General features: G+C 66.6%; 109 protein-coding genes, 5 pseudogenes and 1 riboswitch (2 of these 115 cut by a window edge). Of the genes and pseudogenes, 45 read left to right on the top strand and 69 right to left on the bottom strand.

Annotated elements, in window-relative coordinates:
• Positions 1 to 1369 (top strand): annotated as a pseudogene (locus MF407_RS07480) (glutamate--cysteine ligase) (it extends 112 nt beyond the left edge of the window).
• 104 nt (positions 1370 to 1473) lie between these two features.
• On the opposite strand, the gene MF407_RS07475 reads toward MF407_RS07480, so the two are convergent.
• Positions 1474 to 2082 (bottom strand): histidine phosphatase family protein, encoded by a 609-nt coding sequence (locus MF407_RS07475; RefSeq protein WP_239701911.1) that lies wholly within the window; start codon positions 2080 to 2082, stop codon positions 1474 to 1476.
• 30 nt (positions 2083 to 2112) lie between these two features.
• Here MF407_RS07475 and MF407_RS07470 point away from each other — a divergent pair, with 30 nt between their 5' ends.
• From MF407_RS07470 to MF407_RS07455, 4 genes are all read left to right on the top strand, one after another.
• The gene (locus tag MF407_RS07470) at positions 2113 to 2547 is read left to right on the top strand and encodes an OsmC family protein (protein WP_239701910.1); all 435 of its coding nucleotides are present in this window, start codon (positions 2113 to 2115) and stop codon (positions 2545 to 2547) included.
• A 6-nt stretch (positions 2548 to 2553) separates the two neighbouring features.
• Positions 2554 to 3096 carry a DUF1697 domain-containing protein gene (locus tag MF407_RS07465; protein ID WP_275578210.1) on the top strand — a complete coding sequence of 181 codons (543 nt, stop codon included), beginning with the start codon at positions 2554 to 2556 and terminating at the stop codon, positions 3094 to 3096.
• 9 nt (positions 3097 to 3105) lie between these two features.
• A complete protein-coding gene (locus tag MF407_RS07460; protein WP_129623848.1) occupies positions 3106 to 3726 on the top strand; it encodes an L-threonylcarbamoyladenylate synthase in 621 nt (206 codons plus the stop codon).
• 160 nt (positions 3727 to 3886) lie between these two features.
• Positions 3887 to 4864 carry a quinone oxidoreductase gene (locus MF407_RS07455; RefSeq protein WP_239701909.1) on the top strand — a complete coding sequence of 326 codons (978 nt, stop codon included), beginning with the start codon at positions 3887 to 3889 and terminating at the stop codon, positions 4862 to 4864.
• 66 nt (positions 4865 to 4930) lie between these two features.
• On the opposite strand, the gene MF407_RS07450 is transcribed toward MF407_RS07455, so the two are convergent.
• A complete protein-coding gene (locus tag MF407_RS07450; protein ID WP_239701908.1) occupies positions 4931 to 5944 on the bottom strand; it encodes an LLM class flavin-dependent oxidoreductase in 1014 nt (337 codons plus the stop codon).
• 76 nt (positions 5945 to 6020) lie between these two features.
• On the opposite strand from MF407_RS07450, the gene MF407_RS07445 reads away from it, so the two are divergent.
• Both MF407_RS07445 and MF407_RS07440 read left to right on the top strand, forming a co-directional pair.
• Positions 6021 to 7406, top strand: a complete 1386-nt coding sequence (locus MF407_RS07445) for an FAD-linked oxidase C-terminal domain-containing protein (RefSeq protein ID WP_239701907.1) — start codon at positions 6021 to 6023, stop codon at positions 7404 to 7406.
• A gap of 55 nt (positions 7407 to 7461) precedes the next feature.
• Positions 7462 to 8244 (top strand): class III extradiol ring-cleavage dioxygenase, encoded by a 783-nt coding sequence (locus MF407_RS07440; RefSeq protein ID WP_239701906.1) that lies wholly within the window; start codon positions 7462 to 7464, stop codon positions 8242 to 8244.
• Positions 8245 to 8263: 19 nt separating this feature from the next.
• Here MF407_RS07440 and MF407_RS07435 read toward each other — a convergent pair whose 3' ends face one another.
• Positions 8264 to 9064 carry an SDR family NAD(P)-dependent oxidoreductase gene (locus MF407_RS07435; protein ID WP_239701905.1) on the bottom strand — a complete coding sequence of 267 codons (801 nt, stop codon included), beginning with the start codon at positions 9062 to 9064 and terminating at the stop codon, positions 8264 to 8266.
• A 200-nt stretch (positions 9065 to 9264) separates the two neighbouring features.
• Between MF407_RS07435 and MF407_RS07430 the strand changes: the two genes are divergently transcribed.
• Positions 9265 to 9492, top strand: a complete 228-nt coding sequence (locus MF407_RS07430) for a hypothetical protein (protein ID WP_239701904.1) — start codon at positions 9265 to 9267, stop codon at positions 9490 to 9492.
• Between the two features lie 24 nt (positions 9493 to 9516).
• Here the strand turns inward: MF407_RS07430 and MF407_RS07425 are convergent, their stop codons facing one another.
• Positions 9517 to 10353 carry a pseudouridine synthase gene (locus tag MF407_RS07425; RefSeq protein ID WP_239701903.1) on the bottom strand — a complete coding sequence of 279 codons (837 nt, stop codon included), beginning with the start codon at positions 10351 to 10353 and terminating at the stop codon, positions 9517 to 9519.
• A 120-nt stretch (positions 10354 to 10473) separates the two neighbouring features.
• On the bottom strand, positions 10474 to 11565 hold the full coding sequence (locus MF407_RS07420; protein WP_239701902.1) for an RsmD family RNA methyltransferase: 1092 nt from the start codon (positions 11563 to 11565) through the stop codon (positions 10474 to 10476).
• A 121-nt stretch (positions 11566 to 11686) separates the two neighbouring features.
• On the opposite strand from MF407_RS07420, the gene MF407_RS07415 reads away from it, so the two are divergent.
• Entirely contained in the window at positions 11687 to 11857 is a 171-nt protein-coding gene (locus tag MF407_RS07415) for a hypothetical protein (protein WP_239701901.1), read from the top strand.
• A gap of 2 nt (positions 11858 to 11859) precedes the next feature.
• Here MF407_RS07415 and MF407_RS07410 read toward each other — a convergent pair whose 3' ends face one another.
• The gene (locus MF407_RS07410) at positions 11860 to 12177 is read right to left on the bottom strand and encodes a putative quinol monooxygenase (RefSeq protein WP_129623840.1); all 318 of its coding nucleotides are present in this window, start codon (positions 12175 to 12177) and stop codon (positions 11860 to 11862) included.
• Positions 12178 to 12477: 300 nt separating this feature from the next.
• On the opposite strand from MF407_RS07410, the gene MF407_RS07405 reads away from it, so the two are divergent.
• Positions 12478 to 13161: a lysophospholipid acyltransferase family protein gene (locus MF407_RS07405; protein ID WP_129623839.1), complete on the top strand. Its 684-nt coding sequence runs from the start codon at positions 12478 to 12480 to the stop codon at positions 13159 to 13161.
• 184 nt (positions 13162 to 13345) lie between these two features.
• On the opposite strand, the gene MF407_RS07400 is transcribed toward MF407_RS07405, so the two are convergent.
• Positions 13346 to 15724: an ATP-dependent DNA ligase gene (locus MF407_RS07400; RefSeq protein WP_239701900.1), complete on the bottom strand. Its 2379-nt coding sequence runs from the start codon at positions 15722 to 15724 to the stop codon at positions 13346 to 13348.
• Between the two features lie 106 nt (positions 15725 to 15830).
• Between MF407_RS07400 and MF407_RS07395 the strand changes: the two genes are divergently transcribed.
• On the top strand, positions 15831 to 16832 hold the full coding sequence (locus MF407_RS07395; RefSeq protein WP_239701899.1) for a TIGR03557 family F420-dependent LLM class oxidoreductase: 1002 nt from the start codon (positions 15831 to 15833) through the stop codon (positions 16830 to 16832).
• A gap of 53 nt (positions 16833 to 16885) precedes the next feature.
• On the opposite strand, the gene MF407_RS07390 is transcribed toward MF407_RS07395, so the two are convergent.
• A complete protein-coding gene (locus MF407_RS07390; RefSeq protein ID WP_239701898.1) occupies positions 16886 to 17725 on the bottom strand; it encodes an alpha/beta hydrolase in 840 nt (279 codons plus the stop codon).
• Between the two features lie 109 nt (positions 17726 to 17834).
• On the opposite strand from MF407_RS07390, the gene MF407_RS07385 reads away from it, so the two are divergent.
• From MF407_RS07385 to MF407_RS07365, 5 genes are all read left to right on the top strand, one after another.
• Positions 17835 to 18350 (top strand): PadR family transcriptional regulator, encoded by a 516-nt coding sequence (locus MF407_RS07385; RefSeq protein ID WP_239701897.1) that lies wholly within the window; start codon positions 17835 to 17837, stop codon positions 18348 to 18350.
• The gene (locus MF407_RS07380) at positions 18347 to 19024 is read left to right on the top strand and encodes an ABC transporter ATP-binding protein (RefSeq protein WP_239701896.1); all 678 of its coding nucleotides are present in this window, start codon (positions 18347 to 18349) and stop codon (positions 19022 to 19024) included. The genes MF407_RS07385 and MF407_RS07380 overlap by 4 nt, the downstream gene beginning before the upstream one ends.
• Positions 19025 to 19101: 77 nt before the next feature.
• Positions 19102 to 20862 (top strand): hypothetical protein, encoded by a 1761-nt coding sequence (locus tag MF407_RS07375; protein WP_239701895.1) that lies wholly within the window; start codon positions 19102 to 19104, stop codon positions 20860 to 20862.
• Between the two features lie 141 nt (positions 20863 to 21003).
• Entirely contained in the window at positions 21004 to 21267 is a 264-nt protein-coding gene (locus MF407_RS07370) for a hypothetical protein (RefSeq protein ID WP_141928519.1), read from the top strand.
• Between the two features lie 78 nt (positions 21268 to 21345).
• Positions 21346 to 22581 carry an APC family permease gene (locus MF407_RS07365; RefSeq protein ID WP_239701894.1) on the top strand — a complete coding sequence of 412 codons (1236 nt, stop codon included), beginning with the start codon at positions 21346 to 21348 and terminating at the stop codon, positions 22579 to 22581.
• Positions 22582 to 22650: 69 nt separating this feature from the next.
• On the opposite strand, the gene MF407_RS07360 is transcribed toward MF407_RS07365, so the two are convergent.
• From MF407_RS07360 to MF407_RS07350, 3 genes are read right to left on the bottom strand one after another with little or no spacing between them, the layout of a single operon-like run.
• A complete protein-coding gene (locus tag MF407_RS07360) occupies positions 22651 to 23277 on the bottom strand; it encodes a DUF3618 domain-containing protein (protein ID WP_239701893.1) in 627 nt (208 codons plus the stop codon).
• Complete coding sequence (locus MF407_RS07355; protein WP_115921869.1) at positions 23274 to 23837, bottom strand: phage holin family protein; 564 nt, start codon at positions 23835 to 23837, stop codon at positions 23274 to 23276. Before MF407_RS07355 ends, MF407_RS07360 begins: the two co-directional genes overlap by 4 nt.
• A complete protein-coding gene (locus MF407_RS07350; RefSeq protein ID WP_239701892.1) occupies positions 23837 to 24655 on the bottom strand; it encodes a hypothetical protein in 819 nt (272 codons plus the stop codon). The genes MF407_RS07355 and MF407_RS07350 overlap by 1 nt, the downstream gene beginning before the upstream one ends.
• Positions 24656 to 24940: 285 nt before the next feature.
• Here MF407_RS07350 and gntA point away from each other — a divergent pair, with 285 nt between their 5' ends.
• The 3 genes from gntA to MF407_RS07335 are packed head-to-tail and all read left to right on the top strand — an operon-like array spanning position 24941 to position 27329.
• Entirely contained in the window at positions 24941 to 25603 is a 663-nt protein-coding gene (gene gntA, locus MF407_RS07345; protein WP_239701891.1) for a guanitoxin biosynthesis heme-dependent pre-guanitoxin N-hydroxylase GntA, read from the top strand.
• Positions 25600 to 26277: an urea carboxylase-associated family protein gene (locus MF407_RS07340; RefSeq protein ID WP_239701890.1), complete on the top strand. Its 678-nt coding sequence runs from the start codon at positions 25600 to 25602 to the stop codon at positions 26275 to 26277. Before gntA ends, MF407_RS07340 begins: the two co-directional genes overlap by 4 nt.
• A gap of 17 nt (positions 26278 to 26294) precedes the next feature.
• The gene (locus MF407_RS07335) at positions 26295 to 27329 is read left to right on the top strand and encodes a beta-propeller fold lactonase family protein (protein ID WP_239701889.1); all 1035 of its coding nucleotides are present in this window, start codon (positions 26295 to 26297) and stop codon (positions 27327 to 27329) included.
• A gap of 1 nt (position 27330) precedes the next feature.
• Here the strand turns inward: MF407_RS07335 and arfB are convergent, their stop codons facing one another.
• Positions 27331 to 27777: an alternative ribosome rescue aminoacyl-tRNA hydrolase ArfB gene (arfB, locus tag MF407_RS07330; RefSeq protein WP_239701888.1), complete on the bottom strand. Its 447-nt coding sequence runs from the start codon at positions 27775 to 27777 to the stop codon at positions 27331 to 27333.
• 77 nt (positions 27778 to 27854) lie between these two features.
• Between arfB and MF407_RS07325 the strand changes: the two genes are divergently transcribed.
• Positions 27855 to 28478, top strand: coding sequence for a LysE family transporter (locus MF407_RS07325; protein WP_239701887.1), 624 nt, complete (start codon positions 27855 to 27857; stop codon positions 28476 to 28478).
• A 15-nt stretch (positions 28479 to 28493) separates the two neighbouring features.
• On the opposite strand, the gene MF407_RS07320 is transcribed toward MF407_RS07325, so the two are convergent.
• The 12 genes from MF407_RS07320 to MF407_RS07265 all read right to left on the bottom strand — a co-directional run bounded on the left by MF407_RS07320 (position 28494) and on the right by MF407_RS07265 (position 41086).
• Positions 28494 to 29633, bottom strand: a complete 1140-nt coding sequence (locus MF407_RS07320) for an XdhC/CoxI family protein (protein WP_239701886.1) — start codon at positions 29631 to 29633, stop codon at positions 28494 to 28496.
• On the bottom strand, positions 29626 to 30207 hold the full coding sequence (locus MF407_RS07315; protein WP_239701885.1) for a nucleotidyltransferase family protein: 582 nt from the start codon (positions 30205 to 30207) through the stop codon (positions 29626 to 29628). Before MF407_RS07315 ends, MF407_RS07320 begins: the two co-directional genes overlap by 8 nt.
• Positions 30208 to 30229: 22 nt before the next feature.
• Positions 30230 to 32419: a xanthine dehydrogenase family protein molybdopterin-binding subunit gene (locus tag MF407_RS07310; protein ID WP_239701884.1), complete on the bottom strand. Its 2190-nt coding sequence runs from the start codon at positions 32417 to 32419 to the stop codon at positions 30230 to 30232.
• Positions 32416 to 33405, bottom strand: a complete 990-nt coding sequence (locus tag MF407_RS07305) for a xanthine dehydrogenase family protein subunit M (RefSeq protein WP_129623824.1) — start codon at positions 33403 to 33405, stop codon at positions 32416 to 32418. The genes MF407_RS07310 and MF407_RS07305 overlap by 4 nt, the downstream gene beginning before the upstream one ends.
• A complete protein-coding gene (locus tag MF407_RS07300) occupies positions 33402 to 33938 on the bottom strand; it encodes a 2Fe-2S iron-sulfur cluster-binding protein (RefSeq protein ID WP_239701883.1) in 537 nt (178 codons plus the stop codon). Before MF407_RS07300 ends, MF407_RS07305 begins: the two co-directional genes overlap by 4 nt.
• Before the next feature lie 109 nt (positions 33939 to 34047).
• Complete coding sequence (locus MF407_RS07295) at positions 34048 to 35937, bottom strand: FAD-dependent oxidoreductase (protein WP_239701882.1); 1890 nt, start codon at positions 35935 to 35937, stop codon at positions 34048 to 34050.
• Positions 35938 to 36027: 90 nt separating this feature from the next.
• Positions 36028 to 36627, bottom strand: coding sequence for a GNAT family N-acetyltransferase (locus MF407_RS07290; RefSeq protein ID WP_141928532.1), 600 nt, complete (start codon positions 36625 to 36627; stop codon positions 36028 to 36030).
• A gap of 7 nt (positions 36628 to 36634) precedes the next feature.
• Complete coding sequence (locus MF407_RS07285; protein WP_239701881.1) at positions 36635 to 37342, bottom strand: VOC family protein; 708 nt, start codon at positions 37340 to 37342, stop codon at positions 36635 to 36637.
• Between the two features lie 407 nt (positions 37343 to 37749).
• Entirely contained in the window at positions 37750 to 38097 is a 348-nt protein-coding gene (locus MF407_RS07280; RefSeq protein ID WP_239701880.1) for a hypothetical protein, read from the bottom strand.
• A gap of 690 nt (positions 38098 to 38787) precedes the next feature.
• Complete coding sequence (locus MF407_RS07275) at positions 38788 to 39291, bottom strand: hypothetical protein (protein WP_239701879.1); 504 nt, start codon at positions 39289 to 39291, stop codon at positions 38788 to 38790.
• A 1058-nt stretch (positions 39292 to 40349) separates the two neighbouring features.
• Positions 40350 to 40595 carry an AbrB/MazE/SpoVT family DNA-binding domain-containing protein gene (locus MF407_RS07270; protein WP_239701878.1) on the bottom strand — a complete coding sequence of 82 codons (246 nt, stop codon included), beginning with the start codon at positions 40593 to 40595 and terminating at the stop codon, positions 40350 to 40352.
• 185 nt (positions 40596 to 40780) lie between these two features.
• A complete protein-coding gene (locus MF407_RS07265; RefSeq protein WP_239701877.1) occupies positions 40781 to 41086 on the bottom strand; it encodes a hypothetical protein in 306 nt (101 codons plus the stop codon).
• A 124-nt stretch (positions 41087 to 41210) separates the two neighbouring features.
• On the opposite strand from MF407_RS07265, the gene MF407_RS07260 reads away from it, so the two are divergent.
• Complete coding sequence (locus MF407_RS07260) at positions 41211 to 41534, top strand: phosphotransferase (RefSeq protein ID WP_239701876.1); 324 nt, start codon at positions 41211 to 41213, stop codon at positions 41532 to 41534.
• Between the two features lie 12 nt (positions 41535 to 41546).
• Here MF407_RS07260 and MF407_RS07255 read toward each other — a convergent pair whose 3' ends face one another.
• Positions 41547 to 42197 carry a hypothetical protein gene (locus MF407_RS07255; RefSeq protein ID WP_239701875.1) on the bottom strand — a complete coding sequence of 217 codons (651 nt, stop codon included), beginning with the start codon at positions 42195 to 42197 and terminating at the stop codon, positions 41547 to 41549.
• A 489-nt stretch (positions 42198 to 42686) separates the two neighbouring features.
• On the opposite strand from MF407_RS07255, the gene MF407_RS07250 reads away from it, so the two are divergent.
• Complete coding sequence (locus MF407_RS07250) at positions 42687 to 43409, top strand: hypothetical protein (RefSeq protein ID WP_239701874.1); 723 nt, start codon at positions 42687 to 42689, stop codon at positions 43407 to 43409.
• A gap of 27 nt (positions 43410 to 43436) precedes the next feature.
• Here MF407_RS07250 and MF407_RS07245 read toward each other — a convergent pair whose 3' ends face one another.
• A complete protein-coding gene (locus tag MF407_RS07245) occupies positions 43437 to 45812 on the bottom strand; it encodes an excinuclease ABC subunit UvrA (RefSeq protein WP_239701873.1) in 2376 nt (791 codons plus the stop codon).
• Between the two features lie 120 nt (positions 45813 to 45932).
• Between MF407_RS07245 and MF407_RS07240 the strand changes: the two genes are divergently transcribed.
• Both MF407_RS07240 and MF407_RS07235 read left to right on the top strand, forming a co-directional pair.
• Entirely contained in the window at positions 45933 to 46475 is a 543-nt protein-coding gene (locus MF407_RS07240) for a GPP34 family phosphoprotein (protein ID WP_239701872.1), read from the top strand.
• A gap of 302 nt (positions 46476 to 46777) precedes the next feature.
• Entirely contained in the window at positions 46778 to 47317 is a 540-nt protein-coding gene (locus MF407_RS07235) for an NUDIX hydrolase family protein (RefSeq protein ID WP_129626779.1), read from the top strand.
• A 383-nt stretch (positions 47318 to 47700) separates the two neighbouring features.
• On the opposite strand, the gene MF407_RS07230 is transcribed toward MF407_RS07235, so the two are convergent.
• Positions 47701 to 48216, bottom strand: coding sequence for a DoxX family protein (locus MF407_RS07230; protein WP_141928542.1), 516 nt, complete (start codon positions 48214 to 48216; stop codon positions 47701 to 47703).
• A gap of 218 nt (positions 48217 to 48434) precedes the next feature.
• Between MF407_RS07230 and ilvD the strand changes: the two genes are divergently transcribed.
• Entirely contained in the window at positions 48435 to 50291 is a 1857-nt protein-coding gene (gene ilvD, locus MF407_RS07225; protein WP_129626783.1) for a dihydroxy-acid dehydratase, read from the top strand.
• 4 nt (positions 50292 to 50295) lie between these two features.
• On the opposite strand, the gene MF407_RS07220 is transcribed toward ilvD, so the two are convergent.
• Positions 50296 to 52059: a serine/threonine-protein kinase gene (locus MF407_RS07220; protein ID WP_239701871.1), complete on the bottom strand. Its 1764-nt coding sequence runs from the start codon at positions 52057 to 52059 to the stop codon at positions 50296 to 50298.
• Positions 52060 to 52219: 160 nt separating this feature from the next.
• Here MF407_RS07220 and MF407_RS07215 point away from each other — a divergent pair, with 160 nt between their 5' ends.
• On the top strand, positions 52220 to 53605 hold the full coding sequence (locus MF407_RS07215) for an MFS transporter (protein WP_345770839.1): 1386 nt from the start codon (positions 52220 to 52222) through the stop codon (positions 53603 to 53605).
• Positions 53606 to 53749: 144 nt separating this feature from the next.
• A complete protein-coding gene (locus MF407_RS07210) occupies positions 53750 to 54109 on the top strand; it encodes an RNA polymerase-binding protein RbpA (protein WP_129626789.1) in 360 nt (119 codons plus the stop codon).
• Positions 54110 to 54164: 55 nt separating this feature from the next.
• Here MF407_RS07210 and MF407_RS07205 read toward each other — a convergent pair whose 3' ends face one another.
• The 6 genes and pseudogenes from MF407_RS07205 to MF407_RS07180 form a co-directional block, all read right to left on the bottom strand.
• The gene (locus tag MF407_RS07205) at positions 54165 to 54335 is read right to left on the bottom strand and encodes a hypothetical protein (RefSeq protein ID WP_168990282.1); all 171 of its coding nucleotides are present in this window, start codon (positions 54333 to 54335) and stop codon (positions 54165 to 54167) included.
• A gap of 27 nt (positions 54336 to 54362) precedes the next feature.
• Positions 54363 to 54686, bottom strand: a complete 324-nt coding sequence (locus tag MF407_RS07200) for a hypothetical protein (protein ID WP_129626791.1) — start codon at positions 54684 to 54686, stop codon at positions 54363 to 54365.
• A gap of 88 nt (positions 54687 to 54774) precedes the next feature.
• On the bottom strand, positions 54775 to 55296 hold the full coding sequence (locus tag MF407_RS07195) for an FxsA family protein (protein ID WP_239701870.1): 522 nt from the start codon (positions 55294 to 55296) through the stop codon (positions 54775 to 54777).
• Positions 55297 to 55301: 5 nt separating this feature from the next.
• Positions 55302 to 56063 carry a polyprenol monophosphomannose synthase gene (locus tag MF407_RS07190; RefSeq protein WP_129626795.1) on the bottom strand — a complete coding sequence of 254 codons (762 nt, stop codon included), beginning with the start codon at positions 56061 to 56063 and terminating at the stop codon, positions 55302 to 55304.
• Complete coding sequence (gene lnt, locus MF407_RS07185; RefSeq protein ID WP_129626797.1) at positions 56056 to 57723, bottom strand: apolipoprotein N-acyltransferase; 1668 nt, start codon at positions 57721 to 57723, stop codon at positions 56056 to 56058. The genes MF407_RS07190 and lnt overlap by 8 nt, the downstream gene beginning before the upstream one ends.
• A 444-nt stretch (positions 57724 to 58167) precedes the next feature.
• Positions 58168 to 58610, bottom strand: a pseudogene (locus tag MF407_RS07180) (Lrp/AsnC family transcriptional regulator).
• Between the two features lie 19 nt (positions 58611 to 58629).
• Here MF407_RS07180 and MF407_RS07175 point away from each other — a divergent pair.
• Complete coding sequence (locus tag MF407_RS07175; RefSeq protein ID WP_239701869.1) at positions 58630 to 59565, top strand: 5'-3' exonuclease; 936 nt, start codon at positions 58630 to 58632, stop codon at positions 59563 to 59565.
• Between the two features lie 3 nt (positions 59566 to 59568).
• Here MF407_RS07175 and MF407_RS07170 read toward each other — a convergent pair whose 3' ends face one another.
• The 6 genes from MF407_RS07170 to MF407_RS07145 all read right to left on the bottom strand — a co-directional run bounded on the left by MF407_RS07170 (position 59569) and on the right by MF407_RS07145 (position 66564).
• Positions 59569 to 60408 carry a PH domain-containing protein gene (locus tag MF407_RS07170; protein ID WP_239701868.1) on the bottom strand — a complete coding sequence of 280 codons (840 nt, stop codon included), beginning with the start codon at positions 60406 to 60408 and terminating at the stop codon, positions 59569 to 59571.
• A 74-nt stretch (positions 60409 to 60482) separates the two neighbouring features.
• A complete protein-coding gene (locus MF407_RS07165; protein WP_239701867.1) occupies positions 60483 to 63251 on the bottom strand; it encodes a DEAD/DEAH box helicase in 2769 nt (922 codons plus the stop codon).
• A 26-nt stretch (positions 63252 to 63277) separates the two neighbouring features.
• The gene (tatC, locus tag MF407_RS07160; protein ID WP_239701866.1) at positions 63278 to 64138 is read right to left on the bottom strand and encodes a twin-arginine translocase subunit TatC; all 861 of its coding nucleotides are present in this window, start codon (positions 64136 to 64138) and stop codon (positions 63278 to 63280) included.
• A gap of 35 nt (positions 64139 to 64173) precedes the next feature.
• Complete coding sequence (tatA, locus tag MF407_RS07155; protein ID WP_239701865.1) at positions 64174 to 64515, bottom strand: Sec-independent protein translocase subunit TatA; 342 nt, start codon at positions 64513 to 64515, stop codon at positions 64174 to 64176.
• Between the two features lie 94 nt (positions 64516 to 64609).
• Entirely contained in the window at positions 64610 to 65572 is a 963-nt protein-coding gene (locus MF407_RS07150; protein ID WP_129626808.1) for a WYL domain-containing protein, read from the bottom strand.
• Positions 65572 to 66564, bottom strand: coding sequence for a WYL domain-containing protein (locus MF407_RS07145; protein ID WP_239701864.1), 993 nt, complete (start codon positions 66562 to 66564; stop codon positions 65572 to 65574). The genes MF407_RS07150 and MF407_RS07145 overlap by 1 nt, the downstream gene beginning before the upstream one ends.
• A 41-nt stretch (positions 66565 to 66605) precedes the next feature.
• Here MF407_RS07145 and MF407_RS07140 point away from each other — a divergent pair, with 41 nt between their 5' ends.
• Positions 66606 to 67694, top strand: coding sequence for a DUF3866 family protein (locus MF407_RS07140; RefSeq protein WP_239701863.1), 1089 nt, complete (start codon positions 66606 to 66608; stop codon positions 67692 to 67694).
• Between the two features lie 90 nt (positions 67695 to 67784).
• Here the strand turns inward: MF407_RS07140 and MF407_RS07135 are convergent, their stop codons facing one another.
• The 3 genes from MF407_RS07135 to pafA all read right to left on the bottom strand — a co-directional run bounded on the left by MF407_RS07135 (position 67785) and on the right by pafA (position 70747).
• Positions 67785 to 68204, bottom strand: a complete 420-nt coding sequence (locus tag MF407_RS07135; RefSeq protein ID WP_239701862.1) for an FKBP-type peptidyl-prolyl cis-trans isomerase — start codon at positions 68202 to 68204, stop codon at positions 67785 to 67787.
• 39 nt (positions 68205 to 68243) lie between these two features.
• Positions 68244 to 69305, bottom strand: coding sequence for an FKBP-type peptidyl-prolyl cis-trans isomerase (locus MF407_RS07130; RefSeq protein ID WP_239701861.1), 1062 nt, complete (start codon positions 69303 to 69305; stop codon positions 68244 to 68246).
• A 77-nt stretch (positions 69306 to 69382) separates the two neighbouring features.
• On the bottom strand, positions 69383 to 70747 hold the full coding sequence (pafA, locus tag MF407_RS07125) for a Pup--protein ligase (RefSeq protein WP_239701860.1): 1365 nt from the start codon (positions 70745 to 70747) through the stop codon (positions 69383 to 69385).
• 90 nt (positions 70748 to 70837) lie between these two features.
• Between pafA and MF407_RS07120 the strand changes: the two genes are divergently transcribed.
• Complete coding sequence (locus MF407_RS07120; protein ID WP_239701859.1) at positions 70838 to 71842, top strand: NAD-dependent epimerase/dehydratase family protein; 1005 nt, start codon at positions 70838 to 70840, stop codon at positions 71840 to 71842.
• A gap of 195 nt (positions 71843 to 72037) precedes the next feature.
• Here MF407_RS07120 and MF407_RS07115 read toward each other — a convergent pair whose 3' ends face one another.
• The 5 genes and pseudogenes from MF407_RS07115 to MF407_RS07095 all read right to left on the bottom strand — a co-directional run bounded on the left by MF407_RS07115 (position 72038) and on the right by MF407_RS07095 (position 77772).
• Positions 72038 to 73825, bottom strand: coding sequence for an ABC transporter ATP-binding protein (locus tag MF407_RS07115; RefSeq protein WP_239701858.1), 1788 nt, complete (start codon positions 73823 to 73825; stop codon positions 72038 to 72040).
• A 439-nt stretch (positions 73826 to 74264) separates the two neighbouring features.
• Positions 74265 to 75680, bottom strand: a pseudogene (locus tag MF407_RS07110) (ABC transporter ATP-binding protein); the annotation flags it as partial.
• 387 nt (positions 75681 to 76067) lie between these two features.
• Positions 76068 to 76769 carry a proteasome subunit alpha gene (gene prcA, locus MF407_RS07105; RefSeq protein ID WP_239701857.1) on the bottom strand — a complete coding sequence of 234 codons (702 nt, stop codon included), beginning with the start codon at positions 76767 to 76769 and terminating at the stop codon, positions 76068 to 76070.
• Complete coding sequence (prcB, locus tag MF407_RS07100; protein ID WP_239701856.1) at positions 76766 to 77587, bottom strand: proteasome subunit beta; 822 nt, start codon at positions 77585 to 77587, stop codon at positions 76766 to 76768. The genes prcA and prcB overlap by 4 nt, the downstream gene beginning before the upstream one ends.
• On the bottom strand, positions 77584 to 77772 hold the full coding sequence (locus MF407_RS07095) for a ubiquitin-like protein Pup (RefSeq protein WP_129626828.1): 189 nt from the start codon (positions 77770 to 77772) through the stop codon (positions 77584 to 77586). Before MF407_RS07095 ends, prcB begins: the two co-directional genes overlap by 4 nt.
• Positions 77773 to 77863: 91 nt before the next feature.
• Here MF407_RS07095 and MF407_RS07090 point away from each other — a divergent pair, with 91 nt between their 5' ends.
• Positions 77864 to 79084, top strand: a complete 1221-nt coding sequence (locus MF407_RS07090; protein ID WP_239701855.1) for a CapA family protein — start codon at positions 77864 to 77866, stop codon at positions 79082 to 79084.
• Positions 79085 to 79093: 9 nt separating this feature from the next.
• Here MF407_RS07090 and dop read toward each other — a convergent pair whose 3' ends face one another.
• Positions 79094 to 80596: a depupylase/deamidase Dop gene (gene dop, locus MF407_RS07085; protein WP_275578208.1), complete on the bottom strand. Its 1503-nt coding sequence runs from the start codon at positions 80594 to 80596 to the stop codon at positions 79094 to 79096.
• 69 nt (positions 80597 to 80665) lie between these two features.
• Here dop and MF407_RS07080 point away from each other — a divergent pair, with 69 nt between their 5' ends.
• On the top strand, positions 80666 to 81631 hold the full coding sequence (locus MF407_RS07080; protein ID WP_129626834.1) for an alpha/beta hydrolase: 966 nt from the start codon (positions 80666 to 80668) through the stop codon (positions 81629 to 81631).
• Complete coding sequence (locus tag MF407_RS07075) at positions 81628 to 82014, top strand: DUF3054 domain-containing protein (protein WP_129626836.1); 387 nt, start codon at positions 81628 to 81630, stop codon at positions 82012 to 82014. Before MF407_RS07080 ends, MF407_RS07075 begins: the two co-directional genes overlap by 4 nt.
• On the opposite strand, the gene MF407_RS07070 is transcribed toward MF407_RS07075, so the two are convergent.
• The 5 genes from MF407_RS07070 to MF407_RS07050 form a co-directional block, all read right to left on the bottom strand.
• Positions 82001 to 82633, bottom strand: coding sequence for a B12-binding domain-containing protein (locus MF407_RS07070; RefSeq protein ID WP_129626839.1), 633 nt, complete (start codon positions 82631 to 82633; stop codon positions 82001 to 82003). The genes MF407_RS07075 and MF407_RS07070 overlap by 14 nt on opposite strands.
• Positions 82634 to 82779: 146 nt before the next feature.
• Positions 82780 to 83325 carry a hypothetical protein gene (locus MF407_RS07065; protein ID WP_239701854.1) on the bottom strand — a complete coding sequence of 182 codons (546 nt, stop codon included), beginning with the start codon at positions 83323 to 83325 and terminating at the stop codon, positions 82780 to 82782.
• Positions 83326 to 83359: 34 nt separating this feature from the next.
• A complete protein-coding gene (arc, locus tag MF407_RS07060) occupies positions 83360 to 85045 on the bottom strand; it encodes a proteasome ATPase (RefSeq protein ID WP_239702867.1) in 1686 nt (561 codons plus the stop codon).
• Positions 85046 to 85126: 81 nt separating this feature from the next.
• Positions 85127 to 86194: a tRNA (adenine-N1)-methyltransferase gene (locus MF407_RS07055; RefSeq protein WP_239701853.1), complete on the bottom strand. Its 1068-nt coding sequence runs from the start codon at positions 86192 to 86194 to the stop codon at positions 85127 to 85129.
• 50 nt (positions 86195 to 86244) lie between these two features.
• Positions 86245 to 87375, bottom strand: a complete 1131-nt coding sequence (locus tag MF407_RS07050; RefSeq protein WP_129626844.1) for a site-2 protease family protein — start codon at positions 87373 to 87375, stop codon at positions 86245 to 86247.
• 258 nt (positions 87376 to 87633) lie between these two features.
• On the opposite strand from MF407_RS07050, the gene MF407_RS07045 reads away from it, so the two are divergent.
• On the top strand, positions 87634 to 89265 hold the full coding sequence (locus MF407_RS07045; RefSeq protein ID WP_239701852.1) for an HNH endonuclease signature motif containing protein: 1632 nt from the start codon (positions 87634 to 87636) through the stop codon (positions 89263 to 89265).
• A gap of 111 nt (positions 89266 to 89376) precedes the next feature.
• The gene (locus tag MF407_RS07040; protein ID WP_239702866.1) at positions 89377 to 90210 is read left to right on the top strand and encodes a PD-(D/E)XK nuclease family protein; all 834 of its coding nucleotides are present in this window, start codon (positions 89377 to 89379) and stop codon (positions 90208 to 90210) included.
• On the opposite strand, the gene MF407_RS07035 is transcribed toward MF407_RS07040, so the two are convergent.
• Both MF407_RS07035 and metH read right to left on the bottom strand, forming a co-directional pair.
• Entirely contained in the window at positions 90201 to 90860 is a 660-nt protein-coding gene (locus MF407_RS07035) for an HAD family phosphatase (protein ID WP_239701851.1), read from the bottom strand. The genes MF407_RS07040 and MF407_RS07035 overlap by 10 nt on opposite strands.
• 5 nt (positions 90861 to 90865) lie before the next feature.
• Positions 90866 to 94681, bottom strand: coding sequence for a methionine synthase (gene metH / locus MF407_RS07030; protein ID WP_345770838.1), 3816 nt, complete (start codon positions 94679 to 94681; stop codon positions 90866 to 90868).
• A gap of 148 nt (positions 94682 to 94829) precedes the next feature.
• Here metH and MF407_RS07025 point away from each other — a divergent pair, with 148 nt between their 5' ends.
• Positions 94830 to 95690, top strand: a complete 861-nt coding sequence (locus tag MF407_RS07025) for a PAC2 family protein (RefSeq protein ID WP_239701850.1) — start codon at positions 94830 to 94832, stop codon at positions 95688 to 95690.
• 81 nt (positions 95691 to 95771) lie between these two features.
• On the opposite strand, the gene mshC is transcribed toward MF407_RS07025, so the two are convergent.
• The 5 genes from mshC to MF407_RS07000 all read right to left on the bottom strand — a co-directional run bounded on the left by mshC (position 95772) and on the right by MF407_RS07000 (position 100216).
• Complete coding sequence (gene mshC / locus MF407_RS07020; protein ID WP_239701849.1) at positions 95772 to 97025, bottom strand: cysteine--1-D-myo-inosityl 2-amino-2-deoxy-alpha-D-glucopyranoside ligase; 1254 nt, start codon at positions 97023 to 97025, stop codon at positions 95772 to 95774.
• 76 nt (positions 97026 to 97101) lie between these two features.
• Positions 97102 to 97911 (bottom strand): SCO1664 family protein, encoded by an 810-nt coding sequence (locus tag MF407_RS07015; RefSeq protein ID WP_168990284.1) that lies wholly within the window; start codon positions 97909 to 97911, stop codon positions 97102 to 97104.
• Entirely contained in the window at positions 97889 to 98428 is a 540-nt protein-coding gene (locus MF407_RS07010) for a DUF3090 domain-containing protein (protein WP_239701848.1), read from the bottom strand. Before MF407_RS07010 ends, MF407_RS07015 begins: the two co-directional genes overlap by 23 nt.
• Positions 98429 to 98450: 22 nt before the next feature.
• A complete protein-coding gene (locus MF407_RS07005) occupies positions 98451 to 99158 on the bottom strand; it encodes an MSMEG_4193 family putative phosphomutase (protein ID WP_239701847.1) in 708 nt (235 codons plus the stop codon).
• Entirely contained in the window at positions 99155 to 100216 is a 1062-nt protein-coding gene (locus MF407_RS07000) for an LLM class F420-dependent oxidoreductase (protein ID WP_239701846.1), read from the bottom strand. Before MF407_RS07000 ends, MF407_RS07005 begins: the two co-directional genes overlap by 4 nt.
• Before the next feature lie 69 nt (positions 100217 to 100285).
• Here MF407_RS07000 and MF407_RS06995 point away from each other — a divergent pair, with 69 nt between their 5' ends.
• The gene (locus MF407_RS06995) at positions 100286 to 101224 is read left to right on the top strand and encodes an aldo/keto reductase (RefSeq protein WP_129626860.1); all 939 of its coding nucleotides are present in this window, start codon (positions 100286 to 100288) and stop codon (positions 101222 to 101224) included.
• An 11-nt stretch (positions 101225 to 101235) separates the two neighbouring features.
• Here MF407_RS06995 and MF407_RS06990 read toward each other — a convergent pair whose 3' ends face one another.
• On the bottom strand, positions 101236 to 101604 hold the full coding sequence (locus tag MF407_RS06990; protein WP_129626862.1) for a hypothetical protein: 369 nt from the start codon (positions 101602 to 101604) through the stop codon (positions 101236 to 101238).
• A gap of 39 nt (positions 101605 to 101643) precedes the next feature.
• Here MF407_RS06990 and MF407_RS06985 point away from each other — a divergent pair, with 39 nt between their 5' ends.
• Positions 101644 to 101829 carry a DUF5703 family protein gene (locus MF407_RS06985; protein ID WP_129626864.1) on the top strand — a complete coding sequence of 62 codons (186 nt, stop codon included), beginning with the start codon at positions 101644 to 101646 and terminating at the stop codon, positions 101827 to 101829.
• 20 nt (positions 101830 to 101849) lie between these two features.
• On the opposite strand, the gene MF407_RS06980 is transcribed toward MF407_RS06985, so the two are convergent.
• The 6 genes from MF407_RS06980 to MF407_RS06955 form a co-directional block, all read right to left on the bottom strand.
• Positions 101850 to 103178: a M20/M25/M40 family metallo-hydrolase gene (locus MF407_RS06980; protein ID WP_129626866.1), complete on the bottom strand. Its 1329-nt coding sequence runs from the start codon at positions 103176 to 103178 to the stop codon at positions 101850 to 101852.
• Positions 103179 to 103225: 47 nt separating this feature from the next.
• On the bottom strand, positions 103226 to 104755 hold the full coding sequence (locus MF407_RS06975) for an ATP-dependent DNA ligase (protein WP_239701845.1): 1530 nt from the start codon (positions 104753 to 104755) through the stop codon (positions 103226 to 103228).
• Complete coding sequence (locus MF407_RS06970; RefSeq protein ID WP_129626870.1) at positions 104752 to 105063, bottom strand: SRPBCC domain-containing protein; 312 nt, start codon at positions 105061 to 105063, stop codon at positions 104752 to 104754. The genes MF407_RS06975 and MF407_RS06970 overlap by 4 nt, the downstream gene beginning before the upstream one ends.
• A gap of 130 nt (positions 105064 to 105193) precedes the next feature.
• The gene (locus MF407_RS06965) at positions 105194 to 105982 is read right to left on the bottom strand and encodes a M57 family metalloprotease (protein WP_239701844.1); all 789 of its coding nucleotides are present in this window, start codon (positions 105980 to 105982) and stop codon (positions 105194 to 105196) included.
• Between the two features lie 224 nt (positions 105983 to 106206).
• Positions 106207 to 106809: a cadmium resistance transporter gene (locus tag MF407_RS06960; RefSeq protein ID WP_048695616.1), complete on the bottom strand. Its 603-nt coding sequence runs from the start codon at positions 106807 to 106809 to the stop codon at positions 106207 to 106209.
• Positions 106806 to 107165 (bottom strand): metalloregulator ArsR/SmtB family transcription factor, encoded by a 360-nt coding sequence (locus MF407_RS06955; protein WP_006590980.1) that lies wholly within the window; start codon positions 107163 to 107165, stop codon positions 106806 to 106808. Before MF407_RS06955 ends, MF407_RS06960 begins: the two co-directional genes overlap by 4 nt.
• A 193-nt stretch (positions 107166 to 107358) precedes the next feature.
• Between MF407_RS06955 and MF407_RS06950 the strand changes: the two are divergent.
• The 7 genes and pseudogenes from MF407_RS06950 to MF407_RS06920 all read left to right on the top strand — a co-directional run bounded on the left by MF407_RS06950 (position 107359) and on the right by MF407_RS06920 (position 113614).
• Positions 107359 to 107954, top strand: a pseudogene (locus MF407_RS06950) (recombinase family protein).
• Entirely contained in the window at positions 107839 to 109359 is a 1521-nt protein-coding gene (locus MF407_RS06945; RefSeq protein WP_345770836.1) for a Mu transposase C-terminal domain-containing protein, read from the top strand. The pseudogene MF407_RS06950 and the gene MF407_RS06945 overlap by 116 nt, the downstream one beginning before the upstream one ends.
• Positions 109356 to 110174 (top strand): AAA family ATPase, encoded by an 819-nt coding sequence (locus MF407_RS06940; protein ID WP_037161208.1) that lies wholly within the window; start codon positions 109356 to 109358, stop codon positions 110172 to 110174. The genes MF407_RS06945 and MF407_RS06940 overlap by 4 nt, the downstream gene beginning before the upstream one ends.
• Before the next feature lie 342 nt (positions 110175 to 110516).
• Positions 110517 to 110613: riboswitch (TPP riboswitch) on the top strand.
• Between the two features lie 39 nt (positions 110614 to 110652).
• Complete coding sequence (gene thiM / locus MF407_RS06935) at positions 110653 to 111432, top strand: hydroxyethylthiazole kinase (RefSeq protein ID WP_083545938.1); 780 nt, start codon at positions 110653 to 110655, stop codon at positions 111430 to 111432.
• A gap of 64 nt (positions 111433 to 111496) precedes the next feature.
• A complete protein-coding gene (gene thiE / locus MF407_RS06930) occupies positions 111497 to 112075 on the top strand; it encodes a thiamine phosphate synthase (protein WP_239701843.1) in 579 nt (192 codons plus the stop codon).
• Positions 112057 to 112916, top strand: a pseudogene (gene thiD / locus MF407_RS06925) (bifunctional hydroxymethylpyrimidine kinase/phosphomethylpyrimidine kinase). Before thiE ends, thiD begins: the two are co-directional and overlap by 19 nt.
• Positions 112913 to 113614 (top strand): TenA family protein, encoded by a 702-nt coding sequence (locus tag MF407_RS06920; RefSeq protein WP_017824196.1) that lies wholly within the window; start codon positions 112913 to 112915, stop codon positions 113612 to 113614. Before thiD ends, MF407_RS06920 begins: the two are co-directional and overlap by 4 nt.
• Before the next feature lie 213 nt (positions 113615 to 113827).
• Here MF407_RS06920 and MF407_RS06915 read toward each other — a convergent pair whose 3' ends face one another.
• Positions 113828 to 113889: the end of an HAD-IIA family hydrolase gene (locus tag MF407_RS06915; RefSeq protein ID WP_006590959.1), read on the bottom strand. It continues 1177 nt past the right edge of the window; only the last 62 of its 1239 coding nucleotides appear in the window; its start codon lies off the right edge, out of view; it ends in the stop codon at positions 113828 to 113830.

Below are 113889 nucleotides of genomic sequence, written 5' to 3'. Positions count from 1 at the left end.
TCGAGTTCGACCGACAACTGACCGGCATGGAGATCGAGATGAACCTCGTCGACGGCCAGATGCAGCCGACGATGAACAATGCGGCGGTCCTGGAGAAGATCCACGACGCCGACTACCAGACCGAACTCGGCCAATACAACATCGAGCTCAACGTGAGCCCGCGTCCGATGCCGGGCGAGGAAGCTCTCAAGCTCGAGGAGGACCTCCGGGCCAGCCTCAACCGCGCCGCCGGTCTGGCCGAGGAAGCCGGCGCCCGCATCGTCACGATCGGCATCCTGCCGACGATCATGCCCGACCACTTCCACACCGAGTGGATGAGCGCGAACACCCGGTACGCAGCCCTGAACGAGGCGATCTTCAACGCGCGCGGCGAGGATCTCTTCATCGACATCGAGGGCCCCACCGGCGAGCGCCTGGCGACCTACGCCGATTCGATCGCACCGGAGTCGGCGTGTACCTCCGTGCAGTTGCACCTACAGGTGAAGCCGCTGCAGTTCGCCGCGTATTGGAATGCGGCACAGGCCATTTCGGGCGTCCAGCTCGCGCTCGGCGCGAACTCACCGTTCTTCTTCGGCAAGCAGCTGTGGCACGAGACACGCATCCCGCTGTTCAAGCAGGCGACCGACACCCGCAGTGTCGAGCTCAAGAATCAGGGTGTTCGTCCCCGCGTCTGGTTCGGCGAGCGGTGGATCACCTCGATCTTCGACCTGTTCGAGGAGAACGTCCGGTACTTCCCGGCGCTGTTGCCCGAGTGCAGCGACGAGGACCCGGTCGCACTCTTCGAAAAGGGGGAAGCTCCCGACCTGTCCGAACTGCGCCTGCACAACGGCACGGTCTACCGTTGGAACCGTCCGATCTACGACATCGTCGGCGGGCGCCCCCACCTGCGGGTCGAGAACCGCGTGCTGCCGGCCGGGCCGACCATCGTCGACACCATCGCCAATTCTGCCTTCTACTACGGCGTGGTGCGTATGTTGGCGGAGGACGAGCGTCCGGTGTGGACCCGGATGAGCTTCGCGGCAGCCAACGAGAACTTCTCGCAATGCGCTCGCCGAAGCATCGACGCGAAGGTCTACTGGCCGGGCTTCGGCGAAGTCGCTGCGGACGAACTGATCCTGCGCCATCTGCTGCCGCTCGCACACGAGGGTCTGGAGAAGTGGGGGTCTCGCAGGCGGTGCGCGACCGTTACCTCGGTGTCGTCGAGGACCGCTGCCGCGCCGGCGTCAACGGGGCGACCTGGCAGATCGCCTGCGTGAACAAGCTCGAGGAACAAGGACTGTCGCGACACGACGCACTGGTCGCCATGATGGAGCGTTACCTGGTCGGCATGAGCGCGAACGAGCCCGTGCACACCTGGCAGCTGCCCTGAGAATCGGACGGCGCAGCCGGCTCAGGATCCGCGTCGTCTCTTGTCATCGGCGCACGTTCCAAAGTGCGCCGATCACCGGAGGGTGCTCGGATTGCGGTGCCGGATCAGTCCTTGATCTGGTGGTTCCACACCTGGATGGTCGGCTGACCGTGGTGGAAGCCGAGCATCGAGATCGAGCCGGCACCCAGCAGCAGACGGGCGCCGAAGCGGGGGCTCATCTGCAGGAACACCGATGCCAGGATGCGCAACGAGTGACCGTGGGCGACCAGCGCAACGTTGCCTTCGTCGATCATCGGCGTCACCTTCGCCAGGACGTGGGAGACACGGGCGGCGACGTCCCACACGGACTCGCCGGGAGTCTTGCCCGGGACGACACCGTCCTTGAAGACCTCCCACGTCGGATCGCCGACCTGCTCGCGGATCTGCGGCGTGGTCATGCCTTCGTAGCCGCCGTAGTCCCATTCACGAAGTTCGGGCGCGATCTCGACATCGCGCAGACCGGCCAGTTCCGCCGTCCGGACTGCCCGTTGCATCGGTGAACTGAACGCGCCGATGAAGTTCATGTCGGCCAGGAAGTCGGCCATCCGGCGGGCGTCCGCTTCGCCGTCGGGCAACAGCGGCATGTCGGTGGTGCCGGTGTGCTGGCCGGTGCGGGACCACTCGGTCTGGCCGTGTCGGATCAGGACGAGGCTGTGCTCCACCGGTTGGCTCATGGCCGCCACGCTAGTGGCAGGCTTGGCAGCATGACGAACAACGACGCCATGCGCTCGGTCTCCATCGTCCGGACGTCCGCCGGCAAGTTCCGCGCGACCAACGCCCGCGGCGGCATCCTCGACTTCGGCAGCGGCGGTGACGACCAGTTCACGCCGGTCGAACTTCTGTTGGCCTCGATCGCCGGTTGCTCGGCCATCGACGTCGACATCTTCACCAGCCGTCGCAGCGAACCCGACACCTTCGAGGTGACGGCGTCGGGGGAGAAGCTGCGCGACGAACAGCACAACCACATGGGGCCGATCACGGTGCGGTTCGAGGTCACGTTCCCCGAGGGCGAAGCAGGCGATGCCGCTCGCAAGGTGCTGCCCGATTCGGTGCAGCAGTCGCACGACCGCCTCTGCACGGTCAGCCGGACCGTTCAGCTCGGCGCACCGGTGACGATGCACATCGCCGAGGGCCACTGAGCCTCGATGGCGGTCCACATCGCGTTCCTGCGAGCGGTGAACGTCGCGCCTCGGTGGGTGAAGATGGAGCAGCTGCGAAAGCTGCTGTCCAACAACGGTTTCGATGACGTCGAAACTCACATCCAGTCAGGAAACATCCGGCTCAGGACGGCCATGCGCAGCCGCGCGAAGATCGTTGCCACGCTCGAGCGCCTGATCGAGGACGAGTTCGGCTTCCCTGTCCCGGTGGTGCTCCGAACACCGGATCAACTGAGCCGGATCGCTGCCCACGCCGATGCATTGCCCGATCCCATCGACGGTGTGCAGAGTCGCTATGTGACGTTCTGCGTCGAGACGCCGTCGTTCGATACCGCGCGGACGATCGGCGGCTGGGAGGTCGACGGTGAGCGACTGATGGTCGATGGTGACGAAATCCATTGGTGGCTGGCGAAATCTGCGCACCAGGCGAAGATCTCCAATGCGCGTATCGAAAAGCTGGTCGGGCCGGCGACCACCCGCGACCTGAAGGTCGTTCGCGCCCTGGCCGCCAAGTGGGGCAACCCGGCGTAAATTTGCGCCATGGCCCGCTATTACGACGTCCACCCGGTCGACCCGCAGCCGCGCAGCATCAACCAGGCGGTCGACATCCTGCGCGACGGCGGCCTGATCGCATATCCGACAGACTCCTGCTTCGCGCTCGGTGCGATGCTCGGCAATGCCGACGCGAAGGATCGGATCATGCGAATCCGGCAGCTGGACGACAAGCACCACTTCACGCTGATGTGTCACGACTTCGCACAGCTCGGCCAGTTCGTGATCATCGACAACAAGGTGTTCCGTGCGCTGAAGGCCGCGACGCCGGGCCAGTACACCTTCATCCTGCCGGCCACCTCCGAGGTGCCGCGAAGGTTCATGCACGCCAAGAAGAAGACCGTCGGGGTGCGCATTCCGAGTCACCCGGTGGTGCACTCGTTGCTCAGCGCCCTCGGCGAACCGCTGCTGACCAGCACCCTGTTGCTACCCGGTGAGGACGAACCGATGGTCGACGGCTGGTCGATCAAGGATCGCCTCGATCACGAGGTGGACGCCGTCATCGACAGCGGGGAGTGCGGCACCGAACCCACCACCGTCGTGGACTTCGCGTCCGGCTACCCCGAGATCGTCCGGGTCGGTGCCGGCGATCCCACGCCCTTCGAGTGACTCAGCGGGCGGCGTCGGCGGAGACCGGCGCCGCGTCCTGGATGCGCAGGAAGGGGACCCAAGGCCCCGATGGACTTGGACGATCGTTCATGTCGGCCCGTATGACCAGCCTCCGACTCCGGGGAAGGATTCGTCGGCATGGCGGTCATAGAGTGAACACATGACGCGCGCACTCATGGTGACCGAACACGGCGACCGATCCGTCCTCGCAGTGCAGGACGTCGATGTCGTACCGCCCGGGCCGGACGAGATCCAGGTGCAGGTGGCCGCCATCGGAGTCAACTTCATCGACGTCTACAAGCGGCAGGGCGTCTATGCCGGTGACACCCCGTTCGTCCTGGGCGAGGAGGCTGCCGGCGAGGTCGTGGCTGTCGGTGACGGCGTGGCAGATTTCGCCGTCGGCGACCGAGTTGCCTGGGGCCAATCCGGCGGCAGCGCAGCCGAACTGGTGAACGTGAAGGCGTCTGTCGTGGTGCCCGTGCCCGACGGTCTGGGTCTCGATATCGCCGCGGCGGCGATGCTGCAGGGGATGACGGCTCATTACCTGGTCAACTCCACCTGGCCGGTGCAGCGCGATCAGGTCGCGCTCGTCCACGCCGCTGCCGGAGGCGTGGGTCAGCTGCTCGTGCAGATGATCGGGGCCAAAGGGGCCGACGTCATTGCGACGGCCGGCAGCGAGTACAAACTGCGCATCGCGCACGATCTGGGTGCCGCACACACGATCAACTACCGCGAGTTCGAAGGTGAAGCCTTGGCCCACGAGGTCCGACGGGTGGCCGGGCGCGGCGTCGACGTCGTGTACGACGGCGTGGGCGAGACGACCTTCGACGCGTCCCTGGCCAGCCTGCGTCCACGCGGGATGATGGTGCTCTTCGGCGGAGCGAGCGGACAGGTGCCGCCGTTCGACCTGCAGCGCCTCAACAGTGGAGGGTCGCTGTTCGTCACCAGCCCGACGCTGCGTGACTACCTGCTCGACCGCGACGAATTGCTCTGGCGTGCACGCGAAGTGCTCGGTGGGTTGGCCGACGGCTCGTTGCGTCTGGAGATCGGGGCGAGTTACCCGATCGACCGAGCGGCAGCGGCTTATGAGGCTCTCGAGGGCCGCCGAACGACCGGCAAGGTGATCCTGACGCCCTGACGTGCGGCGCCGAATCCCTCACCGGGATCCGACGACGCAACTCGCCGGCGAGTCACCGTGTCTCGATCAGCCGGGCAGACCCCAGGCCTGCGCCAGCGCGTCGTAGGACTCGCGACGGTGCTGCGGGTCGAAGGTGTACGTCGTCACGATGACCTCGTCGAGGGAGTACTCCTCGACGAACTCGCCCAACCGGTCGCGGACGGTCTGCGCCGTCCCGACGAAGGTCGCGCGCTCGTCGGGTCGCCCGGCGAACTGCAGTGCTGCCTCCGGGATCACCGTCGAGAGGTCGTCGACCGGCGGCAGGAGCGGGCCGAGTTGTCCGGTGCGCAGGTGGACGCGCATCTGCTGCGAGGTGGTGAACAGCCGCTCCGCCTCGGCCTGGGTGTCGGCGATGATCACGTTCGCCCCCGCCATCACCGTCGGCCGGTCCACCTGTGCTGTGCGCACGTCGGCCTGGAAGTGCTCGCGGTACACCTGCAGCGCCTCCCGGATCTGCTGCGGTGCGAAATGGGAGGCGAACGAGTAGGGCAGCCCAAGTGCGGCCGCCACCTGGGCGCCGCCGGTGGACGACCCGAGCATCCACACCGGAACGTTCGTGCCCTCGCCGGGGATCGCCCGGACGCCGCCGGGCAGCGACCGCGGCTCGCCCAGCAGATCGATGATCGCGACGACGTCCGATGCGAATGAGTTCAGGTCCGGTTCGCCGCGCCGCAGGGCGGCAGCGGTCATCGGGTCGGTGCCGGGGGCGCGTCCGATGCCGAGGTCGAAACGGTCGCCGTACAAGGTGGCGAGGGTGCCGTAGTACTCGGCGACCATCAGGGGTGCGTGGTTGGGCAGCATGACCCCGCCGCTGCCCAGGCGGATGCGTTCGGTGTGGTGTGCCAGGTCGGCCAGCACCACCGAACTCGCGGACGCCATGAAGGTCGTACTCCCGTGATGCTCGGCCACCCAGAGGCGCTTGTAACCGAGGCGATCCACATCGGCCGCGAGGGTGCGCGTGTGGTCGAAGGCGGTCGAGCGCGCCATTCCTTCGCTGACCGGGACGAGTTCGAGGACCGAGAGCGGGACAATTGGGTTCACGGTTGGTCAAACCACTGCACGGGCGAGGTTGTTCCGCGTCCTAGGGTGAGGGCGGAATCGAATCCAGGAGGTCACGATGAGCGCGAGCCGAGAAGCGCAGGCCGGTGTGGTCGAGGAACTGACCGATGAACTGGGCGCCGACGTGGTGCGCACCAGCGACGAGCAGCGCGAGGCCTACCGTTACGACTGGGCCCGTGACCCGGACGCGGTGTTGCCGTTGGCGGTTGTGCTGCCTCGGAACGTCGAACAGGTGCAGGCGACGATGCGATGGGCCACGCGGCACGGAGTATTCGTGATTCCGCGCGGCGCCGGCTCCGGCTTGTCCGGTGGTGCGAGTGCCCAGGCCGGCAGCATCGTGCTCTGCCTCGAACGGATGACCGCGATCGAGGTCGATCCGGCCACCCGAACCGCACGCGCGCAGGCGGGCGCGCTGAACGCCTCCGTCAAGCAGGCCGCTGCCGAACACGGTCTGTGGTACCCGCCGGACCCGTCGTCCTTCCAGATCTCCACCATCGGCGGCAACGTCGCGACCAATGCCGGCGGCCTGTGCTGTGTGAAGTACGGGGTCACCGTCGACTACGTGCTGGGTCTGCAGGTGGTGCTGGCCGACGGTCGGCTCATCACCCTCGGCGGCCCGCGACTGAAGGACGTCGCCGGTCTGCCGCTGATCAAGTTGCTGGTCGGCAGCGAGGGCACCCTCGGCATCGTCACCGAGGTGTTGTGTCGCCTGGTGCCGAAACTGCCCGAACCCGCGACGTTGGTCGCCACCTTCGCGACGCTGACGGACGCGGCTCGAGCGGTGGTCGCCACCTGCGCGACCAGTCGTCCCTCGATGGTCGAACTCATCGACAACGCCTCGATCAACGCGGTCGAGGACTATCGAGCGATGGGCCTCGACCGCGCGGCCGGCGCGATGCTGCTCATCCAGTCGGACGCCGCCGGCGAGTCGCGCGCCCTCGAACTCGCGGCCGCGCGCGCGGCGTGCGAAGAAGCGTCCGCGACCGAGATCTTCGAGACCGACGACCCGGACGAAGGCGCGATGTTCGTCGAAGCACGACGCGCGGTGTTCCCGGCCCTCGAACGGCTCGGTGCCTACATGCTGGAGGACGTCGGAGCACCGGTGCCGCTGCTGCCCGAACTCGTCGGGGGAGTGGCCGACATCGCGGCAGAGCACGATCTGCTGATCGCTGTGGTGGCTCACGCGGGTGACGGCAACACCCATCCGGTCATCGTGTACGACGCGTCGAACGAGGATGAAAAGCGGCGCGCTGCAACGGCTTTCACCCAGATCATGGAGTTGGCGCTCTCGCTCGGAGGAACGATCACCGGCGAGCACGGAGTCGGGCGGCTCAAGCAGCCGTTGCTGTCGCGCCAGCTCGGTGAGGACGTGATGGGTCTGCAACACGCGATCCGGAAGGTCTGGGATCCGCAGGGCCTGCTCAATCCCGGCGCGGGGTACTGAACGGCTCTGCGGTGTAGTAGTTGATAGATCAACAAAAACTGCCTACGCTGTATCCATGAGCGAACGTATGCCGGTGATCTATCTGTCCCATGGTGCGCCGCCGCTCGCCGACGACCGCACATGGGCGAGCGAGCTGTCCGCGTGGTCCACGAGGCTGCCCACCCCACGCAACGTGCTGATCGTCTCGGCGCACTGGGAGAACAGCCCGATCACGGTGTCTTCGACCACCGGTGCACCACTGACTTACGACTTCTGGGGCTTCGACCCGAAGTACTACGAGGTGACCTACCACCCGCCGGCCGCGGACGAACTCGCCGCCTCGGTGGCCCGCAATGTCGCCGATCTCGGTCCCGTCTTCCAGGACCAGGATCGCGGACTCGATCACGGTGCCTACGTGCCGATGGTCGAGATGTACCCCGACGCCGAGGTGCCGGTTCTGCAGGTCTCCCTGCCGACGCTCGACCCACGCAGCCTGTTCGACTTCGGCCGCAAGCTGTCGACACTGCGCGACGAAGGCACTCTCATCGTCGGCTCCGGGTTCACCACCCACAACCTGCGGTGGTTCCACCCGTCCGAACCGGCGGACGCCCCTGCCCCGACGCCATCTCGCGAGTTCGACCACTGGGCGGCCGAGCGCGTGGGCGCCGGGGACGTCGACGCCATCCTCGACTGGGAGTCCAAGGCGCCCGCGGCCCGTGAGGCGCACCCGCGCTCGGAGCACTGGGCACCGCTGTTCGTCGCCCTCGGCGCGGGCTCCGTCGATGGTGCGGTCAGCGGGAGCAGTGAGATCGACGGGTTCTGGTACGGACTGAGCAAACGATCGTGGAGTTTCGCCTGAGCCGAGGTCTGCGCTGCGGTCAGTCGGCGAGCAAGGACGCCTGGTAACGACGCATTCCGCGCAGCCAGCGCTCGTGATCCGACGTCTTCTGTCGCATCATCTCAAGCACCTGGGCGTGCGGCAGGATCAGGAATCGCTGCGCCGCAACGGCTTCCAGCACCTCCTGCGCAACCGTGTCGGGCGTCAGCACGTCTCCCGCCGACAGCACGGCGTTGGTGGCCGCCATTCCGAGCCGGTCGCCACTGTCGCGACCGGCGTACAGGATCGCGGTCTCGACTCCCATGGGGCACAGGCAGCTGACTCCGACGCCCTGATCGCCGAAGGTGATGCTGAGCCACTCCGCGTAAGCGACTGCAGCGTGTTTGGTGACTGTGTAGGTGGCCGATCCGATCTGGGTGAGCAGGCCTGCCGCGGAAGCCGTGCTGACGAAGTAGCCGGATCCGGCCTCCACCCAGCGGGGGACCAGGCGCTGTGCCGCCCGGATATGAGCGCGGGTGTTGACCTCGAAGCTGTGGTCCCACTGCTGCTCGGTGACCTCGAGTCCGCTGGCCCCGATCACGCCGGCGTTCGCGAAGTAGAGGTGGACGTCGCCGAAGCGGTCGTCGGCCACGCCGATCAACTCGTCGATCACACCGGGATCGGCCACATCACCGGTGACGGCAACTGCGCTGTCGCCCAATTCTTCTGCGACGTCCTGCACGGTGGGGGACAGGTCGGCGAGCACGACCCGTGCACCGCCTCCCACCAGCGCTCGTCCGAGTGCGGCGCCGATGCCTGCGCCCGCTCCGGTGACGATCGCCACCTTGCCGTCGATGTCCACGAGATCTCCTGGGGGTTGTCGTCGATGGTGCAGTGGTCGAGTCCTGATTCAAGCTCATCAGTCCTGGCGATGCGCGGCAGTCCCGCCGAATCAGACTGCCGTCAGGGTAGCGCGAGCACTTGTCTTGAACACTTGCGCAAATTGGACGCCTCCGGAGAGCGGAAGCCGCTACCCGGTCAGACGCGCTGGCCGGCCGGATCGTGCATATCGGCAACGGCGCCGAGGAGACCACGATCGCCGACCTGGCCGCACTGGTGGTCGGGGTAATCGGATCCGGCGGAGCCCGCGAGCCGCGTCCGGTGCCGGTGGGCTCGGTGGTGCGACCTTGCCCCGACGTGCAGTTGCTGGAACAGGCGACCGGGTTCGGTCCGAAGGTCGACCTCGCCGAGGGTGTCCGCCGCTCCGGGGAGTGGTACCGAAAGGCGTGAGATCTGCTTGTCCCGCGCTCAACGTCAAGACGAGACTCCGCAGACGGGGAGCCGGCGGCCACTTCGGTGGCTGACCGGCTCCTTCGTCACCGGGTCGACGAACTCGATGGTGGCTGCGAGCAACTGCAGTGGGGTGCTGAAGTCGTTCCGCGCGACCTGCAGCTGCCGGGCGTACAGCGGGTCACCGATGATCGGTGCACCGAGGTGGCTCATCGTCGCCCGCAGTTGATGCGTCCGTCCGGTGACCGGCCGTAGCTCGTACAGAGCGTCGTCGCCACGGTGTTCGACCCGTCGGATCCTGGTGTAGGAGTTGGGTTCCGGGTGGGCAACCTCGACACGGGTTGCGTGCTCGCCGTGCACCTTCGTCAGGTGCAGGTACACATCGGTGGTTTGTTCGAAGTCCTCCAGCGCGGGCGCCAGTGCGAGGTAGGTCTTGACGACTCTTCGGGTGGCGAACAACTCCTGGTAGGGGCCACGCCACCGCGGGTCCTTGGTCAGCACCAGCACGCCGCTGGTCAACCGGTCGAGCCGATGAGCCGGACTGAGCAACGGCAGATCGAGTTCGTCTCGCAATCGTGCAACGGCGGTCTGGACGATGTGGATGCCGCGAGGCATCGTCGCCAGGAACGGTGGCTTGTCGACGACCAGGATCCGCTCGTCCTCGTGGATGACCGGGATCCCGAACGGTACGACCGGCTCGGGTGCGAACTCCCGCCGGACGAACACCACCCGTCCGGCGACGTAGGGCGTGGAGCGACCGACCTGCGTACCGTCGGCTTCTGCGACATCTCCCGCGTCGAGCTTGGCATCGACCTTGTCCGGCGTGAGCGCTGACAGACGTTCGACGAGGTGATCACGCACCGTTGTCCAAGAATAATTGTGCGGCAGCGATATTCGCATCGCGTCGATGCCGTGTTCTTGTGGAAACGGTGATCGTGGACGGTGGCGGCGACTACGACTCATGAATGACCCACTGCCGGATCATGTACGGCTCAGCTGCACCAGCACCTCGTGGTGACTGCTCTGCGGAAACATGTGGAACACCCGTGCTCGGTCGACGCCGAACGACGGCAGCAGAACGAGATCCGTCGCCAGGGTGCGTGAATTGCAACTGGAGTAGACGAGGTGACGGGTGCCCGAGTGCTCGAGCCATTTGCAGACGTCCGGGCCGATGCCCCGTCGGGGTGGGTTCACGACGACGACGTCCGCCGCGGGCGCCGCAGCGACAGCTTCGAACGCGTCCCCCGCCACGAAGGTGAATCTGGATGTCGCACCCGCGGACTCGAGTTCGGCGGCCGTGCGCCGAGCACTGATGATTGCGTCCGGGGACAGTTCCGCTCCGAACACCTCCCGCACGCCTTGACCGGCAGCGGTCAACCCGAACCCGCCCACACCGCAGAACAGATCCAGCAGGACCGCGGGAGTGAGATCGCCGATCCAGTCCGATGCCTGTGCGTACAGCTGAGTGGCGACGAATGTGTTCGTCTGGAAGAAGCTCGCCGGGCGCAGGTGCAGTCTGACCTCGCCCATCCGCATCGGGAGGGTGTCGTGCTCGGTGAGGACGATCTCCTGCGCACCCTCCATCACCGCACGATGATCGGGCAGCAGGTTCACCGACACGACCCTCGTGCCAGGAACGTGCTTGTGCAGCAACGGAATTGCTCGTTCCACCTTGCCCAGTTGTCCGGTGGAGCGCAGCACGAACCGGATCATGAACTCGCCGTCGGGGGAGTGGGTGACGATGAGATTCTTCAGCTCGCCGTTGCGGCTCGGGACGTCGTACGGCGTGAGCTCCGCTTCGGCGAGGACCTCCCTCAGCAACGGCAGCGCGTCGGCCAAGGCGGGTTGGTACAGACCGCACCCGGTGAGATCGATGCCGTTGCCGTGGTCGTCGAGGATGCCGAGGCTCGGTTCGCCGCGGCGTCCACCGACCACCAGCTTCGCCTTGTTCCGAAAACCCGACTCGGGTCCGGTCGCGGGTGGCAGCCATTGATCGGCTCGGACGTGCTCGACAAGAGTCCTCGCGACGAGGTCGTCGCCGTCGTGGACCTGCTGCGGGTACGGCACATTCATGAACGTGCACGACCGGCACTCGTGCCGATCGAAGTACCCACAACGCATGGGGTCGAGGATAGGCGGACGCAAAACGCGGCCCGGGATCGCTCCCGGACCGCGCCAATCGTGCATCTCAGACGTGCTGCGCCTGCTTGCGCGGCTGGTCGTGGTGATCACCGTCGTACGCGTGACCGTGGTGGTCGTCGTCGAGCACGGTGGTCTCGTCGAACGGGTCCTCACCGGTCAGTGCCCGCTTCGTCTGCGCCTTGTCCAGACCACCGGTCCATTGACCGACCCGATCAGGATATGAACTCAGTCCACCGACATCTCGCCGAGCTTGCTCCACCCCTCGACCTTCGTGTTCACGATGTCCGGGGTGCGCTGCAGGTACTTCGGCAACTCGGCGGTGGCCTTCTTGAAGTGGTCGCTCTGCACGTGCTTCGCGCCGGCGTCGTCGTCCTCGAACGCTTCGATGAGGATGTACTCGTTCGGGTCGTCGAGGCACCGCGACCAGCGGAAGAACAGGCAGCCGTCCTCGGCGTTGCACGCCTCGGTGAACTCCTTCGCCAGCTGCGGCCAGTCGTCGGCGTGCTCGGGCTTCACTGGGAACTTGGCGGTGATGAAGATCAAGGCGTCTCCTTGGGTCGTTTCAGGTACGGGTCCAGCCTCTCAAACGGCAGGACGGGACGGCAGGTAGGTGCAACGCTGATTTGTAAAGGACTCAAGCAGATCGTCGATAGCGTAGCAACGTGTTCCAAGGGACTTGTTTCTCCTCACGTTCTCGCGGGCGGCGCGGGAGCGGGGCTTACGCCGGAAGGAAAGTTCTCGCCATGGTTTGTCTCGGGTGTCGTTCTACTGATCGTCGGACTGTCGGTGTTCACCCGAGCCGTCATGGTGTTCTTCAGCGATAAATGAGGCTGGGAGGGCGTGATGGGACAGAAGAAGCCGCTGCTGCTGCGCGCCAAGGACGCGGCGGGGTTCGCGCTGGTCTGGTCGCTCGCGAAAGTCGCCCACCGCGTGCGGTACACCCGGTCCGACGACATCCCGGGCGAAGGCCCGGTGATCATCGTCGCGAACCACATGACGATGAGTGAGCCACTCGCCGTTGCTCGAATGGTGATCGGACACAGTCGTTTTCCGCACTTCCTCGCGATGCGTGAGGTGTTCTCCTGGCCGGTGGTCGGGTGGCTCGCCCGGGCGACCGGTCAGATTCCCGTCGCACGCGGATCCGCGAACGCCGCCGCAGCTCTGGACGAGGCCGGGCGCCGTCTCGACCTCGGGCAGGTCGTGGTGCTCTACCCCGAGGGACGGCTGACCACCGAACCCGATCGGATGCCGGGCCCGGCCCGAACAGGCGCTGCGCGGCTCGCATTGAAGCATCCCGAAGCGCCGGTCTTCCCGGTCGGGCTCTGGGGCCCGAAGCAGGGGACCGAGCACCTCTGGCACCGCCACTCGGCCCACTTCAGCGTCGGGCCGCGGATCGACCTGAGCGTGTTCGCCGGACGGACCGACGACCAGGCGGCGCGTGAAGCGACCGACCTGATCATGGCTGCCATCCGCACCGAGGTGCTCAACGCGAAGGCCCAGCACGCCGTCCGGCACGACGAGAGGTAGCGGTTCAGCCCCGTCGCATCCAGCTGCGGCGATCCTCCGATCGGGGGTCGTGGACGACAGCGGAGTCGTCCGCACAACGCATGACGCTGCGAGTGTCCGGTTCGTAGGCCGGCCATTGCGGTGCGTCCCCCTTCGAGAAACCGACCTCTCGGGCCTGTACCTGATGCCCGGGCTTGCGTGCAGTTCAGCCATCCTCCCTGACCACGTCCTGCGGGTTCTTGTCCGGACGCCAGCCGCGCCAGGCGGGGTGGCGCAGCCGGTCGGTGACTGTCCACTCACCGAAAGTCACCTCACCGACCTCGCTGGGTCGCACCCACTTGGCATCCTTGGCGTCGGCGCGAGGCACGTCGTCGAGCGCGGGAGTCTTGCGTTCCAGTCGCTCCAGGCGCTTCTTGATCTCGGCCAACTGCTTGGCGTTGAACCCGGTGCCGACACGTCCGACGTAGGTGAGTCCGTCGTCCCCGTTGACGGCCAAGAGCAACGAGCCGATCGTGTTCGCACGACTGCCCGCACCGGGTTTCCAACCGACGACGATCACCTCCTGCATTCGCTGGTTCTTGATCTTCAACCACGTCCCCGCGCGCTTGCCCTGCTGATAAACGCCGTCGATGGTCTTGGCGATCATCCCTTCGAGTTTCAGGTCCTTGCTGACCTTCAACGCTGCCTCTGCGTCCGAACCCAAAGTCACTGGCAGGTGGATGTATTCGCCGTCCAGCGTGAGTGCTTCCAGTGCCTTTCGACGCTCCGAGTACGGCGTCCGGAGCAGGGATTCGCCGTCGAGGTACAGCAGATCGAACACCATGTAGTGCGCCTTCGATCCACCCGCACCGTGATTCTGCAGGCTGCCGAAATTTGACCTGCCGTCCTCGTCGAGCGCGACGATCTCGCCGTCGAGCACCGCGGTGTGGCCATCGAGGAGCGAACCCAGTTCGGCGAGTTCGGGATAGGTGCGCGTGAAATCCTTGCCGTTGCGGCTGCGCAGCGACGCCTGACCGCCGGTGACCTCGGCGATCGCGCGGTAGCCGTCCCATTTCGTCTCGAACACCCAGTCACGTGAGCCGAGGTCGTCGACCGAACCGACACTCGCGAGCATCGCCTCGAAGCGCGGCAACTTCTGGTCGGTCGTGGAATCGGAGGTGCCGGTCGCGGCCTGGCTGTCGGCTGGTTCGAGCTCCATGCGGTGCATCAGCCAGTTCTTGTCGTCGCCGCCCATCTTGGTATGGATGATCGCGAACTTCACCGGCTCTCCGCCCAGGCCTCCGTCGGGACGCCCGTGCAGGACAGCGATCACTTCCTTGTCATCGCGCCACTTCTCGCACTCGTAGGTGCCGGCGTCCCAGATCTTCACCTCACCGCCGCCGTACTGACCCTGCGGGATCGTGCCCTCGAAGCTGCCGTACTCCAGCGGATGGTCCTCGGTCATGACCGCGAGGTGGTTCTCCTTCGGGTCGTCCGGTGGCCCCTTGGGCACCGCCCACGACACCAGCACGCCGTCCCGTTCGAGCCGGAAGTCGTAGTGCAGGCGGCTGGCGTGATGCTCCTGGATGACGAACGAATGTCCTTCGCCGGCAACGGGGGACGCCTCGGGCACCGGTTCCGGTGTCTTGGCCTGATCCCGCATGCTCCGGTACTTCGTCAACCGATCCTTTGCGGTGCGCGAGACGCGTTCGTCCTTGTCCAGCAGCACTTGCATCGGATCGCCGATGGAGGCAAGACGCTGCAGAACCTGCGTCGGCGTGAGTTGCTCCAGGGAGGCGGTGAGTTCGTTCCACTCGCGAGGGACAGCGACATACGGGTGATCCCGTCCGCGCAAGGAGTACGGCGCGACAGCCGTCTTGTTGCCGTTGTTCTCGCTCCAGTCGATGAGCACCCGGCCGCCGCGAACGTCCTTGCGCATGTTGCTGACCACCAGATCCGGGTGCTCTTTCTCCAGAGCCTCGGCGAGCGCCTTGGCCACCTCGGTGACCTGTGCTGCCGTGTGCTTGCCGTCCAATCCGGCGTACAGGTGAATACCCTTGCTGCCGCTGGTGACCGGCACCGACGTCAGCTTCATTCCGTCCAGCAGTTCCTTGCAGAGGTGGGCGACCTCGATGCACTTTGCGATGCCGGCACCCTCGCCCGGGTCGAGGTCGAGAATCATCCGGTCAGGGTTCTGATGCCCGCCGCGCGGACCGACCTTCCACTGCGGGACGTGGATCTCCAGACTCGCCAGCTGGGCCAGCCAGACCAAGGTGGCTTCGTCGTCGACAAGTGGGTAGGTCGACGCGCGATGGCGATGTTCCAAGGACACCGTGGCGACCCAGTCCGGCGTCGACGCGGGATCGAGGTTCTTGTGGAAGAACGCGTCCCTCGGCTCGTCAGCTGTACCCACACCGTCGACCCAGCGCTTGCGTGTCGCCGGTCGGCGCGACGCATGCGCGACGAACCACGGGGCCACCTGGCGGTAGTAGTCGATGACGTCGCTCTTGGTCGTGCCGGTCTCGGGGTACATCACCTTGTCGAGGTTGGTCACCTTGATCTCGTGACCGCCGACCTCGATCGCGGTCTGTTCGCTCTTGGCCATGTCGTCAGTCTGGCCACTTGCGAAGCTCGGCGGTCACGAAACCGTCACCCGACGTCCGTGCGGTGCCAGTCTGTTCACACCGACCACGACCGACGGAGGCATTGCAATGAAGCGCATCGGTTACTTCCTTTCGTGCGAGGAGTATTCACCCGAGCAGTTGATCGAGCAGGCACGTCTGGCGCAGGCGGCCGGGTTCGACGCGCTGTGGATCAGCGATCACTTCCACCCGTGGACCGATGCGCAGGGCGAGTCGCCGTTCGTGTGGTCGATGATCGGTGCCATCAGCCAGGTCTGTGATCTACCGATCACGACGGCGGTCACCTGCCCGACGGTTCGGATCCATCCCGCGATCATCGCCCAGGCAGCAGCCACCAGTGCCCTGCTCACCGGCGGGCGCTTCACCCTCGGTGTGGGCAGTGGCGAGGCGCTCAACGAGCACATCCTGGGCGACGTCTGGCCGCACGCCGACGTCCGGCTGGACATGCTGGAGGAGGCCGTGGGCCTCATCCGCGAGTTGTGGACCGACGAGGTGGTGTCACACGAGGGGCCGTACTACACGGTCGACACCGCCCGCATCTATTCCGTGCCGGACAGCCCGCCGCCGATCTACGTGAGTGCGTTCGGTCCGAAGGCGCTCGAGCTCGCGAGCCGCATCGGCGACGGATTCATCACCACGCAGCCCGATGCGGAAAGCGTGAAGAAGTTCCGGAAGGCAAAGGGCGCGAAGGCGCCGACGCAGGCGGGCTTCAAGGTGGCGTGGGGCAAGAACCGGGACGCCGCGATCGATGCCGCCTTCGGGATCTGGCCCAACGCGGGCGTGCCGGGGGAGTTGTCCCAGGTGCTGCCGAGTCCGAAGCACTTCGAGCAGGCTGCGGAGTTGGTGACCCGGGAGAAGTTCGCCGAGAACGGCGCGTTCGGTCCCGATGCCCGCGAGCACGTCCAGGCGTTCGAGCCGTTCGTCGACGCCGGCTTCGACGACATCTACGTCGCGAACATGGGGCCGGACTATCGAGAGATGATCAAGGCGTACGGCACCGATGTATTGCCCGAACTGCGCCGGAAGCGTTCGCCGAAGAAGGCATCTGCGGCCAAGGACGAGAAGAAGTAGGGGGAGCCCATGGCCGAAGCCCCCTGAGTCGGGTGGGTGTGCGGTCCAGCCTCTCACGGGTGCCCGCGGCGAGCGGTGAACGCGGCGACGATCGCGACCAGGTCGCCTGGCATCTGTTGCGGGAGGCCGTGCGCGCCGTCAGGCACGGTGACGACGTCGCCGTTCGCTGCCGCGGCCAGTTCGTCGCACCATCTGTGACTGGAGACCCGGTCGGCGGAACCACGCACGACGAGCACTCGTGTGTGGACGTCGTTCATGACGTCGGACGCCGGGCGTCCGGCTTCGGTGTTGAATCCGGCGAGCACCCGAGGGTTCGAGCGGAGGTAGTCGAACGCGGCCTGAGCGAAGACCCGCGGTGCCTCGGCCGGAACGCCCTTCACCAACGCGCCGACATGGTTTCGCATCCTGGGCCACCGATCATCCGGCGAGGGGGAGACCAGGATGATCGAAGTGGCGAGGTCGGCGCGCTGCGCCGCGAGGCGGGCCGCGGTGATGGCCCCGAGGGAATGGCCCACGACGTCGACCGGACCGCGCTCGAGGTGGTCGAGCCAGGCCGCCAGATGCTGCGCCTGGGCGTCGGCGTCCATCCGGTGCGGCAATCGCGCGCTTCGTCCGCAACCGGGCGGATCGATCACCAGAATCGGTCGATCGAGTGGGTGCCGGTCGAGGAACCAACGGAAGGCGTGCCACGACATCGACAGGCCGGGGATCAATACCAGCGGACGCGTGTGGGGTCGACCGGGTCGCTCCACCCAGGCGGTCATGACGCCATTCACCGGTTCGCGCCGACGAGTCAGCCCGTCGTCACGGATTCGCTTGGTGGGCAATGGGATCGGCATCAGCGTGAGTCTGTCACGCATCCCGTCAAGGCGCTCGGCGACGGGCTTCGACATCCTGCGCACCGATTGAACGGCGCCAGGGAAAGCGGTGATGGCGACACGCGCAGCGGGCACGTTGTGCTGAAACAGCACTGAGTAACTAAACGGAGTGTACATTCTCATCATGAGCGTTCCGATGGCCATCTTGGCCCTGTTGTCCCCTGCGCCGAACCATGGTTTCGCCCTGAAGCAGCAATACGACGAGTTGCTCGGACAGGAGCGCGAAGTCAAAGCAGCACAGGTGTATTCCACTCTGGCCCGGTTGGAACGGGACGGCTATTGCGCCGGTATGGGCTTCGAGAAGGGCACGGCTGCGGACCGTCGTATGTTCGCCATCACGGACACCGGTGTGTCCACCGTGCAGCAGTGGATTCGTACCCCATCGATCCCGGGTGGGCGACCGAGCGAGGTTTTCAGCAAGGTCATCCTGGCCATCGTTGCAGGTGAGGACGGCGACGCCGTGTTGGATGCTCACCGCGAGTTGTACCTCACTCGGATGCGCGAGGTCACTGCGCGCCGCCACGAGGCTGATCCGATACGGCGGTTGGCCGGTGATTACGAACTGGCACATCTGCGAGCCGATCTCGAATGGATCGACATCGCTGGCACGCGCCTGTCCCGACTGGAGAACGAACTGTGAAACTGCTTTCAGGGCGAGGCCTGCGACTGCGCCTGGGCACCACCGAGGTGTTGCGCGACGTCGACTTCTCGCTCACCGAGGGCGAGATGGTCTCGATCATGGGTCCGAGCGGGTCGGGCAAGTCGACACTTCTGCATGTTCTCGCCGGCATCCTTGCACCGGACGTAGGCGAGGTCACCTTGCTGGAACGTCCCCTCAGCTCGCTGTCCGAGTCCAAAAGAAGTGCGATTCGCCTGCGGCGTATGGGCTTCGTCTTCCAGTTCGGCGACCTCATCCCAGAACTGACCATGGTCGAGAACGTCATGCTGCCGCTGCAGTTGTTGGGAGCCTCACGCGCGCAGGCGCGGACTCGCGCCATGGAACTCATGACCGAGTTGGGGGTCGATGATGTCGCGGATGGTTCGGCGGGGACCGTGTCAGGAGGACAATCCCAGCGGGTGGCCGTCGCTCGAGCACTCGTGCACCGGCCGGCGATCGTCTTCGCCGACGAACCGACAGGTGCGCTCGACACCGTCGCCGGACAAGTCGTGATGGACAGCCTGGTTCACACCGCGACCGAGCACGGCGCTGCCATCGTGCTGGTGACCCACGACGTCCGGGTGGCGTCGTACGCCCACCGGAATGTCACCCTGCGGGACGGGGCGATCGCGAATCCCACGGCGGTGCCGGCATGACAGCCGTGCGACTCGGGCTTCGACTCGCGCTACGTGCCGGCTGGGCGCGAATGGTGACAGTGTCGGCTTGCACAGCGTTGAGTGTCTGGGTCCTTGCGTTGTGCCTGGACTTCCCCGGGGCAGTCCACGGCGTGGGGGAGTACGTCGACCGCGATGATCGGATCGCCTACCGCTTGCTCTGCACGTCAATGGGTCTGCCGGTCGTGGTCCTCATCGCGACAGTCGCACGGTTGAGCAGTGAGACGCGAGATCGGCGGTTGGCTGCCTTGCGGCTCATGGGCTTGGGGGCCGGGCGTGCCGGTTTGGTCGCGGCGGCCGAAACGGCAGCCCTGGTCGCACCGGGCACGGCGGGCGGCCTTGTTGCGTACCTCCTGACTCGCGAGCCCATCGAGCTTCATGGAGTGCGGCGTGGTTGGATCCAGCGGGTACCGGAGATTCCGTGGGCACTGATCCTGGTTGCGGCGTTGCTCACCGTCGCTCTGACGTCGTTCACCGCCGCGCGGCCCGCCGCCAGGGGAGCGTCTCAAGCACTGGTGCAGAGCCGTTCCGTTCAACCCCGATCGATCCCCCGTTGGGGTCTGACGGTGTTCGTGATCGGCCTGGTGGCAGCCCTGTGGGGCGGGCGCACGGACCACGCCGACCCTCAGGACGCGGCCATCTGGCCGGTCTTCGTGGGTCTCATCGGATGCGGTGTCGGACTGGTCGCCGCAGGCGCTGCTCTCACCGAACTGGTCGGGCGTGGTCTACAGCGCCTACCCGGGACCACCGCGCCTTTCGCCGCCGCGAGGATGAGGGCGGACCGGCCCGCAACCGGTCGAGCGATCGGAGGACTCGTCATCGCGACCTTCGTGGCCACGGTGGGACTGAGCACCTTCACCATCTTCACCCGCACTCCGCAGTACGTCGATGCCCAGTGGACGCTGCGGCACCCGACGTCCCAACTCGAGTCCGTGGGCGCAGCGAACGTGGCCCCTGTCGTCGCCCATGTCAGAACTCAGCCAGGGGTGACCGGTGCCTCACCGGCGTGGTCGCATTGGGACGGTGCAGGCATGGCTGTGTCCTGCGCAACCCTGCGCCGAGTCGCCCGGGTCTCCGGCTGCTCGGACGTTCGGCCTTGGGTAGCCATCCTCGACGGCAGTAGCACTGCGTCGATGACTCCGAAGACCCTGAGATTCGCCGACCGACCGATACGGGTGACGCCGACGGCCGGCCATCGAGTCAGTTTCCCGGACGTCGTCGCGGGCGGGAACGGTCCGGACTGGAGCCCGGGCGGGCACGGTACGAGTCACCTCAGCAGCGTGATGGTGGTTCCACCGTCGGTGGTGCAAGCCGCAGGCATCGCACCCGACTCGGTCATCGTGTCCGTGGCAGCGGGCAGGCACGCCTACTCCTTGAGGCACGGCGACGTCCCGACGTCCGTGTCGGACTGGCAGAACTACGACAAGGTGCAGGGGTACGAGCGGATGATGTGGCTCCTGATCGGCGTCGTGATGAGTCTGGGACTGCTCACTGTTGTCGTGGCGGTCCTCGACCGCATGGTGGAGCGACGACGGCGAGTGAGTTCGCTGCGCATGATGGGAACCCCCGTGTCGATGATCCGGAACGCGCAGTTCTTGGGTGTGCTGCTTCCGCTACTCGTGGCCGTTCTGCTCGCAGTGTTCGCCGGTGCGGCTGTGGGCCGCGCCTACTTGGCGCTCGGTTCGGCAACCGGCTTCCTGCCGATCTCGCGAATGGTCGGACTGACTGCAGCGTCGTCGATGGGCGCAATCGGCGTCGCCGCGCTGACGGTGCCGGGGCTCGCGCGCCCGCTCACTGCAGATCTGTTACGTCGGGAGTGACCGCGGCGTGAGCGGCGTCACCGGCCGTCCTTCCCGGGAAACCTGATCCTCCACCTGATCGGGGGTGGTATGGCGGCCATCCACATGCAAACGTGGCCGCACCCGGGCGGACTCCCGTTCGCCCTTACCGAGGAGGTTCTCATGACCGACCAGACCGGCAAGCCGAACGACTCCGAGCAGGACGCTGCGACCGATGCAGCGCAGAACGTCGTCGACGACGTGACGTCATACGAATACAGCGGCGATAAGGACCGCATCGAACACAAGCTGGACGAGGGCCTGGACCAGGCCGGTGTCGAACTCGACTCGGCCGAGAAGAAGCGCGTGGTGCAGGACATCGACGCGCTCAAGGACGATGAGGGTGCCGGCACCCCGGACGTCGAGCGGGCACGTCCCAAGGAGTGATTGCGCGGCCCCACGGCGCGGGTTCCGTCATCCTCGTACCGTGAGTGTCCCTTGGACCAATCGCGTCGAAGGCGTGCGATGACGGCATCCGCACCGCTTGCCCGGCGCTTGGGCACGGCAGATGCGGTGGTCGTCGGACTGTCGGCCATGCTCGGCGCCGGTGTGTTCTCCGCGTACGCGCCCGCGGCCGCGTCCGCAGGTTCGCTGCTGCTGGTCGCTCTCGCGATCGCGGCCTTCGTCGCCTTCTGCAACGCCGTCGCGTCGGCGCAGCTCGCCGCGGCGTATCCCTCGTCGGGCGGCACCTACCTGTTCGGACGCGAGGTGTTGGGGCCTTGGTGGGGGTTCGTCGCAGGGTGGGGTTTCGTCATCGGGAAGACGGCGTCCTGTGCCGCGATGGCGATGACGTTCGCGTACTACCTCTTCCCCGACACCTCAGTGCTGCAACGACTTTCAGCCGCTGTAGCCGTAGTGACCCTCACTGCTCTGAACCTGCGGGGCATCACCCGGACTGCGGTCGCCGCGAAGGTGCTGGTGCCCATCACCGTCCTGGTGCTTGTGTTCTTCGTGGTGCTGGTGGGTACCCGTGAGAGCGTCGTGCCGAACGCCGCCCTTGCGTCCGCCGGGCCCTACGGAGTGCTCCAGGCAGCGGGTCTGCTGTTCTTCGCGTTCGCCGGGTACGCGCGGATCGCGACCCTCTCCGAGGAGGTACGCCGCCCGGAGATGATCGGTCGCGCCATCCTCATCGCTTTCGCAGTGGGGGTCACGTTGTACGCGGTGATCGGCGTGGTGTCGGTGAAGGTGCTCGGGTCATCCCTTGCTGCGGCGGATGCTCCGTTGATGAGCGCGGTGGACGCCGTCGGCGCCTCGTGGGCCGGCCCGATCGTGCGTTGCGGTGCCGTTGCCGCCAGCCTGGGAGCGCTTCTCGCGCTGATCGCAGGGGTTTCCCGGACGATGCTCGCGATGGCGCGCGAGCGTGATCTTCCGAGTCCTTTCGCCAGGGTCGACGAGCGGCACCAGGTCCCTGCTGCCGCGCAGATCGCGGTGGGGGTCGTCGTGGTGCTGCTGGTGCTGCTCGCCGACCTGCGGGGAGCCATCGGCTTCTCGTCGTTCGGGGTGCTCACCTACTACTTCGTGACCAACGCATCCGCTTTTCGTCAGCCTTGCAAACAACGGCGTTGGCCGCGTGCATTCAACATCCTCGGCATGGCGGGCTGCGCCGTGCTGGTGGCCACCCTGCCCTGGCAAGCGGTCGCACTCGGCGCCCTGGTGCTCGCCGGCGGCGTGCTCGGACGTGCTGCCCTGCGTCGCCCATGACGGCAGCCCTGACGACACCGAGGGCCCACCACCTCGCAGTGACGGGCCCTCGGTCTCGGCTGAGTTCGATCAGGTCAGCGACGTGTCGTCACGCTGCTGGTGCTGTTGAACGTTGTCCTTCGACTCCTGGGCGCTGTCCTTGACGTCCGTAGCGGCCTGCTGGCCTTCGGACTTCACTGTCTGGGCAGCGTCCTGGGCGGTCTGCTTGACGCTTTCGACTGCGTCCTGCGCCGGCTCCTTGAGGTTCTGAGCCGACTCCTTCGCGAGAGACTGCGCTTCGGACACGACGGGCTGCGCCTTTTCCTTGGCCTGCTGTGCCAGGTCGCGTTCCTTCTGCGACGCCGGCATCAGCGAGCCGACGAGCCAGCCTGCGCCCAACGCGATGAGCCCAGCGGCCAGGGGGTTGCCCTGGGCCTTGCGCTTTGCCTGCTGGGGAAGCTCACCGGCGCGGTCGCCGACATGCGAGACACGATCGCCCACGCCCGGACCGTTGCCGGTGTGCTCGTCGCGGAAGTCCTCTGCAGTGCCCATGACCTTGTCCTTCAATCCGGCGGCGGTGCCCGTCACCTTGTCGACCTGGCGGCGGGCGATGTTGCCCGGCGTCACGGCCTCACCAAGGGCGTTGACGTTCTGACTGAGGTTGGAGCGCGTCTGCTGGATTTCCTGACGCAGCTGCTCCGGGTCGTTGTTGCTCATCGGTTGTTCCCCTCATTTCCCTGGAGCGCATCGGGGACCCGCTTGGCGGTGTCGACGGTGCGCGGCATTCCTTTGACGTTCTTGAGCTGTCCCTTGCCCATCGAGGCGAGGATGGCGGCGATGACACCCCAGATGAGGGCGACGATCACCGCGGACCAACCGAGGTTGTCCATGAGATCTCCGAGCGCCCACCACAGGGCGATCGACAGGAAGAACAACGCGTAGTGCACGGCGGCGCCGGCACCCGCGAGCATTCCCGCGCCCTTGCCGGCCTGAGACGCGGACTGCTGGACTTCGGCCTTGGCGAGCGCGACCTCCTGCCGCATGAGCGTGGACATATCCTCGGTGATCTCGCCGATGATGGCGCCGATCGAGGAAACCTCGCCTTTCTCATGCGTGCCGTGTGCACTACGCAGCGGCTCGGCCGGCGGGATTGCGTCAGTCACGTTCTCGTACTGACGGTTGGAGTCGGCAGGACCGTTTCCGTATCCGCTCCCGTACCCGCCGGCACCCTGGCCGGCAGCGTGCGATCCGGTGCCGTTGTCAGGACCGACTGACATCAGCGCAGGTCTTCCGGACGACGCGGCGTGCCATTGCCGAACTGCTGGCCGGGCTCGACCCGAACACCGTCGACGTACTGCTCCGGCTGGTAGCCGGGGACACCTTCGACGTACTCGGCGTACTGCGGGGCGTCGTGCACATTGTCGGCGTACTGCTCGCCGATGCCGTACTGGCCTGCGGGCGGTGCGTAGCCGGTGGGCTGGTGCGACTGCGGGCGACCGGCGACATACCGGTTCTGACCCGGACCGCCCTGGCCGTAGGAGTCACCGGAGTCGTCGCGCGCCTCATCGGCGATGCCGCGGGTCATCCGACCGGCCACCAAGCCCACGAGTGCGGCTGCGGCCAGGAAGGTGCCCGGACGCTGACGAGCGAAGCGCTTGACCTCATCGACGACGTCGCCCGGCTCACGGTTCTCCATCCAGTTGGCCGCGTCCCGGGCCCGGGTCGACGCCTGACGGGCCAGGTCGGACGCGACGCCGGACTGCTCGCTGCCCTTCGACATTCCGTCGAGTTCGTCTGCGAGAGAGGTGAGTCCGCTCGCCAGGCGCTGCTGCTGCCCGGAGCTCTGACCGCCGAACTCGCTCTTCAACTGATCGATCAGCGTCTTCAACTGGTCGGTGGCCTCGTGCAGGACCTCACCTGCCTGCTGCTGGGCGGTGCCTGCAACATCGGACGCGGACGACTTGGCGTCCTGCGCGACGGACTTGGCCTCACCGGAGGCGACGTCCTTGGTGGGGTTGGGCTGGTCGAGATCGGCTCGGCCCTCCGTGTACTTGATGTCGTGCTGGGGGTTTCCCGGCAGTTCGTGGTCTGACATACCTCGTCCTGACTGTGAGGAGTGTGGGTCCTGAACGCGCGGCAGCGTTCGCCGTGACGTGTCAGCGAAGTGCGTGTGGTCGCACGCATGACCCGGAACGTCTTCGACGGTATGGCTCCCAGGGTGGCTGAAACGGGCTGGCGGTTGTCGGAAAGACGGCGATCGGCGAATTTCACCCCAACGGGGGGTGGATGCAATCGCTCAGATCACGTGCTGCGCGGGACAGACTGGCGGGCGCATCGGTCGAACGCGACCGAACCGTACTCGAAGGCGCAGGTGCACACGATGTCCACGACCCATGAATCAGACCGACTGACAGATCTGGCCGACATGGTCGCGGAGCCCGAATATCCCTGTCTGGGAGCGAGATCGGTCTTCCGGCGGGACAACGTCACCAGTGTCCATCTGACTGAACTGGCAGATCCTGCCAGTGTCCGCAACCTCGGTGAGGCGCTTGCCGCCTACGGACGGTCCGCGGATCCGACCGGACCGTTCCAGTCCTTCATTGCCATCTTCGAGGGACCGGTCATCGACGACGAACGTGCTTTCGAGGATCTGCTCTGGCGCACGCTGCAGCAGTTGCACGACGGGGACGACCTGCCCTGGGCGCGCGGCGTCGGAGCCGACCCGGATGCGGCTCACTTCGCGTTCTCCTACGCCGGCGTGGCGTACTTCGTCGTGGGGCTGCACCCGAACTCCTCCAGAGTGGCGCGTCGCGCGCCGAGGCCCTGTCTGGTGTTCAACCTGCACGAGCAGTTCGAGCTGCTTCGCGAGCAGGGTGGCTTCGAACGGATGCGTGACCTGATCAGGGCACGCGATCGAGCCCTGCAAGGATCGGTGAATCCGATGGCGGTCGACCATGGCGACTCCTCCGAAGCACGGCAGTACTCGGGTCGCGCCGTCGAACCCGACTGGCACGCACCCTTCGTCCCCCAGGAGACCCGATGACGACGCAGCACGTTCGTCCGCGCACCCCGAGCCCTGACGCGCACGTGTCGTATGCCGGAGGGCCGCACACCCCGGCGCCCGGCTTCGAGCGCATCGCGCCACAGACAGGTGTCGGATTCGTCCTGCGAGCGGGGGAGATGCTCACGATCGTTGACCCGTGCGGGGAACAGGTGAGTGACTTCTTCGCCTTCGGTGCAGACGACCACGACGAGTGGTTCTCCACCGGCCGTACCACCGACTACAAGAACTCGATCTACGTCGGTCCGGGAGATCGCCTGTACAGCAACCGTTCTCGGGTCATGGCGACGATCGTCGAGGACACTGTCGGTGTGCACGACATGACGCTCACGCCGTGCAGCCAGGACACGTTCGACCTGCTCTATCCGGAGTTCGAGGGTGCCGAACACCCGAGCTGCTTCGCGAACCTCGTCGGCGCGTTCGACGCGTTCGACATCTCGTCCGACCGCATCTCCACGACGCTGAACGTGTTCATGGACGTATGGACCGACCTCGACGGCGAACTGCACATCGACCCGCCGCCCACCAAGCCAGGCGACCGACTGACGCTGCGCGCCGAGATGGATCTCGTGGTGGGCCTGACCGCATGCTCGGCGGAGAAGTCGAACAACGGCAACTGCACCCCGATCGACTACCGCATCGACCGGCCCTGCTGACCTGTCAGAGTTGAGACATGAGTGACTTCGCCCATGATCTCGTGCTGATCGCCAACGCCGGCGACGGCACCATCTCGACCCTGCGGATGGAGGGCCGCGAAGAACCTCGGCTCGATGTGATCGCGACCTCGGTGGCCGGGCAGGGGTGCAGCACCTTCGCGATCGACGCCGCGCGCGATCTGGTCTTCGCCGCGTACAAGGGTGAGCCGGCGGGGATCGTCACGTTGAAGCTCGACCGCACGACCGGTGAGTTACACCCGGTCTCCCGCCGCGACGTCGACGCGTCGATGACCTACCTCGCCTTGGACGCATCGCGTTCATTCCTGCTCGGTGCGTCCTACGGCGGTGGCTTCGGTGAGGTGTGGCCGGTCGGGAACGAGGGTGATCTGGGAGAAGCCACCGCACACGTCGAGTTTGCGAACCTGCATTGCGTGGTCCCCGATCGCGGACACGCCTACTTCGTCTCGCTGGGCGATGATCTGATCGCGCAGTACGACCTGGGTGAGGACGGAACGCTCACCCCGCTCGACCCGGCGACCATCGCCCAACCGGATGGCAGCGGACCACGCCACCTGATCATCCACGACGAGAACGCCTACCTGATCACCGAGTTCTCCGGTGAGGTCATCCGCCATGACGTCGGCGCCGACGGCTCGCTCGCCCCGGCGGAGTCGGTGAGCATCGTCGATCCGTCAGCAGGCTTGAAACACAGTCGATTCGGCGCCGATCCCACACAGGAGGGTCTGGTGTGGGGAGCGGACGTGCACCGTGCCGGTCGCTGGATCATCGGCTCCGAGCGCAGCGCGTCCACCCTCGCGACGGTCGCATTGGATGCTGCTGGACACCTCGGCGAGGTCGCGGACTTCGCACCGACCGAGACTCGTCCGCGTGGGTTCGCCGCCACGGACGACGGGCAGTTCGTGATCGCGGTGGGGGAGAAGTCCACCGACGCCGCGCTGTCCCGCGTGGAGGACGACGGCCGGCTGACCGTTCTTGCGAGGGTAGGTATCGGACGCGGCGCGAACTGGGTGCGCATCATCGCCGGTCACTGAATCAGTCGTCCGCTGCGGGGCGGGCGCGGTCGTTCTTGATCTCGCCACGTCGACGCTTCGCAGCCAGGCGCCGCCGCTGCGATCCACGGGTCGGACGTGTGGCTCGACGCTGCGGGGGAGCAGGTGCGAGTGCCTCGCGCAGAATCTCGGCCAGTCGTTGTCTGGCCGCCGTCCGGTTGCGCCGCTGGGAACGGTGTTCTGATGCGTCGATGGTGATCGTCGTGCCGACGAGTCGCTCCGACAGACGACTCAGCACGCGCTCGCGCTGCCGGTCGTTGAAGGCGGAACTGGCTGCGAGGTCCAAGCTCAGCTGCACCCGAGAATCGGTCGTGTTGACGCCCTGACCTCCCGGGCCTGAGCTGCGGGAGAAGCGTTCGAGCAGTTCGCCCGACGGCACGATCAACCCGCCCGGGATACCCGGTCCGGGGGACACACGCAGTTCCGACACCCGTGCATTCTCGCGTGTCGTCTCAGCACTGTGAACGCTGGTGCGCGGTCACGTCGACTATCTCTATCCTTCGACCCATGTCGTGGTCGGTCTGGCTGACCCTGGTGGCGGCCGGGGCTCTCATCTCGTTCACTCCCGGTGCGGGAGCGATCAACACCATGTCGAACTCGCTGACATCCGGGTGGAGTCGTTCCATCTGGGGAATCCTCGGACAACAGATCGCCCTGGTGATCCACATCGCGATCGTTGCCGCCGGTGTCGGGGTCATCGTCGCCGAGTCGCCGTTGATGTTCGACGTCATTCGGTACGCGGGAGCTGCTTATCTGTTGTATCTCGGTGTGCGGCAATGGCGTTCACGTACGGCGGACACCGAAGAGACCGATCGGGCGCAGGCGATCGAGCCGCGCTGGTCGATGATGCGCCGTGGTTTGTTGGTCAATCTGACCAACCCCAAGGCGATCGTCTTCTTTCTGGCCTTCATGCCGCAGTTCATCCGGCCGGAGAGCGCGCTGCTGCCCCAGTACACGGTGCTCGGTGTGACCGTCGTCGTCATCGACGTGCTGGTGATGTGGTTCTTCTTCGCCGTTGCCGCGCGGGGCCTGCAACGACTCACCCGCAGCGCTCGGGGTCAGCGACGGTTGAACCGGCTGTTCGGCGGTCTCTTCGTCGGGGTCGGCGCGATGCTGGCGACGATCCGCTGACTCATCGGGGCGCGGTCAGTGCCGGTCATGGTGGATCGGCCCGCCCCGCTCGGACAACCGTCCGCCGTCGCCACCCCATCGCAGCGAGATGATCTCGGCCGCGATCGACACGGCAGTCTCTTCCGGAGTGCGCGCACCGAGGTCAAGGCCGATCGGGCTCGACATGCGGGCCAGTTCCTGATCGGACAGTCCTTCCTCGCGTAGCCGCTCGAGCCGGTCGTCGTGAGTTCTGCGCGAACCCATGGCACCGATGTAGGCGACCGACGGCAATCGGAGCGCGACCGACAGCAGAGGCACATCGAACTTCGGGTCGTGTGTGAGCACGGCGATCACCGTCTGCTCATCGACGGCTCCGGACTCTGCCTGGTCTGTGAGGTAGCGATGCGGCCAGTCGACGACCACTTCGTCCGCGTCGGGGAACCTGGTGGACGTGGCGAAGACCGGGCGTGCGTCGCAGACCGTCACCCGGTAGCCCAGGAAGCTGCCCATCCGCGCGACCGCTGCGGCGAAGTCGATGGCGCCGAAGACCAGCATGCGCGGCTTCGGGGCGAAGGACTGCACGAAGACGCGCATTCCTTCGCCCCGACGTTGGCCGTCCGGACCGTAGACGAGGGTGTCGGAACGTCCCCCGGCCAGCATGCCGAGGGCATCGTCCACGACCGCTGAGTCGGCCCGGTCCGAGCCGAGCGTGCCTGTGTGAGAGGCAGATCCGTCGTCCGCCGGACGCAGGATGACGCGTCGCCCGACGCGATCGGGGTCGTCGTGTTCGACGATCGTCGCGGTGGCGACCGGGCGTTGTGCCTCGATGTCGCCTGCGACCTCTGCCAGTTCGGGGAAGGAGGCGGGGGAGAGCCGTTCGACGAAAACGTCGAGGATTCCCCCACAGGTCAGTCCCGCAGCGAACGCGTCGTCGTCACTGACCCCGTACCGCTGTAGCACCGGCGTTCCCGACCCGAGTACTTCGCGGCTGAGTTCGTAGAGCGCGCCCTCCACGCAACCACCAGACACAGAGCCGGTGACCTGGTCGTCAGACGCGACGAGCATCGTGGCACCGGCCGGTCTGGGGGCGGACTGCCACGTTGCGACCACCGTTGCGACAGCAACCGATTCACCTGCGGTCCAGCGCCGCAACAATTCGGACAGGACGTCACGCACGGTCGAACTCCTGGGGTGTGTCGACGGGTGTGTCGACGTCCCGACCGGTCGCCAGGTGGCCGCACTCGACCAGGTTGTGCGGGGTGGACACGAAGAGCGCGCGTGCACCCTGATCACCGGTCGCCACGTCGGCGGCTGCCGCCCAGTGGGTCCGTCCGATGATGACGGGATGGCCCGGAACGCCGTCATAGGTGGCCCGGACAAGCACATCGCGTGGGTCTGTCGCGGCCGCGGTCAGCACCCGAGCGACGACGCGGGCGTCGACGTCCGGCAGATCGACGAGCGTGATCAGTGCAGCGTCGACATCTCGGGTCGAGCACGCGTCCAGGCCTGTACGCAGCGACGCGCCCATGCCTTCCTGCCAGTGCTGAGCCACCACTACATCCACCTCGGGTATCAGCGCGGCTGCCTCGTCCGCTCCGGCACCAAGGACCGCGACCACGTCGTCGCAGCCACCTGCTCGAACCGCATCCACCGTGCGCTGCAGCCACGACCCGTCGGCGTCGTGGACCAGAGCCTTCGGCATTCCCATCCGTTCGCCACGACCGGCGGCGAGCACGATCGCGCCTATCACCACGGTGACCTGTGGCGCGAGCTCAACTGGTCGCCTCGATGAGCGAAGCCGGAGTGAAAGGCGTGTCCCGCAGGCGGATTCCGGTTGCGTTGAAGATCGCGTTGCCGATCGCGGCCGGGGTGCCGACCATCGCCATCTCGCCGATGCCCTTCGAGCCCTTGGCGCCGAACCACTTGTCGTACTCGGGCAGGAACTCGACCTCGAGTTCGCCGATGTCGGCGTGGGCCGCGATGTGGTAGCTCGCCAGGTCGTGATTCATCACCTTGCCGAATCGGGGATCGTGGTATGACTCCTCGAACAATGCCGCCGAGAGCGCCATCGTCATGCCGCCGACCATCTGGCTGCGTGCGGTCAGCGGATTGATGATGGTGCCGGCTCCGTAGACGCCGAGCAGTCGGCGCACGCGTACCTCCGAGGTGACGGAACTGACGGCCACCTCGGCGAACTGGGCTCCGAACGCGTGCCGGGAGTACTTGCTCGCGCCCCGCGGCGGGCGTCCCTGGGCGCGAGCGGAGGCGCCGTCCGGTGGGTTGTCGCCGTGCTTGCGACGCAACTTCTCGCAGGCGGCGACGATCGCGTTTCCCCACTCGTAAGTGCCCTGGCTACCGCCGGCCATGATCGCCATCGGGGTGCCGGTGCGGCCGATGTCGGTCTCCACCTGTTCGACAGGTACGTCGAGGGCATCTGCCGCGATCTGGCGCAGCACCGTATGTGCGCCGGTGCCGATGTCCGACGCCTGCATCTGCACCACGTACTTGCCGCCGGTGTGGGTGATCCGGGCGAAGAGGCTCGCGACGTGCTGGTTCGGGAAGCAGGTCGACGCCACCCCGATACCGATCAGCCACTCACCTTCGCGCAGAGTGCCCGGGTCCTGGCGGCGTCCCCAGTCGAAAAGTTCCGATCCGCGCTTGAGTGCGGGGACCAATGCTCTTGTGCTCCACGGCTTCTCGGTCTCCGGGTCCACGTCCGGTTCGTTCCTCAGCCGCAGTTCGATCGGGTCGACGCCCAGCTGATGTGCCAGTTCGTCCATCGCGGTCTCGAGGGCGAACATGCCGTTGAAGTCGCCCGGCGCGCGCATCCACGTCTCCGGCGGCAGGTCGAGCATCACCGCGCGGTGCTCGGTACGGCGGTTGGGTGTGGCGTACATCATCCGGGTGGCGAAACACGACTGGTCGACGTTGCGCTTCAGGCGGGACGCCGCCTGGGTGCTGATGTGTTCGATCGCGGTGAGCCGGCCGTTGCGGTCGGCGCCGAGCCGGATGCGCTGGCTGGCTTCGGGGCGGTGGCCGACGCTCTGGAACATCTGCTGTCGGGTCAGCGCAAGCTTCACCGGGCGCGGGCTGATCACTTTCGCGGCCATCGCGGCAAGGGCGATGTGCGGGTGCGGGAAGGCCTTGCCGCCGAACCCGCCGCCGACGTACGGCGAGATGACCTCGAGCTGATTCGGCAGCAGGCCCAGCAACGGCGGCAGCAGGGCACGGTGGATGATCGGGCCCTGATTGGTGTCGAACAGAGTCAGGCGAGTGGCTCGCGGGTCGAAGCCATCGACGTCGTGCCAGACGGCGATCACCGCGTGCGGCTCCATCTGGGCATGGAAGTGCGTGGGGTTCGCATACTCCTGATCGATCCGGTGGACGGCTTCGCGCCACCCTTCGTCCAGGTCACCCTTGCTCTCCGTGCCGCGCTTCATCAGCACGATGCGCGGGCTCTCAGCCTCCGGGTCGTGCGGGTCGAACTCGACCTTCGCCCGCTCCTCCTCGCAGATGACCTCCACCAACTCGGCCGCCTCGCGGGCTGCCTCGGGAGTCTCGGCGATGACGCCACCGACGATCTGTCCCCGATGGGCGATCTGGGGTCCCTGCAGGATCCACAGTGCCGGGTCGGACTTCACCGCGAGCCGAGGAGAGTCCTCGTGGGTGAGGATGTGCAGTACCCCGGGGACGGCTCGCGCCGCGTCTGTGTCGATGCGGACGATCCTGCCCTTCGTGATCGGCGCGGGCACCGGCCACAGGTAACAAGGATTCTCGACGCCATGCTCGTACGCATACGGCGCGGTGCCGGTGACCTTCAACGGGCCGTCGACCCGTCGTACCGGGGTGCCGACGCTCTTCTCGCGACCGGCGCGTGCCTCGTTCGTCCGCTCCGGAGTCTCGGTCTCGTCCGGACGGGTCTGCGGGCGGGCCGGTGCGTCGGTGCTCGTGGAGATGCTCATCGGTTTGCTCCTTCGACCAGTTCCTGCAACACCGCGACGACAGTGCGCTGGAGCATCGGAATCTTGTAGGCGTTCTCCGATCCGACTTGTGCAGCAGCGAGTTCGGCGTCGATGGCCGCCTCGAACGCCTCAGCGGTCGCCGGCCCACCACGCAGCTGATCCTCTGCGGTGCGCGCTCGGTGGGGCTTGTGGGCGACACCTCCGAGTGCGAGACGCACATCGTTCACCTGACCGCCGGAGACGTCGATCGCGGCGGCGACGGAGACCAGCGCGAAGGCGTACGACGCCCGGTCGCGCACCTTGCGGTAATGAGAGCGAACTGCCCAAGGCAGCGGCGGGATCTCGATGCCGGTGATGAGTTCTGCCGGAACGAGGTTGGTGTCGCGAGAGGGGTCGTCGCCGGGTAGACGGTGGAAATCGGCGAACGGGATCTTGCGGTCGCCGTCCGAGCCTGTCACGTGCACGACTGCATCGAGGGCGGCGAGGGGGAGACACAGGTCGGAAGGGTGCACCGCGACGCACTGGTCGGACTGACCGATGATCGCGTTGTACTTGCCGAATCCGTCGATCGCCGAGCAGCCCGCACCGGGTTCGCGCTTGTTGCACGGGGTGGTGGTGTCCTGGAAGTACACGCAACGTGTGCGCTGCAGCAGGTTGCCGGCGGTCGAAGCCATCGCACGGATCTGGCCGGAAGCACCCGCGAGAAGAGCCTCGCTCACGAACGGATAGCGCTGCCGCACAAGTGGATCCGCTGCAAGGTCGGCATTGCGAACGTTCGCGCCGATGCGCAGGCCGTCGTCTGCGGTTTCCTCGACACCGCCGAGGTCGAGGCGGCTGATGTCGACGATCCGATCCGGACGCTTGATGCCGAGCCGTAGGTGGTCGACGAGGTTCGTGCCGCCTGCGAGGTACGCCGTGTCACCGGCGCCGCTCATCGAGAGTGCATCGGAAACCGTTGCGGCCCGGACGTACTCAAACTCCTTCATGCCTGACCCCGTTCCTTCGCGACGTCCGTGATGGCTTCACGGATGTGGCAGTACGCACCGCAGCGGCACAGGTTGCCGCTCATCCGCTCGGCGATCTCTTCGGGCGTCAGGCGCACCTCGCCGAGGTCGCTCACATCCTTCGTGACATGGGACGGCATCCCCGCCTGGGCTTCGGCGAACATGCCTGCAGCAGAGCAGATCTGACCCGGCGTGCAATACCCGCACTGCAGGGCGTCCCGATCGACGAAGGCCGCCTGCAGGTCGCCGAGATTGTCGGCGGTGCCGAGGCCGGCGGCCGTGGTGACGTCCGCACCGTCGTAGGACGCGGCAAGGGTCAGGCAGCTGACGATGCGACGTCCATCGACCAGGACAGTGCAGGCGCCGCACTGGCCGTGGTCGCACCCCTTCTTCACCGACGTGATCGCGAGCCGGTCGCGCAGCGCGTCCAGCACACTCACGCGCGGGTCTAGGTCGAGTTCGTGTTCCTGACCGTCGACGGTGAGTCGGACGGAGACGTGCTGTGCAGACGGCATCGGCGCACCTTCCAGGCAGGGGAGATTGTCACGGTAAACCTGTGCTACACCGCAGGGGGCGTACCGAAAGGGTGGGATCGGCACGGCGTCATATGCAGTCGAGCGTCAATCACCCGTCCGCGTCGTTTGGCGACTCTTGTTCGTCCGTGGCGGGCACGGCCCCGGCGCGCACCTGATCCAGTGATTCGGCTGCCTCGATGGCCATCTGACCGCGCTCGTAGTCGTCGTCGTTGTTGTAGGTGAGCACCCCGACGACGGTGCCCTCGGCGTCGGCGTACCAGACGGTGTAGGCGCCCGGCGACTCAACGACCTCGACATTGTCGTGCCCGTCGCCCCACGCTGCGTACTTGAGCGTGTGGTCACCGATCGTGCTCCAGAACCCTGGCACATCGCGCCATTGCTGCTGATCGTCGTCGTCCGATGCCGCATTGCGTCCGGCGAGCTCACCCATCGCCAGGGCGTCACCCCAGTGTTCGACCGGGACCGGGCGGGCCGCGATCGCATGGTGGGCGCGTGCGACGTCGCCGGCCGCCCAGACGTCCGGCGCCACCTGCAGGTGGTCATCGGCAACGATGCGGCCTTCGTGCAGTTGCAGGCCCGAGTCGGTGAACTGATCCCCGCCCGGTGTCACACCGACGGCCGCGAGCACCAGGTCGACAGAGAGGGTGTGTCCGTCGTCCAAGTGGACGGTCGACGGCGCGGCCACCTTGGTCACCTGAACGCCCGTACGCAGTTCGACACCGAGCCCGGTGAGCCATTCGTGAATACGGCTGGCCGCGAACTCGCCGAGCCGGTCGATCTGTGGTGCCTGCTCCGGCGTCACGAGCGTGGTGTCGACCCCGCGAATTGCGAGCGAGGCTGCTGCCTCGCAACCGATGAAACCGGAACCGATGACGACGGCCGACCTCGCCCGTTGTGCCGACGCGACCAGGCGCTCGGCGTCGTCGAACGACCGCAGGACCAGGACCTCGGCGTCAGCGTCGGTGTCGGGGAACGGGATCGGTTGAGCTCCCACGGCGACGATGAGTCGTTCGAACGCGACCGGTTCGTCGCCGACTCGAATGGTGCGCGCTGCCAGGTCGATAGCGCTCACGGTCGTCCCGAGCCTGACCTCCACCTGGTCGGGGAGCGGACTTCCCTCGATCGGGGTGGGCTCTACATCGCTTCTCCCGGCAAGCACATCCTTGGTCAGGGGTGGCCGCTGGTACGGCGGGCGGCGATCGGCCGAGACCAGCAGGACGCGGCCTGTTCCTCCCGACTCGACGTAGGACGTGGCGGCGCTCGTCCCGGCGGGCCCGCTACCGATGATCACCAAGTCGTAGCTCTTCATCCACCGACGGTATCCAGACCTCTCTGCTCGCCGACTCATTCCGGTGCGGCGGATTCGCCGCCGTGGCCGCGGTGTGGGACGTGGACTCCGGGCGGCACCTCGGCGAGTTGAGTCAGGAGGCCACTGCCAGTCGCAGCGCAAAGTGCGCAGTGCCCTGGCAATCGCGAGATCGCGCGATGCCTTGGTGGGGGAGATGCGGCGCGCCAGCGCGATCTGGTCGGCGATGCCGCGTCCACGTTGCCTGGACCTCACGCCTTGCTGGCACTGCTCTTCTCGCTGCGACCGGTCGAAGTCGGCCATGACGCGGGCCCGGGCTGCGGCCAGTGCGGAATCGAGTGACTCGATCTTCTCGAGTTGCGTAATCTTGTCGAAATCGTCTGGGGCAGAACGTAGTTCACGGATCTGATCGATGATCAGATCGATGTCGACCGCCGGCTTCTGCTGCATATAGGCAGCCAACCACCCAGCACCGACGACGTCCGCGACCTGATGCTCGCAGTAGCGCTGGAGCACGACGGCTTCGTTGTGTTCGGTGTCCTTCGCTCCGTCGAGCAGCGGGACCGTCGAGTGCTGGCTCAGAGGTTGCGTCCGGGGCGTCGTCGAGTTCAGCGCGATACCTGTGGGCGAACTCGGTGACTTCGCAGGGTGACGGTCGAACCACTTGCGCAACTGGGTGCACGGAGAGACCTCCTTGCACCAGTCATCGAGCGGCCCGCTTACTCACCCCGCGTGGCCACAGGCGGTCGACCAGGACGCGAGTCAGGACGGGTCGACGGTCTTGACCATCACACAATTCTTCAGACCCTTGGGTCTGTCGTAGTCGAACCCGAGCCGCTCATACAGGCGCCGGGTGCCGTTGTAGAGGAATGACGACGACATCTTCTTGGTCTGATCCGTGAGGTCGTGCGGATAGCTCTCCACGCGTCCGCCGCCGGCCTGGGCTATGAGGTCGAGTGCGCCGCTGATCGCCAGTTCGGTGACACCGCGGCGCCGGTGTCGCTTGTCGACGAAGACGCAGGTGATGCGGTAATCGGGATCGGCTGCTTTCGTAGCGTGGTACTGCTTGCCGTGGTGCAGGGTCGGCAGTTCTTCCGGGGTGCCGTACTCGGCCCACGCAACCGCCTCGTCGCCGTCCATCACCAGTGCGGCGTGCGCGACTCCGTCGTCGACCAGTCGCTTCTTGATCGCCTGGTTGCCTTCGGCGGTTTCGCCGCGTCCTTCGCAGTTCGGATGCCCGTCGTGGAACCACGTGCACCAGCAACCCCCGAAGATGCCGTTGTGCCGCTGCACGAGTGCCTCGAACGCAGGCCACGTCTGCGGCGTAAGGGACGCGATCGTGTACGTGGGTTCGGTGCTCACCATTCCCTCAGTCCGTGCTCGTGGGCTTGGCCGCGACGCACAGGACACCGCGGTTTCCGTCCTGATCGGCGATCACCGTGAGTGCGGGGTAGTCGCTGTCGTCGACGACCGTCCCGCCGGCGGCGACGACGGCGGCGATCCGTTCTTCGGCTACTTCGGCGGCGATGTAGACCTCGATGTGGAAGCGTTGACCCGAGGCGTTGTCGTCGGCGAGGTCGTCGAACCACAGGTTCGGGACACGTCCAAGGGCGTCCCGAACCTCGTCGCTGGGGGAGCCGAGGCCTTGGGCATTCGGGTCGCCGGTCAGCAACGCCGCCCAAACGGGTGCGATCTTGGCAGAATCCGTTGTGTCCAACCCGAGTTCGAGCACACTGACCGATGCGGGATCGGGGGAGAGGTGCTGGTCGGAGGCGAGTTCGGTGATGCGGCGGGCGAGGTCGACGTCCTGTTGTGTCACCCACTCGACGACGTGTTCGGTGCCGTCGTCGTCGCGGTAGATCGCGTCGCTGGAAGTCAGTCTGAGGTCGACGTAACCCCTGCAGATCGAGACCTGCGGATGATGACCGAACTCATCACCTACGTCGCCCAGCGCAGCTACGAACCGGGCAGCGGCACCGAAGTCGTCGACGGCGTAGCGGGCGTGCAACCCCTGCGCGAGCTTTCGCCAATCGGTCAGGTCGGCCTCGGCGATCTGGTCCCCAGTCAGCATGTCCATGTCTGGACGCTACTCAACATCGATGGGCCGGTACAGGGTTCGGGAACCGGGGTGAGAGCAAGGGGAGGTCCCAACTCAGTGCTGGGCGGCGGGGGAGCGACCCAAGACGGTGGAGGTGTCGGGCACAGCGCCCGACTTCGTCGACGTGGAGGCCAGAGCGATCACGTCGCCGGTCGTGCTGCCGTCGGCGGCCGGCTGCGTTCGCTTCCAGCGTGAGTCGATCGGTGCTCCACCAGATGATGGCGGGACTCACGGAGGTCGAACCCCAGGACGTGGCGCGCGGTGGAGGACGCGCTCGGACAGTTCGAAGGTCCGGACGGTTTCATCGGCCCGTGCGAGATGTTGGTGGGTGCAGGAACGGTTCATTCAGCCCAAGGACTGCGTGCTCGGTGGGAGGGTGGCGTCACTCATCCGAGGTCCATCAATTTTTCTACCTCATGTAGGTGTCTGGAAACCTTAACACATGCTTCTTCTAAGCCCTTTTGCGACGCACTTTTCTCTACCTCCGACAGCAACGCTAGAGTGAGGGGCAAATTTCGGCGTAATAGATCCGAGTTCCTGGGGACTAGCCCTGCCAAGAAGGACAGAATCTCCTCGACATTCATGGCCTCGACTTCGTGATGATCTGAAGGGTAGGTGCCCCTGGGGTCATAGCCAAATGGCTCCAGCGAGAGGTATGCCAGATCCAGCTCCCGGCCGGCCTCGCGCCTCTTCGAATATCGGCGCAGGAAATTAATCACCAGAAGGTCGACCACCTTCCGTGGTGTCGTTTACCGCCTGGGGATCCCCGAAAATGATTACCGGGAGACGACTTGAGGCGGCGTTGTGCGCGCTCCGCTGAGCGTAGATAGTTGGATCGGGATCCGTATTTCCAGCCATGCTTGTCGTAGTGATACGCGAAGCTTGATCCTGGATTCCCAAGCGTACCGCTGTTGAAGGCGCGGTCTATCCTCTGGTGATGACGCCCATAGTGAGTATGCGGAGTAGGGGAGCGGGTCGGTTCCAGTGCGCGAAATGGCATGCTGGATAGGTCTTGTTCTCCCTTGGTGCTCATGGTGTGACGTCCTGGTTCTTGAGGTAGGCGATCGCCCGGTCCACGTCGGCGCGGGCGGACTTCAGGCTCTGTCCACGGATCCGTCTAGCAATGCGTTGTGACTGAGGTGGTCCGTGGCCTTGGCACAGGATCTTGGACGGCTTTACGAAGTTTACTGGACAGGCTGCGTATCAAGATCATGCGTATTTGCCTTGATTGCGGACGTTCGACTCGCAGGCAGTTGAGCGGGTCTCCATCCACCGCACGCTTGCTACCACACAGCCCTCGTCTCAGCGAGATGTTGTGGATTCGTGGTGCCTGTCAGGACAACGCCGTCGGGCCCAACTACCGAACGGCTGAAGGCGAGGCTTCCACCCATGTCCTTCAGGTGGCGTCCGCTGGCAAATGGTCCTCACTTATCCAGGGCGTGCTCGACGATGGGCCACCAGTGCCGTTGGTGCAATGCATCGCGTGCGGCCTCAACGGTGTACCAAGTGCCCTCGACCACTGGAGTGGCGCTGTTGGTCACTCTGAACACGGGCACGTTGGCGTGCGGGACCGGATGGGGATACGTCTCGTCTGCCGTCGGAACGACGTTCCGAACGAATCCAACGCATTGCACAGGCGCTTGGGCATCCCCGACGATCTGGGCTGCCAGTTCCTGCACGCCGTCCTCGCCGCTTCGTCGTTGATCTGAGTGACCGAGGAACAGCGTCGGCAGGTCGTCTCCCTTTGGCGCGGCGATCGTGAAGAACTGCTCGCCTTCGGGAGATCGTCGCGTTAGTAGCAGCCGGACGATGACGGCCGGGACGAACCCAGAGCAGTCATCGCCTGCCCACACCTGAGCGGTACTGCCGACGGGCAGCCACGCCGCTCCGCGAGCCTCGGCTATCAACTGCTCCGATGAGTCATTCATGAGTAGATCGTCACACGCTGCCGGGATGAAGACCTGCGAGCGTCGGCACGGATGTTCGTGAGGACCTTGCGCTTACTCGCCGACGCCCAGAGTCCGGCCTCGGCTACGAGTAGGTGGGAAAACTACCGCCCCGGCACGAACGACAAGCACGTACGTTCGGCTGCCCTGCTGGCGTGGAGGAAGGCGACTTGGTGGCTGTAGCCCAGTGCGTCGGCGACGAGTGATGGTGGGCATTCGAGAACGAGTTCGCCGATCGCGCGATTGCGGGCTCCGCGGAGATTGATTCCGAGGTTTCGGAGTCGGACCATCACGGTGTTGGGGTGCAGGTGCTTTCCGGCGGTATATCCGGGGAAGAGCCAGGGGCTGTCCGGACCGGTGGAGGTTCGCAGGCCGCCTCTCCATAGCTGTTTGTGCAGGTCAGCGGCGTGTCGCGACGTAGCGACGGGCGACCAGGGATCGACTCAACGGCTCGCTGCCAACATCGAACCGCCGCCTCTCCATAGCTGTTTCTGCAGGTCAGCGACCTGCCTGAGCTCGCACGGGGTAGAGGTGGATGGTCGACGGATGATTCATCTGATGCGATACGCAGACTACGACTTTACATAATGTAGATTATCGGACATCAACGACCTCGCACGACGAGCGGTCCGAGGTTCCAGCCTTCGTCGGTCGTCAGATAAGGCGCATTCCGAGGATCTCCGATGCGCGACGATCTAAGGTGATGACCTCCGATGCTCCCGCTGCGCGACAACGCTCGGCTATGAGCGCGTCCGCCAGGTCGGCGCCTCGTCGCGCTCCGTTCAGTGCTCGGCCCACGAGTCCTGGCTCCGACACTCTGATCTCCACGCGTCCCACAAGGCTCGTGATGGCGTCCAGTGTGGTTGCTGCGGACATTCGGTAGGCCCGAGTTAATACCCAATACAACTCGGCGAGAACGAGATCCGTGACGAATCCCGGAGATCCAGGAGTAAGTGCGGACATCTGCGCGGCAGCGGCTTGAAACTGTTCCTCGTCATCGCGGACCAAGAACCTCACGAGTACGTTCGTGTCGATTCCGATCATGACGACGTGGACGTGGCTCCGGCCGTGATTGCGTCGTTCATGTCCTGGAGCGAAACTGCAGGACTGTCGTGGCGAAGACTCCCGGCAAGATCCATCACCGAGCCGCCGTCTCGCGTAAGCACGATCTCGCCTGCGGCGTTCCGTGTGAAGCTCACGCGGGTCCCCGCGGCCAGGCCGAGTGCCTCGCGGACGTCCTTGGGCACCGTGATCTGCCCCTTGCTGGTCATCGTTCCGACAGACATCTGTGAACTCCCTTCCTTACGCAAGGGTAAGGAGATCTCATGCTTTCGGTCAACCTCGCCGCAGTCCTTCTTTCGACAGATCTCAACGACGCACCGGGCAGGTCGGCGGGACCCAGTCCGACGGCATCTGTCCGACGCAGAAAGGCACTCGGTTGCTAAGGACGTCTGGCTCGTCGGCGGCGGACTCACCCTGCTGACCCAGGGCCTCGCAGCGGCAACGAAGGCCGGCGTCCGAGTAGCAACGCTGCCATCGCCAGCGCTCGCGAATCCAGTTGTCCGGCAAGCGTTCTCGCGAGAACGCCGAGCGTCTTGACGACGTGGCAGAGGATGATGGTCCGGCCGGTGCCGTCACGTCGTCCGACTCGTGTCGTGACGGCTGCGCCGATGACTGCCCCTACTCCCCCGGCGGCGCCGACCAGTCCGAACTGGAATGCGCTGACCTGTTGCACCGTCCGGGCGAGCACCGATTGGGTGAGGGAGTGAGCCTGCATTCAGAGGAAGTCCCGGTCGATGTCGATGACGCACGACGATTGATCGACGCCCAAGCTCCGCAGTGGCGAGCCCTGCCCCTCTCCCCCGCCGGCCACGGCACCGACAACCAGATGTTCCGACCCGGTGGTCGACGAGGTGCTACTGCACGGCGACCTACGCAGCGCGAATCTGGTTGCGAACCACGGAAAGCTGGCCGGAGTCATCGATTTCGGTGCGCTGAGCATCGGCAATCCCACTGCTGAACATGCAGCGGTGTGGCAACTGCCGGAACAGGCCCGTCATGCGTACCGAGAACGTTTGGCGATCGACGACGACACCTGGCACCGAGCCCGCGGTTGGGCCTTGCTCATCTCCCTGCTGGCGATGCCGTACTACTGGACGAGTTGGCCGCAGTTCGCGCGATCGGGCATCGGGACGATCAACACCGTTCTGAGCGAGCCGGGCTGATCGACACGGCTGTCAGGCCGTCCGGACCGCTGCGCGAGCTGCCTTCGAGCACGTGTCGACGGCGTCGATCCACGCGCAGGAGAACCGTGCGGGGTCAGCGACCCACGTGCGCAACGACGTCTCGACGTTCACCAGACCCCTGACCTCGTCCGCCACTGCGGAGACGATGAGCAAACCGATACGCGCCACCCGATCCGGCTCCGCGGCAGTCGCCTCGTCGAAGTCTCGCTCGAGTCGAGCGGTGGGCCGAGCATCGATGACCGCAGTTCGCTGCGTGGTCATCTGCTGTGCGACCTGCGAAAGGACGTTCGCCCGGTCGTCATTGCCGGGTACCGCTCGCACCTCATCCGCGAGCAATCCGAGATGGTGCTCGAGCAGCACGGTCGGCATGCCGCGGGAAGCGAGCACCCTCGACAACCAAGCGATCTGCTCGGTCGCGTGCTCGACACCTTGCCCGGAGGTGTGCACGAGCCAGCCTGAATCGGTGGTCGAGAACGAACGCCCACGCTCAGCGAAACGGGCCGCGTAATACGGGTGCTCGGCATACGTCGCGTCGATGGCGCGCTCGCACGCCGCCAGCAGATCCGGATCGGCGGTGATCCGGTACATGCCCGCCTCGGGGTTGAGGACCTCGGCCGGCTGCGTCCTGTGCTCGTTCTGCATCGGACGAGCCTAGAGGGATGGTCGGGACCTCAGGAGCAGGTACTTGGCCATCAGACTTTCCCTTCGTGACGTCTCGGCCCGTTCTGGGCCGCTGACATCAAGGAGACGGAGCCACCGTGTCGTTCTCGACATGGCCTCGCGGGAAAGTCTGCCGAGAGTGGTCGGATCAGCCCAGGCCGGAGCCCTTACGCAAGCGTAGGCACCGACGGCGGCGGCCGTGGTGAGGGTCATGCATCCGATCGGGATCGGCAGGCAGCAGCCACCGACGGAGACGTTGGTGCCGCGTTTGGTGCGGCGGGAGTAGCGCGGGAACGGGAACGCGGAAAAGCGACCACGGGAACGGCCGGGTCCTGCGGTGGGATCAGTCATCCCTCGAACGTAGCGGCGATGCGGACCGGGCCGGGGCACCGAAGGGGTGGTCTCGCGTCCGGGAAAAACTGCCGTTGCGTACGACCTATCGACGTGACGGTTCGGCTCTAGCGTCGACCCATGGGAATTCTCGATCGGCTCCTCGGCCGCACCAGTCAGCAACCCCACCAGCAGTCGGGTGGGTTCGGCGCTCAGGACGCCGGTCCGCCGCCCGGCCAGCAAGGCGTGCCCCAGGGTGGACAGCCGCCGGGCGGGCAGCAGCAGATGTCGGATGATCAGGCGATCGAGCGGTACGAGTATCTGTTGCGCACCGCTCCCCCGGACCAGATCGAAGCCGCGCACGAGCAGGCGTTCGCGCAGCTGACTCCGGATCAGCGACGTCAGGTGTTGCAGCAGCTGGCCGAGGCCGCCCCCGGTCAGCCTCCCCAGGACGACTCCCCCAAGACGCTTGCCCGCAGCGCGACCCGCATGGAGATGCAGCGGCCCGGCGCGATGCGCAGCATGTTCGGCGGCGGTATGGGGCGCGGAATGGGCGGAATGGGCATGGGCGCGATGATCGGCGGCTCACTCATGGGCAGCATCGCCGGCGCGTTCATCGGCACCGCGATTGCGCAGGAGATGTTCGACGGGAACGGCTTCGGCGACGGTTTCGCAGACAACGGCGGCGCAGACGAGGCGGCCGGAGATCCGGGCGCGGACGCCGGCGACCCCGGCGCAGCGGACCAGGGTTTCGCGGAGGACCCCGGAATGGATCAGGGCATGGACGACGGTTTCGGGGGCGCCGACTTCGGTGACGACATGGGCGGCGGCGACTTCGGTGGTGGCGACATCGGCGGTTTCTGACCGCCCTTGACTACAGGTGTAGGGGGGCTACTTCGATCCGACGTACGCGGCGAGGTGCTTGCCTGTCAGGGTCGACTTCTTCTTCACCAACTCGGCGGGCGTCCCTTCGAATACGATCTTGCCGCCGTCCTGACCGGCTCCCGGACCCAGATCGATGATCCAGTCGGCATGCGCCATCACCGCCTGATGGTGCTCGATCACGATGACCGACTTGCCGGAATCGACCAGGCGATCGAGCAGGCCCAGGAGATTCTCGACGTCGGCCAGGTGCAGGCCGGTGGTCGGTTCGTCCAGGACGTAGATCCCGCCCTTCTCCCCCAGGTGCGTGGCGAGCTTGATCCGCTGGCGTTCACCACCCGACAGTGTCGTGAGCGGCTGGCCCAGCGTGAGGTAGCCCAGTCCGACATCGGCCAGTCGCTGCAGGATCTTATGTGCCGCAGGCGTTTTGGCCTCACCGTCGGCGAAGTACTCCTCGGCTTCTTCGACCGACATCGCGAGTACCTCGCTGATGTCCTTGCCGTCGACCTTGTACTCCAGCACCGCCGCCTGGAAGCGCTTGCCTTCGCACTCCTCGCACACGGTGGTCACGGTGTCCATGAAGCCCAGCTCTGTGTAGATGACGCCGGCGCCGTTGCAGACCGGGCAGGCGCCCTCCGAATTCGCACTGAACAGAGCGGGTTTCACCCCGTTCACCTTCGCGAAGGTCTTGCGGATCGGATCGAGGAGTCCCGTGTAGGTGGCGGGGTTGCTGCGGCGTGAACCCTTGATCGCACCCTGGTCGATCGATACGACGTCGTCGCGTCCTTCCAACGACCCGTGAATGAGCGAGCTCTTGCCCGAACCTGCGACTCCGGTGACCGCAACGAGCACGCCGAGCGGTACGTCGACGTCCACGTCCTGCAGGTTGTTGGTGGAGGCTCCACGGATCTCGAGTGCACCGTCGGGGTCGCGCACCGACTCCTTGAGCGAAGCCCGGTCGTCCAGGTGCTTGCCTGTGAGTGTGTCGGCCTTGCGCAGTTCGTCCAACGTGCCCTGAAAGACGATCTCCCCGCCGTCCGTCCCCGCTTTTGGACCGAGGTCGACGACCTCGTCGGCAATCGCGATCATCTCCGGCTTGTGCTCGACCACCAGCACGGTGTTTCCCTTGTCGCGCAACTGGATCAGCAGATCGTTCATCCGGTCGATGTCGTGCGGGTGCAGCCCGATCGAGGGCTCGTCGAAGACGTACGTGACGTCGGTGAGCGACGAACCGAGATGCCGGATCATCTTCGTGCGCTGCGACTCACCGCCGGACAGGGTGCCCGACGGTCTCTCCAGCGCGAGATAACCGAGCCCGATCCCGACGAAGGAATCGAGCAGGTGCTGCAGCCCGGCGATAAGGGGCTTGACCGACGGCTCGTCCAGGGCACGGACCCACTCGGCGAGGTCGCTGATCTGCATCGAGCACGCGTCGGCGATGTTGATGCCCTTGATCGTGGACGAGCGGGCCTCGGGCGTCAGGCGCGTGCCGTCGCACTCGGGGCAGGTCTGGAAGGTGATGGCTCGTTCGACGAACGCGCGGATGTGTGGTTGCAGCGCCTCGACGTCCTTGGACAGCATCGACTTCTGGATCTTGGGGATCACGCCTTCGTAGGTGAGGTTGATCCCGTCGACCTTGATCTTCGTCGGCTCCTTGTGGAGCAGGTCGTGCAACTGGCGTTTGGTGAACTTCTTGATCGGCTTGTCCATCGGGAAGAAGCCGGACCCGCCGAAGATGCGGCCGTACCAGCCGTCCATCGAATAGCCCGGGATCTTCAGTGCGCCGTCCTGCAGCGACAGTTCCTCGTCGTACAGCGCGGTGAGATCGACGTCGGACACCGAGCCACGTCCCTCACAGCGCGGGCACATGCCGCCGAGCCGGTTGAACGTCGCTTTCTCGGCGATCGTCTTCGCGCCGCGCTCGACGGTAATCGCCCCGCTCGCCTTCACGGTCGGCACATTGAACGAGTACGCGTTGGGTCCGCCGACGTGCGGGTCGCCGAGACGGCTGAACAGCATCCGCAGCATCGCGTTCGCGTCCGTGACGGTGCCGACGGTCGAGCGCGGGTTCGCGCCCATCCGCTCCTGCCCGACGACGATCGCGGTCGTCAGCCCCTCGAGCCGGTCGACCTCGGGGCGCGACAGCGTCGGCATGAACGCCTGGACGAAGGTCGAGTAGGTCTCGTTGATCATCCGCTGCGACTCGGCGGCGATCGTGGCGAACACCAGTGAGCTCTTGCCGGAACCGGAGACACCGGTGAAGACCGTCAGGCGCCGCTTGGCGATGTCGACGTCGAAACCCTTGAGGTTGTTCTCGCGAGCGCCTTGCACGCGGATCATCTCGTGGGAATCGGCGGCGGGTGTCGTGGACCTTGGCGGGGTCATCGCATCTCCATCTGTCGCCGGCCGCGCGATTCCGCGACCGTCCACGATCCAAGCAGAGGTCCACCCGGCGGTCATCCCCGTCCGGCCACATCGGTGGGCAGCTTTCATAGGGTCGAAGACATGACGCCGACGACTGATCAACTGTTCATGCTGCTGACGAAGGACGACGGCAAGCTCGAGGGGAAGGGTACGCAACGCGGCTACGGCCTGGTGGGCGCCATGTTGTCCGATCTCATCCGCGCCGGGAAGATCGACGTCACCAAGGAGAAGCAGCCGCGCCTCACGATGGTGGACGGCTCCCCCACCGGCGACCCCGTGCTCGACCACGGACTGGCCAGAATCGCTGAGAAGTACAACGGCAAGAAGCTCTCGTCCCTGATCAATGACCGCAAGCTGAACCCGGAAAGCCTTGTCGTGCAACGACTTGCCGCGAACGGGGTGGTCGAGGTCGTCGAGAAGAAGGCACTGGGCTTCGTCCCGGAGCGCTACCCGGTGCTCAACCCGCAACCCGAGCAGGAGACTCGAACACGTCTGGCTGCTGTGCTGTCGGGCAGCGCTGCGGCGACCTCGCAGGACGCAACGTTGCTGTCGATCCTGCAGGGCCTGGACGTCGCCCACAAGGTGCTCGAGCAGGAGTCCGGCGGTCTGGCAAGCGCGACCTGAAGGCCCGTATCGAGCAGGTAGCAGCCGGGGACCCCGGCGGTGACGCTGTCTCGCGCGCGATCCAGGCCCTCAACACCGCGATGATGACCGCGGTGATCATCCCCGTGGTGGTGAGCGGAAGCAGCTGATCGGTCGCCGACGGGTCAGCCGAGCTCACCGAGGATCTTCGCGATCCGCCGATCGCGGGTCTCCCCCTACTTCGCCTCGGCGAAAGACCGACCCGCTCCGCTGGCCCTGCCGGCATTGTCAGCTCACCGCGACGCGACCGCCCTGCCACCGGAGCGCGCTGACACAATGACGGCATGAGCGAGATGGACACCGACACCAGCGGCGCCTGGCTCTCCCGCGAGGAACTCCGGGACGCGCGCGAACGCCTGCCGATCCTCTACCTCGACTTGGTGCCGGTCCGGGTGGACGAACGGTCTGTCGTCACGCAGGTGGGTCTGCTGCTGCGTGGTACGTCCGAAGGTCGGATCAAGCGGGAACTGGTGTCCGGTCGGGTGCTTTACCACGAGCGGATCCGGGACGCGATCCTGCGCCACATCGACAAGGACCTCGGCCCGATGGCACTTCCACAGGTGCCGATCTCGCCGCAGCCGTTCGCGATCGCCGAGTACTTCCCCACGCCCGGTGTGACTCCGTTCCACGACCCGAGGCAGCACGCGGTGTCGATGGCGCACGTCGTCGTCGTGATGGGCGACTGCGCACCGAGTGCGGACGCCCTGGACCTCGCGTGGCTGAACCCGGACGAGGCGATGGAGTTGTCACGCAGCGAGGAGATGAGCGGCGGCCACGGAGTGCTGCTGCGACAGGCGCTCGCCCATCTGGGCTTCCCGGTCTGAGCCGACCACGATCGTGGCGGACCTGCGCATCGAACCCTGTCGCAGCGAATGTGATTGGGACACAACGCAACAGCAGCTCAACGGTGAGCCGCTGTTCGCGTGCCGCTCGTGTGGGAGCGAATGGGTGCCCAGCGAGGCGTGGACCCCGGTCAATGCCGACGCAGTGGTGCCCGACGTGATCGCGCAGTGCCGTCAGCAGCGGTGAAGTGCCACCATCGACGCTTGGCTCGGCGAGTTCGTCGATGTCGTTCATGGTGTCCTCCCGAGAGTTTGTTCCTACACCTCGGGAATGTCACCTCGACGCAGATTTGTGTCCGGTCGACCCGGTCACGGAAATGAGAAAGGACGCGCCGACAGCCGTCGACGCGTCCTTCTCGACCGGATCAGACCGGCAGCTTGTTCTGCGCGTTGGCTGCCGCCAGGCGTGCCTCGAGCGCGGTCGTGTGTGCAGCGCGGCCGATGGCGTTCTTGGCCATGCCGGCGCGGTAGGGCAGACCCGGCTTGCCCGCAGTGTCGACCGCAGCGGTGATCAGACCACCGAGCAGGCCGAGGTTGGTCACGAAGGAGACGAGGTGGCGGCGCTTCTCCTCCTCGGTGTCGGCCTCCCAGAAGGCGTGCCCGGCGAGCGTGGTCGGGATCAGCAGACCCGACAGCAGCGTCGAGGCGACGCGGGGCGCCTTGCCCGTCGCGAGCAGGATTCCGCCGGCGACCATCGCGGCACCGTTCGCCTTCACCAGGGTGTTGGGGTCGTTGGTCGGTAGCTTCAGCGGCGCCGCCAGACGGTCGGTGACCGGCGCGGCCTTGGGGGCGAGCTGGCCGCTGGAGCGCAACTGGTTGAAGCCACCGAAGATGAACGGGGCGGCAAGAAGCGGGCGGGCCAGCATGCGTACGAGCGCCATCAGGGCACCTTTCGTCGAAGTCAGTATTCTTGCGTCAACGCTAGTCAGCAACGCTGTCTCGCGGGGATTTCGAGGGCGTCCGAAGCTGTCCGTCCGTCCGTCCGTATCCTGGACCGAACGTTCGAGTCATGGACGCTCGGTGCTCCACGCGGTGCGCGATGCGATGATTGGGATGATCATCGGTGCACTACGGCGCCGGTGAACGAAAGGAGTCGATCATGCCCGAACTGCGTTCCCGCGTCACCACCCACGGCCGCAACGCCGCAGGTGCTCGCGCACTCTGGCGCGCCACCGGCATGGGCGACACCGACTTCGGCAAACCGATCGTCGCAATCGCAAATTCCTACACCCAGTTCGTACCCGGCCACGTCCACCTGAAGAACATGGGCGACATCGTCGCCGAACAGGTGAAGGCGGCCGGCGGAGTCGCCCGCGAGTTCCACACCATCGCCGTCGACGACGGCATCGCGATGGGCCATGGCGGGATGCTGTACTCCCTGCCGTCCCGTGAGGTGATCGCCGACGCGGTCGAGTACATGGTGAACGGCCACGCCGCCGACGCACTGGTCTGTATCTCCAACTGCGACAAGATCACTCCGGGCATGCTGAACGCCGCGATGCGCCTGAACATCCCGACCGTGTTCGTGTCGGGCGGTCCGATGGAGGCCGGCAAGGCGGTCGTCGTCGATGGCGTCGCCCACGCGCCGACCGACCTCATCACCGCGATCTCCGCGTCCGCGTCCCAGGACGTCGACGACGAGGGCCTGGCGACGGTTGAGTTGTCGGCCTGCCCGACCTGTGGATCGTGCTCGGGCATGTTCACGGCCAACTCGATGAACTGCCTCACCGAGGCGCTGGGACTTTCGCTGCCGGGCAACGGTTCGACCCTGGCCACCCACCAGGCGCGCCGGGCGCTGTTCGAGGAAGCCGGACGCGTGGTGGTCGACCTCGCCAAGCGTTGGTACGAGCAGGACGACGACTCGGTGCTGCCGCGCTCGATCGCGACCAAGGAAGCGTTCGAGAACGCGATGGCACTGGACGTGGCCATGGGTGGTTCGACGAACACCGTGCTGCACATTCTCGCTGCCGCCCAAGAGGGCGAGGTGCCGTTCGGCCTCGAGGACATTGACGCCGTCAGCCGTCGGGTGCCCTGCTTGAGCAAGGTCGCGCCGAACTCCGACTACCACATGGAAGACGTACACCGCGCAGGCGGAATCTCGGCGATCATGGGTGAACTGTTCCGGGGTGGGATGCTCAACGAAAACGTGCACAGCGTCCACTCCCCCTCCTTGGAAGCATGGATCTCCGAGTGGGACATCCGCGCCGAGAGCCCGTCGCAGACAGCGGTCGACCTGTTCCACGCCGCACCGGGCGGGGTGCGCACCACTGAGGCGTTCTCCACCGACAACAAGTGGAGCAGCCTGGACACCGACGCCGAGAACGGGTGCATCCGCTCGGTCGAGCATGCGTACACCAAGGACGGCGGCCTCGCCGTGCTGCACGGCAACCTCGCCGAGGACGGCGCAGTCATCAAGACCGCTGGTATCGACGAGGACCTGTGGACCTTCCGTGGCCCGGCGCTCGTCGTCGAGAGCCAGGAGGACGCGGTCGATGCGATCCTGTCCAAGCGCATCACGGAGGGCGACGTGATCGTCGTCCGCTACGAGGGACCGGCCGGTGGCCCGGGCATGCAAGAGATGCTGCACCCGACCGCCTTCCTCAAGGGCACCGGCATGGGCAAGAAGTGCGCGCTCATCACCGACGGCCGGTTCTCCGGCGGCTCCTCGGGCATCTCGGTCGGACACGTCTCGCCCGAAGCAGCCCAGGGCGGTCTGATCGGCCTGGTCGAGGACGGCGACGAGATTCTCATCGACGTCCGGACACGCACCCTGTCGCTGGAGGTCGACGAAGCGACGCTGGCCGATCGCCGCGCCAAGATGGAAGCCTCCGAGCACCCATGGCAGCCGGTGAACCGTGACCGCGTCGTCTCGAAGGCCCTCAAGGCGTATGCCGCGTTGGCGACGTCGGCGTCGTACGGTGCGGTGCGCGACCTGGGTCAGATTCGACGAGTCTGATCGATCAGGACGGCTCCACGTAAGTGGAGATCGCCTCGTCCCGCAAGGTGCCGGAGCTGTTCGAGATGTACAGCATCGACGGCGTGACTTTGTAGACATAGCCGCCGGAGTTGGCTCGCCAGCCGTCGCTTTCACGCACCGGGTTCGCGACTCGAAGGTTGTTCGGCTTCTCAGTCTGGTCAGGTCGCAGCCCGAGGTAGTAACGGCTGCCCGACGGGGCCTCGCAGATAGTCACCAACGAGGAGTCCGAGGAGGCCACGAGTACCGCCCGATCGCCGCCCGAACAGCGCACCTGCGAATGGCTGGTCCAGCCCTGCGAGTCGTACCCCGCACCTGGCGCAATGGTCGGGCTGGTCGGGCTGGTCGGTGTGGACGTCGACGTGTCGGTACTTGTCGATGTCGTGGGTTTGCTGCTCGACGCTTGCGTGCTCGCGGACGTGGTGGTGGTCGAGGAGCCGGTGTGCGTGACCGTCACGGTCGTGATCTTGCCGTCCGGTCGGGTGCTCACCGAGGTACTGGTCGATGTCGGGCTCGACGGCGAGGTCGACAGGCTCGACGTACTGCTCGGACCTGTTGAGCTGGTGGTTCCCGAACTCGGCGACGAGCGATCGGGGGTGTCTGCTCCGAGGGCACCCGTGCCGTCGTCCTGGCCCCAGACCTGCCAGGCCGCGAACGCAGCGACGAGTCCGAGCGCGGCGAGCACAGCCCACAGCGCGGCCGCGGGGCCCAGCTTGCGGCCCGGTCGCTCGGCGGGGGGTGGGTTGGTGGTGCGGGAGTGGGTGCCGGTCGGACGCCGCGGTGTGAAGGCGGGGCCCGAGTGGGGACGGGACGTTCCTGTCGGGGCTCCTCCGGTCAGGGCAGCGGGCGAGCGTTTGGGCAGCTTCGCTGTTGCCGTTCCGGCAGCTGCCACCCCTGCACCGGCCGACCTCGCCGTTTGTCCGGACGCCTCCACGGCTGCCGTGGCGGCACGCCCGAACTCGTGCGCGCTGCCGAACCGCTGGGCCGGATCCTTGGCCATCGCCCGCGCGATGACCTTCTCCAGGGCGGGTGGGACGTCACCCCTGACGGAGGTCAGCCGGCGTGGTGCGTCGTTCAGGTGCGCCTGGATCATCGACGGCACGGACGACCGCGGGAATGGCGGCTCTCCGGCGAGGCACTCGTAGAGCACGCAGCCGAGTGAGTAAATGTCGGTCGCCGGGCCGACAGGCTCGTCCTGGAAACGCTCCGGAGCCATGTAGGCGAAGGATCCGATCGCGGTGCCCGTGGAGGTCAATCGAACCTCGTCACTGCGACTGGCGATACCGAAGTCGGCCAGATAGGCGAAGCCCGAGGGCAACAACAGGATGTTCTCCGGCTTGACGTCGCGGTGCACCAAGCCGTCGGTGTGGGCCGCCTCCAGCGCGTCCGCGACCTGTCGGGCCACTTCGACGGCGAAGGCCACGTCCATGTGGTCGGGGCGGCGCAGCACCGCACGCAGGTCCTTGCCACGCACCAGGCGCATGTCCATGAACAGAATGTCGTCGATCTCACCGAAGTCGTGGATCGGGATCACGTGCGGTTCCTGCAGGCGCGCAGCGACCCTGGCCTCGCGCTGGAAGCGTTCCCGGTAACTCGCGTCCTTCGCGAGCTCACGCGGCAGCAGTTTCAAGGCGACCTCGCGGTCCTTGACCGTGTCATAGGCGCGGTAGACCTCGCCCATACCGCCACGTCCGATGAGATCGTCGATGCGATATGGGCCGAAGGTCGTTCCGACGCGATCGCCGGCCATCCTCGTGCCCTCCCCCTGTCTGCGGTCCCCTTGGATCCGCGCACCGTCCAACCGTAGCCGCCGCATCCGTTCGACCTCGATCATGGTCCATCACGATTGTGTCCCTGCAGGCTTGGTGCGTCCGACTGCCAGGCGTGCGTGAATGTGTCACAGTTCACTCGTGGATCTGACCAAGCAGGCGCCTGCCGGGACGCAATCGACTCCCGAACAACGCACGCTGCAGCGCAGCTGGTACTGGTACGACTGGGCTTGTTCGGCATTCGTGACGGCGACGATGACGGTGCTGTTCGGCCCGTACGTGACCAGTCTGGCCAACAAGGCGGCGTGTCCGACCCGGCCCACGGACGAGGAATGCTTCAGGAACCTGTCCGTGCTCGGCTTCTCGATCCCGCCGGGCTCGCTGGTGCCCTACACGCTCACCGCGTCCACCATCATCTCCGCTTTCGTGCTGCTGTTCGTCGGCGCACTCGCCGACCGCTCTCCGCGTCCGACCCGGTTGCTGGGCTTCTTCACGCTGATCGGTGGCATCGCCGCCACGGCGATGTTCTTCCTCGAGGGCGACAACTGGCAGCTGGCGATCGTGCTGGTGATCGTCGCGAACACCAGCCTCGGCGCCGCGTTGATCATCTACTCGGCGCTGATGATCCGCATCACTCCCCCGGACGACCGCGACCGGGTCTCGACCGTCGGGTGGGCGATGGGTTACCTCGGCGGCGGCCTCATGCTGGCCGGAGCGCTCGCCTTCCTGCTCATGCACGAGAAACTCGGCGTCTCACTGTCGATGACGGTCCGCATCATCTTCGCTGCCGGCGGCATCTGGTGGCTGCTCTTCGGCATCATCCCGGTCATCGCCCTGCGCAATGTCCCGAGTGCGGCCGATGCATCCGGCAAGCAGCCGATGTTCAGCGGCAGCTTCAAGCAACTGAAGGAAACCTTCAAGGAGTTGCGCGGATACCCCGAGACGATGAAGTTCCTGGTCGCATACCTGTTCTTCAACGACGGCATTCAGACCGTCATCGCTGCGGCAGCGCTGTACGGAGCGTTGGAGCTGAAGTTCGACGAGAACCAGCTGTTCATGACCATTCTGCTGGTGCAGTTCGTCGCGTTCTTCGGCGCGATGCTCTTCGGACGGATGGCTCGCACCCAGGGTTCGCAGAAACTGATCCTGCTCAGCCTGTTCCTGTGGACCGGCGTCGTCTGCGTGGCGTTCTTCATTCCGGAGAGGGCGTTCGGGCTCTGGCTCGTTCTCAGCGTCGGCATCGGCATCGTGATGGGTGGTAGCCAGTCCCTGTCCCGGTCCCTGTTCAGCCACCTGGTCCCCAAGGGTCGGGAGTCGGAGTTCTTCAGCCTCTATCAGGCGATGGAACGCGGCACGAGTTGGTTCGGTACCTTCGTATTCGGTCTGGTCTACCAGTTGTTCCACAGCTACCGTCTGTCGATCGTGGCGTTGGTGATCTTCTTCGTCGTCGGCGGTCTGCTGCTGCGGGCGGTGGACGTCCGCAAGGGGATCAGCGACGTCGGCAACCATGTGCCCCAGGTCATCTAGGGAGAAATTTCGCGGCATTCGGAACAATCCGCGGCCCGCGCCCGTTGGCACCAACAGATACCGCGACGGTCAGATCACCAACACATGACGATCTTGAGTTGATTGGTCGCGGCCACGTGCAGATTCGGTGCAAAGGGGAAAACCATGGCAGAGCGATCATTGCGAGGCACGAACCTTTCGTCGGTCTCCCACGAGAGCGACGAGGGCGTCACCCTCAGCGACCGGCAGCTGACCCGTTACCAGTGCCCGGAAGGACACGTCAGCGAGCTTCCGTTCTCGGTCGAGGCCGACATCCCGTCGTTGTGGGAGTGTCGCTGCGGCGCAGAGGCTGTTCTCGTCGACGGCCCCGAACCGGAACGCAAGCCGGTCAAGCACCAGCGCACCCATTGGGACATGTTGCTGGAGCGTCGCTCGATCCCCGAACTCGAGGAACTGCTCGAAGAGCGCCTCACCCTGCTGCGGGAGTCGCGCGGGGTCAAGCCCCGGCGTAAGCGCACGGCCTGAGCCCATCGAACGATTCGGCCCCGGAACTCACCAGAGTCCCGGGGCCGAATCGTGTTCAGGCGCGGGCGAGCGCGAGTGCGGCCGAACCTTGGATCTCCATCGAGACGGTCAATCGCTCGAGCGAGATGTTGGCCGCAATCGTGTCGTCAGCCGAGTGGTACTCCGGCTCGAGCAGCGCCGGCGTCTCGACGCCCCGCCAGGAGGAGTTGTCGCTATCGACTCCCATCGCTCGAGCCACGCGGCGTCACGTCGCTCATTCGTGCGCGATAGCCCAGACGCTCCCCCGGGCGTCGGGTGCAGCGTGGTGGTGAGTTGCAGCTCGATCGGCGCAGAGCGCTGAAGGTGCGGCAAGGCGTGCTCTGCACCTGGCCGACTCCGACCACAGGGATTGGCGCGGGTAGACCGCGTCCACGCGGGTGGCGATGACGGCGACGGCCCCGCGTACTGCAGCAGCGACGGCCAGCGGCGTGATGTCCTGGGTCACGCTGACCACCCGCATCAGGATCTGACCGGACAGATCCGTCGGCAGATCGGCGGCCACCGACTCGGACGGGGCGATCACGACTGTTCCGCGCACAGTGACGTCCTGGCGGGCACGAGCGGCCGAACCCACTCCCCACGCGAGGGAGGACGGCAGTCGGGGGCTGCTCAGCTCACCTGCCCACTCAGTCGTCGACGATCTCACCCTCGATGACATCGTCCTGCGCCGGACGGCGCCGCGGGCCGGTCATCGGGTCGGCGCCGGGTGTCCCGGTCGGACCCGTGGACACCGTCGTCCCCCCGACCATCGTTCCGTCGAGCAGCCGACGTGCCACCGCTGCCTGGAGCAGTGGCCTGGCGAGAGGCCGGGTGAACGGCAGGATGAGGAACAGACCCATGATGTCGGTCAGGAACCCGGGCGCCAACAGAAGTGTGCCGCCGATGAGGATCAGCGCGGCGTCGGTAAGTTCGCGGGCCGGCATGCGCCCGGTCTGCAGTGCAGTGCGCAGCGCCCGCCAGGCGGTACGCCATTGGCTCTTGACCAGCCAGGCACCGATGAGCGACCACAGCACCAGCAGACCGAATGTCTGCCAACCGCCGATGGTGCGTCCCACCTGGATGATCACGATCACCTCGATGACCGGGATCACCAGCAGCATCAGGAACAGGATCCAGCCGATCTTGCCGCGTCCGCGTCGCTGGGCCATGGCGTTCACTTCCTGCCGGCGAGCCGTTTGAGTTGATCGAGTCGGTGCGCGGCGCCCCACTTGCTGACGTTGAGCATCGCTTCGCGCACGATCGACTCGGTCATCTTGGACGCCCCTATCTCGCGTTCCACGAATGTGATCGGCACCTCTGCGACGACCAGGCCGGCACGCACCGCGCGCCAGGTCAGGTCGACCTGGAAACAGTAGCCCTGTGAGGAGACGTCGCCCAGACCGAGCGCACGCAGTGCGCAGGCGCGGTAGACGCGGTAGCCGGCGGTTGCGTCCTTGACCGGCATGCCCAAGGCGAGCCGGATGTACAGATTGCCGCCGCGGCTGATGATCTCGCGGGACTTCGGCCAATTGACGATGGATCCGCCCGGGACCCACCGCGAACCGATGACCAGGTCGGCCTCACCGGCTACCTCGAGCATTCGAGGCAGCATCTCGGGCGGGTGCGAGCCGTCGGCGTCGATCTCGACAAGCGCGTCGTATCCGCGCTCCAGGCCCCAGGCGAAACCGGCGAGGTAGGCCTTGCCGAGACCTTCCTTGCCCGCGCGGTGCAGCACCGTGATGTGATCATCGCTGGCCGCCATGTCATCGGCGAGCTCGCCGGTGCCGTCGGGCGAGTTGTCATCGAGGACGAGCACGTCGGCGTCCGGCACCGCCTTGCGGATCCGCGCCATGATCAACGGCAGGTTGTCCCGCTCGTCGTACGTCGGCAGCAGGACGAGCACGCGCTTCAGCGGCTCGCGGCGGATGTCAGTCACGTGCTTCCTCTTCTGTCTGGGACGGCGTCGTCGTCGACTCGTCCGCCTTGTCGGACGGATCGACGCCCCCGCCCGGTGCGGATGTTCCCGTCCGGCGGACGGTCGCTCGCTCGCCCCGGGTACGGCGCCACGCGATCAGGACCAGCAACCCCGCGATCGCGCCGATCACGTACTCGGGAATTGCACCCCAACGGTCGGCCATCGTCTTGGCAGACCGCAGCGGCAGTTCCCCGGCGAGAACCTTACGGGTGAACAACTCCGAACGGTCGTGCACCACACCGTCCGGCGTGATCAATCCGCTCACGCCCACGGTCGAGATGTGAACCACCGAGCGGCCGTGTTCGACCGCCCGCACCTGTGAGATGGCGAGTTGCTGCTCGGACTCCGCGGTGTAGCCGAAGGTGGCGTTGTTGGTCTGGACGATGAGCAACTGCGCGCCCCGATCCACCGGTGCGCGGGTGACGGCGTCGTAGGCGACCTCGAAACAGATCACCGGACCCACCTTCACGGTGCCGGACCTGGTCGGGATGTCGAACACCCCGACCTGCTTGCCGTGGGCGAACTCGGTGGTCAGCAGGTCGACCTTGTCGGAGAACTGACGAAAGAAACTCCGGTACGGCATGTACTCCGCGAACGGAACCGGGTGTTGCTTGACGTACTGATCGACCAGACCTCGACCGGGCAGGTACAGCATGGAGGTGTTGGAGACCTTCGGGGCGGGCTCCTGCAGCACCGCGCCGACGATGACCGGCACGCCGACGGCACCGACAGCTTGTGCGATCCCGGTTGCCGCGTCGGCGTTGCGGGTCGGGTCGATGTCCGACGAATTCTCCGGCCACACGACGAGTTCGGGTGACGCAATCTTGCCGTCGGCAACCATCCGGGCCGCCTGCTTCGTGGTGGCGACGTGGTTGTCGAGCACGGCGCGGCGCTGCGCGTTGAAGTCGAGTCCGGTTGTCGGCACGTTGCCCTGGACGCCGACGACCTGGAGCGGCTTGCCCTCCGTCGGCACCGGGACAACAAACGCCGATGCGCCGACCAACGCGGTCGCAGCGGTGGGTACGAGGAGCCGCAACAGGCTCAATTGCCCTGTGGCTAATCGGAATACGACGAGCGCCAGCAGAGCACCGAGCAACGCGACGACGAATGTCAGACCTGGTGCTCCGGCTATGGACGCGAACCGCACCAAGGGTGAGTCGGCCGTGGTCCAGGCCAGCCGTGCCCAGGGGAATCCGCCGAACGGCACGTTCGAGCGGAACAACTCCTGCAACACCCACAGGGCCGCAACGGCGCCCGGCCGAACCGCACCCCTGCGCTGGACCACGGCGATCGCCATGCCCATGAACGCGAGGTAGAGGGACTCGGTCACCGACAGCGCGATCCACGGCGTGTCGCCTACGTAGATGCCGCTCCAGTGCAGGGTCGGCAGGAAACAGGCGAGTCCGCCGAGCAGACCCAGCAAGAATCCGCGTCGCGCCGTCGTCCCGATGGTGGACAAGGACATGAGCATCACGCCGACCGGTGCCATCGGCCACCACGCCGTACCGGGGAAGGCGAGCCAGAGCGAGAGCCCACCGAGCACTGCGAGCGCCGACCGCGCCGGGAGTCGACCGGCCGTACGAACGAGTGCCGGTCGAACCGGTGCGGAGGTCGTGGTCACCGAGCAAGCCTAATCTGCGCGGTTGAGCACGACCGCGGGGCGTGATCCGATCCGCATCGAATCCGCGTGAGTTGGTGCCCTTCGCCATGCCCGGCGAAGGGCACCAACTCACGCGGATTTCCTGAAGCCCGAACCACGAGGTGATGCAGATGGGCCCCGGTGACTCATCGTTGGGACCGATCGCAACGCGTGCGAAAGTTATCTACTGAATGACGGGGCCCATCTGGCGTGAGAGCTACGCTACCTGCCGGTCATGCACTGTCAAACACGGCTCTGAACTGCGAAAACGTCTGGTTTGTGCTGGTCAGCGGGTCGGTTCTGGGCCGGTGTCGGCAAAAGATTCTCGGAATGATGTTCGGGACGGCGGCGTGTCGCGGGACGACACGCCGAGCAGGTGACGGATGGCACGCAATTGACGAGGCGCGGCGACGATCGCCCGGTTGTTCAATCACCGAAGGGACTGCGGTCCTCCCACGCCGTGCTCAGCACAACTGTCGTCCGTGTGGTGACGGCGGCGGCAGAACGGATCGTGGCGAGGAGATCCTCGAGCTCGCGCGGGCTGGCTACCCGCACCTTCAGCACGTAGTTCTCCTCCCCCGCGACCGAGTAACAGGCCACGATCTGATGCAGGCCACGCAGCCGGTCGGGGATGTCGTCGGGCGCGGACGCGTCGAACGGCGCGATCGAGATCAGCGCGGTGAGTGGCAGTCCGGCAGCTTCGTGGTCGACGACGGCGCGGAACCCCTTGATCACCCCCGCTCCTGCAGGCGGCGCACCCGCTGGTGTACCGCGCTGACCGAGAGCCCCGTGTCGCGGGCCAGATCGGTGAAGCTCAGCCGACCGTCGGACGCCAGAAGTGTGACGATGCGGCGGTCCAGGTCTTCCATGCCTCTACGGTATTGCAGCATGGAGCCCACCCGACGCCTGTTGCTGCTCGACTCCGCCTCGCTGTACTTCCGCGCGTTCTTCGGAGTGCCCGACCGCCGCTCACCCGCCGGTGTCCCGATCAACGCGGTGACCGGATTTCTGGACATGATCGCCACCCTGGTCGATCGGGAGAAGCCGACGGACCTCGTTTGTTGCTGGGACAACGACTGGCGTCCGGCGTTCCGGGTCGATGCGATCCCGTCCTACAAGAGTCACCGCCTCACCGAGGGCAGCGATGTCCAGGAGGAGTCACCGGAAAATCTGACGCCGCAGGTACCCGTCATCCGCGACGTCCTGGCAGCAATCGGATTGTGCCGCCTCGGGATCGACGGGTACGAGGCCGACGATGTGATCGGGACCTTGGTGCAGACCCATCTCGGCCGGATGCCTGTCGACGTCGTCACCGGCGACCGCGACCTGTTCCAGTTGGTCGACGACGCCCAGGACGTCCGCGTCCTGTACACCGCCAAAGGTGGTGTGCGGCAACCGGATCTGATCAATCAGTCGTTCCTGCAACAGGCGTACGGCGTGGGCACCGGAGCGGGCTATGCCGACATGGCGGTGCTGCGCGGAGACACCAGTGACGGTCTGCCCGGAGTGCCGGGCGTCGGCGAGAAGACCGCAGCTCAGCTCATCGCACGCTACGGCGATCTTGCCGGGCTCCGCGCGGCGATCGACAGCGGTAACCCTGAGATCAAGGGTGCCCGTCGAGCCAAGCTCGAGGCAGCGGCGGCCTACCTCGATGTCGCACCCGGCGTGGTGAACGTCGTGCGAGACATCGTGCTGCCGGCCGACATCGACACGAAGCTGCCGAAGCAGATCGCCGATCCCGAACGACTGGACGCGCTGATCGAGGAGTTCGCAATCGGCAGTTCGGTCGCGCGCGTCACGAAGGCCCTCGGCCTGGACGACTGAGGCTCAGTAGCGCTGGGGCGGGTCGTCCTGGCGCGGCAGCGGACGTGTCTGGTCGGGGCCGGCGCCGTCGCGGGGGTCGACCGGGGGCTGATTGTCATACGGCCGGTCACCCGAGACGCGGTAGGAGTCGCGCTCGTGACCCTGCTGGTCGTACCCGCGCTCGTCGTAGCCCCGCTGGTCGCGGCCTCGGTCGTCGTAGCCACGGTCGTAGTCGCGGTCCGAGCGGGCGCGCTCGTCGTACTCCCGGTCGTACGGCGCGGCCGAACGACCCCGATCGCGCGGGTCGTCCAAGCGGTCCTGACGGCGGTCGTTGCCACGTCCGGCGGCGGGCACCGAGTCCGGACGGTCCTGGCCGTCGCCGAAGTGGGCGAACAGCAGTTCGTTGATCTTGACCTGCACCGACTCGACGTGGGGAATGTCGTCCAGACGCAGCTGCGGCTGGTCGGAGGCGTCGGAGATCAACAGCGTGCCGCAGCCGAGCATGCGGTCCGAGACGCCCTTCTCGTACTGCACGTCGTTGATGCGGTAGAGCGGGATGTCGCGACCGGACTTGGCCATGATTCCGGTGCGGGTGATCAGACGGCGGTTGGTGAGCACGAACACCGTGTTGCGCCACTTCCAGATCGGAATGAGGCCCCAGACGATCGCGACGATCGCACAGAGTAGGAGCACGGCGACGAGAGTCCACGGGCGTCCGTCATCCGGCAGGAACATGTAGGCCAGCACCGCGAGCACGATCATCGACAGAATCACCAGCAACGGGCCGACGATCCTCTTGGCGTGCGTACGGAACTCGAGTTCGACGTGTTCGCCCTGCGTCAGGTGCTTGTTGGAGAAGGCCATGTCGAGCATCCTGCCAGAGCGGGCCCCCGATCCGGTCGCACACGCGGCGCCGGTGCGGACGGATCGGTGTGCGGTCAGTCCAGGCGGTCGGCGGCGACCACACCGCGCAACAACAGGTTGACGGCACGCTTGGCGTTCGCAGCCACGGACGGGTAGTCCTCCAGGTCGGCCAGTTGATCGAGCAGGTCGATCAACTGCTTGCAGCGGCGCACGAAATCGCCTGCGGTCAGGTCGGCTCCGCGCAGGACGGTCTCGAGGCGTTGCCCGGCGGCCCAGCGGTGGATCGACCACACGATGGACGCGTCCGGCTCGCCCGGAGGCTGCAACTGGTGCCTCTTTGACAGTTCGAGCAGGCCCTCCCAGACGTCATTCTGCCGCTCGACCGCATCGGCGACCTCACGGTTCGGCATCTTCGGATCGGGATCCGGACCGTCCTTGCTGCGCGACTGGTGGATGATCGCGGACACCGCAGCGGCCAGCGACGCCGGGTCGAGCCCCTTCCACACGTCCTGACGCAGACATTCGGCGACCAGCAGGTCCTTCTCGGCGTAGATCCGCTGCAGCGTTCGTCCGTCGGAGGTGACCGACTGACCGTCCGGTGACAGGAACCCGAGTTCGCTGAGCTGGTCGCAGACCCGCTCGAAGGTGCGGGCGACGCTGTGAGTGCGTCCGTCGACCATTTTTTGCAGTCCGTCGGTCTCGCGACGCAGCTTCCACCAGCGCTCGGCCCAGCGGGCGTGTTGCTCGCGGTACGGGCAATCGTGGCAGGGGTGCTGCCGGATGCGTTCGCGCAACACCCCCACCTTGCCGTCGAGTCGGCGCATTTCCTCGGTGTCCGGCGCGTCCACGTCACCCGCCCGGGCGTCGCGCATCTTGATCCGCAGCGTCGAGGCCAGATCGGAGCGTGCCTTACGGTCGCGGTGGTTGAAACGCTTCGGCACCGGCAGCGAACCGAGCGTGGGCACAGGGCCGCGGACGTCCGACTCGTCCAGGCGCTTGGTGCGTCCGTCCTCGGTCAGGACGAAGGGTTGCGCGAGACCACGTCGAGGCGCGTCCATCGACAGCACGAGAGCAAGGCTCTCGCGTCGTCCGAGCGGCACACGGACGACGTCGCCGACCGACAGTTTGGACAAGGAGACGGCTGCGGCTGCCGTGTTCGCGGCGGACGTGCGGCGGCTCAGCTGCTTCTCCACATCGGACAGTTCGCGACGCAGCGCGGCGTACTGCTCGAAGTCGCCCAAGTGGCAGCGCATCGCTTCTGCGTAACCCTCCAGACCCTCCTGGTTCTTCTTGATCGAGCGCGCATGGCCGACGACGGATCGGTCGGCCTGGAACTGCGCGAACGACGATTCCAGTGTCTGCCGGGCGGGGCCGCGACCGAGCCGGTCGACGAGGTTGACCGCCATGTTGGACGTCGGGACGAAGCTGGAGTTGAGCGGGTAGGTGCGCGTACTGGCAAGTCCCGCAACGGACTCCGGGTCGGTGTCTCGGCCGTACAGGACGACGGCGTGGCCTTCGAAGTCGATGCCCCGGCGTCCGGCGCGACCGGTGAGCTGGGTGTATTCGGCCGGGGTGACGGGTGCGTGTGCCTCGCCGTTGAACTTCACCAACTTCTCCAGCACGACCGTGCGAGCGGGCATGTTGATACCGAGCGCGAGCGTCTCGGTGGCGAAGACCGCCTGGATGCGTCCGGCGGCGAACAGTTCCTCGACGATCTCGCGGAAGGTCGGCAACATGCCCGCGTGGTGAGCGCCGAAACCGCGGGTGAGCCCCTCGATGAAGTCGTAATAACCGAGGATCGCGAGGTCCTCCTCCGGCAGAGTGGCGATTCGTTCCTCGACCATCCGTCGAATGCGCTCGCCCTCCTGCGGCGGGATGAGCCTGATGCCCCACGCCAGGAGTTGCGAGACGGCGGAGTCGCAGCCGATCCGGCTGAAGATGAACGTGATCGCCGGGAGCAGACCCTCCTTGTCGAGGGCTTCGATCACCTCGGCCCGACTGGGTCCACGCGATGGTCGCCCACCGCGAACCGGACCCGACGGTCCCTTGCCCGGACGCCCGCGCCGTCCACGTGGGGCACCCGCGTCCATCCGTACCCCGCGCGGGTTGTCACGTTGCTGGAGCGCGGAGATGCGTTGCCGCACCTCGGGATTGACGCGCTTCTCACCGCCCGACTCGGCGAAGAGGTCGACGATGCGGTTGCCGATCATCATGTGCTGCCACAGCGGTACCGGACGATGCTCCTCGACGATGACCTCGGTGTCGCCGCGGACGGTGCGTAGCCATTCACCGAACTCCTCGGCGTTGCTGACGGTCGCTGACAGCGACACGACCTGCACCTGCTGCGGGAGCTGGATGATGACTTCCTCCCAGACCGCGCCGCGGAACCGGTCGGCGAGGTAGTGCACCTCGTCCATCACCACGAAGCCGAGGCCGGACAGGGTGTCGGAACCCGCGTACAGCATGTTGCGCAGCACCTCGGTGGTCATCACCACGATCGGCGCTTCGCCGTTGATCGAGGAGTCACCGGTCAGCAGGCCGACCTTGTCGCTGCCGTGTCGTTCCACCAGATCGGCGTACTTCTGGTTCGACAAAGCCTTGATCGGGGTCGTGTAGAAGGTCTTCAGGCCGGTGTGCAGGGCCAGATGCGCGGCGAACTCGCCCACGATGGTCTTGCCGGCGCCGGTGGGTGCAGCGACCAACACACCCTGTCCGCTCTGCACCGCTTCACAGCCGGCGCGTTGGAAATCGTCGAGCGGAAAGTCGTAACCCTCGGCGAACCGTTCGAGGTGCGTGCTGTCGAAGGTGCGGCGGGAAGGGCTCGGCGCGGACGGAACGGGCATGTCCGCAGACTAGTTCGGCGCTCCGCTCAGATGGTGGAGGCGTGGTCGTCCGACACGTCCAGCCACTCCGGACGCTTCTTCTGACGCCGCTTGTCGAGGATGGCGGCGATGCCGACGGCGAGGTAGAAGAGCCCGACCATCGGGAAGGCGAGTGCGAGCATCGACCAGGCGTCCGGACTGGGACTCATGATCGCGGCGAAGACGAAGATCACCATGACCGCGACCCGCCAGCCCTTGAGCATGACCTTCGCCGGCAGCACACCGACGGCGTTCAATGCGACGAGGAAGACCGGGAGCAGGAAGGCCAGACCGAACACCAGGATGAAACGGGTGACGAACGTGATGTACGCACTACCGTCCTGGTAGTTGACGGCGTCGCCGGGTGTCACGCCGAGCAGGAACTTCACCGCGTTCGGCAGCACCCAGGTGGCGACCCAGCAACCCGCCGCGAACAGCGGCACGGCCGACCCGAGGAAGACCATCGACAGCCGCTTCTCCTTGCGGGTCAGGCCGGGAGCGAGGAAGGCCCAGATCTGCCACAGCCACACCGGGCTGGACAGGATCAGCCCCACCCACATGGCGATCTTCAGCTTGATCTCGAACGCGCTGGTGACGCCCTGCCCACCGAAGTTGAGGTTGATCAGGCTGGGATCGGGGCGCCCGGCGGCCACCTGGGTCAACGGCCGTTTCAGCCACTGGAAGATGCCTTCGTTCTTGAAGGTCACCCCACCCAGGCGTACATCGACCGGGTCGAACAGGATCCAACCCACCACCGCACCGACCACGAGCGCAAGCACCGCCACCAGGGCACGCCGACGGAATTCGCGGAAGTGTTCGCCCAAGGACATCCGGGCCTCCGGATTGTCCTTACGACGCAGCAGTGCCATCGAGGTCGTCGAGTTCGGGAAGCGGATTCAGTGCGTCAGTTGGACGCGGTGCCGTTCTGGCTGTCGCGCTGCGGGAAGCCGTCCGGGTGACCGGCCTGCGGCTGAGTGCCCGCAGCGTGCGATCCACCGGAGTTGTGGGTCTGGTTCTTCAGCCGCTCCTCGGAGTCCTGGACCGATTCGTCGCGGACGGTCTCGCCGTTGACCGTCTGCTTCGAGGCCGACGACTCGGCCTTCATCTCATCGACCTCGCTCTTGAGGATGCGGGCCGAGCGACCCAGCGAGCGGGCAGCGTCCGGAAGCCTCTTCCAGCCGAACACGACGACGACGACCAGGACCAGGATGAGCAGGTGCCAGGGCTGGAACGCGCCTCGGAGCATGTCGGTTTCCCTCCAGGGAGTGTGTGGGCACGCTTCGGACGTGCGCATCTCGGAACGGCGCCAACTCTACGCGACGGTGGCGCGGATCACCCTCTCACCCGCCGTACGCGGCAAGTGCTTCGCGAGCACCCCGGTCGACGGACTCTCGCAGCTGCGCCGGCTCCACTACGCGAGCCGCTCCGCCGAGCCGCCAGACCAGTTGGCGTACCCAGTGCATGTCGGTGGTGCGCAGCGTGGTGGTGAGGGTGCCGTCGTCCGCGCGGTCCACTGCGTCGACCGGGTAGTAGTCGACCACCCAGGACGCCTGCGGTTGCAGTTCGAGGGTCACCGGGACCGCGTCCGAACCAGGCGAGAAAACCGAATCACCGAGCTGACGTGGCTGTGCCTGCGCCGGCGGGGTGCCGTCCTGGTCGAGCACCTCGAGGGTCTCGATGCGGTCGAGCCGGAACATTCGCACATCCTCGGCCCGGTGACACCAGCCCTCGAGGTACCAGTGGTCGTCCATCAACACCACACGCATCGGGTCGACGTCCCGCTCGGTGCTCTCGTCGCGGGCAGCGACCAGGTAGCGCAACCGCAGCCGGCGCTTGTCCGCGATCGCCTGCCGGGCGTCAGCCAGCCACGCAGTCTGCGAGCTGTCGCCGGTGGTGATCCGCACCCGCTCGGACGCGGCCGACACGTCGCCGGCAGCGTCGATCAGTTTGGCAAGGGCGCGGTCGATCGCGTCCCGCGCCCCCAGTCCTGGCACCGCGGCCAGCGTGCGTAGGCCGACGATCAGCGCGAGCGCCTCGTCGACCCCGAGCCTCAGCGGTCGCGCGATCGTGTCGGCGTTTCCGACGAACACCTTTCCGCTGTCCCATTCGGCCTCGATGAGGTCGTCGGGCATATGACCCGGCGTGCCGCAGACGAAGAGCAGGTTCAGGTCGGCTTCGACCTGCTCGGGTGTCACGTCCAGTTCGCGGGCGGCCTGCTCGATGTCGATACCCTGCCGGTGCATCAGCCACGGCACCATCGTCAGCAGTCGGGACAGGCGGGTCGTCGCACTCTCGGCGGCCATCAGCGCTCCTGCTCGGTGGTTCGGTCGGGCTCGAGGATCGCTCGGAGTCGCCGGATGACGGCGTCTCGCAGATCGGCGGGTTGAATGACCCGGACGGCAGGGCCGTAGCCGACGATCTGTTCGGCGAAGATCTCGGTGTCGGTGTAGTCGATGTCGATCTGGGTCCACGTGTCGTCGACCTCGCCGGCGGTCCGCGCCCGGCGGCGCAACGCGTTGCCGCTGCCGGTGCGGACGTGCAGGATCGCCGGCTGCGGCTCCCGCTCGACCTCGCTGCCCTGGATCATCGCGATCGGGTCGTGGTCGGCGGGCACCTCGTAGGCATCAGGCCCTCCCACGGTCTTCACCGCACCGTCGACCCGACCGAGCCGGAAGACCCGGGGCGCCTCGCGGTCGAGATCGAAGCCGGCGACATACCAGCGGCCGTGCCAGTTGGTGACCGTCCACGGTTGCAGCCTGCGTCGTCCGACGGCGCCGTCGGGTTTGCGATAGCCGAAGTCGACCTGGCGGCGGGCCAGCGCGGCGTCCTTCATCGCCGGGAAAGCAGGCTCCGCGGTGCGCACACGCGGCTCCAGGCCGACGAGCGTGCCCTCGTCACGCTGGACGTCGGCCGCCTCGAGCTTGCGCAGCGCACTCGCCGCGGGCCCGGCCAGACTGGCCTGCTGCCAGGTGCGGCTGGCCAGTCCGAGGACGGCGAGTTCGTCGGGTTCGAAGTGGATGTCGGGAAGGGCGTACTCGCGGCGGTCGATCCGGTAGCCGGTCTCGTCGTCGAACAGTGGGTCGACGACCTCGATCCGCAGCGGGATGCCGAGGTCACGCAGTTCGTCCTTGTCGCGCTCGAACATGCGGTCGAATGCCTCGTCGCTGCTCGCGGACCCGTATTGGGGCACCGCCTGGCGGATGCGCTGCTTGGACAACGGCTGCCGGGTGTACAGCAGGCAGATCACCAGGTTGAGCAACCGCTCGGTCTTGGCGGCAGGAGTCGGGGCGCTCATGCGTCCGACGCTATCGGATCGGATCGCACTAGTGTACGAGCGTGATCACGTGGCGAAGTGGTGTCGTCGTCGGGCTGGGCTCCCGTTGGTCGAGCGCGCAACAACTGACCGTGCAGCTGCCGGACGACGCGGCCGAGGTCGCTGCGCTCGCATACATCGACCTGGTCGGTGATCCCGCCGTGGGTGACCGGGTCCTGCTGAACACGAACGCCGTCGACCGCCGACTCGGGACGGGCGGCGTCGCCCTGGTGGTCGCACTCCCCGACCGTCTGCCGCCGGTGCCGGCAGCCGGCGACGGCCACATCATGAAGGCGCGTTACACGCCCCTGCAGACGATGGTTCTCGGCGTCGACGAGCAGGAGAGCCCACACCACGAACTGCTGCGTGACGCAGACGACCTGGGCGGAGTGCCGGTCATCACTACCGACCTTCACTCAGCCGTTCCCGCGGTTGTAGCCGGCCTACGAGAGTCTCGACCTCAACTCGACGTTGCATATGTGATGACGGACGGAGGCGCTCTTCCGGCCGCATTCTCTCGGGCGATCAGCGGCCTGCGCGACGCCGGTTGGCTTTCCGGCGTGGTGACCGTCGGGCAGGCGTTCGGCGGCGATCTCGAGGCAGTCAATGTGTACACCGGGCTGCTCGCCGCCCGGCATGTGCTCTGCGCCGACGTGGTGGTCGTGGCTCAGGGACCGGGCAACCTCGGCACCGGCACCCGCTGGGGCTTTTCCGGCACATCTGCGGGTGAGGCACTGAACGCCGCCTACACGCTCGGCGGTCGTCCGATCGCGTCGCTGCGGGTCTCCGAGGGCGATGCTCGCGAGAGGCACCACGGCATCTCCCACCACAGCCGCACGGCATACACGCGCGTTGCGCTCGTGCCGGCGGACCTGCCCGTGCCGGTGATCGGCGACGATTTCGGGGCGAAGGTCTTGCGTCAGGCCGACGACCTCGTCCGGGAGTCCGACGGACGGCTACGCCGTATCGACGTCGCGGTGCAGGGATTGCGCGAGGCACTCGACTCGAGCCCGGTCGCGATGCGCACGATGGGACGCGGAATGGACGACGACGCGGCGTCCTTCCTCGCGGCTGCTGCCGCGGGACGGTTCGCCGCTTCTCTGCTGACCTGATCACGACAAATCCGCGTGAGTTTCGGCCCTTCGCCGGGCTGGGCGAAGGGCCGAAACTCACGCGGATTCTTGGGACTGTGCCCGCGGATCTCAGCGAAGACCGAAGGCGCTTCCCGCGCCGGGCTTGCTCGCCGCGACGAGATCGACCACGAAGATCAGGGTCTCGTCCGGTCCGATCGCGCCGCCGGCACCGCGAGCGCCGTAGCCGAGCTCCGGCGGGATGGTCAGCTTGCGGCGGCCGCCCGGCTTCATCCCGACGATGCCCTGGTCCCAACCCTGGATGACCTGACCGACTCCCACCTGGAAGTCCAGCGGTGCGCCGCGGTTCCAGGATGCGTCGAACTCCTCGCCGGTCGACCAAGCGACGCCGACGTAGTGCGCCTTCACCATGTCGCCGGCTTCGGCGGCACGGCCCTCACCTTCGGTGATGTCCTCGATGAGGAGTTCGGCCGGCGGGTTGTCACCCGGGAAGTCGATCTCGGGCTTGGTGGTGTTCGGGTCGAACGGCATGACTGTTCTCCTGATGTGGAAAGGGACGGATGGGTGGGGTCAGAGTGCGGCGAGGATGTCGACCACGAACACCAGTGTGTCGGTGCCCTTGATGCCGGCCGCCGGCTGACCCTGCGCGCCGTAGCCTTCGGCGGGCGGCAGAACCAGCAGCACACGGCTGCCGACCGGTTTGCCGACCAGGCCCTTGACGAACCCGGGGATCATCCCCTGCGGGTTGGTCGCCGACGCGGTCTGCAGCGGGAAGTCGGCAGGCGCGCCGCCGTTCTTCGCCGAACTGTCGAAGACCTTGCCCGTGCCCCAGACGACTCCGGTGTAGCGAACCTTGACGGTCTGACCTTCGACGACCTTGCGGCCCTTGCCGGTGATGAGGTCCTGTGAGACGAGCGACTTCGGTGCGGTGGCGACCTTGCCACCGGACTTCGGCATGGTGATCGTCGCCGGCTTCTTGCTCTGGTTGCCGTCGCTGACTGCAACCGCAGGCAGCTCCTTCTTCGGGGCGACGGTCGTGCCCGCGGGCTTGTCGAGCACGGCGGAGGCACCGGTGATCGTCATCCGGAAGATCAGCGTGTCGTTGGCGGTGATCCCGAGTTGCTGGCTGCCCTGTGCACCGAAACCATCGGCCGGCGGGATCGCGACGTCCATCACGGTGCCCACCGGCTTGCCGGTCAGGGCTTTGACGAAGCCCGGGAACTGGGATTTGTCGTTGAGGACGACGGCGACGTCGTCCTTCCCGTAGGTGCTGAGCAGTTCCTTGCCGTTGGTGCCGTTGACCGCCAGATAGTTCACGTAGGCGATGTCGGTGGCCTTCACCGCCGCACCGCTGCCCTTCTTCACCACACGTGCGGTCGTCTGGTTGGCCTGGAACGGCTTGGTGGCGAGCGTCAGCTTGGGCGCCTTCGGGTTCTTCTCGTCGACCTTGATCGCCGTCATCGGCGTCACTTTGTCGGGCGAGACCGTCAGCGGCTTGGCGGCGCTGCTGGTCGCTGCGCTGGACGACGTCGGCGAACTGCTCTTGTTAGAGCCCGAGTCGTCGCCGCACCCTGCGAGAACGAAGGTGGTGGAAAGGACGCCCACGGTGAGCAGGCGGGTGTTACGGCGCACGCGAAAATACCTCGTGTTGTCGGCTGTCGGACGGTCCACCATAACCGGCGGGACTGTGCGGGGGCTGTCAGCCCGGCTCAGCCCATCGCCTCGATCAGCGCGGTCACCCGCGGATCCTCGTTGGCGAACGGGTCCTTGACCAGCACCGTTCGTTGCGCCTGGTCGTTGAGTTTGAGGTGGATCCAGTCGACCGTGAAGTCGCGGCGATGCTGCTGGGCCGCCCGGACGAAGTCGCCGCGCAACTTGGCGCGGGTCGTCTGCGGCGGCGTGGTCACCGCCGCGGTGATCTCGTCGTCGGTGCAGATCGTGGCCGCCCGACCGGCCCGTTGCAGGATGTCGAAGACACCGCGTCCGGGTTTGATGTCGTGGTAGGTCAGGTCGAGCTGCAGCATGCGCGGGTGATCGAGGTCGTAGCCGTGTTTGGTGGCGACCTGGTCGAGCAGCTTCTTCTTGATCACCCAGTCGATCTCGGTGTCGACCAGCGAGTGGTTGTCGGTCTCGATCGCGGTCAGCGTCCGGCCCCACAGGTCGAGCACCTGCTTGGTGGTCTCGTCACTGATGCCCTGCCGTTCGACGAATGCCGTTGCCCGCTCGAAGTATTCGGTCTGCATGGCCAGCGCCGAGATCTCCTTGCCGTTGGCGAGACGCACCAGCGTGCGGCCGGAGATGTCGTGGCTCATCTCGCGAATGGCACGGATCGGGTTGTCGAGGCTCATGTCCCGCATCGGGATGCCTTCCTCGATCATCTGCAGCACCAGGTGGGCCGATCCCAGCTTCAGTTGTGTGGTGGTCTGCGACATGTTGCTGTCGCCGACGATCACGTGCAGCCGCCGGTAGTGCTCGGCGTCGGCATGCGGTTCGTCGCGGGTGTTGATGATCGGGCGCGAACGGGTCGTCGCGCTGCTGACGCCTTCCCAGATGTGGTCGGCGCGCTGGCTGACCGCGTACACCGCCCGATTGCCGAGCTGGACGATCTTGCCTGCGCCACAGGTGATCTGGCGGCTGATCAGAAACGGGATCAGATGCTCGGAGACCCGCTGGAAGTCGCCGTGCCGCGAGACCAGGAAGTTCTCGTGGCATCCGTAGGAGTTGCCGGCCGAGTCGGTGTTGTTCTTGAAGATGTAGATGTCGCCGCGGATGTCGTCCTCGGCCATGCGCTCCTGGGCGTCGACCGCGAGATCGACCAGGATGCGCTCCCCCGCTTTGTCCTGGATCACCGCCTCGCGGATGTCGTCGCACTCCGCGGTGGCGTACTCGGGGTGACTTCCGACGTCGAGGTAGAGACGGGCGCCATTGCCGAGGAAGACATTGCTCGAGCGTCCCCAGCTGACCACACGACGGAACAAGTAGCGCGCCACCTCGTCGGGCGTCAGCCGGCGCGTCCCGCCGGAGGTGCACGTCACGCCGTACTCGGTCTCGATGCCAAAGATGCGCCGCTGCATGCTCCGACCCTAGACGGGTGTCGGACGCGCGCTGTGCGCCGAAAGCGAAACGTCCTGGTGAGTGGGACGAAAGCCTGATGACATGGGGTCATGCGACTCCTCATCCTCGGCGGTACGGCCTTCCTCGGACGAGCAACCGCGAGGGCTGCACTCGACGCCGGTCATGAGGTGGTCTGTCTCGCCCGTGGCGCGAGCGGGTCGGTGGTCGACGGGGCCGAACTCGTCCGGGGCGAGCGGAGCACACCGGACGGGTACGACGGCCTCATCGGCGAGTTCGACGCGGTGGTCGATGTGGCCCGCGACCCGCTGCATGTCCGCACAGCGTTGGAGGCGCTCAGCGGCCGTGCCGATCGATGGCTGTTCGTCTCCACCATCAACGTCTACGAGCAGGTCGGTCCCGAGGCCATCGGCGCTGACGAAAGTGCCGCCTTGCTCGAGGCGTGGGACGGTGACGACTGGACGCCCGAGCAGTACGGTGCGGGCAAGGTGACCTGCGAACGCCTTGTCGCACAGGCCTTCCCGGAAGCGCACCTCATCGCCCGGGCCGGTCTGCTGGCCGGACCGGAGGACACCACCGACCGCACCGGCTACTGGTCGCTGCGTTTCGCCCATCCGTCCCGCCCGGACGACAAGGTGCTCGTCCCCCACGTACCGGACGCGAAGGTGCAACTGATCGACGTCCGCGACCTGGCGAAGTGGCTGGTGCGCTGTGCGCAGGACGGCACGACCGGTGTCTTCAACGCGACCGGACCGTCCGTCCCGCTGCACGCCGTGCTCACGACCGCTCGTCGGGTCGCCGGACACACTGCGGATCTCGTTGCGGTGCCGCCGGATTGGCTGCAGGCGCACGCAGTTTCCCCGTGGATGGGTGAGCGCTCGTTACCGCTGTGGGTGCCCTGGCCCGAACTCGCCGGCATGATGAGCGTCGACGCCGGCGCGGCCCGGCAGGTGGGTCTGGAGGTGCGGCCGCTGGCCGACACCTTCACCGACACCCTCGCCTGGGAACTACAAGCGGGTCCGGGCCGGCCCAGGAATGCGGGTCTCTCCCCCGCCGACGAAGCCGATCTGATCACCACCCGGCTGCGCGAACGCTGAACGCGCCAACGGCCCGGCAACTGCGCGCTGCCGGGCAATCCACTCAGACGCGGATCAGTCCCTGTCAGTCCCGTCTCGGCGTTCCCGCCGCAGTTCTTCCCGACGCTCACGCGCTTGCTCCGCTCCGTGCTGGATTCCGCGCCGCGAGTACGGAACGGTCGCACCCCCGGCCGAAGCCGTCGTCGGGCGGCAGCGTCAGGCGAGCGAGTTGATCCAGGCCTGGTGCAGGGACGCGTACCGGCCGCCTTCACGGGTGATGAGGTCGCGTGGCGGACCGTCCTCCAGTACCTGCCCGTGTTCGAGAACGACTACCCGGTTGGCCACCTCGACCGTGGAGAGTCGGTGGGCGATGATCAGCGCGGTCCGGCCGGCCAGGATCGTCTGCAATGCCTGCTGCACCAGCCGTTCGCTGGGGATGTCGAGCGAAGAGGTGGCCTCGTCCAGGATCAGCACGTCGGGGTCGGCGAGGAACGCCCGCGCGAACGCGATGAGCTGCCGCTGGCCGGCCGACAGTCGTCCGCCGCGCTTGGCGACATCGGTGGCGAAGCCATCGGGCAAGGCGTCCACGAAGGTGTCGGCGCCGACGGCTGCGGCCGCTTCGCGCACCTGTTCGTCGGTCGCGTCCGGACGTCCGAAGCGGATGTTGTCGGCCACGGTGCCCTCGAACATGAAGTTCTCCTGGGTCACCATCACGACATGACGGCGCAGGTCGGTCTGCGACAGATCGCGCAGGTCGTGGCCGTCGAGCAGGACGCGTCCGGAATCGGGGTCGTGGAACCGGGCGATGAGCTTGGCGATCGTGGTCTTTCCCGCACCGGTCGTACCGACCAACGCGACGGTCTGTCCGGCCGGGACGCGCAGGTCGAGCCCGGGAAGCACCGGTCGTCCCTCGACGTAGGAGAAGTGGACGTCGTCGAACTCCACTTCGCCGCGGACGTCGGTGAGCTCGGTCGGCTGCTCCGGGTCTGCGATCGCCGGCTTCTCGTCGAGCACCACCGCGAGCTTCTCCAGCGCGGAGGTCGCGGACTGGAAGGTGTTGTAGAACTGCGTGATCTCCTGCATCGGCTCGAAGAACATCCGCAGGTAGAGCAGGAACGCGGTCAGCACGCCGATGGTGATCTCGCCGTGCATCGCCAGGTAGCCGCCGTACAGCAGCACCACGCCCGTCGTGAGGTTGCCGATCAGCTTCACGCCGGGCATGAAGATGGCGATCAGGCGCATGGTGCGGATGTTGATGTCGCGATAGCGGTCGGCGAGGTCACCGAAGATCTGCTGGTTGCGGGGTTCGCGACGGTAGGCCTGGACGGCCTTGATGCCGGTCATCGACTCCACGAACTGCACGATGACCAGCGCCGAGATCTCACGCACCAGTCGGTACGCCTTCGCCGACTCGCGGCGGAACCACAGTGACAGCGCGATCAGGAACGGGAAACTGATCAGGCACACCAGGCCCAGGCGCAGATCGAGGGTGACCAGCAGGATCGAGGTGCCGACCAGGGTGAGGACTGCGGTGATGAGGCCGTCGAAGCCGTTCTCCAGCATCTCCTGGATGGCTTCGACGTCACTGGTCGAGCGGCTGACCACCCGGCCGGAGGTGTACCGGTCGTGGAAGGACACGTCGAGCTTGCCGAAGTGCTTGAAGACGCGGCGGCGTAGTTCGAGCAGCACGTTCTGGCCGATGCGCCCGGACTGCAGGATGAACAACATCCGGAAGCAGCCCTGGAGAACCAGTGCGATCAGCAGGGCGATGACGACCTGGGTGAGCACGCTGGAGTCGCCGGAGCGCTGCAGCGGCGGCACTCCCTCGTCGACACCGATCTGCACCAGACGCGGCACGGCGAGGCGTGCTGCATTCTCGATGACGACGGCGACGCCGAGCACCGCGACGAGGCGGCGGTACGGACGAAGGAGGTCCCACAGCAGCGCCTTCGCCTGACCGCGTTCGGCGTTCTTCTCGACGTCGTCCTGCTGTTGTTCTGCCATCCGGCCACGCCAGGAGGCAGCTTCCTGTTCGATCGATTCGGGTGTGGTGCCGGCTGATTTCTGGTCGGTGTCGGTGCTCATCGGCGTCCCTCGCGATCGTCGTCCGATTCGACGTCACGGCTTCGGCCGACGAGGACCACCTCGTCGCGCGCCTCACGTCGGTCATCGGTCTGCCAGGGTTCGTCGTGCTCGAGATCGGGATCGAGTTCGTCGTCCGCCGCCAGTAGGTAGCGGTACGCGGGACGGTCGCCAACAACTCGGTATGAGATCCGACATGGGTGATCGTGCCGTGCTCGAGCAACGCCACCTTGTCGGCGAGCAGGACGGTCGAGGCACGGTGTGCGACAACGATTCCGGTCGCGTCGGCGAGCACGTGGCGCAAGGCTTCCTCGACCAAGGCCTCGGTGTGCACGTCGAGCGCGGACAGCGTGTCGTCGAGCACGAGGATGCGCGGATCGGCCAGCGCCGCACGGGCGAGCGAGAGCCGTTGCCGCTGCCCGCCGGACAGGCTCATCCCCTGCTCGCCGATGCGGGTGTCGAGGCCGAACGGCAGGTCTCGCACGAACTCCGCCTGAGCGACCTGGATCGCTGCGTCGATCTGTTGTGGCGTCGCGTCCGGGTTGCCGAGCGTGAGGTTCTCGCGGACCGACATCGAGAACAGCGTGGGATCCTCGAACGCCGTCGCAACGACCTTGCGCAACACCGGCAACGGAAGCTCGCGTACGTCGACGCCGTCGATCAACACGGCGCCTTCGGTGACGTCGCGCAGGCGCGGGATCAGTCCGGTGAACACCGACTTGCCCGAGCCGGTCGCGCCGACAAGGGCGACCGTCTCCCCCGGCTCGACCACCAGGTTCAGATGACGCAGCACCCATTCGTCACTGTCGGGGAACCGGAACCCTGCATCGCGCAGTTCGAGCCGGCCGCCGGTGATGCGGGTGTCGCTCGTGCCGCTCTCGACGGTGCGTGGCGTGTCGAAGATCTCGGCGACACGGTCTGCCGCGGTCACGGTCTCCTGCAGCATGGACAGCAGGAAGCCGAGGGCGGCGATCGGCCAGACCAGGTTGAGCATGAAGGTGATGAAGGCGACGAGTGTGCCGAGCGTGATGTCGCCGTTGCCGACGGCATGGGCGCCCATCGCGAGCACGATCACCAGCGTGGCGGTCGGGATGACTTCGAGCAGCGTCCAGAACCGCGACATGATCTTGACCTTGCGCAACTGGATCTCACGAAGTTCGGTCGCCTGGGTGTCGAATCGGTCGAACACGTACTGCTCGCGTCCGAACGACTTGACGACGCGAAGGCCGAGCGCTGCCTCCTCGACCTGTGTGGCGACGTTGCCGGTCTGGTCCTGAGCGGCACGGGAGGCCTTGCTGAACTGGCGCTCGTAGTGCAGGTTCGCGCCGACCACCGGCCCGATCGAGATCAGCACCACCAGACCGAGCGGCCAGTACATCCCGAGCAGGATCGCCGTGACGACCACGACCTGAATCACGTTGAGAATCAACAGGACCGACCCGAAGCCGATGAAGCGACGCATCATGCCGAGGTCGTTCATCACCCGGGAGAGCAATTGGCCCGACTGCCAGCTGCCGTGGAAGCTCATTGGCAGCACCTGCAGGCGCGCGTGCAGTTGCTGGCGGATGTCGTTCTCGACGCCGGTGCTCGCGGTCTGCACCAGCCACCGGCGAATCATCCACAGCGCCGCTTCGGCGACACCGAGAAGGAGAGCGCTGCCGCCGAGGATCCACAGACCGCGCTCGTCGTTGTGCGCGACCGGGCCGTCGATCACCGCCCGCGTCATCAGCGGGATCGCGATCGTGCTGCCGATGGAGGCCAGCGCGACGATGAACATGACGATCATCCGGGTGCGGTACGGGCGCAGGTACGGCAACAAGCGGACCAGCGCGTTGCCCCGCAGACCGGAGCGCCCGGGCGGGGAGATGCTGGGTTCGCTGAGGAGTTCGCCCGCGTCCGTCACCGATTCCGTCGAACGACCTGTGGTCCTGCGTGCTTCGACCGCCAAGAGCTGACGCGCCCCCTTCAAAATCATTAGGCGCCGAACTGTGCGCCGGTTCCGAAGTATGCCAGCCGGCATCGACAACCCACGGATCGTGACCAGGCTTCGGGCATCACGAAGCGACGGAAAGGATCTTCACCATCTCGTCGCGGCCCTTGTTCTTCGCGTGTTGCAGCGGCGTGACCCCGTCCTTGTCCGGACGAACGACACCGCCGCGCAGCTTCAGTCGGCCTGGGCGCTCAGCAGTGTCTGCAGCAGAGGTACGGGCAGGCGCCGAAAGGTGCGACGCTCGCGGCTGCGGTCGAGCACCGCCACCTCGAGCTGGTCGGCGGTGAGTTCTCGCGGATTACCTTCGGCATCGACACCGAGCAACCGCACCGCCAACTGCAGTGCGCCGCCGAGGTCGAGGGCGGGACGCCATTCCTGCTCCAGTCCGGCGGAGATCCGATCTGCGCCGCCGCCCATGGCGACGTACCCGTGCTCGTCCGCGACGGACCCGTCGTACATCAGGCGGTAGATCTGGTCGTCGTCCGCCGTCGCGCCGATCTGCGCGACCACGATCTCCACCTCGTACGGCTTCGACTCCTGGGTGAACACCGTGCCGAGCGTCTGCGCGTACGCGTTGGCCAGGCCTCGGGCGGTGACGTCGGAACGGTCGTAGGAGTACCCGCGCAGATCGGCGTACCGGACCCCGGCCACCCGTAGGTTCTCGAACTCGTTGTACTTGCCGACCGCCGCGAAGGCGATCCGGTCGTAGATCTCGGAGATCTTGTGCAGTGCTCGGCTGGGGTTTTCGGCGACGAACGCGATGCCGCCTTCATAAGCGAGCACGACCACCGCGCGCCCACGAGCAATTCCCTTGCGCGCGTAGTCGGCCCGATCCTTCATCAGTTGTTCGGGCGAGACGTAGAACGGCATGCTCATCGCTGTGCGTCCCCTTCCCTGCGGGCACGGACGACGGTCTCCACGACCGCCTCGATCTCGACATCGGTGACGAACCGCGAGCCTTCGGCGTCGAGGATCGCGATGTTGGGCCAGATGCGCCGGCCGGGGTCGGGACCACCGGTTGCGGAGTCGTCGTCGGCGGCGTCGTACAGCGCCTCGACGATCACCCGCACGGCGTCATCCTGACTCATCCCCGAGCGCCAGAGCTTCTTCAGAGCGCCGCGGGCGAACAACGACCCCGAGCCGACCGAGTGGTACTGGTGCTCCTCGTAGCAACCGCCGGTGACGTCGTAACTGAACATGCGGCCCTTGCCGGTGTCGAGATCGAACCCGGCGAACAGCGGTACGACCGCCAGCCCCTGGATCGCCATGCCGAGGTTGCCGCGAATCATCGAGGCGAGCCGATTCGCCTTGCCCTGCAACGAAAGTCGGTCTCCCTCGATCTTCTCGTAGTGTTCGAGTTCGACCTGGAACAGGCGCACCATCTCGATCGCGACACCGGCGGTGCCGGCGATGCCCACCGACGAGTAGTCGTCGGTGAGGAAGACCTTCTTCATGGTGTGGCTGGCGATGAGGTTGCCCATCGTGGCGCGCCGGTCACCGGCGACCAGCACGCCACCGTTGTAGGTGAGCGAGACGATCGTCGTGCCGTGCGGAGCGTCCACCTGCACACTCGAGGGCGCATGGGTCGAGTCGGGCATCAGCGTCGGGGCGTAGGCCTGCAGGAACTCGGTGAACGACGAGGATCCCGGGGCGAAGTACGCGGCCGGCAGTCGTCCGCTCGGGTCCGCGGTCACTGGCCGCCCTTCTGGACGAACCCGCGCACGAACTCTTCGGAGTTCGCCTCGAGCACGCCGTCGATCTCGTCGAGGACACTGTCGATGTCGCCGGTCTGAACCTGCGGTGCAGCGGGTGCGGGTGGCGGCGTCTCCTGCGCCGGGTCGCCGTCGCGGCGCTGGGGGTTGATGCGTTCCTGTGCCATGACACCGTCTTTCCTCGCGCGTACTGAACTACGTCCACCCTAACCGCGTGGCGGCGAGGCGGCCCGGTAGTCCGCGGTTACTGTGTCGCACATGCGTACAAGGGGTATGAAGAGGGCGCGTGTGACGGTCGCCGCGGCATTCGCCGCGTCCGTGATTCTGGGCGGTTGCGCCCTGGGTGGTTCCGATTCCGGAACCTCAGGAGACGGTGGGAGCCGAAGTGATGGATCCAGCGCACGTTCCGGTAGTTCAGGAAGCCCCGGGAGTGATGGCGAGACCGCGCAGACAGGGGCCGACCGCCTCACGATCGCCTTCAGCGGCGACGACATCCCCCAGGAAGATCCCATCAAGGCCGCCAAGGCGCAGAGCAAGGACGGCGGTTACGACTTCAAGGCTCTGATGGCCGATGCCAAGCCGTTCACCGAGTCCGCCGACCTCGCCATCTGCAACATGGAGGCCGCGCTGTCCCCTGACAACACCAACCTCACGAAGGGGTTGCGGCACAACGGTCCTCGCGAGTTCGCCGAAGCGATGGCGTGGATGGGCTACGACGGCTGCAGCACCGCGAACAACCACACCTTCGATGCCGGCGTGAAGGGTCTCGCCGATACACGAACGGTGATGGCGGACCACGGTCTGAAGGCCGCCGGACCCGGACCGGACGCGAACACACCGGGTCAACCGGCCATGTACGACGTCAAGGGCGTCAAGGTCGCCCACCTCGCCTACAGCTACACCCTCGACAACTTCGCCGGCGGCAGCGACCTGTGGGTTCCGGACGAGGCGATCTGGATGAAGGAGGCGATGTGGAAACGCAAGAAGGCGAGCGGGATCATCGCCGACGCCGTCGCCGCACGGAAGTCCGGTGCTCAGATCGTGCTCGTCTCGATGCACTGGGGCAACGCGAACGATCACGCCCCCACACCGGCCATGGTCGAGACCGCGAACGAGCTCATGCAGTCGGGTTCGGTGGACACGATCATCGGAAACCACGCCCACGTCGTCCAGAAGTGCGAGCGGGTCAACGGGAAGATGGTCTATTTCGGCCTCGGCAACCAGATCTCCGACCAGGGCGTGAACTGGGGCTTCCCGGACGCCACCCAGGACGGCGTCATGGTCAAGGTCAGTTTCGAGCGCGGTGACGACGGCAAGTGGACACAGCCCAAGGCCGTCTTCCAACCCACCCGGGTCGCCCGTACGGCCGGCTACTTCGTTCGCCTGGTCACCGCGGACTCCAACAAGGTGTCCTACGAGCGCACCAGCAGTCTGATCAAGGGGCCGGGCAACTCGTGCAATCTGTCGCCCGCGAGTTGAAGCGCTCCGTCAGTCGGTGAGCAGCGTCCGCAGCAGTTCGTCCGCGCTGCCGGCCCGGTCGAACAGTGCGCCGACATGTTGCTGGGTGCCGCGCAGGGGTTCGAGCATCGGCACCCGCTGCATCGTGCATCGCTCAGGGACGTCGAAGATGACCGAGTCCCACGAGGCTGCGGCGATGTTCTCGCCGAACTGACGGACGGCGCGTCCGCGGAAGTAGGCACGGGTGTCGGTCGGCGGGTTGTTCACCGCCGCCTCGACGTCCGCCGCCGAGATGAGTTCGTCGAACCGGCCGCTCGCGGCGAGCTTGTGGAAGATCCCCTTGTCGGCCCGTACGTCACTCCACTGAATGTCGATCGCCCGCATCTTCGGGTCACTCCATTCCAGCCCGCGGTTCCGATACCCCTGCAGCAGCTGAAGTTTCGCAACCCAATCAACCTCGCGGGCCGCCGACATCGGGTCGTCGGCGAGCTTGTCGAGCACCTGCTGCCACCGGTCGAGCACCTCCACGGTCTCGCTGTCGAGGTCGTCGCTGCCCAACCAGTCACGCACCATCTGCAGGTAGGCGTACTGGATCTCCAGTGCGGTGAGTTCGCGGCCGTCCTCCAACCGCACCGAGGTGCGCAGCGTCGGGTCGTGCGAGATCGCCTGCAGCGCGGCGACCGGCTCCTGCAGGGCGAGATTTTGCGTCACCGCCCCGGCTTCGATCACCCCGAGCACCAGGCTGGTCGTGCCGAGCTTGAGAAAGTTCGCGACATCGCAGTGGTTGGCGTCGCCGATGATGACGTGCAACCGGCGGTACTTCTCGGTGACCGCGTGCGGCTCGTCACGGGTGTTGATGATCGGACGCTTCAGCGTCGTCTCCAGGCCGACCTCGGTCTCGAAGAAGTCGGCCCGCTGCGACAACTGGAATCCGGCACGCTGTGATTCGGTGCCGATTCCGACCTTGCCCGAACCGCAGACGACCTGACGTGAGACGAAGAACGGGATGAGGCCACTGACGATGTCGGCGAAGGGCGTCAGGCGCCGCATCAGGTAGTTCTCGTGCGTTCCGTAGGACGCGCCCTTGCCGTCGGTGTTGTTCTTGTAGAGGTTGAGCGGCGGCATGCCAGGCTGGTTCAGCAGCCTGGCCGCCTCGCGCATCACGAGTTCACCGGCGCGGTCCCAGATGACCGCGTCCCGTGGCCCGGTGACCTCCGGCGAGCTGTATTCCGGGTGGGCGTGGTCGACGTACAAGCGTCCACCGTTGGTCAGCACGACGTTCGCCATCGTCGGATCTTCCTCGTCGGTGAGCTGACTCGGATCGGCGAACTCGCGGTCCATCGCGAACCCGCGGGCGTCCTGCAACGGCGCCTCGTCGGCGTAGTCCCAGCCCGTCTGTCCCGAGCGAAGTCCCACCGATCGGGCGTACGCGGTGACGACCCGCCCGGACATCAGCATCGGATTCGCGGACGGGTCCCCCGGCTGCGAAATGCCGTACTCGGTCTCGATACCCATCACCCGGCGCACGCTCATGGGCCCAGCCTATGAGCCGAGGCTGTGTCGCACCCCGTGGTGTCCGTGCCCGGCAGCGATACTGCTGCCATGTCCCGAACGACCTGGTCCGACACCGCCGGCATGCCGTTGCGTACCCGTGCCCTGTGCTTCGGCTTGGCGCGCCTGCAGCGCACCACCTTGTCGGAGATGAGCCTGGAACAGATCGCAGCGTCCCGAGCCCTCTCCCCCGCGCCGAAGTTCCCTGCCTCGCTCATCATCGGCTCGGTGACCAAGGGCGTGTCGATCGACGAATTCAGCATGGCCGGACGCGACGGGCACGACATCACCGTGCGCCGCTACCGCACCCGCCGCCACACCGACCGCGTGCTGCTGTACATCCACGGCGGTGGGTGGGTACGCGGGCGTCCGCGGGACTACGACTCGATGCTGTCAATGCTCGCCGACCGGGCCGACTGCACCGTGCTCGCACCGGACTACCGCAAGGCTCCGGAGCACAAAGCGCCTGCGGGACTGCACGATTCGCTGGACGTCTTCGACTGGTTGTCGCACGGTCCGGCCGAGTGCGGCACGGATGAGCCGCGCGTCGTCGTCGGCGGTGACAGCGCCGGCGGTAACCTCTCGGCGCTCGTCGCGATCCACGCCCGCGACCACAACCGCGAACTGCTGGGACAAGTGCTGATCTACCCGGCGACCGACCTGTCGATCGTGCACGAGATGCGCCGAGCGCCCGCACTGACCGGAGGCGACATGGACCGCTACAAGGAGCTGTACCTCGAGGGCACCGGTCTGCGGGACACCGACCCCACCTTGTCGCCGGCGCGTGCCGACCTGCGCGGTCTGGCGTCTGCTCTGGTGCAGACGGCGGACCGTGACCCGCTGGCCCAGGAAGGGATCGATTTCGCCCGGATGCTCGAACGCGCCGGGGTCCGGGTGCGCCTCACCCGGTACTACGGCGTCCCGCATGGCTTCCTCAACATGCCCGGCGCGACCAGCTGCGGCCACCAGGCACGGATGGAGATTGCCGACCAGCTGAACGACTGGTGGGTGCGATGAGCGCCGAGGTGGCCCGCCACAGGACGGCGCGCTGGTACCTGCTCGCACTCGACGTCTTCGTCGTGACGGTCTTCGCGGCCATCGGACGCCGGACTCACGGTGAGGCAAATCCTCTTGTGGGAGTGCTGGATACGGCGTGGCCGTTCCTGCTCGGCATGGTCGCCGGCTGGGTGGTCGCGTACTACAACTGGGACCGCCGCGTGCCGGTGCATGTCCCGGCCGGGGTTGCGATCTGGGTCTGCGCGATCGCGATCGGCATGCTGGTGCGGCGGATCATGGGCGACGGTACGGCGCTTGCTTTCGTCGTCGTCGCGACCCTGTTCGTCGGCGCCGGATTGATCGGCTGGCGCCTCATCCGGACGCTGGTGCTCAGGCGGGGCTGACGCTCCGGTCTTGACGCGTCTTCAACGCTCCGGCAACGACGTCCGCAGCGGCGGGCCAGTCGAGCGGCAACGGGGTCACTCCGCGCACGGCCGGTCCGTTCACCGCTCCGCCGCCGATGAAGACCTTGGTGACGGTGCTCAGTTCGCGCAGGCGGTCGCTGTGCAGCAGCAACGGGCCGGGGCGAGTGCCGGTGAGGATGCAGGCGTCCGCGCAGACCGCTCGCACGGCGGCCAGGATCGCGGTCCACGGCGTGTCCGCACCCAGGACGACGGGCTGCCAACCGCGGTCGCGCAGCATGAGCCCGAACAGGTGCGCCGGAAGGTCATGCAGTTCCCCGGGCGGACAGGCGAGCACGATCTTGCCGTGGACGGGGCCACTGCCCTTGCGCCGGAACTCCCCGATGACATTGCGGATGATCTGTGATCCGTGGTGCTCGTGGGCGACGCTGAGCGTGCCGTTCTCCCACATCTCCCCAATGATCCCCAGGACAGGCACGAGCAATTCCGCGACCACCGCGTCATTGCCGCGCGCACTCTGGAAATCGACGATGTGCCCGCGCATCCGGGCGGCGTCCAGGCCCATGACCGCGTCGAAGACGTCTCGCTGCGGGTCGGTCATCCGATCCACCCGTGAGTTCGTCTGTTCGATCAAGGAGGGCACCACTCTCGCGTCGGTGTACCAGCCGAGGCAGGCACGTGAGTTCTTTGCCGAACTATCTTTTCACAGAGACGTCCCGGAGGCCGACTGATTACGAACTTCGCGCCTCAGTGGCCAAACAGAGCAGACAGACCCGAACGTGCGCCGTCGGCGTCGAATCGCGCCTCGACCCGGCGCAGTACGGCGGGCGTCGGCAGCACGTGCATGAACATCAGCACCAGGCTGATCAGGGCGGCAGGGATGTAGCTGAGGATGTTGCCCTGCAACGCGATGGTCAGCGCAAGCGCGAGGATCGCCGGCCCCTCCGCCAAAGCGAATCGCAGCATCATCCCGGGGCGGTACGCGTTGAGCACGGTGTTCGCATCCGGGCGGGCGCCGACCGGGAACGGCTTCTCCGGATAACCGGCGATCTGTATCGCGACTGCGGTCAGCACCGCGACCACCACACCGAGCAGCGTCGCAACCAACTGGAAGTCGTTCTGCCCCGTCACGACGGCGACGACGATCCCGAAGGCGACGATCGCGGCACAGAGCGAGAACGCCATGATCCGCAGCGCCTGAGCCCCCGGGTGCACAACTCCGTTGCCATTGGCGGACAACGGTTTTCCGTCGATGAAGGCTTGTTGCTGTGGGTGCTGGTCGCCGTGATTCACGCGATCTCCTGTACTTGTTCGACTGCCGGCGTCCTCAGAGGTACTGGCCGGTGGTGGCGACCGAATCGATCGCCTTGGCGGATCCGCCGCCGGTCTTGCCGTCGATCAGAGTGCGGATGTAGGTGATCCGTTCCCCCTTCTTGCCCGAGATGCGCGCCCAGTCGTCCGGGTTGGTGGTGTTGGGCAGGTCTTCGTTCTCCTTGAACTCCACGACGCAGCTCTGCAACAGGTGCTCGACCCGGATGCCCTTGACGCCGGTCGTGAGCTGATCCTTGATCGCCATCTTCTTGGCCCGGTCGACGATGTTCTGCACCATCGCGCCGGAGTTGAAGTCCTTGAAGTACAGGACCTCCTTGTCGCCGCTGGCGTAGGTGACCTCAAGGAAGCGGTTCTCATCGACCTCGGCGTACATCCGCTCAACGGTCGCCTGGATCATCGCGTCGACCGCGGCCTGCTTGTCACCACCGTGCTCGGCCACGTCGTCGGGGTGCAGCGGCAGCGTCGCGGTGAGGTACTTGCTGAAGATCTCGTGGGCGCTCTGGGCGTCCGGCCGTTCGATCTTGATCTTCACGTCCAGACGTCCGGGACGCAGGATGGCCGGGTCGATCATGTCCTCACGGTTGGAGGCACCGATGACGATGACGTTCTCGAGTTTCTCCACGCCGTCGATCTCCGCGAGCAGCTGCGGCACGACGGTTGTCTCGACGTCGGAGCTCACGCCCGAACCGCGGGTACGGAACAACGACTCCATCTCGTCGAAGAACACCACCACGGGCGTGCCGTCCGAGGACGCCTCACGGGCGCGCTGGAAGATCAGCCGGATGTGCCGCTCGGTCTCACCGACGTACTTGTTGAGCAGTTCCGGACCCTTGATGTTCAGGAAATAGCTCTTGGTCCGGTCCTGACCGGTCTTCTCGGCCACCTTGCGCGCCAACGATGCCGCGACCGCCTTGGCGATCATCGTCTTTCCACAGCCGGGAGGGCCGTACAGCAGCACGCCCTTGGGCGGACGGAGCGCGTGCTCACGGAACAGGTCGGCGTGCAGATAAGGCAACTCGACCGCGTCCCGGATCTGCTCGATCTGGCCGGTGAGCCCACCGATGTCCTCGTACTGGATGTCGGGCACTTCCTCCAACACCAAATCGGCCACCTCGGCCTTGGGGATACGTTCGAAGACGAAGTTCGTGCGTGCGTCCAGCAGCAGCGAGTCGCCCACCCGGATGCGTTCGTCCTTGAGCGCAGCCGCCACCCGGCAGACCCGCTCCTCATCGCCGTGCAGCACGACGAGCACCCGGTCCTCGCCGAGGAACTCCTTGCACTGCACGAGTTCGCCGACGTTCTCATAGCCCAGCGTCTTGACCACGTTGAGGGCTTCGTTGAGTACGACCTCGCGTCCCGGGACCAGGTCGGTCTGCTCGATCGTCGGGCTGACCGAGACGCGCATCTTGCGCCCGGACGTCAGGATGTCGACGGTGTCGTCGGATCGTTCGAGCACCACGCCGAAGGAGGCCGGCGGTTGGGCGAGGCGGTCGATCTCACCCTTGAGCGACACGATCTGTTCGCGCGCGTCCTTCAGGGTGCGCACCAGCCGCTCGTTCTGTGTCGACAAAGTCGCCTGTGCCGACTGCAGCTGGCGGATCGTCTGTTCGAGATCGAGCCGCTGGGTCGGGTTGGTGACGCGCGTCCGCAGGGCCTCGACCTCGGCGCGCAGACTCTGCATCTCGTCGTACTGCGGGTTCTGACCGGTGGGGCGTTGGTCGGACACGTCACTCTCCTTCGACAGACGGCTCCGGCTTCGACCCTAACCGCCGGGACGCTCCTGGTCCGATTGCTGCTCACTGAATGAACGCGCCAGCTTGCGGACCTTCTTGTCCGAGACCGGCCGCTCCCCCACGTCTTCCGGGCTCCACTCGCCCGACGGCATGACGGCCTGGACGTCGGCTTCGTCGTAACCGTCCGCGGCACCCTTGCTCGGGCGACGCTTGCGCACCGGCGGGGTGACCCCCGGAGCGAGGCGGCGGGTGGAGATGAGGAAGCCGGTGTGGCCGTGCATCCGGTGCTCCGGACGCACCGCGAGACCTTCGAGGTGCCAGCCGCGAACGAGCGACTCCCACGCTTGCGGCTCGGTGAAACCGCCGTGGTCGCGCATCGCCTCGGCCGTGCGGGACAACTGCGTCGCGGTCGCGACGTAGCAGATGAGCAGTCCACCCGGCGCCAAGGCATCGCCGACCACGCCGAGGCAGTCCCACGGCGCGAGCATGTCGAGCACCACGCGGTCGACGGTGCCGTTCTCGACGGTCTGCGGGAGTGCGTCGACCAGATCGCCGACGGTGATCGACCACCCGGGATGCGGGGCACCGAAGAAGGAGTTGACGTTGCCCTTCGCGATCTGCGCGAAGTCATCGCGCCGCTCGAAGGAGTACAGACGTCCCTGGTCGCCGACCGCGCGCAGCAACGACATCGACAGCGCACCCGAGCCGACGCCGGCCTCGACGACCGTCGCGCCCGGGAAGATGTCACCCATGGTGACGATCTGACCGGCGTCCTTGGGGTAGACGACGGCGGCCCCGCGAGGCATCGACAGCACGAAGTCAGGCAGCAGCGGCCGCAACGCGAGGTACTCGACGCCGGCGGTGTTGGTGATTGTGGTGCCGTCCGGGCGGCCGATCAGATCGTCGTGCGCGAGGTACCCACGGTGGGTGTGGAACTGCTTGCCCGTGCCGAGCGTGATCGTGTGCATCCGACCTTTCGGATCGGTGAGTTGGACGCGTTCGCCCTCGGTGAAGGGCCCGCGGCGCAGGTCGGCACCGAGCGGGCCGTCCGTGGTCGCCGGGACGCTGTCGGTGCTGCTTTCAGGGGCGTCGGTCATGAGGCGCAAGTCTAGGTCGCACCGGCTGGTGCTCCGAACCGGCGAACGGGTCAGCGGACGGCGGAGCGCACCGCAGCGATGAGTTCGTCGCGCTCGATCCAGCCCACCGGGCGTCCGTCCGGTGCCAGCACGACGGTGCGCTCGGCGACTTCGCCGTGCCTCGCGGCGTTGTCGACCAGCTTGGAAAGGTCGTGTTCGGCGTCCTCGTCGTGTTCCAGGCGTACCACCCAGGGTCCGGACGGTTTGAGCATCAGCGCGGAAGCCGGGGTGGCCGCTCGTTGGTCGAGCGGCACCATCATCGCGCTCCCGGCCGGAACGAAGCCCTCGGGCTCACCGTTCGGCGCCATCAGGACGGTGTCGTACGGCGGCAGGTGCTCGACCGCGATGTCGTACGGGGCCGCCGACAACGGACGCAGGATGTCGCGCAGCGCGACCGACCCGAGCTGGCTGCTGACGTTGCCCCGGTTGATCGCCGCGGACGCCCCGAACCACATGAAGGACGCGATGAGCGCGATCCAGATCGTGCCGATGAGGGACAACGGACGGCCCTGCACCATGGGCCAGACGATGAGGACCGCGATGACGGCCAGCGTCACCAGACGTCCGCACCAGCCGGCGACGACCGTCCCCTTGTTTCGGTTGCCGGTGGCGGCCCACACACCCGCTTCGACCAGGTGGCCGCCGTCGAGGGGGAAGCCGGGCAGGAGATTGAACGCCGCCACCAGGCCGTTCGCCCAGGTGAACGCAACGACCAGCAGGCGGGCGACATCCGGCAGATCGAGTTGCAGTACACCGAATCCGATGAGTGCGAGCAGCGCATTGGACAGCGGGCCTACTGCCGCGACAATCGCGCTGCTGCCGGCGGTGCGGCCTTCCTTGGTGAAGGAGGTATGGCCACCCCAGAGGTCGGCGACGATCTGGTGCACCTCGAACCCGCGCCATTGTCCGGCCAGCGCGTGCGCAGCCTCGTGGACAAGGACGGAGATGAGCAGACCGACGACGTACGCGAAGGCGACGACGTAGGCAGTGGTCCCGAGTTCGGGCAGTGCCCGCTGCACCTGTGGACCGAAGGTGAACACGATGACGACCGCGATGAGCACCCAACTGCGTCCGATGAACACCGGCACTCCGCGCAGCGATCCGATCTTGAGACCGGGGGCCGGCTGCGGGGTCTGCGTCATGGACGAAGGTTAACCGTCGGCTCTGTGCGCCTCCGAATCCAGTTGCGCGACGGTCGAGCCTGACCGATGTCGCTGGGTTGAGCCTGACCGACATCGCTGGTTGAGCCCGACGCCCGAGGAACGAGGGCATCGGTGCCGAAACCACCGGGACGCGACACGACGGCGGCCTCGCTTTCGGAAACCTCCTGTTTGGTCGATCGCGGCACGGCACGAATTCGCCGACGGAGGTTGTCGGTGGTCCCGCCTAGAGTCTTTCGTATGGCCCTTAGCTACGAGTTCTACGAACCGGTCTCACCGGTGGAATTCGTTCTGCTGCAATCACTTTCAGATCAGAAACAGCGGCTGTTGAATCAGCTTCTGAACGCTTTGGGTTCACCTGCGGAGATGCTGACGTTCGCGAACCGGATGTCCCGTGAGGCGTTCTACCGGCTCGATGCCGACGCCGTGCGCAACGCCGGTGGCATCAGCACCGCTCGGCCCGTCGATGTCGACGACCACCGGATGCTCGAAGAAGCCGTGAAAGGCTCCACCCAGTTGGCATCCACCTCGCAAGCCGTGCAGGCCATGGCCATGGCTCGGTACGCCGCGATCGACGAAGAGTTGGTCAATTCCGACACCGGGGTCACCGCGAAGGTCGAACACCCGCTCGGTCATCAGGCGTCGTTTGCCGACACCGACCTGGCGGCTGCCTGTCAGATGGCACCCCGCACCGCGTCGAGCAAGATGAGCAACTCCATCGATGCGTGCACCAAAACTCCCGGGTTGCTGGCTGCTGCGGTGGAAGGAGAGATTCCTTTCTGGAAGGTGTCGCTCGTTGCGTCGGAACTGGTGAACGCCTCACCCGAAACCTCCCACCGGGTCGAGCAGCACCTGCTCGACGCGAAAGGCTTCGACACCTGGGGTTACCTGAAGGTGAAGAGCGCCGCGCGGGCACTGGTGACGCAGTGGGAGGCCGAGGCTGCGAAGAAGGTACGGGTCAAGGAAGCCAAGGACGCCACCGGTGTGTGGGTTCGTCCCTCCGACATTGCCGGGATGGCGGAGTTGTGTGCCGTCGGGCCGGCCGACCAGATCGCCCGCATCTACGGAGCCGTGGACCAACTCGCTGATCAACGCGCCAAGAACCCGACCGCACGTGAGGGCAGCGACCCCGATGAATCGAAGCCGACGCTCGGACAACTGCGCCTCGGCGCGCTGCACGACCTCGTCACCCAAGGTGCTGACGTGACCTACCAGGTCGTCATCCAGGTCCCTGTGGTTCGTGAGGAACAAGCCGCCACGGCTGCAACGAAACGTGCCACCGACGACCCGGAGCACGAGGCCGAGGCGTCCCCGGACGACGGGTCACCCCCACCCGGACAATCCACCTCATCCCCGCGAGGTCCTGATGACTCCAAGCAGGCCGCCGACACTGGTGGCCCCGAATCCGGCTTAACGACAACCGAATCGGACCACTGCAACACAACGGGGTGGGCACGCATCGCCGGGATCGGGTTCATCCCACCCGAAGTCCTCGACGCGTTGATCGAGCAGTTCGGTTGCCGCCTGACCCGAGCACTGGTCGACGCCGACACCGGAGTCACCTGCGAGACCTCGACGACCGCGTACGAGCCCACGCCGCGGATGAGGGAGTTCGTCCAACAACGCGACCAGACCTGCCGGTTCCCCATGTGCACCAGGACCGCCATCAGGTGCGACATCGACCACGTCATCGAATGGCCCCAGGGACCCACCGCCGGGCACAACCTCGCCGCACTCTGTCGCCACCACCACGACGCAAAGACCAAGAAGCACTGGGACTACCAAATGAGCGACGACGGAGTCTGCACCTGGACCTCCCGCACCGGCCGCACATACGTCACCTACCCCGACTGCGTACACGACGCCTCGTAGGTCCCAGCCTGTCGGAGCCGGGGCTGAGTGTCGGTGGGGCTGTCTAGGGTCATACCCATGCAGGACGGCATGATGACTGATTCAAGGATTGGCGATCATCCGGTGACACGTGTGAAACGAGCGATCTCGCCGAGCCGCGCGGCCGACTACATGCAATGTCCGCTGCTGTACCGCTTCCGCGTCATCGACCGGCTGCCCGAGCCACCGTCCGCCGCGGCCGCTCGCGGCACCCTCGTCCACGCCGTGCTGGAACGACTCTTCGATGTCGAGGCGGCCGATCGGACGCTCGAGCATGCCCACTCTCTGCTCGCACCGCAGTGGGAGGCGCTCGTCGAGAGCGAGCCCGAACTTGCGTCCCTGGTCGACGGTGAGCTCGGCGACTGGCTGCGTCCGGCCCGCACGCTGGTCGAGAAGTGGTTCGCGCTCGAGGATCCGACCCGTCTCGAACCGGCCGAGCGGGAGCTCTATGTCGAAGCCGAGGTCGACGGGCTCACCCTGCGCGGCTACGTCGACCGCCTCGACGTCGCACCGACGGGTGAGATGCGGGTGGTCGACTACAAGACCGGCCGCTCGCCGTCCGCACTGTTCGAAGCCAAGGCGCTGTTCCAGATGAAGTTCTACGCCTTGGTGCTGTGGCGCACCCGGGGCGAGATCCCCCGCCTGCTGCAACTGGTCTACCTCGGCAACGGGGAGATCGTCCGCTACTCCCCCGACGAGCGCGAACTGCTGGCGACCGAACGCAAGATCAAGGCGCTCTGGGACGCCATCGCGCGGTCGGCGAGCACCGGCGACTGGCGTCCGTCCCGTTCACGCCTGTGCTCCTGGTGCAGTCATCAGGCGCTGTGTCCGGAGTTCGGTGGCACCGCGCCACCGCTGCCTGCACTCGCAGCGGAACGCGCAGTTGATCCCGCGTATGCCGGTGAGCCGGAGGTAGGTCAGGACTGAGTCGTGCGGCTCCACAATGACTCGATGGTCTCCCCGGCCAGCGTCGCGACCTTCACCGCACCGATCTCGTCCGGCACGTCGACGATGTGTGGCACCGCGATCGTCCGGGCTCCGGCGGCGACAGCCGAGCGCGCACCGGTCGGCGAATCCTCCACCGCCAGACAGTGGCTGGGATCGACCCCGAGTGCCTCGGCGGCGACGAGGTAGGGCTGCGGATGCGGCTTGCCGTGCTCGACCACGTCCCCGGTGACGACCGCACCGAACGTGCCCGTGGGCAGTTCGTCCACCATCACCCGCGCGAAGGACTCGTACGACATCGTCACCAAGGCATTGGGAATCCCTTGTGCCACAGCCTCTTTCAGCAACTCAGCGGCACCGGGACGCCACGGGATGTGCTCGTGCATCTGCCTGATCACCGACTCCAGGAGGGTGTCGACGATCTCCTCGTCGGGTAGTGTCACCGGCGAGTTCTCCCTGATCATCTGCGCTGACACCACGAGCGGGTTACCGACGAGTTGGTGCGCCAACTCATCGGTCCACACACCACTGAACGAGGCGACAAGTTCACGCTCGGCGTTCATCCAGTACGGCTCGGTGTCGACCAGCGTGCCGTCCATGTCCCACAGAATCGCTTCCGGCATCTCTGCCATCACGATCAGTCCTCCGGTTCGTAGCCGAGGTTGGGCGAGAGCCACTTCTCGGCCTGCTTCAGCGTCCAGCCCTTGCGCTGCGCATACGACTCCACCTGGTCACGGTTGATGCGTCCGACCACGAAGTACTGCGAATCAGGATGGGAGAAGTACCAGCCCGAGACGGACGCGCCCGGCCACATGGCCATCGACTCGGTGAGTTCGATGCCGGTCTGGTTCTTCACGTCGAGCAGTTCCCAGAGGGTCGCCTTCTCCGTGTGGTCGGGGCAAGCGGGGTAGCCGGGGGCAGGACGGATGCCGCGGTACCTCTCGGCGATCAGGTCCTCGTTCGATAGCGTCTCGTCGGCCGCGTAACCCCACAGTTCGTGACGCACGACCTCATGCATCCGCTCGGCGAAGGCCTCGGCCAGGCGGTCGGCGACCGATTCCAGCAGGATCGCGCTGTAGTCGTCGATCGCGTCCTTGAACTCCTTGATCTTGTCGCCTGCGCCCAGGCCTGCGGTGACCGCGAAACCGCCGATGTAGTCGTGCAGGCCGGAGTCCTTGGGGGCGATGTAGTCGGCCAGGGACTTGTTCGCGACACCTTCACGGTGCTGCCCCTGCTGGCGCAGGTGGTGCAGCATCGTGCGGATCTCACCCCGCGACTCGTCGGTGTAGACCTCGATGGAGTCGCCGACGGAGTTGGCCGGGAAGAACCCGACGACGCCGGACGCCTCGAGCCAGTTCTCGGCCTCGATCTTGTCGAGCATCGCGTTCGCCTCGTCGTACAGCTTGCGCGCGGTCTCCCCCGTCGCCGGGTTGTTGAGGATGTCGGGGAAGCGTCCCTTCATCTCCCAGGCGTTGAAGAACGGCTGCCAGTCGATGTACTTGCGCAGCGTGGCGATCGGGTAGTTGCGCACCACCTTGGTCCAGCTGCGGATCTGCCCGTGCACCTGGTCGTTACCGGTGGCCTCGTCCTGCTGCAGCAACATGTGCGGACGCTGCGGCTGGTAGTTCGACCAGTCGATCGGGGGACGCTTGGCCATCGCCTGTTCGTAGGAGATCAGCGGGCGGTCGTTCTTCTTCGCCGCGTGGCGCTGCCGGATCGACTCGTAATCACGCTCGACCTCGTCCAGGAAAGGTTGCTTGCGAGTGTCGGACAGCAGCGCGGACGCCGTCGGCACCGAACGCGAGGCGTCCTTCACCCACACGACCGGTCCGTGGTATTTCGAGGTCACGCGGACGGCGGTGTGTGCCTTGGACGTGGTCGCGCCGCCGAGCAACAGCGGGATGTCGAACCCCTGTCGCTCCATCTCCTGCGCGACACCGACCATCTCGTCCAGCGAGGGAGTGATCAGACCCGACAGGCCGATGATGTCGGCGTTCTCCGCCTTCGCGGTCTCCAGGATCTTGGCGGTGGGCACCATCACGCCGAGGTCGACGACGTCGTAGTTGTTGCACTGCAGCACCACACCGACGATGTTCTTGCCGATGTCGTGCACATCGCCCTTGACCGTCGCCATGACGATCTTGCCCTTGGCGCGCACCGCGTCGCCCGGCTTCTTCTCCGCCTCGATGTACGGAATCAGGTGTGCGACAGCCTTTTTCATCACGCGCGCCGACTTCACGACCTGCGGCAGGAACATCTTGCCGGCACCGAAGAGGTCTCCGACGACGCCCATGCCGTCCATCAGCGGGCCCTCGATGACGGCCAGTGGCCGCTCCCCCGCCTCGGCGAGCTCGACCCGCATCTCCTCGGTGTCGGCGACGACATACTCGTCCATGCCCTTCACCAACGCGTGCGTGATGCGTTCGCGTACAGGAAGATTGCGCCACTCGAGGGCCGCGCTGTTGTCGACCGGGCCGGCTTCCTTGTTGTGCTCGGCCGCGATCTCCAGCAGCCGCTCCGTGGAGTCGGGACGTCGGTTGAGCACGACGTCCTCGATGCGCTCCTTGAGTTCGGGATCGATCTGGTCGTAGACGACCAGTGCGCCGGCGTTGACGATTCCCATGTCCATGCCCGCTTCGATGGCGTGGTACAGGAACACCGCGTGGATCGCCTCGCGCACCGGGTTGTTGCCGCGGAAGCTGAACGAGACGTTCGAGACACCGCCGGAGACCAGGGCTCCGGGCAAGTTCTGCTTGATCCAACGGGTGGCCTCGATGAAGTCGACGCCGTAGTTGGAGTGCTCCTCGATACCCGTCGCGACCGCGAAGATGTTCGGGTCGAAGATGATGTCCTCGGCCGGGAAACCGATCTCCTGCGTGAGGATCTCGTACGCCTTGGAACAGATCTCCTTGCGACGCTCGATGGTGTCGGCCTGTCCCTCCTCGTCGAAGGCCATGACCACCACGGCGGCGCCGTACTTACGGCACAGGCGGGCCTGTTCGATGAACGGTTCCAGGCCCTCCTTCATCGAGATCGAGTTGACGATGGGCTTGCCCTGTACGCAGCGCAGACCGGCCTCGATGACACTCCACTTGGACGAGTCGATCATCACCGGGACGCGGCTGATGTCGGGCTCGGAGGCGATCAGCTTGCAGAAGCGATCCATCGCCTCGATGCCGTCGATCATGCCTTCGTCCATGTTGATGTCGATGACCTGTGCGCCGGCCTCGACCTGCTGACGCGCCACGTTCAGTGCGGTCGGGTAGTCGCCGTCCTTGATCAACTTGCGGAAACGCGCCGAACCGGTGATGTTGGTGCGCTCGCCGACGTTGACGAACAGGGAGTCCTCGACCACGTTGAGCGGTTCGAGACCGGACAGACGCAGCGCGGGGGCGATGCTCGGTACTTCGCGGGGGGACACGCCCTCGACCCGGTCGGCGATCTCGCTGATGTGCTCGGGCGTGGTGCCGCAGCAGCCGCCGAGGATGTTGACCAGTCCGTCCTTGGCGAAGCCGCAGACGACGTCCGCCATCTCCTGAGGAGTCTCGTCGTACTCACCGAAGGCGTTGGGCAGGCCGGCGTTCGGGTAGACCGAGACGAACGCGTCCGCGATCTTCGACAGTTCCGCGACGTACGGGCGCATGTCGGCGGCGCCGAGCGCACAGTTGAACCCGACAGCGAGCGGCTTGGCGTGGCGGACGCTGTTCCAGAAGGCCTCGGTGACCTGACCGGACAGCGTGCGACCGGACGCGTCCGTGATCGTGCCGGAGATGATCACCGGCCACCGGCGTCCCTCCTGCTCGAACAGGGTTTCCAGGGCGAAGATCGCCGCCTTGGCGTTGAGGGTGTCGAAGATCGTCTCGACCAGCAGCAGGTCCGAGCCGCCGTCGATCAGACCCTGCGCCTGTTCCAGGTAAGCGTCGACGAGTTCCTGGTAGGTGATGTTGCGGGCACCCGGGTCATTGACGTCAGGAGAGATGGACGCCGTCCGGTTGGTCGGGCCGAGTGCACCGGCGACATAGCGCGGTTTGTCATCGGTCGCGGCCTTGTCGCACTCCGCGCGGGCGAGCGCGGCAGAGACGAAGTTCAACTCGTAGGAGAGATCCTCCATGCCGTAGTCGGCCATCGAGATCCGTTGTGCCGAGAAGGTGTTCGTCTCGATGATGTCGGCGCCGGCGTCGAGGTAAGCGCGGTGGATGTCGGCGATCAACTCGGGCTTGGTGATCGAGAGCAGGTCGTTGTTGCCCTTGACGTCACGCTCCCAGTCGGCGAATCGCTCGCCGCGGAACTCGTCCTCCGACAGTTTGTGCCGTTGAATGAAGACACCCATCGATCCGTCGAGGATCATCACGCGGGAATTGAGCGCTTCGGTGAGTTCGGCGGTGGCGTCTGGACGCTGGTGGGTCGTGTCGCGCTCGAAAGTCTCGGAGCGGGAGTCGGAGCGGCTGCTCACTGTTGGTGTTCCCTTCGTAGAGTCGCCCGAGTTTACGACACCTGCATCCCGTTGCCCGGTCACCGCCGAGGCGTGGTCGATCACTCCGTACGCTGGATCGAAGCCGTCGAACCCCGACGGGCAAACCAGGGATGAAGGGACGAATCACGTGATCGAGATCGAGGACATCCCACTGCTCGACGATCCCATCATGATCGCCGCGTTCGAGGGCTGGAACGACGCCGGCGAGGTGGCCACGAGCACCGTCGCGCACCTGGTCGAGGTATGGGACGCCGATCTGGTCGCGGCGATCGACCCCGCCGAGTACTACGACTTCCAGGTGAACCGGCCACGTGTGGTCGGTGGTCCCGAATCACGGCAGATCGAGTGGCCCACGACCCGGGTCTACCTGGCCCGTGACACCCCGCTCGACCGCGACGTCCTGCTGGTGCACGGCATCGAGCCGTCGTTCCGATGGATGCAGTTCGTCCAGGAGTTACTGTCGCTCGCCGTGGAGTCCGACATCTCCCTGCTCATCACGCTCGGCGGACTACTGGCCGACGTGCCACACCGTCGTCCGATGCCGGTGTCGGTGACTGCCGAACATCCGGACATGCAGCAGCGCTACGACGTCGAGCCCAGTGAGTACGAGGGCCCGGTCGGCATCGTCGGCGTGCTCACCGACACCGCCAATCGCACTGGTATCTCGAGTCTTTCGGCCTGGGCGGCAGTGCCCCACTACGCCGCGACCGCCCCGTCCCCGAAGGCGACATTGGCGATGGTGGTCAAGCTCGAGGAACTGCTGGACACCGTCATCGACCGCGGTGAACTTCCGGACGAGTCAGCGGCGTGGGAGCGCGGCGTCGATGAACTTGCCGCCGCCGACGAGGAGATCGCCGAGTACATCGAGGCCCTCGAACGGGCCCAGGCCACCACCGACCTGCCCGAAGCCAGCGGCGACGCGATCGCTCGCGAGTTCGAGAAGTACCTGCGCCGCCGCGACGAGGGCGGCCCCGGCCCTCGCCCCTGAAGGAACGCGAAATGCATGAGGGCACTCCGTATACGGAGTGCCCTCATGCATCGAGAGTCATCGTCGGCGGGTGGCCCGTTGTCAGAGGGCGATGCCGAGGGCGGCGTCGATCGCGTCGGTGACGCGGGGTGAAGGGCCGGCGTCGGCCCGGACGTGATCGGCCGCCCAGGCGTCCATGGCCTGCAACGCGGCGGGTGCGTCGAGATCGTCGGCGAGTGCAGCGGTGATCGCGTCGGCGAGTTGGTCCGCGTCGTCATCGCCGGCTCGGGACGCGACGTCGCGCCAGGTCGCCAGGCGCTCCTTCGCACTCTCGAGCTGGTCGTCGGTGTACTCCCAGTCGAGGGCGTAGTGGTGGTCGAGGACGACCAGGCGCACGGCCATCGGGTCGACGCTCTCCGCGCGTAGTTGGGAGACCTTGACCAGGTTGCCCAGCGACTTGCTCATCTTCTCGCCGTCGTAGGCCACCATCGCCTGGTGGGCGTAACGGTGCGCGAACGGGCTCTTCCCGGTCAGCGCTTCCGCCTGGACCGCTGACATCTCGTGGTGGGGAAAGACGAGGTCGGTGCCGCCGCCCTGCAGGGTGAATCCCATGCCGAGGTGGTCCAGCGCGATCGTCGTGCATTCCAGGTGCCAGCCGGGGCGTCCGGGGCCGAGTTCGACGCCGTCCCAATGGGGTTCGCCCTTGCGCCAACCGCGCCAGAGCAGCGGGTCGAGCACGTCGCGCTTGCCCGGGCGGTCGGGGTCTCCCCCGCGGTCGGCGAACACTTCCACCATCTGCTCGCGGTTCCAGCCGCTCGTTTCACCGAAGCTGGGCTGGGTCGACAGGTCGAGATAGAAGTCCTGGGCGCCGTCCTGCCCGGCTTCGGATGCCTCCACCGGCAGGCCGTACGCCACGCCTTCCGCGACCAGTCGCGAAATGACCTCGACATGGCGAGGCATCGTCTCGACGACGCCGATGTAGTGCTGGGGCGGAAGGTTGCGCAGGGCTTCCATGTCGGCGTGGAAGATGTCGATCTCACGCTGGGCGAGGTCCTGCCAGTCGATGCCGTCGCGCGCCGCCCGTTCGAGCAGCGGGTCGTCGATGTCGGTGACGTTCTGAACATAGGTGACGTCGTGGCCGGCGTTGCGCAGTGCGCGGATCGCGAGGTCGAAGGTCACATAGGTGGCGGCGTGCCCGAGGTGCGTCGTGTCGTACGGGGTGATCCCGCAGACGTACACGCCGACCGGGTCGTTCGTCGGGACGACCTCGAGTTCACCGGTGTGTTCGTCGCGCAACCGCAGGGCGGGTGCCGCTTTCGCCAGGCGGGGAAAGGACGGCTGAGACCAGGACTTCACGGCGTAGAGCCTAGTTGTCGGGCGGGCTTGTTCACGAGACGGTCGGCTGAGCCGTTCACCACAGTGCCACCACGGGTCACCACAGTGGCCATGGCAGCGGATGCCGGTCCTCGGGCACCTCGGGCATCACGCCGTCGGCGAGCAGGCCGTGCAGCCTTTCGTGCAATGCCTCGATCTCAGAGAGCGTGAGCAAGGGCTCCAACTGCGCCACAAGCCCGCCGTCAAGTGCCTCGGAAAAGCGTTGCAACGCAGCGATATCCGTAGCGGCGATGGGCTCACCGGCGAAGCCCCAGAACACCGTCCGCAGCTTCTCCTCCTCGTGGAAGCACAGGCCGTGATCAATGGCCCAGAACGTGGCGTCGTCCGCCAGCAGCGCACTCGCCTTGCGGTCGGCGTTGTTCAGCAGTGCGTCGAACACCGCGAGCGTGCGCAGGCGCGGGGTGTCGCTGTGCGAGACGACCAGCGGTCGATCTGCCTCGTCCCGGACGGCGAGCACCGGGACGTTGCCGTCCGGGACGTCAGCCGGCGCGTCGATGCGGACGAAGTCGGGGTCCTCCCGCCCCTCGAGCGGTCCGACCCACTGCTGAACGGTGCCCGGCCCGAGCGGCCCGTCCCGCAGGACCGTCCTGGGCACGAAGTTCCAACCGGTGGCGTCCGAGACGTACGAGGCCGCCAGCTCGCGTCCGGCGAGGGACCCGTCGGGGAAGTCCCACAACGGTCGTTCGCCTCGAATCGGCTTGTAGACCGCGGCTGTTCGCTTCTCACCCTCGCCCACCCAGACACGCAGCGCGACATTGGACGCATCGACCAGCCGTCCTTCAATCTCCAGGTCGCTGTCGGCCAGCAGCCGCAGCACCTGGTCGTCAGCGCTTGTATCCGTTGGCACGGGGACAGACATGGCCGTTCGGGTCCAGCGGATCGCCGCAGAGCGGGCACGGCGGACGGCCCTGCTCAAGCAATGCCGTTGCACGACGGGTGAATTCGCGCGCCATCTGCGGCTGCACCGCGACGCGGAGCGTGGTGCTGTCGGGTTCGTCGACGGCGACGGACGGTTCGCCCGATTCACCCACCTCGACCGACACGGTGGAATCGAGGCACTCCACGATCACGCGCAGCGTCTCCGGATCCCAGGCAAGCGTGAGGGTGCCCACCCGGAATTCATCATCGATCGGGGTGCTCAGTGGCTCGTTGTCCGGCTCTAGGACCGGGACGTCAGCGGTGGCGTCCAGTTGGTCGAGCAGTTCATCGATCCGCTCGGCAAGCATCGCGACCTGCGCCTTCTCCAGCGACACGCTGGTGATCCGGCGGCCGTCGACGGCCTGCAGGAAGAAGGTGCGCTGGCCCGCAGGGCCGACGGTGCCCGCGACGAACCTGTCGGGGTCCACGTACTCGATCAACGGCATGCACCGACCTTAACGCCGCGGCTCAGCCCTGCGCGGTCGAGCCACCGCCGACAGTTGCCTCGGCGTCCTTCGCCTGATCGGACTTCGGCACGAGGTCGGCGGGATCGCTACCGGTGTCGTTGATCCGCAGCACGAACGGCCGCGTAGCGGTGAGGCGCACCGCGCTCAGCGAGGCCGGACCGACGGTGATTCGCTGGAACTGGTCGATGTGCTCACCGAGACATTCGGCGAGGATCGACTTGATCACGTCACCGTGGGACACCAGCGCCCACACCGCGTGCGCACCGACCTGGTGCTCGAAATGTGCGTCGTAGTGCCGCATCGTCTCGACCGCTCGCAACTGCATCTGGGCGATCGACTCGTGCCGGTACTGCTCGCTCGCAGGAAATGTGGCCGCGCTCGGGTGATCCTGCACAGTGCGCCAGAGGTCTTCCTTGGCCAGCTCTTTGAGCGGCCGGTTCGTCCAACCGCCGTAGTGGCACTCCCCCACGCCCTCGTCGACCGTCACCTCGACCTCACGCCCGGAGACGATCGCGTCCGTCGTCTCACGGCAGCGCTGCAACGGGCTGGTCACTACGCCGGCCAACGGAACATCGCGCAGCCGTCGGCCGAGCGCGGTCACCTGCTCCTTGCCGGTGTCGTCGAGACCGACGCCCTCGGTCCAGCCGGCCAGCAGCCCGGCGGCGTTCGCCGCGGTCCGCCCGTGCCGCAGCAACAACACGGTGGTCACGAGGAACGCAGTCCCTCGTCGTCCATCAATCGTGCGATGAGTCCGAGCAGTTCGATCCGCTCCTGCATGCTGTCCATCCACGGCGAAACCGCGAGCGTCGTCACGCCGGCTTTCGCATAGGCACGCAGCCGGGCGCGGATCGCTTCTGCGTCTCCGACCATCGCGGTGCGTTCGATGAACTCGCGCGGCACGGCTGCGGCCGCGTCGCGGTGCTGCTTGGCCAAGAACAGATCCTGGACATGGTCTGCGTGCTTCTCGAAGCCCATTCGGGTGGCGAGCGCGTGATAGAAGTTCTTGTCCCTCGAGCCCATGCCACCGATGTAGAGAGCGGCGTGGCCGCGCAGCCGATCGGCTGCGGCGTCGACGTTGTCGGCCATGCTCACGTTGACGGAGGCGACGACGTCGAACCCGTCCATCGTCAGGTCGGACTTCGCCCGACCACCCGCGATCGTCTCGAGTTGCTCGGGCAGGTATTCGGGGCTGACGAAGATGCCGATCCAGCCGTCGGCGATCTCGCCGGTGAGCGCGAGGTTCTTCGGACCGAGCGAGGCCAAGTAGATCGGCACGTTCTCCCGTTCGGGCAGCAAGAGCAGCCGCAATGACTTGCCCGGGCCGTCCGGCAGCGGTAGATCGAAGTGCTTGCCGTGGAACTCCACGTTCTGACGACCGAGTGCCTGCCGGACGATCTCGACGTACTCACGGGTGCGACCCAGCGGATCGGCGAACCTGACACCGTGCCAGCCCTCGCTGACCTGCGGCCCGGAGACACCGAGGCCCAGGTGAAAGCGTCCGCCGGTGATCCGGTCGAGCGTCGCGGCGGTCATCGCGGTCATCGCCGGGCTGCGACCCGGAATCTGCATGATCGCGGCGCCATACCCGACGTGCTCGGTGTGGGCAGCCAGATAACCGGTCAGGCTCGGGATGTCGGAGCCGTACGCCTCCGCCAGCCAGACGACGTCGTACCGATGCTCGTCGGCGGCCTTCGCCAGGGCAAGCATGCCGTCGAGGTCGTCGGTGCCGGTCGTTCCCCAGTAGCCCACATTGAGCGCAAGTCGCATGTCTGGAACGGTACTCGCCCCACGGTGCGTCAGCGGGGTCGCCCGCGTGGCCGCCGATAGGTTGGGGCCATGCTTTCGCGCTCCCTCGGTCGCAGCGGACTGACCGTCTCCACGCTCACTCTCGGCACGATGAACTGGGGCACCCAGGTCGACGAGGACGACGCGCGCCTGTTGCTCGAGGACTATCTGGACGCCGGTGGCACCACGATCGACACCGCGTACGGGTACGCCGACGGCGGCAGCGAGACGATCATCGGGTCCCTCATCGAGGGCCTGCACCGCGAGGACCTCGTCCTTGTCGGAAAGGCCGGTATCTCGCGTCGTACCGGGCAGCGGGTGGTCGACACCTCCCGTCGTGCGCTGCTGACCCAGTTGGACGCGTCCCTCACCCGACTCGGCACCGAGCATCTGGACCTCTGGCTGGTGCACAGCTGGTCGGACGAGGTGCCCTGGCAGGAGACGCTCGGAGCGTTGGAGTGCGCGGTGACGTCGGGCAAGGCCCGCTACGTCGGGGTTTCCAATTACTCGGGTTGGCAGTCGGCGATCGTCGCCGGTGAGGCGCAGCGACTGCGAATTCCCTTGGTGGCCAACCAGGTTCAGTACAGCCTGCTCGACCGGTCGGCCGAGGCCGAGATTCTGCCGGCTGCAGACGCGCTGGGGATCGGGGTGATGGCGTGGTCACCGTTGGCCGGTGGGGTGCTCACCGGCAAGTACCGCGGTGGCGTCCCGGCCGAGAGCCGGGCGAGCTCGGGCGATCACCCGCGCTGGGCCGCTCAGATGCTCGGTGCGGCGGACGGGCCTGTGATGAAGGCCGTCGCGACGGCGGCTGACGGGCTCGGCGTCTCGCAGACCGAGGTGGCGCTGGCGTGGTTGCGCGAACGTCCGGGACTCAGCAGTTGCGTCGTGGGAGCTCGTAAGCAGACCCAGTTGCGCACCGCGCTCGCGTCCCAGCGGCTCGACATCGCCCCGGCGATCCGTCAGGCGCTCGACGAGGTCTCCGCGCGCTGAGGAGCTGCTGACTACTCCGACTCGTAGTCGATGTCGTCGACCTCGAACCCGCGGTACGGCTCGTCGTCGTCATCGTCGTCATCGAACTCGCTCAGGTCGACCTCGTCATCGTCGTCCTCTTCCTCATCATCTTCGTCTTCGTCTTCGTCTTCATCGAGGTCGTCGTCGAAGTCGTCCTCGTCGGCGGGCAGGAAGAAGGGGGTATTGAGCCCGTACGCCTCGTACAGCGCATCCTCGTAGGTCTCGAAGGCGTCGGCGAGCGAGTCGGCGGCCTCCTGGACATGGGGGTCGTCGTTGCCGCGTCCGCTGGACGCGAGTTCGAAATGCCGTTCCACGGCGTTGATGAAGCAGGAGAGGGCGGCACGCGGGTCGACGCTCATGCACCGAACGCTATCGGCTCTGACGCACAATAGGCAGCGATGACCGAGTATGAGTACCAGGTGCTGACGTTCCCGCGAGACGTGGAGCGCTCCGTCGTGCGCCAGACGCTGACCGATCACGCCGAGTACGGGCATTGGGAATTGGCCCGCACCCGGCTCTATCTGGGCGGTCTGCGCAAGGTGTGGTTGCGGCGCCGGATCATCCGGGTGCGCCGCACCGCCTGAGTTCGATCGGTCGGCGCCGGTCAGCAGTCGCGCATGAACTCACCGAGCACGTCGGCTCCGAACCGTAGCGATTCCAACGGAACTCGCTCGTCGATGCCGTGGAACATCGGCGCGAAGTCGAGGTCGGCCGGCAGCCGCAGCGGGGCGAACCCGTAGCCGACGACGCCCAGTTTCGCGAGCGACTTGTTGTCCGTGCCACCGGAGAGGCAGTACGGCAGCACGGCCGCGTCCGGGTCCTGGGTGGCGAGTGCCCGCTTCATCTTGTCGACCAGCGGTCCTTCGACCGGTGCGTCCAACGCGATGTCCTTGTGCACGATCTGCACCTCGACGAACTCACCCGCGAGGCGTTCGATTGTGCTCATCAACTCGTTCTCGTGGCCGGGAAGGAACCGGCAGTCCAGGCTCGCCGACGCTGATTGTGGAATGACGTTGTGCTTGTAGCCGCTGTTGAGCATCGTGAAATTGGAGGTGTCGCGCAGCGTGCCTTCGACGAACCCCCGTGCGCCGCCGATGGTCGCGAGCAGCTCGCCCGCGTCGTCCGGCGAGTAGGTGATGCCGGTGATCTCGCTCAGGCCGTCGAGGAGCAGCGAGACGCTGGCGATGTACTCGCGCGGCCAGTAGTGAGCGTTGATGCGTGCGATCGCCTCTGCGAGTCGGACCACGGCGTTCTCGTCGTTCGGCACCGATCCGTGACCGGCCCGTCCGTGAGCCACCAGACGCAACCAGGCGATGCCCTTCTCGGCGGTCTGCAACAGGTAGACGCGCTGCTGTCCCCCGGCCTTCTTGGGCACCGTGACGCTGTAGCCGCCCACCTCGCTCACTGCTTCGGTCGCGCCCTCGAACAGTTCCGGACGGTGCTCGACCAGCCAGTTCGCGCCCTTGGCTCCGCCGGCCTCCTCGTCGGCGAACATGCCGATGATCAGGTCGCGCGGCGGTTTCCTGCCGGAGCGGACGAGTTCGCGCACGTTCGCGATGATCATCGCGTCCATGTCCTTCATGTCGACCGCGCCGCGTCCCCACACGCAGTCGTCCTTGATCTCGGCGGCGAACGGATCGACCTGCCAGTCCTCGGCATTCGCGGGCACGACGTCGAGGTGGCCGTGGACGACCAGCGCACCGCGCGAGGCGTCCTCACCCTCGATACGGACGACGACGCTCGCGCGGCCGGGCTCACTTTCGATGAGTTCAGGATCCAGGCCCACCTCGGTGAACTCCGACATCACGTACTCGGCGGCCTTGCGCTCGCCGGGGCCTTTGTCGTTGCCGTAATTGCTGGTGTCGATGCCGATGAGGTCCTGACAGATACGCACGACCTCGTCCCGCGCTCGGGTCTGCTGCTGATCGTTCATCGCTGCTCCTGCGTCTACTTGCCGGTCTCGTCGGTCTCGTCGGTCTGCTACCACTGTGCCAAACGCCGTACCTCGTCGATCGTGTCGGCCTGCTCGGCGGTCTTGTCGTCGCGGTAACGCAGCACTCGCGCGAACCGCAGCGCGACTCCGCCGGGATACCTGGTCGATTTCTGCAGGCCGTCGAACGCGATCTCGACGACCTGCTCCGGACGCACCCGCACCACCCAGTCGTCGCGGTCGGTCATGAGGTCGGTGAACCGCTCGGTCTGCCAGGCGAGCATCTCGTCGGTCATTCCCTTGAAGGTCTTGCCGAGCATGATGAAGTCGCCGGTGTTCGGGTCACGGGCGCCCAGATGGATGTTCGACAGGAAGCCCTTGCGTCGACCGCTGCCTTCCTCGACAGCGAGCACGACGAGGTCGAGCGTGTGACGTGGTTTCACCTTGACCCAACCGCTGCCCCGGCGTCCGGCGGCATAGACCGAGTCGAGGCGTTTGGCGACCACCCCTTCGTGTCCTCGGCCCACCCAGTCCTCGAAGAACCCCTGCGCCGCAGCGGAATTCGTCGGACGGACCGCAGTCACGACGTGCTGTTGCGGCACCAGGCGTTCGAGTCGCTCTCGTCGGACGTGCAGCGGTTCGTCGACGAGGTCGTCTCCGTCCAGATGCATGAGATCGAAGAACAACGCGGTGAGCGGGACGTTGCGGCGTAGTTCGTCGGGGTCGGCGCTGCTGGCCGTGCGAGCGCCGGTCACCTGGAACGGTTCGGGGCGACCGTCGGGACGCAGGGCGATGGCCTCGCCGTCGAGGACCGCCTCCTTCGCCGGTAGTGCGCGCACCACCTCGACCACGTCCGGAAGTCGGGCGGTGATGTCGTCCAGGCTGCGGGTGAACAACCGGACCTCGTCACCGATCTTGTGTGCTTGCAGGCGAATTCCGTCGAGTTTCACCTCGACCGTCCACTCCCCCGGCTCCTCGACCACGGACTCCACGTCCGGACTCGACCCCGCGAGCATCGGACGCAGCGGGCGCCCGACCTCGAGGCGCACCTCCTCGAGAGCAGGCGCCCCGCCGTCCAGTGCGATGGCCGCCACTGGGCCGGTACGACCAGCCAGCATCACGGCCCGCCGCACGTCGGTCTCCTTCACCTGCGCCGCGGCCGCGATCGCTTTGAGCATGACTCCGTCTCCCGCGCCTTGACGAGCGTCGCCGAGCAGCAGTCCGGTCAGCAACCGCCGTTCTTGTTCGGTCAGCCGACCCCACAACTCGTCGAGCATCTCCCGGCGCCGGGTGTTCGACCCGGTGCCACGCAGATCTTCCATCCGGGTGAGCGTCGCGTCCAGGTCGAGGACGTCGACCGTAGCTTCCTCGACCGCATCCGAAGGGTTCGAGCGCAGCGATCGCCCGCCGATCCCGACCCTGCGCTGCGGCAGCGTGCCGGCGAGGTAGTCGGCGATCACCGCACGCTCGTCGGGCCGGGCCTCACGCAGCGCCTGCGCGATCAACGCAACCTTCTCGTTGCGTGACCGCGTGGCGCTGACCCGGCGCGAGACGTCCGCGACCTGCGCGAAGAGGGTCATCGGGCGCCCGGGCTGACCAACTCGTCCAGCTGGTCCAGACGCTGCGTCCAGAGCCGCCGCATCTCGTCGGGATCGTTCGAGATCTGTTGCTGAACAACGAGTTTCGAACCGGCCGGATTCGGTTCGAAAGTCACCACGAGCGCCTCGTCCGCGGTCGTCACGCGCTCGTCGGGCACGACCTCGACGAAGTCAGGTTCGGGTTCGCTCGTGCCCCACCAGGTGGCGAGTTCGACCGCGTCGGTCCACGCCCGGAACAGACGCCGCGGCGCAGTATTGAAGACCCGCTCGATCTCGACGGTCTCAGTCATGGTCCACTCCTGGTCACTCGGTCAGATGGCTCCATCTTCCAGCACAGTTGCCACCCGACAACGGTTCGCGGGTGCCGCGCTGTCGAGCAGCGCCGCACCCGCGGACCCAGAAGGAGAAACGAGGTTCGGATCAGCCGTAGACCTTCTTGACACCCGTGACGTCGTCCGGGCTCATCGACAGATCGCTCGAGGCGCCGTTGCACTGCGGGTAATGCATGATGGACGAAGCGTCGTACGGCGTCAGCGGCGACCAATTGTTGTCCTCGAAGCAGGTGCCGGCCTCGGGACGGGTGTGCTCGTGACGGAAGCCGAGCGTGTGGCCCAGTTCGTGCGCCATGATGTTCGACGGTGTCCAGGAGGCTGCGCTGAACAACTGACCTGTGTTCACCAGGACGTTCCGCTCGGACTTGCTGGAGCTCGGGAAGAACGCACGGGCGATGTAGGAGGAGTTGGAGGCGGCCGGCTCGACCGAGAACACCACATTGTTGTTACTGGTCGAACAATTGGCGTCCTGGCTGGAGTCGTGGATGAAGTCGATGCCGGACGACGCCGACTCCCACTGGCCCGCCCCCGACTGCATCGCGGCCGCGACATCGGCGTGCTCGCTGCCGAACTTCGTCGAGACGCGGTAAGTCGGGCTCCTCGCCTGGGTCGCGGTCCACTTGTCGTCGCCGGTGTAGGTGCGGTTGATGATCAGACCGTCCTTCTCGGGCGGAGTGGTCATCTCGGTGTAGTAGTCCTTGAGTTTGCCCTTGTTCGAGAGCGGTTCGTCACCGTTGACGATGTACTGCTTGTCCGTGTCCTGGTAGGTGCTCGCCGCGAACTCCTCGAAGCTCGGCGCGGCCGATGCGAAGGACGCCCCTGCGACGCCGAAGACGGCGACGGTCGCAGCGGCGACACGGGTGATGCGGTGACTCATCGGAAAGGATCCCTTCCTTGTGGGGCCCACCGGACAGGATTGAGCGGTGAGCGGGATGTGCACCGAGGCTAGGATGTGGCTTCGTTCGCTTGGTGGCGGGGTTTTTGCAGCGCTCCGTGGCGGTCTTGTTGCCGCGATCACGCAGGACTGGCTGCAGGTAGGTGTCGCGGTCTGAACCGAGAGGGGTGCGCCCGGTCGGGGCCGTTTGGATCGCTGCCGCTACGTCAGAGTCCGAAGGCTCCGCCGCTGACGAGGATCACGATGCCGAGGCCGATGAGAACGATGGGGAAGAGGATGTGCTCCCAGCGTTCGAGCACTTCGGCGATCGGGGGGCGGGTGGCGACGAACTTTGCCAGGGCCACCAGGACCGCGACGAGCGCGAGGAAGATGATGCAGTAGGCGACTACTGCGAGAGGTTCCACGCTGAGGAAGACAGGGGTGTAGACGCCGATGTTGTCGCCGCCGTTGGCAAGGGTGACGCCTGCGACTGTCCACACGCCGACCTTCTTGCCGGCAACCTTGACCTCGTCGTCATCGTCGTCATCGTCTCCGCGCCAGGCCTGCCATGCGGCCCAGAGGCCGAGGCCCAGAGGGATGAGACCGAAGTACGGGATGGCTGCCGAGGGCAGGAATGCTCCGGCACCGATAGTCACCAGGACCGCGGCACCGAGGATGCCGGCGAATCCGAGGTACTGGCCGGCCAGAATGCGGGCGGTAGTGCCGCGCTGGCCTGCCCCTCGCGCGAAGAAGAGGGAGAGCACGATGATGTCGTCGATGTTGGTCGCTGCGAACAGGCCCATCGCCTGCAAGACCGAGGTGAGGATCATGCGCCCTCCCCAGCTGCGTCGCATCCGGGAAGCGAGCAGGCGGGATCGATGCACGGGGCGTCTTCGTCCACTGCCAGGGTGGCATCGACCAGTGCCGTCAGCGCCTGCGCCAGGTGCGAATCGGCGATCTCATATCGTGTCCGACGACCCTCGGGCTCGGAGACGACGATCCCGCAATCGCGCAGGCATGCCAGGTGGTTGGACACGTTCGGGCGTGTCAGGTCCAGATCTCGGGCCAGTTCCGCCGGGTAAGCGGGATGGTCGAGCAGGGTCAAGATGATCCGGGATCGAGTGGGGTCGGCCAGTGCACGACCCAGGCGGTTCATCACGTCGAGACGCGAAGCAATAGTCAGCATGGACTGAACTATACAGCGCGCACTGAACACTCGGTCACAGGCGTCAGCCCAGATCGCATGCCCGTAAGGGGAACCCTCACCGGACACCACCGCTACTTATCGAGAGGAACGACGGCACGCCTGGCGGGCTGTCCCGTAAGACCCGTCCGGTGAACTGTCCGGTGAAGGGAGGCTATATGACACACTGGGGAGCATGTCCCCCTTGAAGGTCGGCTATGCCCGAGTCTCCACCGACGAGCAGGACCTGACCGCGCAGCGTGACGGACTCGCGGCGTTCGGCGTCGATCCCAAGCGCATCTACGTCGATCACGGGCTCACGGGCCGCAACGCCGACCGTGAGGGACTGCGGCAGGCGCTGGCAGCGTGTCGGGACGGCGATACATTCGTGGTCACCAAGCTCGATCGGCTGGCGCGTTCGGTCCGTGATGCCCACCAGATCGCCGACGACCTCGCGGCGCGGGAAGTGAAGCTGAGCATCGCCGGATCGGTGTACGACCCGACCGACCCGATGGGGAAACTGTTGTTCAACGTGCTGGCGATGGTCGCCGAATTCGAAGCCGACCTCATCCGTGCCCGCACCCGCGAGGGGATGAAGGTCGCCAAGGCCAAGGGCCGGCTGCGCGGGAAGTCACCGAAACTCACCCCCGGCAAGAAGCTCACCTCGTCCAGCTACATGCCGCCGACGAGCACACCGTGGGCGAGCTGGCCGAGCTGTTCAGCGTGGGCCGCTCCACGGTCTACCGCGCCCTTCAGCGCGCCGAGCGCGGGCGCGAGAACGCCTTGCAGTAGGTGCGTCGTGGACGCTCGAGCGCGGTGGCGAATCCTCAGGCTCCACGTCGAGGACCAGGTGCCCCTCGCGCGCTTAGCTCGCGAGACCGATGTTGGGCTGCGGACCCTGGAGCGCTGGCACGCCCGCTACCGCGCCGACGGCTACGCCGGACTGGAGACAGCCTCGCGAGCGGACACCGGCTCCCGCCGCCTTCCGCCCGACCTCGTCCACCTGATCGAGGGCCTGGCACTGAGCAAGCCGCGGCCGGCCATCGCCACCATCCACCGCAAAGTCACCGGCATCTGCGCCGCCCGGAGATGGCCGGTCCCCTCCTACTCGGTGGTCTGGGACATCGTGCGGACCCTGGATCCCGGCATGGTCACCCTCGCCCTGGAGGGCGCAGCGTCCTACCGCGACAAGCACGAGCTGGTGCTACGCCGGCAAGCAGAGCTGCCCAACGCGATGTGGCAATCCGATCACACCATGCTCGACATCCTGGTGGTGGGCACCGACGGCAAGCCCGCACGGCCATGGCTGACAACGATCCTCGACGACTGCTCCCGGGCGGTCTGCGGCTACACAGTCTTCCTGGGCGCACCGTCGGCGATGAGCACCGCCCTGGCGCTGCGCCAAGCGATCTGGCACAAGACCGACCCGGCCTGGCCGATGTGCGGCCTGCCCGACGTGCTCTACGTCGACCACGGCAGCGACTTCACCAGTGACCAGCTCGCCCACACCGCCGTCGACCTCCACATCCGACTGATCCACTCCACCGTCGCCCGACCCCAGGGACGGGGCAAGATCGAGCGGTTCTTCGGCACCATCAACACCGAGCTACTCGCCACCCTGCCCGGACACATCACCGAAGGGCACCCCTGGCCGACACCGAAACTGTCCCTGGCCGCCCTCGATAGCGCCCTGGAGGCGTTCGTGGCCACCTACAACGACCGCACGCACAGCGAGCTCGGAACCTCCCCGCGCAGCGCGTGGATCGCCGATGGCTGGCTGCCCCGAATGCCCGAGAGCCTGGAAGACCTCGACAGACTGCTGTTGACCGTCGCCAAGACCCGCGTCGTGCGCCGCGATGGCATCCGCTTCCAGGGTCTGCGCTACGTCTCGCCAACTCTGGCCGGCTACGTCGGACGCTCGGTCGTGATCCGCTACGACCCCCGCGACATCACCGAGATCCGCGTCTTCGATCACGACGAATTCGTCTGCAAGGCCGTCAACCAAGAGCACCACGACCAGAAGGTCAGCCTCAAGGAGATCCAGGCCGCGCGCAACGCCCGCCGCCGGGCGCTGCGAGCCGGCATCAACGAACGCATCGCCCTCGTGGCCGCACCTACCGAGACGCCACGGATCACCGAAGCACCGGCTCCGGCGCCGAGGTCGGCGTTGAAGATCTACAAGGAGGACCTCAGGTGAGCCAGCGCTTCATCGTCACCAAGGAGCACCGCCGCTTCACCGAGTTCGCCGACGCCGTGCGCCGCGGGCACACCATCGGTTTGTGCTTCGGATCAGCCGGCGTAGGAAAGACACTCTCCGCGCGCCGCTACGCACACTACGAGAAGGCTCATGACCTGCTGACCTACTGGGGGCCGCGCTCCGACAACGACGCCAAGATCTACGCCGCCTTGAACCGGAGCCGCACCGTGCTCTACACCCCCAGCGTGCTGACCACCCCGCGGACCCTGAAGGACGAGCTGACCCAAGCCATCACCCGCACCAACATGTGCATCGAGCAGCACCTCGTACCTCCCGGCACGGCCACTCCCGAGGCCTGGGGATGGCGACACGGCAGGAACTACGTGGAGCTGATCATCGTCGACGAGGCCGAACGACTGCGTCCCGCCGCTCTGGAACTGCTGCGCGATCGCTACGACCGCGACGACATCGCCCTGATCCTGATCGGCATGCCCGGCCTGGAGAAGCAGTTCAGCCACTACCCCCAGTTCTACAGCCGAGTCGGCTTCGCCCACCAGTACCGGCCCCTGGGACAAGACGAACTGCTGTTCGTCCTCGAGCGACACTGGCGATCCCTCGGCAAGACCCTCGACCCCGACGACTTCACCGACGCCCAAGCCATCGCAGCCATCGCACGGATCACCCGCGGCAACTTCCGGCTCCTCGAACGCCTCTTCCCCCAGATCCAGCGGGTCCTGAAGATCAACGAACTCGACACCATCACCAACGACGTCATCGAAGCCGCACAGAGCACCCTGGTCATCGGTGTCACCTGACCCCGCCACGAAGCGACCGAAGAACCCCGCCATTCAGCAGACGAAGTCACACATTCGGACGCACTGTGGCGCGGCCAGCAGAGATGACCGATGTGTCCTACTGGGGTGTACCCCAGATGTCAGTTTTCGAAGTCCACTGCACGAGTGTCCGAAGTCGACTGCACATTTTAAGGTTGCGCAGCCGTTGTCTGGTGAGGCGCCATGGTGAGGGCTGCGGCGGCCAAGGAACGCCGTAGCGCAGCCGGGCACTGGTGACAGCACGCCCGGACGGTCCGAGGCGCGACCCTTTTGCGATCGCTGAAGCGAGGGCACGGTGCTGGGAACGGTGCGGATGTTAAGCTGGTGAATGACGCGGGGTGCCGTGCTGGTACGGCTGAGATCACACCCGTTGAACCTGATCTAGTTCGTACTAGCGAAGGGAACGTCGCCGATGTCGGCACCTTCTTCCGTCCCTACTGTCCCACTCGATGCTGCCGCTGTGGGCGAGGCCTTGGCTGCGATGCGCGGGCATGCCCCGCTGGTGCAGTGCCTGACCAACGTCGTCGTCGCTCAGTGGACAGCGAACGTCCTGCTCGCGGTCGGCGCCAGTCCGTCGATGGTGGACAACCCGGAGGAAGCCGGGCCGTTCGCCGCCGTCGCCGACGGGGTCCTGGTCAACCTCGGCACGCCCCAAGAGGCGACGGTGGCTGCGATGCACGGCGCGGTCAGTGCCGCCGCGGCGGCCGGCACCCCGTGGGTGCTCGACCCGGTCGGGGTGGGTGGGCTCGCCTGGCGCAGCCGGGTTGTCGTCGACCTGCTCGCCCACGCCTCCCCGGCACTCGTCCGTGGCAACCCCTCAGAGATTCTCGCTTTCGCCGGTGGGGGCAGCGGTGGGCGGGGTCCGGAGAGCGTCGACGCCGCCGAGGATGCCCTCGACGCCGGCCGGGCGCTGGCCCGGGAGCACGGCACCATCGTCGCGGTCTCCGGGGAGGTCGACCACCTCACCGACGGCACCCGGCTGGTGCGGGTGGCCAACGGCCATCGATGGTTGACCCAGGTCACTGGCGGTGGGTGCGCGCTGGGCGCGCTCATGGCTGCCTTCGCCGCCACCACCGACGACCCGCTCCTGGCCGCCACGGCCGCGACCGCGACGTACACCGTGGCCGCCGAGGTCGCGGCCGAGCGTGCCGCCGGGCCGGGGAGCTTCGCCGTTGCGCTGCTGGACTCTCTCGCCACCCTCAACCCGCAGGAGCTGACCGAGAAGGTGGTGCTCCGGTGACCCGCCGACCGGTGAACCTCAGCCTCTACCTGGTCACCGACACCGGTTTGTGCGGCCCACGGGGGTGCCCGCGACCGTGCAGGCTGCGGTCGCGGGCGGAGTCACCGTGGTGCAGTTGCGTGACCCGGGCGCCACCGACGCCCACTTCGTCGCCCTCGGCGTGGCGGTCCGCGAGGTGCTGGCGGGGACCGGGGTGCCGCTGATTATCGATGACCGGGTCCACCTCGTTCAGGACATCGGCGCCGACGGCGTCCACGTCGGTCAGCGCGACATGCCGCCTGCTCAGGCCCGGCAGTTGCTCGGGCCGGACGCCATGGTCGGGCTGTCGGTCAGCACGATCGAGCAGGTTCGCACAGCACGCGGGCTCGGTGACGGCGTCTTGGACTACCTCGGCGTTGGACCGGTGTGGCCGACGGCGACCAAGCCTGACCACGGCACTCCGATCGGCCCGGGCGGGGTGGCTGCGGTGGCCGCCGCGAGCCCGTGGCCGGTCGTCGCCATCGGCGGCATCACCACGAAACGCACCGGCATGCTGCGCCACAGCGGCGCCGCCGGCGTGGCGGTCGTCTCGACGGTGTGCGCCGCGGAGGAACCAGCCGTGGCGGCCGCGAGCCTGCGGGCCGCGTGGGACGGGCAACCGTGAACCCCCGCCCACCGATCGCGCTGACGATCGCCGGCTCCGATCCCTCCGGCGGGGCCGGTATTCAAGGCGACCTCAAGACCTTCTCCGCACTGGGTGCCTACGGCACCGCGGTGCTCACCTCACTGACCGCCCAGTCCACCCAGGGAGTCACCGGTGTCCACGTCGTCCCCGCGGACTTCGTCCGCGCCCAGCTGGACACCCTCGTAGACGACGTGGCGGTTGACGCCGCCAAGATCGGGATGCTCGCCTCCGCGGCCACCATCGAGACCGTCCTCGCCTTCCTCGACAAGCGCTCCGACGCGGTGCCGGTTGTGGTCCTCGACCCCGTCATGGTGTCCACCGCCGGTTCCCGGCTGCTGGCCGAGGACGCCGTCGAGCCGATGCGCCAACTCCTGCCGTACGTCTCCCTCATCACGCCGAACGTCCCCGAGGCCGCCGTGCTGCTCGACGCCGACCCCGCCGAAGACCTCGACACCATGCGCGCCCAGGCCATCGCGCTCCGGGAGCTGGGCGCCGCGCGGGTGCTGGTCAAGGGGGCCACCTCGGCGGCGACGCACACGCCACCGACCTGTGGCTCGACGACGCGGGCGAGCAGCTGCTGACCGGCCCGCGGGTAGCCACGGTCAACACCCACGGCACCGGGTGCGCCCTGTCCTCCGCGATCGCCGCACTCGCCCCGCGCACCGGGTCCCTGCTAGAGGCCACCCGCCAGGCCAAGACTTGGCTCACCGGCACCCTGCGGGCCGCCGACGCGCTCCACATCGGCCACGGACCCGGCCCCGTGCACCACTGCCACGACATCTGGAAAGACGAGAACGACTGGAAGGACAGCGACCGATGACCAGCCCACACACCTCCATGCCCGAGACGATTCGCGACCACGACGACACTGGCGTGTTCAGCACCGTGGCGTGGCATCGCACGGCCAGGGTCCGCGAGGCGATCGACGCGCTGCCCTTGTTGCACCAGCTGAGCGACGCGACCCTGGCGGAAGAGACGTTCCGGCACTACCTCGCCCAGGACGCGCTCTACCTGGCCGACTACGGCCGGGTCCTGGCCGCGGCCGCCGCTCAGGCCCAGGCGTCGGAGGAAATGGCATTCTGGGCGCAGGCCGCGCGGGAGGTGGTCGAGGTCGAGCGGCAGCTGCACGCCACCCACGTCACCGACCTCACCGCCGCCGAGCCCTCACCGACCACGGTTGCCTACACCTCCTACCTGCTGAGCCTCGCGACAGCGGGAAACTACCCGGTCCTCGCGGCCGGCATCCTGCCGTGCTTCTGGGTCTACGACGACGTCGGCACCCGTTTGAAGGCCGCCGTCGGTGACCTGAGCACGCACCCGTACGGGGACTGGATCGCCACCTACGGCGATCCAGACTTCACCGCCGCCACCGACACCGCCCGGGACATCGTGGACCACCTCGCCGACCAGGCCAGCCCCGGCACACTGGCGCGCATGCACACCGCGTTCCACCGCGCCACCCAGTACGAGTGGATGTTCTGGGACGCCGCCCACCGGCAGGAGACCTGGCCCATCTGAGGTCATTGGTCGGTGCGCCCTTGGGCGCGCGCTCATCATGATCTTTCGAGAGCTGGTCGCCGCCCTGGAGACTCCTACCGTCCGGTGGTGTTGCTCGGACGGTGGGAGACCGGACCCGGGGTTGATCAAGGTAAACGGCGCGCTCAGGCCGGTGCTCCGCACGAGAAGCGCCAGCGCTTTTGACACCATGCGCCCCGAAGGGGATGCGTCCTATCAGTCGATGAGTCCTGTGTCGCCTGAGAGGGCGTCGGTGAGCCACCGCGGGTGCATGGGGA

The organism is Yimella sp. NH-Cas1 (assembly GCF_022359705.1).
In the GTDB taxonomy this organism is placed as follows: Bacteria; Actinomycetota; Actinomycetes; order Actinomycetales; family Dermatophilaceae; genus Yimella; species Yimella lutea.
The sequence above is the reverse complement of the archived record's forward strand: the minus strand, read 5'-3'. Positions and strand labels throughout refer to the sequence as shown.

Bases quoted from the DNA above. Each gene is read 5' to 3' on its own strand.
- MF407_RS07365 (WP_239701894.1), top strand. From the start codon at position 21,346: ATGACGGCATCCGCACCGCTTGCCCGGCGCTTGGGCACGGCAGATGCG.
- MF407_RS06995 (WP_129626860.1), top strand. From the start codon at position 100,286: ATGCTTTCGCGCTCCCTCGGTCGCAGCGGACTGACCGTCTCCACGCTC.
- MF407_RS06920 (WP_017824196.1), top strand. From the start codon at position 112,913: ATGACCAGCCCACACACCTCCATGCCCGAGACGATTCGCGACCACGAC.
- MF407_RS07385 (WP_239701897.1), top strand. From the start codon at position 17,835: ATGAGCGTTCCGATGGCCATCTTGGCCCTGTTGTCCCCTGCGCCGAAC.
- MF407_RS07090 (WP_239701855.1), top strand. From the start codon at position 77,864: ATGCGTACAAGGGGTATGAAGAGGGCGCGTGTGACGGTCGCCGCGGCA.
- MF407_RS07115 (WP_239701858.1), bottom strand. From the start codon at position 73,825: ATGGCAGAACAACAGCAGGACGACGTCGAGAAGAACGCCGAACGCGGT.
- MF407_RS07220 (WP_239701871.1), bottom strand. From the start codon at position 52,059: ATGGCCGGCGATCGCGTCGGAACGACCTTCGGCCCATATCGCATCGAC.
- MF407_RS07010 (WP_239701848.1), bottom strand. From the start codon at position 98,428: ATGCCGTTGATCGAGTACGTGGACCCCGACAGGTTCGTCGCGGGCACC.
- MF407_RS07050 (WP_129626844.1), bottom strand. From the start codon at position 87,375: ATGACGCAGACCCCGCAGCCGGCCCCCGGTCTCAAGATCGGATCGCTG.
- MF407_RS06965 (WP_239701844.1), bottom strand. From the start codon at position 105,982: ATGAGTCACCGCATCACCCGTGTCGCCGCTGCGACCGTCGCCGTCTTC.
- MF407_RS07230 (WP_141928542.1), bottom strand. From the start codon at position 48,216: ATGGCGCTCGTACGCATGCTGGCCCGCCCGCTTCTTGCCGCCCCGTTC.
- MF407_RS06985 (WP_129626864.1), top strand. From the start codon at position 101,644: ATGACCGAGTATGAGTACCAGGTGCTGACGTTCCCGCGAGACGTGGAG.
- MF407_RS07420 (WP_239701902.1), bottom strand. From the start codon at position 11,565: ATGAATGTGCCGTACCCGCAGCAGGTCCACGACGGCGACGACCTCGTC.
- tatC (WP_239701866.1), bottom strand. From the start codon at position 64,138: ATGGCACTGCTGCGTCGTAAGGACAATCCGGAGGCCCGGATGTCCTTG.
- MF407_RS07000 (WP_239701846.1), bottom strand. From the start codon at position 100,216: ATGCGACTTGCGCTCAATGTGGGCTACTGGGGAACGACCGGCACCGAC.
- MF407_RS06970 (WP_129626870.1), bottom strand. From the start codon at position 105,063: ATGACTGAGACCGTCGAGATCGAGCGGGTCTTCAATACTGCGCCGCGG.
- MF407_RS07265 (WP_239701877.1), bottom strand. From the start codon at position 41,086: ATGCAGGCTCACTCCCTCACCCAATCGGTGCTCGCCCGGACGGTGCAA.
- MF407_RS07300 (WP_239701883.1), bottom strand. From the start codon at position 33,938: ATGCCGTCTGCACAGCACGTCTCCGTCCGACTCACCGTCGACGGTCAG.
- MF407_RS07240 (WP_239701872.1), top strand. From the start codon at position 45,933: ATGACGCCGACGACTGATCAACTGTTCATGCTGCTGACGAAGGACGAC.
- MF407_RS07070 (WP_129626839.1), bottom strand. From the start codon at position 82,633: ATGACCGACCCGCAGCGAGACGTCTTCGACGCGGTCATGGGCCTGGAC.
- MF407_RS07470 (WP_239701910.1), top strand. From the start codon at position 2,113: ATGACGAACAACGACGCCATGCGCTCGGTCTCCATCGTCCGGACGTCC.
- MF407_RS07340 (WP_239701890.1), top strand. From the start codon at position 25,600: ATGACGACGCAGCACGTTCGTCCGCGCACCCCGAGCCCTGACGCGCAC.
- MF407_RS07275 (WP_239701879.1), bottom strand. From the start codon at position 39,291: ATGAATGACTCATCGGAGCAGTTGATAGCCGAGGCTCGCGGAGCGGCG.
- MF407_RS07175 (WP_239701869.1), top strand. From the start codon at position 58,630: ATGGAGCCCACCCGACGCCTGTTGCTGCTCGACTCCGCCTCGCTGTAC.
- MF407_RS07045 (WP_239701852.1), top strand. From the start codon at position 87,634: ATGGCCCTTAGCTACGAGTTCTACGAACCGGTCTCACCGGTGGAATTC.
- MF407_RS07460 (WP_129623848.1), top strand. From the start codon at position 3,106: ATGGCCCGCTATTACGACGTCCACCCGGTCGACCCGCAGCCGCGCAGC.
- MF407_RS07145 (WP_239701864.1), bottom strand. From the start codon at position 66,564: ATGAGCGCCCCGACTCCTGCCGCCAAGACCGAGCGGTTGCTCAACCTG.
- MF407_RS07120 (WP_239701859.1), top strand. From the start codon at position 70,838: ATGCGACTCCTCATCCTCGGCGGTACGGCCTTCCTCGGACGAGCAACC.
- MF407_RS07370 (WP_141928519.1), top strand. From the start codon at position 21,004: ATGACCGACCAGACCGGCAAGCCGAACGACTCCGAGCAGGACGCTGCG.
- MF407_RS07390 (WP_239701898.1), bottom strand. From the start codon at position 17,725: ATGTCGAAGCCCGTCGCCGAGCGCCTTGACGGGATGCGTGACAGACTC.
- MF407_RS07475 (WP_239701911.1), bottom strand. From the start codon at position 2,082: ATGAGCCAACCGGTGGAGCACAGCCTCGTCCTGATCCGACACGGCCAG.
- MF407_RS07165 (WP_239701867.1), bottom strand. From the start codon at position 63,251: ATGCCCGTTCCGTCCGCGCCGAGCCCTTCCCGCCGCACCTTCGACAGC.
- MF407_RS07305 (WP_129623824.1), bottom strand. From the start codon at position 33,405: ATGAAGGAGTTTGAGTACGTCCGGGCCGCAACGGTTTCCGATGCACTC.
- MF407_RS07080 (WP_129626834.1), top strand. From the start codon at position 80,666: ATGTCCCGAACGACCTGGTCCGACACCGCCGGCATGCCGTTGCGTACC.
- MF407_RS07095 (WP_129626828.1), bottom strand. From the start codon at position 77,772: ATGGCACAGGAACGCATCAACCCCCAGCGCCGCGACGGCGACCCGGCG.
- MF407_RS07245 (WP_239701873.1), bottom strand. From the start codon at position 45,812: ATGACCCCGCCAAGGTCCACGACACCCGCCGCCGATTCCCACGAGATG.
- MF407_RS07335 (WP_239701889.1), top strand. From the start codon at position 26,295: ATGAGTGACTTCGCCCATGATCTCGTGCTGATCGCCAACGCCGGCGAC.
- MF407_RS07035 (WP_239701851.1), bottom strand. From the start codon at position 90,860: ATGGCAGAGATGCCGGAAGCGATTCTGTGGGACATGGACGGCACGCTG.
- MF407_RS07210 (WP_129626789.1), top strand. From the start codon at position 53,750: ATGGCAGAGCGATCATTGCGAGGCACGAACCTTTCGTCGGTCTCCCAC.
- prcA (WP_239701857.1), bottom strand. From the start codon at position 76,769: ATGAGCATGCCGTTCTACGTCTCGCCCGAACAACTGATGAAGGATCGG.
- MF407_RS07250 (WP_239701874.1), top strand. From the start codon at position 42,687: ATGGGAATTCTCGATCGGCTCCTCGGCCGCACCAGTCAGCAACCCCAC.
- MF407_RS06960 (WP_048695616.1), bottom strand. From the start codon at position 106,809: ATGATCCTCACCTCGGTCTTGCAGGCGATGGGCCTGTTCGCAGCGACC.
- MF407_RS07360 (WP_239701893.1), bottom strand. From the start codon at position 23,277: ATGAGCAACAACGACCCGGAGCAGCTGCGTCAGGAAATCCAGCAGACG.
- tatA (WP_239701865.1), bottom strand. From the start codon at position 64,515: ATGCTCCGAGGCGCGTTCCAGCCCTGGCACCTGCTCATCCTGGTCCTG.
- MF407_RS06955 (WP_006590980.1), bottom strand. From the start codon at position 107,165: ATGCTGACTATTGCTTCGCGTCTCGACGTGATGAACCGCCTGGGTCGT.
- MF407_RS07135 (WP_239701862.1), bottom strand. From the start codon at position 68,204: ATGCCGTTCGACCCGAACACCACCAAGCCCGAGATCGACTTCCCGGGT.
- MF407_RS06990 (WP_129626862.1), bottom strand. From the start codon at position 101,604: ATGAGCGTCGACCCGCGTGCCGCCCTCTCCTGCTTCATCAACGCCGTG.
- pafA (WP_239701860.1), bottom strand. From the start codon at position 70,747: ATGCAGCGGCGCATCTTTGGCATCGAGACCGAGTACGGCGTGACGTGC.
- MF407_RS06945 (WP_345770836.1), top strand. From the start codon at position 107,839: ATGCCGCCGACGAGCACACCGTGGGCGAGCTGGCCGAGCTGTTCAGCG.
- MF407_RS07355 (WP_115921869.1), bottom strand. From the start codon at position 23,837: ATGTCAGTCGGTCCTGACAACGGCACCGGATCGCACGCTGCCGGCCAG.
- MF407_RS07285 (WP_239701881.1), bottom strand. From the start codon at position 37,342: ATGGACATGCTGACTGGGGACCAGATCGCCGAGGCCGACCTGACCGAT.
- MF407_RS07055 (WP_239701853.1), bottom strand. From the start codon at position 86,194: ATGACCGACGCCCCTGAAAGCAGCACCGACAGCGTCCCGGCGACCACG.
- MF407_RS07325 (WP_239701887.1), top strand. From the start codon at position 27,855: ATGTCGTGGTCGGTCTGGCTGACCCTGGTGGCGGCCGGGGCTCTCATC.
- MF407_RS07195 (WP_239701870.1), bottom strand. From the start codon at position 55,296: ATGGCCCAGCGACGCGGACGCGGCAAGATCGGCTGGATCCTGTTCCTG.
- MF407_RS07440 (WP_239701906.1), top strand. From the start codon at position 7,462: ATGAGCGAACGTATGCCGGTGATCTATCTGTCCCATGGTGCGCCGCCG.
- dop (WP_275578208.1), bottom strand. From the start codon at position 80,596: ATGAGCGTGCGCCGGGTGATGGGTATCGAGACCGAGTACGGCATTTCG.
- MF407_RS07310 (WP_239701884.1), bottom strand. From the start codon at position 32,419: ATGAGCATCTCCACGAGCACCGACGCACCGGCCCGCCCGCAGACCCGT.
- MF407_RS07205 (WP_168990282.1), bottom strand. From the start codon at position 54,335: ATGGGAGTCGATAGCGACAACTCCTCCTGGCGGGGCGTCGAGACGCCG.
- MF407_RS07405 (WP_129623839.1), top strand. From the start codon at position 12,478: ATGGGACAGAAGAAGCCGCTGCTGCTGCGCGCCAAGGACGCGGCGGGG.
- ilvD (WP_129626783.1), top strand. From the start codon at position 48,435: ATGCCCGAACTGCGTTCCCGCGTCACCACCCACGGCCGCAACGCCGCA.
- MF407_RS06975 (WP_239701845.1), bottom strand. From the start codon at position 104,755: ATGACCCTCTTCGCGCAGGTCGCGGACGTCTCGCGCCGGGTCAGCGCC.
- MF407_RS07255 (WP_239701875.1), bottom strand. From the start codon at position 42,197: ATGCAGAACGAGCACAGGACGCAGCCGGCCGAGGTCCTCAACCCCGAG.
- MF407_RS07150 (WP_129626808.1), bottom strand. From the start codon at position 65,572: ATGGCCGCCGAGAGTGCGACGACCCGCCTGTCCCGACTGCTGACGATG.
- MF407_RS07395 (WP_239701899.1), top strand. From the start codon at position 15,831: ATGAAGCGCATCGGTTACTTCCTTTCGTGCGAGGAGTATTCACCCGAG.
- MF407_RS07400 (WP_239701900.1), bottom strand. From the start codon at position 15,724: ATGGCCAAGAGCGAACAGACCGCGATCGAGGTCGGCGGTCACGAGATC.
- MF407_RS06980 (WP_129626866.1), bottom strand. From the start codon at position 103,178: ATGAACGATCAGCAGCAGACCCGAGCGCGGGACGAGGTCGTGCGTATC.
- arc (WP_239702867.1), bottom strand. From the start codon at position 85,045: ATGCAGAGTCTGCGCGCCGAGGTCGAGGCCCTGCGGACGCGCGTCACC.
- MF407_RS07170 (WP_239701868.1), bottom strand. From the start codon at position 60,408: ATGGCCTTCTCCAACAAGCACCTGACGCAGGGCGAACACGTCGAACTC.
- MF407_RS07235 (WP_129626779.1), top strand. From the start codon at position 46,778: ATGAGCGAGATGGACACCGACACCAGCGGCGCCTGGCTCTCCCGCGAG.
- MF407_RS07465 (WP_275578210.1), top strand. From the start codon at position 2,554: ATGGCGGTCCACATCGCGTTCCTGCGAGCGGTGAACGTCGCGCCTCGG.
- MF407_RS07270 (WP_239701878.1), bottom strand. From the start codon at position 40,595: ATGTCTGTCGGAACGATGACCAGCAAGGGGCAGATCACGGTGCCCAAG.
- MF407_RS07350 (WP_239701892.1), bottom strand. From the start codon at position 24,655: ATGTCAGACCACGAACTGCCGGGAAACCCCCAGCACGACATCAAGTAC.
- gntA (WP_239701891.1), top strand. From the start codon at position 24,941: ATGTCCACGACCCATGAATCAGACCGACTGACAGATCTGGCCGACATG.
- MF407_RS07075 (WP_129626836.1), top strand. From the start codon at position 81,628: ATGAGCGCCGAGGTGGCCCGCCACAGGACGGCGCGCTGGTACCTGCTC.
- MF407_RS07445 (WP_239701907.1), top strand. From the start codon at position 6,021: ATGAGCGCGAGCCGAGAAGCGCAGGCCGGTGTGGTCGAGGAACTGACC.
- MF407_RS07455 (WP_239701909.1), top strand. From the start codon at position 3,887: ATGACGCGCGCACTCATGGTGACCGAACACGGCGACCGATCCGTCCTC.